At 33.9% G+C, this 115,343-nt stretch carries 102 protein-coding genes, 1 pseudogene and 1 riboswitch (2 of these 104 running past the window's edge); of the genes and pseudogenes, 42 read left to right on the forward strand and 61 right to left on the reverse strand.

Features of this window, described 5'->3' with window-relative positions:
- Window positions 1-121, reverse strand: the beginning of a protein-coding gene (locus FA046_RS04650; RefSeq protein WP_136825175.1) for an aldo/keto reductase. The gene continues 863 nt to the left of window position 1, outside the view; 121 of the gene's 984 nt are visible here — the first part of the coding sequence; it begins with the start codon at window positions 119-121; its stop codon lies beyond the left edge, outside the window.
- Between the two features lie 136 nt (window positions 122-257).
- Here FA046_RS04650 and FA046_RS04655 point away from each other — a divergent pair, with 136 nt between their 5' ends.
- Window positions 258-1,157 (forward strand): helix-turn-helix domain-containing protein, encoded by a 900-nt coding sequence (locus FA046_RS04655; RefSeq protein ID WP_136825176.1) that lies wholly within the window; start codon window positions 258-260, stop codon window positions 1,155-1,157.
- A 75-nt stretch (window positions 1,158-1,232) separates the two neighbouring features.
- Here the strand turns inward: FA046_RS04655 and FA046_RS04660 are convergent, their stop codons facing one another.
- Window positions 1,233-2,426 carry a GAF domain-containing sensor histidine kinase gene (locus tag FA046_RS04660; RefSeq protein WP_136825177.1) on the reverse strand — a complete coding sequence of 398 codons (1,194 nt, stop codon included), beginning with the start codon at window positions 2,424-2,426 and terminating at the stop codon, window positions 1,233-1,235.
- 70 nt (window positions 2,427-2,496) lie between these two features.
- Entirely contained in the window at window positions 2,497-3,750 is a 1,254-nt protein-coding gene (locus FA046_RS04665) for a pyridoxal phosphate-dependent aminotransferase (RefSeq protein ID WP_136825178.1), read from the reverse strand.
- Between the two features lie 247 nt (window positions 3,751-3,997).
- On the opposite strand from FA046_RS04665, the gene FA046_RS04670 reads away from it, so the two are divergent.
- Window positions 3,998-4,423, forward strand: coding sequence for a nuclear transport factor 2 family protein (locus FA046_RS04670; RefSeq protein WP_136825179.1), 426 nt, complete (start codon window positions 3,998-4,000; stop codon window positions 4,421-4,423).
- A gap of 48 nt (window positions 4,424-4,471) precedes the next feature.
- A complete protein-coding gene (locus tag FA046_RS04675; RefSeq protein ID WP_136825180.1) occupies window positions 4,472-6,118 on the forward strand; it encodes a right-handed parallel beta-helix repeat-containing protein in 1,647 nt (548 codons plus the stop codon).
- Between the two features lie 53 nt (window positions 6,119-6,171).
- Here FA046_RS04675 and FA046_RS04680 read toward each other — a convergent pair whose 3' ends face one another.
- The 10 genes and pseudogenes from FA046_RS04680 to dcd form a co-directional block, all read right to left on the reverse strand.
- Window positions 6,172-6,531, reverse strand: a complete 360-nt coding sequence (locus tag FA046_RS04680) for a type II toxin-antitoxin system PemK/MazF family toxin (protein ID WP_136825181.1) — start codon at window positions 6,529-6,531, stop codon at window positions 6,172-6,174.
- On the reverse strand, window positions 6,524-6,781 hold the full coding sequence (locus tag FA046_RS04685; RefSeq protein WP_136825182.1) for a hypothetical protein: 258 nt from the start codon (window positions 6,779-6,781) through the stop codon (window positions 6,524-6,526). The genes FA046_RS04680 and FA046_RS04685 overlap by 8 nt, the downstream gene beginning before the upstream one ends.
- Before the next feature lie 159 nt (window positions 6,782-6,940).
- Window positions 6,941-7,897 (reverse strand): methylenetetrahydrofolate reductase [NAD(P)H], encoded by a 957-nt coding sequence (gene metF / locus FA046_RS04690; RefSeq protein WP_136825183.1) that lies wholly within the window; start codon window positions 7,895-7,897, stop codon window positions 6,941-6,943.
- 98 nt (window positions 7,898-7,995) lie between these two features.
- Window positions 7,996-8,348, reverse strand: a pseudogene (locus tag FA046_RS04695) (four helix bundle protein).
- 84 nt (window positions 8,349-8,432) lie between these two features.
- Window positions 8,433-12,185, reverse strand: coding sequence for a methionine synthase (metH, locus tag FA046_RS04700; RefSeq protein WP_136825184.1), 3,753 nt, complete (start codon window positions 12,183-12,185; stop codon window positions 8,433-8,435).
- 220 nt (window positions 12,186-12,405) lie between these two features.
- A riboswitch (SAM riboswitch) is annotated at window positions 12,406-12,518 on the reverse strand.
- Window positions 12,519-12,862: 344 nt separating this feature from the next.
- Window positions 12,863-13,321 carry an META domain-containing protein gene (locus FA046_RS04705; protein ID WP_136825185.1) on the reverse strand — a complete coding sequence of 153 codons (459 nt, stop codon included), beginning with the start codon at window positions 13,319-13,321 and terminating at the stop codon, window positions 12,863-12,865.
- A 764-nt stretch (window positions 13,322-14,085) separates the two neighbouring features.
- On the reverse strand, window positions 14,086-14,958 hold the full coding sequence (locus tag FA046_RS04710; protein ID WP_136825186.1) for an SDR family oxidoreductase: 873 nt from the start codon (window positions 14,956-14,958) through the stop codon (window positions 14,086-14,088).
- Between the two features lies 1 nt (window position 14,959).
- Window positions 14,960-15,721 carry an enoyl-CoA hydratase/isomerase family protein gene (locus FA046_RS04715; RefSeq protein ID WP_136825187.1) on the reverse strand — a complete coding sequence of 254 codons (762 nt, stop codon included), beginning with the start codon at window positions 15,719-15,721 and terminating at the stop codon, window positions 14,960-14,962.
- A gap of 9 nt (window positions 15,722-15,730) precedes the next feature.
- Window positions 15,731-18,436: a carboxypeptidase-like regulatory domain-containing protein gene (locus FA046_RS04720; protein WP_136825188.1), complete on the reverse strand. Its 2,706-nt coding sequence runs from the start codon at window positions 18,434-18,436 to the stop codon at window positions 15,731-15,733.
- Window positions 18,437-18,535: 99 nt separating this feature from the next.
- Window positions 18,536-19,072 carry a dCTP deaminase gene (gene dcd, locus FA046_RS04725; RefSeq protein WP_136825189.1) on the reverse strand — a complete coding sequence of 179 codons (537 nt, stop codon included), beginning with the start codon at window positions 19,070-19,072 and terminating at the stop codon, window positions 18,536-18,538.
- A 71-nt stretch (window positions 19,073-19,143) separates the two neighbouring features.
- On the opposite strand from dcd, the gene FA046_RS04730 reads away from it, so the two are divergent.
- From FA046_RS04730 to FA046_RS04740, 3 genes are read left to right on the forward strand one after another with little or no spacing between them, the layout of a single operon-like run.
- Window positions 19,144-19,785 carry a 4'-phosphopantetheinyl transferase family protein gene (locus tag FA046_RS04730; RefSeq protein WP_136825190.1) on the forward strand — a complete coding sequence of 214 codons (642 nt, stop codon included), beginning with the start codon at window positions 19,144-19,146 and terminating at the stop codon, window positions 19,783-19,785.
- On the forward strand, window positions 19,782-20,486 hold the full coding sequence (gene lipB, locus FA046_RS04735) for a lipoyl(octanoyl) transferase LipB (RefSeq protein ID WP_136825191.1): 705 nt from the start codon (window positions 19,782-19,784) through the stop codon (window positions 20,484-20,486). The genes FA046_RS04730 and lipB overlap by 4 nt, the downstream gene beginning before the upstream one ends.
- A 9-nt stretch (window positions 20,487-20,495) precedes the next feature.
- Window positions 20,496-21,218: an SGNH/GDSL hydrolase family protein gene (locus FA046_RS04740; RefSeq protein ID WP_136825192.1), complete on the forward strand. Its 723-nt coding sequence runs from the start codon at window positions 20,496-20,498 to the stop codon at window positions 21,216-21,218.
- A 115-nt stretch (window positions 21,219-21,333) separates the two neighbouring features.
- Here the strand turns inward: FA046_RS04740 and FA046_RS04745 are convergent, their stop codons facing one another.
- From FA046_RS04745 to FA046_RS04755, 3 genes are all read right to left on the reverse strand, one after another.
- Window positions 21,334-22,971: an amidase gene (locus FA046_RS04745; protein ID WP_136825193.1), complete on the reverse strand. Its 1,638-nt coding sequence runs from the start codon at window positions 22,969-22,971 to the stop codon at window positions 21,334-21,336.
- 116 nt (window positions 22,972-23,087) lie between these two features.
- Window positions 23,088-25,178: a carboxy terminal-processing peptidase gene (locus tag FA046_RS04750; protein WP_136825194.1), complete on the reverse strand. Its 2,091-nt coding sequence runs from the start codon at window positions 25,176-25,178 to the stop codon at window positions 23,088-23,090.
- 150 nt (window positions 25,179-25,328) lie between these two features.
- Window positions 25,329-26,891, reverse strand: a complete 1,563-nt coding sequence (locus FA046_RS04755; protein ID WP_136825195.1) for a glycoside hydrolase family 10 protein — start codon at window positions 26,889-26,891, stop codon at window positions 25,329-25,331.
- A gap of 300 nt (window positions 26,892-27,191) precedes the next feature.
- On the opposite strand from FA046_RS04755, the gene FA046_RS04760 reads away from it, so the two are divergent.
- Entirely contained in the window at window positions 27,192-28,094 is a 903-nt protein-coding gene (locus FA046_RS04760; RefSeq protein WP_136825196.1) for a hypothetical protein, read from the forward strand.
- Window positions 28,095-28,152: 58 nt separating this feature from the next.
- Here the strand turns inward: FA046_RS04760 and FA046_RS04765 are convergent, their stop codons facing one another.
- From FA046_RS04765 to FA046_RS04785, 5 genes are all read right to left on the reverse strand, one after another.
- Window positions 28,153-31,602, reverse strand: coding sequence for a hypothetical protein (locus FA046_RS04765; RefSeq protein ID WP_136825197.1), 3,450 nt, complete (start codon window positions 31,600-31,602; stop codon window positions 28,153-28,155).
- Entirely contained in the window at window positions 31,602-35,303 is a 3,702-nt protein-coding gene (locus FA046_RS04770) for an ATP-binding protein (RefSeq protein WP_136825198.1), read from the reverse strand. The genes FA046_RS04765 and FA046_RS04770 overlap by 1 nt, the downstream gene beginning before the upstream one ends.
- A 124-nt stretch (window positions 35,304-35,427) precedes the next feature.
- Window positions 35,428-36,309: an ACP S-malonyltransferase gene (gene fabD, locus FA046_RS04775; RefSeq protein ID WP_136825199.1), complete on the reverse strand. Its 882-nt coding sequence runs from the start codon at window positions 36,307-36,309 to the stop codon at window positions 35,428-35,430.
- A gap of 40 nt (window positions 36,310-36,349) precedes the next feature.
- The gene (gene folE, locus FA046_RS04780; RefSeq protein WP_136825200.1) at window positions 36,350-36,964 is read right to left on the reverse strand and encodes a GTP cyclohydrolase I FolE; all 615 of its coding nucleotides are present in this window, start codon (window positions 36,962-36,964) and stop codon (window positions 36,350-36,352) included.
- 9 nt (window positions 36,965-36,973) lie between these two features.
- A complete protein-coding gene (locus FA046_RS04785; protein ID WP_136825339.1) occupies window positions 36,974-37,387 on the reverse strand; it encodes a 6-pyruvoyl trahydropterin synthase family protein in 414 nt (137 codons plus the stop codon).
- Window positions 37,388-37,468: 81 nt separating this feature from the next.
- Here FA046_RS04785 and mqnB point away from each other — a divergent pair, with 81 nt between their 5' ends.
- The 3 genes from mqnB to FA046_RS04800 all read left to right on the forward strand — a co-directional run bounded on the left by mqnB (window position 37,469) and on the right by FA046_RS04800 (window position 39,765).
- Window positions 37,469-38,113, forward strand: a complete 645-nt coding sequence (mqnB, locus tag FA046_RS04790; protein ID WP_136825201.1) for a futalosine hydrolase — start codon at window positions 37,469-37,471, stop codon at window positions 38,111-38,113.
- 6 nt (window positions 38,114-38,119) lie between these two features.
- Complete coding sequence (locus tag FA046_RS04795; RefSeq protein WP_136825202.1) at window positions 38,120-38,950, forward strand: menaquinone biosynthesis family protein; 831 nt, start codon at window positions 38,120-38,122, stop codon at window positions 38,948-38,950.
- A 74-nt stretch (window positions 38,951-39,024) separates the two neighbouring features.
- Complete coding sequence (locus FA046_RS04800) at window positions 39,025-39,765, forward strand: superoxide dismutase (protein WP_136825203.1); 741 nt, start codon at window positions 39,025-39,027, stop codon at window positions 39,763-39,765.
- A 110-nt stretch (window positions 39,766-39,875) separates the two neighbouring features.
- Here FA046_RS04800 and FA046_RS04805 read toward each other — a convergent pair whose 3' ends face one another.
- The 16 genes from FA046_RS04805 to metK all read right to left on the reverse strand — a co-directional run bounded on the left by FA046_RS04805 (window position 39,876) and on the right by metK (window position 56,786).
- On the reverse strand, window positions 39,876-41,303 hold the full coding sequence (locus FA046_RS04805; RefSeq protein ID WP_136825204.1) for a LysM peptidoglycan-binding domain-containing protein: 1,428 nt from the start codon (window positions 41,301-41,303) through the stop codon (window positions 39,876-39,878).
- A 44-nt stretch (window positions 41,304-41,347) separates the two neighbouring features.
- Window positions 41,348-42,787 (reverse strand): Asp-tRNA(Asn)/Glu-tRNA(Gln) amidotransferase subunit GatA, encoded by a 1,440-nt coding sequence (gene gatA / locus FA046_RS04810; protein WP_205943601.1) that lies wholly within the window; start codon window positions 42,785-42,787, stop codon window positions 41,348-41,350.
- Window positions 42,788-42,878: 91 nt separating this feature from the next.
- Window positions 42,879-43,043: a Sec-independent protein translocase subunit TatA/TatB gene (locus FA046_RS04815; protein WP_136825205.1), complete on the reverse strand. Its 165-nt coding sequence runs from the start codon at window positions 43,041-43,043 to the stop codon at window positions 42,879-42,881.
- Between the two features lie 21 nt (window positions 43,044-43,064).
- The gene (locus FA046_RS17460) at window positions 43,065-43,349 is read right to left on the reverse strand and encodes a Sec-independent protein translocase subunit TatA/TatB (protein ID WP_136825206.1); all 285 of its coding nucleotides are present in this window, start codon (window positions 43,347-43,349) and stop codon (window positions 43,065-43,067) included.
- Between the two features lie 82 nt (window positions 43,350-43,431).
- Window positions 43,432-44,676 (reverse strand): murein hydrolase activator EnvC family protein, encoded by a 1,245-nt coding sequence (locus FA046_RS04825; RefSeq protein WP_136825207.1) that lies wholly within the window; start codon window positions 44,674-44,676, stop codon window positions 43,432-43,434.
- Window positions 44,677-44,694: 18 nt separating this feature from the next.
- Window positions 44,695-45,474: a DUF4292 domain-containing protein gene (locus FA046_RS04830; protein WP_136825208.1), complete on the reverse strand. Its 780-nt coding sequence runs from the start codon at window positions 45,472-45,474 to the stop codon at window positions 44,695-44,697.
- A gap of 25 nt (window positions 45,475-45,499) precedes the next feature.
- Window positions 45,500-47,239 carry a tetratricopeptide repeat protein gene (locus tag FA046_RS04835; RefSeq protein ID WP_136825209.1) on the reverse strand — a complete coding sequence of 580 codons (1,740 nt, stop codon included), beginning with the start codon at window positions 47,237-47,239 and terminating at the stop codon, window positions 45,500-45,502.
- Window positions 47,240-47,674: a dUTP diphosphatase gene (gene dut / locus FA046_RS04840; RefSeq protein WP_136825210.1), complete on the reverse strand. Its 435-nt coding sequence runs from the start codon at window positions 47,672-47,674 to the stop codon at window positions 47,240-47,242.
- Window positions 47,671-49,155, reverse strand: coding sequence for a lipopolysaccharide biosynthesis protein (locus FA046_RS04845; protein WP_136825211.1), 1,485 nt, complete (start codon window positions 49,153-49,155; stop codon window positions 47,671-47,673). Before FA046_RS04845 ends, dut begins: the two co-directional genes overlap by 4 nt.
- A gap of 1 nt (window position 49,156) precedes the next feature.
- Window positions 49,157-49,429: an acylphosphatase gene (locus FA046_RS04850; protein WP_136825212.1), complete on the reverse strand. Its 273-nt coding sequence runs from the start codon at window positions 49,427-49,429 to the stop codon at window positions 49,157-49,159.
- A 47-nt stretch (window positions 49,430-49,476) separates the two neighbouring features.
- Window positions 49,477-50,421: an NAD(P)H-dependent flavin oxidoreductase gene (locus tag FA046_RS04855; RefSeq protein ID WP_136825213.1), complete on the reverse strand. Its 945-nt coding sequence runs from the start codon at window positions 50,419-50,421 to the stop codon at window positions 49,477-49,479.
- 46 nt (window positions 50,422-50,467) lie between these two features.
- Window positions 50,468-51,631 carry an amidohydrolase family protein gene (locus FA046_RS04860; protein WP_136825214.1) on the reverse strand — a complete coding sequence of 388 codons (1,164 nt, stop codon included), beginning with the start codon at window positions 51,629-51,631 and terminating at the stop codon, window positions 50,468-50,470.
- 404 nt (window positions 51,632-52,035) lie between these two features.
- Complete coding sequence (gene pgl, locus FA046_RS04865; RefSeq protein ID WP_136825215.1) at window positions 52,036-52,767, reverse strand: 6-phosphogluconolactonase; 732 nt, start codon at window positions 52,765-52,767, stop codon at window positions 52,036-52,038.
- Window positions 52,764-54,290 carry a glucose-6-phosphate dehydrogenase gene (zwf, locus tag FA046_RS04870; protein ID WP_136825216.1) on the reverse strand — a complete coding sequence of 509 codons (1,527 nt, stop codon included), beginning with the start codon at window positions 54,288-54,290 and terminating at the stop codon, window positions 52,764-52,766. Before zwf ends, pgl begins: the two co-directional genes overlap by 4 nt.
- A gap of 217 nt (window positions 54,291-54,507) precedes the next feature.
- On the reverse strand, window positions 54,508-55,254 hold the full coding sequence (locus FA046_RS04875; RefSeq protein WP_136825217.1) for an ROK family protein: 747 nt from the start codon (window positions 55,252-55,254) through the stop codon (window positions 54,508-54,510).
- Between the two features lie 278 nt (window positions 55,255-55,532).
- Window positions 55,533-56,786, reverse strand: coding sequence for a methionine adenosyltransferase (metK, locus tag FA046_RS04880; RefSeq protein WP_136825218.1), 1,254 nt, complete (start codon window positions 56,784-56,786; stop codon window positions 55,533-55,535).
- A gap of 198 nt (window positions 56,787-56,984) precedes the next feature.
- On the opposite strand from metK, the gene FA046_RS04885 reads away from it, so the two are divergent.
- The 11 genes from FA046_RS04885 to FA046_RS04935 all read left to right on the forward strand — a co-directional run bounded on the left by FA046_RS04885 (window position 56,985) and on the right by FA046_RS04935 (window position 67,532).
- A complete protein-coding gene (locus FA046_RS04885) occupies window positions 56,985-57,857 on the forward strand; it encodes a diacylglycerol/lipid kinase family protein (protein WP_136825219.1) in 873 nt (290 codons plus the stop codon).
- 45 nt (window positions 57,858-57,902) lie between these two features.
- The gene (locus FA046_RS04890; RefSeq protein ID WP_136825220.1) at window positions 57,903-59,342 is read left to right on the forward strand and encodes an OmpA family protein; all 1,440 of its coding nucleotides are present in this window, start codon (window positions 57,903-57,905) and stop codon (window positions 59,340-59,342) included.
- A 3-nt stretch (window positions 59,343-59,345) separates the two neighbouring features.
- Window positions 59,346-59,705, forward strand: a complete 360-nt coding sequence (locus tag FA046_RS04895) for a translation initiation factor (protein WP_136825221.1) — start codon at window positions 59,346-59,348, stop codon at window positions 59,703-59,705.
- Window positions 59,706-59,848: 143 nt separating this feature from the next.
- Window positions 59,849-61,429: a phosphoenolpyruvate carboxykinase (ATP) gene (gene pckA, locus FA046_RS04900; protein ID WP_136825222.1), complete on the forward strand. Its 1,581-nt coding sequence runs from the start codon at window positions 59,849-59,851 to the stop codon at window positions 61,427-61,429.
- A 328-nt stretch (window positions 61,430-61,757) separates the two neighbouring features.
- Window positions 61,758-62,585, forward strand: coding sequence for a MotA/TolQ/ExbB proton channel family protein (locus FA046_RS04905; RefSeq protein ID WP_136825223.1), 828 nt, complete (start codon window positions 61,758-61,760; stop codon window positions 62,583-62,585).
- Window positions 62,586-62,662: 77 nt separating this feature from the next.
- Window positions 62,663-63,274 carry an ExbD/TolR family protein gene (locus FA046_RS04910; RefSeq protein WP_136825224.1) on the forward strand — a complete coding sequence of 204 codons (612 nt, stop codon included), beginning with the start codon at window positions 62,663-62,665 and terminating at the stop codon, window positions 63,272-63,274.
- A gap of 17 nt (window positions 63,275-63,291) precedes the next feature.
- Window positions 63,292-63,846 carry an ExbD/TolR family protein gene (locus FA046_RS04915; protein WP_136825225.1) on the forward strand — a complete coding sequence of 185 codons (555 nt, stop codon included), beginning with the start codon at window positions 63,292-63,294 and terminating at the stop codon, window positions 63,844-63,846.
- 43 nt (window positions 63,847-63,889) lie between these two features.
- Complete coding sequence (locus FA046_RS04920; RefSeq protein WP_136825226.1) at window positions 63,890-64,708, forward strand: energy transducer TonB; 819 nt, start codon at window positions 63,890-63,892, stop codon at window positions 64,706-64,708.
- A 6-nt stretch (window positions 64,709-64,714) separates the two neighbouring features.
- Window positions 64,715-64,957, forward strand: coding sequence for a hypothetical protein (locus FA046_RS04925; protein ID WP_136825227.1), 243 nt, complete (start codon window positions 64,715-64,717; stop codon window positions 64,955-64,957).
- Window positions 64,944-65,843, forward strand: a complete 900-nt coding sequence (locus FA046_RS04930; RefSeq protein ID WP_136825228.1) for a PstS family phosphate ABC transporter substrate-binding protein — start codon at window positions 64,944-64,946, stop codon at window positions 65,841-65,843. The genes FA046_RS04925 and FA046_RS04930 overlap by 14 nt, the downstream gene beginning before the upstream one ends.
- A gap of 21 nt (window positions 65,844-65,864) precedes the next feature.
- On the forward strand, window positions 65,865-67,532 hold the full coding sequence (locus tag FA046_RS04935) for a tetratricopeptide repeat protein (protein ID WP_136825229.1): 1,668 nt from the start codon (window positions 65,865-65,867) through the stop codon (window positions 67,530-67,532).
- A 216-nt stretch (window positions 67,533-67,748) separates the two neighbouring features.
- On the opposite strand, the gene FA046_RS04940 is transcribed toward FA046_RS04935, so the two are convergent.
- Together FA046_RS04940 and tilS are read right to left on the reverse strand one after the other, a co-directional pair.
- The gene (locus FA046_RS04940) at window positions 67,749-68,231 is read right to left on the reverse strand and encodes a hypothetical protein (RefSeq protein WP_136825230.1); all 483 of its coding nucleotides are present in this window, start codon (window positions 68,229-68,231) and stop codon (window positions 67,749-67,751) included.
- 2 nt (window positions 68,232-68,233) lie between these two features.
- The gene (gene tilS, locus FA046_RS04945) at window positions 68,234-69,520 is read right to left on the reverse strand and encodes a tRNA lysidine(34) synthetase TilS (protein WP_225870879.1); all 1,287 of its coding nucleotides are present in this window, start codon (window positions 69,518-69,520) and stop codon (window positions 68,234-68,236) included.
- Between the two features lie 104 nt (window positions 69,521-69,624).
- Between tilS and FA046_RS04950 the strand changes: the two genes are divergently transcribed.
- Window positions 69,625-71,646 carry an OstA-like protein gene (locus FA046_RS04950; protein WP_136825232.1) on the forward strand — a complete coding sequence of 674 codons (2,022 nt, stop codon included), beginning with the start codon at window positions 69,625-69,627 and terminating at the stop codon, window positions 71,644-71,646.
- Here the strand turns inward: FA046_RS04950 and FA046_RS04955 are convergent.
- Together FA046_RS04955 and FA046_RS04960 are read right to left on the reverse strand one after the other, a co-directional pair.
- The gene (locus FA046_RS04955; protein WP_136825233.1) at window positions 71,643-72,230 is read right to left on the reverse strand and encodes a non-canonical purine NTP diphosphatase; all 588 of its coding nucleotides are present in this window, start codon (window positions 72,228-72,230) and stop codon (window positions 71,643-71,645) included. The genes FA046_RS04950 and FA046_RS04955 overlap by 4 nt on opposite strands.
- Complete coding sequence (locus FA046_RS04960) at window positions 72,230-72,853, reverse strand: hypothetical protein (protein ID WP_136825234.1); 624 nt, start codon at window positions 72,851-72,853, stop codon at window positions 72,230-72,232. The genes FA046_RS04955 and FA046_RS04960 overlap by 1 nt, the downstream gene beginning before the upstream one ends.
- Before the next feature lie 82 nt (window positions 72,854-72,935).
- Here FA046_RS04960 and FA046_RS04965 point away from each other — a divergent pair, with 82 nt between their 5' ends.
- Genes FA046_RS04965 through FA046_RS04975 form a run of 3 tightly spaced genes read left to right on the forward strand, consistent with a single transcriptional unit; the run spans window position 72,936 to window position 76,126 of the window.
- Window positions 72,936-73,796, forward strand: coding sequence for a hypothetical protein (locus FA046_RS04965; protein ID WP_136825235.1), 861 nt, complete (start codon window positions 72,936-72,938; stop codon window positions 73,794-73,796).
- A complete protein-coding gene (locus FA046_RS04970) occupies window positions 73,793-75,160 on the forward strand; it encodes a peptidylprolyl isomerase (RefSeq protein ID WP_136825236.1) in 1,368 nt (455 codons plus the stop codon). Before FA046_RS04965 ends, FA046_RS04970 begins: the two co-directional genes overlap by 4 nt.
- 3 nt (window positions 75,161-75,163) lie before the next feature.
- Window positions 75,164-76,126 carry an AAA family ATPase gene (locus FA046_RS04975; RefSeq protein ID WP_136825237.1) on the forward strand — a complete coding sequence of 321 codons (963 nt, stop codon included), beginning with the start codon at window positions 75,164-75,166 and terminating at the stop codon, window positions 76,124-76,126.
- Here FA046_RS04975 and FA046_RS04980 read toward each other — a convergent pair.
- Both FA046_RS04980 and FA046_RS04985 read right to left on the reverse strand, forming a co-directional pair.
- A complete protein-coding gene (locus FA046_RS04980; protein WP_136825238.1) occupies window positions 76,118-76,435 on the reverse strand; it encodes a phosphoribosylpyrophosphate synthetase in 318 nt (105 codons plus the stop codon). The genes FA046_RS04975 and FA046_RS04980 overlap by 9 nt on opposite strands.
- Window positions 76,436-76,504: 69 nt before the next feature.
- On the reverse strand, window positions 76,505-77,347 hold the full coding sequence (locus FA046_RS04985; protein ID WP_136825239.1) for a hypothetical protein: 843 nt from the start codon (window positions 77,345-77,347) through the stop codon (window positions 76,505-76,507).
- A gap of 66 nt (window positions 77,348-77,413) precedes the next feature.
- Between FA046_RS04985 and FA046_RS04990 the strand changes: the two genes are divergently transcribed.
- Complete coding sequence (locus FA046_RS04990) at window positions 77,414-78,070, forward strand: hypothetical protein (RefSeq protein WP_136825240.1); 657 nt, start codon at window positions 77,414-77,416, stop codon at window positions 78,068-78,070.
- Between the two features lie 24 nt (window positions 78,071-78,094).
- Here FA046_RS04990 and cysS read toward each other — a convergent pair whose 3' ends face one another.
- From cysS to mutL, 5 genes are read right to left on the reverse strand one after another with little or no spacing between them, the layout of a single operon-like run.
- A complete protein-coding gene (cysS, locus tag FA046_RS04995; protein ID WP_136825241.1) occupies window positions 78,095-79,555 on the reverse strand; it encodes a cysteine--tRNA ligase in 1,461 nt (486 codons plus the stop codon).
- A 34-nt stretch (window positions 79,556-79,589) separates the two neighbouring features.
- Window positions 79,590-80,705, reverse strand: coding sequence for an endonuclease/exonuclease/phosphatase family protein (locus FA046_RS05000; protein ID WP_136825242.1), 1,116 nt, complete (start codon window positions 80,703-80,705; stop codon window positions 79,590-79,592).
- Entirely contained in the window at window positions 80,692-81,570 is an 879-nt protein-coding gene (locus FA046_RS05005) for a rhomboid family intramembrane serine protease (protein WP_136825243.1), read from the reverse strand. Before FA046_RS05005 ends, FA046_RS05000 begins: the two co-directional genes overlap by 14 nt.
- A gap of 38 nt (window positions 81,571-81,608) precedes the next feature.
- Entirely contained in the window at window positions 81,609-82,436 is an 828-nt protein-coding gene (locus tag FA046_RS05010) for a rhomboid family intramembrane serine protease (protein WP_136825244.1), read from the reverse strand.
- A gap of 15 nt (window positions 82,437-82,451) precedes the next feature.
- Window positions 82,452-84,314: a DNA mismatch repair endonuclease MutL gene (mutL, locus tag FA046_RS05015; RefSeq protein ID WP_136825245.1), complete on the reverse strand. Its 1,863-nt coding sequence runs from the start codon at window positions 84,312-84,314 to the stop codon at window positions 82,452-82,454.
- A 137-nt stretch (window positions 84,315-84,451) separates the two neighbouring features.
- On the opposite strand from mutL, the gene FA046_RS05020 reads away from it, so the two are divergent.
- From FA046_RS05020 to FA046_RS05045, 6 genes are all read left to right on the forward strand, one after another.
- Window positions 84,452-86,083 (forward strand): amidohydrolase, encoded by a 1,632-nt coding sequence (locus tag FA046_RS05020; protein WP_136825246.1) that lies wholly within the window; start codon window positions 84,452-84,454, stop codon window positions 86,081-86,083.
- Window positions 86,080-87,897 (forward strand): serine hydrolase domain-containing protein, encoded by a 1,818-nt coding sequence (locus FA046_RS05025; protein ID WP_136825247.1) that lies wholly within the window; start codon window positions 86,080-86,082, stop codon window positions 87,895-87,897. The genes FA046_RS05020 and FA046_RS05025 overlap by 4 nt, the downstream gene beginning before the upstream one ends.
- Before the next feature lie 43 nt (window positions 87,898-87,940).
- Window positions 87,941-88,408, forward strand: a complete 468-nt coding sequence (locus FA046_RS05030; protein WP_136825248.1) for a hypothetical protein — start codon at window positions 87,941-87,943, stop codon at window positions 88,406-88,408.
- Window positions 88,409-88,508: 100 nt separating this feature from the next.
- On the forward strand, window positions 88,509-89,657 hold the full coding sequence (bshA, locus tag FA046_RS05035; protein ID WP_136825249.1) for an N-acetyl-alpha-D-glucosaminyl L-malate synthase BshA: 1,149 nt from the start codon (window positions 88,509-88,511) through the stop codon (window positions 89,655-89,657).
- A 335-nt stretch (window positions 89,658-89,992) separates the two neighbouring features.
- A complete protein-coding gene (locus FA046_RS05040) occupies window positions 89,993-90,466 on the forward strand; it encodes an FKBP-type peptidyl-prolyl cis-trans isomerase (protein ID WP_136825250.1) in 474 nt (157 codons plus the stop codon).
- 4 nt (window positions 90,467-90,470) lie between these two features.
- Window positions 90,471-91,346: an FKBP-type peptidyl-prolyl cis-trans isomerase gene (locus FA046_RS05045; protein ID WP_169303300.1), complete on the forward strand. Its 876-nt coding sequence runs from the start codon at window positions 90,471-90,473 to the stop codon at window positions 91,344-91,346.
- A 45-nt stretch (window positions 91,347-91,391) separates the two neighbouring features.
- Here FA046_RS05045 and FA046_RS05050 read toward each other — a convergent pair whose 3' ends face one another.
- The 13 genes from FA046_RS05050 to FA046_RS05110 all read right to left on the reverse strand — a co-directional run bounded on the left by FA046_RS05050 (window position 91,392) and on the right by FA046_RS05110 (window position 107,765).
- Window positions 91,392-92,696 carry a cryptochrome/photolyase family protein gene (locus tag FA046_RS05050; RefSeq protein ID WP_136825252.1) on the reverse strand — a complete coding sequence of 435 codons (1,305 nt, stop codon included), beginning with the start codon at window positions 92,694-92,696 and terminating at the stop codon, window positions 91,392-91,394.
- Window positions 92,689-93,594: a TIGR01777 family oxidoreductase gene (locus FA046_RS05055; RefSeq protein WP_136825253.1), complete on the reverse strand. Its 906-nt coding sequence runs from the start codon at window positions 93,592-93,594 to the stop codon at window positions 92,689-92,691. Before FA046_RS05055 ends, FA046_RS05050 begins: the two co-directional genes overlap by 8 nt.
- Window positions 93,595-93,671: 77 nt before the next feature.
- A complete protein-coding gene (locus FA046_RS05060; RefSeq protein ID WP_136825254.1) occupies window positions 93,672-94,100 on the reverse strand; it encodes a CBS domain-containing protein in 429 nt (142 codons plus the stop codon).
- Window positions 94,101-94,254: 154 nt separating this feature from the next.
- Complete coding sequence (locus FA046_RS05065) at window positions 94,255-95,706, reverse strand: SDR family oxidoreductase (RefSeq protein WP_136825255.1); 1,452 nt, start codon at window positions 95,704-95,706, stop codon at window positions 94,255-94,257.
- 213 nt (window positions 95,707-95,919) lie between these two features.
- Complete coding sequence (locus tag FA046_RS05070) at window positions 95,920-96,945, reverse strand: hypothetical protein (RefSeq protein ID WP_136825256.1); 1,026 nt, start codon at window positions 96,943-96,945, stop codon at window positions 95,920-95,922.
- Between the two features lie 2 nt (window positions 96,946-96,947).
- On the reverse strand, window positions 96,948-98,675 hold the full coding sequence (locus tag FA046_RS05075) for an ArnT family glycosyltransferase (RefSeq protein ID WP_136825257.1): 1,728 nt from the start codon (window positions 98,673-98,675) through the stop codon (window positions 96,948-96,950).
- The gene (locus FA046_RS05080) at window positions 98,675-99,079 is read right to left on the reverse strand and encodes a GtrA family protein (RefSeq protein ID WP_136825258.1); all 405 of its coding nucleotides are present in this window, start codon (window positions 99,077-99,079) and stop codon (window positions 98,675-98,677) included. Before FA046_RS05080 ends, FA046_RS05075 begins: the two co-directional genes overlap by 1 nt.
- A 65-nt stretch (window positions 99,080-99,144) precedes the next feature.
- Window positions 99,145-100,674, reverse strand: a complete 1,530-nt coding sequence (gene odhB / locus FA046_RS05085) for a 2-oxoglutarate dehydrogenase complex dihydrolipoyllysine-residue succinyltransferase (RefSeq protein ID WP_136825259.1) — start codon at window positions 100,672-100,674, stop codon at window positions 99,145-99,147.
- A 22-nt stretch (window positions 100,675-100,696) separates the two neighbouring features.
- The gene (locus tag FA046_RS05090; protein WP_136825260.1) at window positions 100,697-103,495 is read right to left on the reverse strand and encodes a 2-oxoglutarate dehydrogenase E1 component; all 2,799 of its coding nucleotides are present in this window, start codon (window positions 103,493-103,495) and stop codon (window positions 100,697-100,699) included.
- 101 nt (window positions 103,496-103,596) lie between these two features.
- On the reverse strand, window positions 103,597-104,496 hold the full coding sequence (locus tag FA046_RS05095) for a MerR family transcriptional regulator (RefSeq protein WP_169303301.1): 900 nt from the start codon (window positions 104,494-104,496) through the stop codon (window positions 103,597-103,599).
- A gap of 93 nt (window positions 104,497-104,589) precedes the next feature.
- Window positions 104,590-106,128 (reverse strand): cryptochrome/photolyase family protein, encoded by a 1,539-nt coding sequence (locus FA046_RS05100; protein WP_136825262.1) that lies wholly within the window; start codon window positions 106,126-106,128, stop codon window positions 104,590-104,592.
- Window positions 106,129-106,223: 95 nt separating this feature from the next.
- A complete protein-coding gene (locus FA046_RS05105) occupies window positions 106,224-107,564 on the reverse strand; it encodes a DASH family cryptochrome (protein ID WP_136825263.1) in 1,341 nt (446 codons plus the stop codon).
- A 48-nt stretch (window positions 107,565-107,612) separates the two neighbouring features.
- Window positions 107,613-107,765 (reverse strand): DUF2256 domain-containing protein, encoded by a 153-nt coding sequence (locus tag FA046_RS05110; protein ID WP_136825264.1) that lies wholly within the window; start codon window positions 107,763-107,765, stop codon window positions 107,613-107,615.
- Between the two features lie 165 nt (window positions 107,766-107,930).
- On the opposite strand from FA046_RS05110, the gene FA046_RS05115 reads away from it, so the two are divergent.
- The 10 genes from FA046_RS05115 to FA046_RS05160 all read left to right on the forward strand — a co-directional run.
- Complete coding sequence (locus tag FA046_RS05115) at window positions 107,931-108,218, forward strand: TIGR03643 family protein (RefSeq protein WP_136825265.1); 288 nt, start codon at window positions 107,931-107,933, stop codon at window positions 108,216-108,218.
- A gap of 81 nt (window positions 108,219-108,299) precedes the next feature.
- The gene (locus tag FA046_RS05120) at window positions 108,300-108,716 is read left to right on the forward strand and encodes a 6-pyruvoyl trahydropterin synthase family protein (RefSeq protein WP_317130537.1); all 417 of its coding nucleotides are present in this window, start codon (window positions 108,300-108,302) and stop codon (window positions 108,714-108,716) included.
- The gene (folE, locus tag FA046_RS05125; RefSeq protein ID WP_136825266.1) at window positions 108,697-109,377 is read left to right on the forward strand and encodes a GTP cyclohydrolase I FolE; all 681 of its coding nucleotides are present in this window, start codon (window positions 108,697-108,699) and stop codon (window positions 109,375-109,377) included. The genes FA046_RS05120 and folE (FA046_RS05125) overlap by 20 nt, the downstream gene beginning before the upstream one ends.
- 1 nt (window position 109,378) lies before the next feature.
- Window positions 109,379-110,077, forward strand: coding sequence for an SDR family NAD(P)-dependent oxidoreductase (locus FA046_RS05130; protein WP_136825267.1), 699 nt, complete (start codon window positions 109,379-109,381; stop codon window positions 110,075-110,077).
- Complete coding sequence (locus FA046_RS05135) at window positions 110,078-110,731, forward strand: flavin reductase family protein (RefSeq protein ID WP_136825268.1); 654 nt, start codon at window positions 110,078-110,080, stop codon at window positions 110,729-110,731.
- A 4-nt stretch (window positions 110,732-110,735) separates the two neighbouring features.
- A complete protein-coding gene (locus tag FA046_RS05140) occupies window positions 110,736-111,383 on the forward strand; it encodes a TetR family transcriptional regulator C-terminal domain-containing protein (protein ID WP_136825269.1) in 648 nt (215 codons plus the stop codon).
- Between the two features lie 78 nt (window positions 111,384-111,461).
- Window positions 111,462-112,772, forward strand: coding sequence for an ABC1 kinase family protein (locus FA046_RS05145; RefSeq protein ID WP_136825270.1), 1,311 nt, complete (start codon window positions 111,462-111,464; stop codon window positions 112,770-112,772).
- A 407-nt stretch (window positions 112,773-113,179) separates the two neighbouring features.
- On the forward strand, window positions 113,180-113,950 hold the full coding sequence (locus tag FA046_RS05150) for a bacteriorhodopsin (protein WP_136825271.1): 771 nt from the start codon (window positions 113,180-113,182) through the stop codon (window positions 113,948-113,950).
- Between the two features lie 111 nt (window positions 113,951-114,061).
- Window positions 114,062-115,258 (forward strand): lycopene cyclase family protein, encoded by a 1,197-nt coding sequence (locus FA046_RS05155; RefSeq protein ID WP_136825272.1) that lies wholly within the window; start codon window positions 114,062-114,064, stop codon window positions 115,256-115,258.
- Window positions 115,259-115,261: 3 nt separating this feature from the next.
- Window positions 115,262-115,343, forward strand: the beginning of a protein-coding gene (locus FA046_RS05160) for a Brp/Blh family beta-carotene 15,15'-dioxygenase (RefSeq protein WP_136825273.1). The gene runs 815 nt beyond the window's last position; the window shows 82 of its 897 coding nt (coding positions 1-82); it begins with the start codon at window positions 115,262-115,264; its stop codon lies beyond the right edge, outside the window.

The following is a 115,343-nucleotide window of genomic DNA, read 5'->3' on the forward strand; positions in this document are numbered from 1 at the left end:
GAATTAATGATATTCCTTCTTTTTCATCAATCGCCGGACCATAACCAAAGGTTAACCCCATACAACCTAATCCTAGAGCCGAGATTTCTAGTCCGCTGTTTCCTAATGCTCTTTTTTCCATCTATACAAATATCAACCCTTTAAGTGATGATATAGGGATATGGATTACTGCTTTTATTACCATAATTACTGATAAGTACTGATTAATTAAAATACCTGTTTTGATTGCTTAACTTTACTTAGTAAGCAAGAATAAAATGGGAAATGTAGTAAGCTTTAATACGGTTGATGATTATAATAAATTTAATAATCATGAAACTTTACATCCTCTGGTTAGCGTTATCAACTTTTCTAAGGCAAATGAAAGAACAGGGTCTAAAATGAATTTTAACCTTAACTGCATATTTCTTAAGGATGTTAAATGCGGAGACTTAAAATATGGCAGAGCTACTTATGATTATCAAGAAGGAACATTAGTTTTTGTTTCGCCCGGGCAAGTATTAGAAGTAGAAAATAAAACAGACTATTATCAACCAATGGGGCATGGGTTGGTTTTTCATCCCGATTTGATTAAAGGTACTTCGCTGGCTAAAAGCATGTCAGATTATAGTTTTTTTAGTTACCACACCAATGAGGCGCTACATTTATCAGCCAAAGAACGTCAGCTTGTATTAGATTTATTTTCTAAAATTGATACAGAATTAAAGCAGTCTATTGACAAGCATAGTAAAAAATTAATCGCTTCTAATATTGAATTACTTTTTAATTATTGCGAAAGATTTTATGACAGGCAGTTTATTACCCGTCAACATATTGGTAGCGGAGTTTTAGAAAAATTTGAAGATTTATTAAATTCTTATTTTTCATCAGAGAAACCCTACACCATTGGCTTACCGTCTGTTGCTTATTTTGCTGAAGAATTGCATTTATCTGCCAATTACTTTGGTGATTTAATTAAGAAAGAAACTGGTAAATCTGCACAGGAATACATTCAAAGCAAAATTATTGATGTTGCTAAAGAGCGTGTTTTTGATATTAGTAAATCAATTAGTGAGATTGCTTACGATTTAGGATTTAAGTATCCACAGCATTTTATCAGAGTGTTTAAGCAAAAAACTGGAACAACCCCCAATGAATATCGGAGTTTTAACAACTAGAGTTTATGACCAGTCCATTCTGCAAAAAAGGCCGTCTCAAAAAGACAGCCTTTTTTTTACTCTAAAAATTTAACATTATCTCTGAGGAAGGCTAATTTCAAAAGTAGCGCCCTCGCCAGCTTTAGAATAAATATTTAAACTTCCTTTTAAGCCGTCTATTAAGTGTTTAACCAAGGCTAATCCAAAACCATAACCATTTTCTCCACTGGTTCCGTTGGTAGAAACTGCTGTTCCGTTAAGAATTGCATTAATTCCTTCCTCACTTAAGCCCACTCCAGAATCTTTAACTATAATTTTTAAGGTATGGTTTAATTCATTTTTAATGATATCTAACTCTACAAAAATACTCCCATCCTGAGGTGTAAATTTCATGGCATTAGAAACTAAATTGCCAATAATTTGTAGTAATTTGTTTTTAGAAAACGGAATTTTATCAGCTTTAGAATTGGTTTGTATGCTAAATTTGATATTTTTATTTACTGCCTGAGGCGTATATAATTTTTCTAGTTTATCTTTTAAAACCGCAAGGTTAAACTGGTCGCTATTAATTTTTTGAGCTTGATCGGTACTTAAAATCTCATCAGCTAACTCTAACAAAGAATTTCCGCTTTTTTGAATCAAGTTAATAAATTCTAAAACTTCGTCTAGTTTATTCTCGTCACCTTGTTCGCTAATAATTTGTGCTAAACCAATAATGCCACCAATTGGCCCTCTAATATCATGAGCAACTTTCTTTTGATTTTGGTTGGCTTCTGATAACCTGTATTTAAGGCCTTCAATAATTTTTAATGCAGTTAACCTATTTACTATTTCATCAGAAATAATTTTTAAGAGTTCAATTTTTTCGGGATTAATTGATTTTACATCGCTATCTAAAACACATAAAGCACCAATGTTAGAGCCATCATTTGCTCTAAGCGGAACGCCAAAATAATAACGAATATTGGGCTCTCCTTTTACATAAAATCTATCTTTAAATCTTTCATCGGCACTCAAATCTTTCACCTCAAATTCAGATTCTTCAACAATGGTATATTGACAAACAGATTCTTCCCGAGTCATTTGGTCAATCTCTAATCCATGAGAAGAGATCGTCCATTGTGTAAAAGAGTCTATCAAATTAACCAAAGAAATATTTGTTCCAGCAACTTTTGCGGCCAGTTTGGTTAAATCCTTAAAATTATCATCTAGGTTACTGTAATCTAAGTCAAACTCAGATAGGCTCAAAAGCCTGTTCATCTCATTTTCAGGAATGGGTGGTTTAATCATTTGTGATTAAATTAGTTTAAAAAATTGTACAAATAAACAAAGACATGCTAAGCGTAAATAAAATAGTTTATTATTTTAATTGTTTTAAAGCGGCTTTTAATTGTGGTATTTTACTTTCTATTTCTTCTGCAGAACAAGCCCCAACCGAAGCTCTGTACCAACACATATCTTCTGTACCAAAAGCCGAGAAAGGAACCAAAGCCATATTTGCTTCTTTAATTAAATAAAAGTTAAGCTTAGCCGGCGTATCTAAAACTTCGCCGCTAGGAGTGGTTTTTCCAACATAATCTATTTTAATAGTTAAGTAAATAGCACCCATAGGCTCAATGGCATCAATATTAAAACCTTCGTTTTTTAAGCCAATAATACAATTAAAAAGGGAATCTAAACTTGTTTGAATTTTGTTTTTAAAACTGGTAAGGAACTGATTTACAGCCTTAGTATTTTTTAAATATTTAGCTGCCGCCACTTGTTCTGCCTTTGGAGACCATGCGCCCATGTGCCCCACAATACCTTTCATTTTGCCAATAATTAAGCTTGGGCCAAAAGCCCAACCCACTCTTACGCCAGTTGCCGCAAAACATTTAGAAGCGCCATCAATAAATATGGTATAATCTCTTAAAGCAGGTACTAAACTTACTGGGTTTACATGCTCATGCTCTCCAAAAGTTAATTGAGAATAAATTTGATCGTAAAGAATATATAAAGGTTTTTCTTGTTCTCCTCTTGATAAATTTTCTTCTAGCACCAACTCGCAAATTTCTTTTAAGCCGCTGGCGGTAAACATAGTGCCCGTTGGGTTGAGCGGAGAGCATAAAGCCAATAAAGTTGCGCCTTTTAAATGCGGTTTTAAATCAGCCGCTGTAGGCATAAAATTATTTTCTGGAAGGGTTGCAACGGCTACTCCATTTGCCCCTAATAAATAAGAATAATGGTTGTTATTCCAAGACGGAGCCGGGTAAATCACCTTATCACCTTTATCTAGCAATGCTAAATAAGTAGCGTAAATTAACGGACGAGAACCACCAGAAATTAGAATTTCATTGAGTTTGTAATCTAAATTAAGCTGACTTTTAATAAGCGCCGAAACACTTTCTCTTAAGGCCAAAACACCATCAGCTGTAGGGTAATTGGTCTGATGATCGGCGTAAGCCTCTACAATATAATCTTCAAATTCTTGCGGAATTGGAAATAACTGAGGGTCAAAATCGCCTATGGTTAAATTGGCAATTTGAATACCTCTGGCTTTCATTTCATTTACCTCTCCGGCAATTTTAATGATTTCTGATCCTTCTAATGACTCGGCTAATGCAGATACTTTCATGAATTTAATTATTGATTTTCAGGCTGCAAAGATAATTAATTTGAGAAGTTTTTTCTTAGAAAACCAAGTGTAGCAAAGCTAATTACCTGTAGTCCCGTTTTACGCTATATCCCTCACTCCTAAGGTCGCTCGGGGATGCCGCTTCACCCGGGTTTAGAGATTTAAGTCCTCCTTCATTTATTTAATTTCTTAAATCTCTGCTAAAAACAATATTTTAGGGCATCAATTAAACCAAAATAAATAAGAAATGAAAAAAGTAATCGTATTTGCTTTGTTAGCAATGACCCTTAGTTATACCGCATTGGCACAAACTAAAGATGAAAAGGTATCTGCAGCAGTAGAATTGTTAAAGCAAGCCATGATTAGCGGAAACCAAGCCGATTTAGAAAACATTGCAGCTACTCAATTACAATACGGCCACTCTAGCGGAAAATTAGAAGATAAAGCCAGTTTTGTAAAATCTATAGCAAGTGGAGCCTCTGATTTTGTAACCATAGATTTATCAGAACAAACCATAAAAGTAACCGGTAAAGTTGCTGTAGTTCGTCATAAATTAATGGCTAAAACAAATGACAGCGGTAAACCCGGCGAAGTGAAATTGGGTATTATGCTGGTATTTGCAAAAGAAAAAGGCGATTGGAAATTGCTGGCTAGGCAGGCGTATAAAATTTAAAATAAGCCTAAAAAATCACTCGCTCTCAAGAAAACAAAAACACTCAAAATGAAGTTTCAGCTCCTATTTTTATTTTTTATTGTACTTAGTTCGGCACAAGGTCAGTCTAAAAACCCACTTGAAAATGTGGTGATCACTACCAACCAGAATAAAACCCAAGTAAGCGCTAACGAAAATGGAGCATTACTTATAAATGTATCTCCACAGGATGTTCAAAAATTTAAAACGAATAAATTAGTTAGCTATAGTGATTTTGGCGCTAAAGGAGATGGTAAAACCGATGATTTAGACGCTATTACTGCAACCCATGCTTTCGCTAATATGCACAGCCTTTCGGTGAAAGCCGATGATGGCGCTACCTATTATATTGGCGGAAACAATCGTACAGCAGTTATCCAAACCAACACAAATTTTGGTAAGGCTTCTTTTCTTATTGATGATACCAACGTACAAAACCGCAATACCCATGTTTTTACGGTAAGTTCTAGCCTGCAACCGTTCAAATTGAAAGGAATTTCTTCCCTTAAAAGAAATCAGGAGAAAATTGACGTCACTTTGCCTGGCACTTGCTTGGTTACCGTTACCAATGCTAAGGTAAAACGTTACATACGGTTTGGGGCAAACCAAAATAATGGAAGCCCACAAACAGATATCTTTATTGTTGATAAAAATGGAAATTTGGATTTGAACGCTCCAATTATCTGGGACTTTGACCAAATTACAGATATCACCGCTCTGCCTATTGACGATACTAATTTGACCATTACCGGAGGACGTTTCACTACTATTGCCAATAATGCCGAATCAAAGTACACCTATTACAGCCGAGGAATCGCCATCAGAAGGTCTAATGTTGTAGTAGATGGATTAGAACACCGCGTTACCGGTGAAGGTGATAGTGGTGCGCCTTACGGTGGTTTTATTAATGTTGGCGACTGTGCTTATGTTACTGTTAAAAACACCCTTCTTACCGGACGTAAAATGTATAGAACCATTGGCGCAGCAGGCGTTCCGGTTTCTATAGGTAGCTACGATATCTCTATTAACCGAGCCCTCAACGTATCATTTGTGAATTGTAGCCAAACAAATGACATTAACGACAGCAGGTACTGGGGAATTTTAGGATCAAACTTTTGCAAGAATCTTGTTTATGATGGTTGTACTTTTTCTAGGTTTGATGCCCACATGGGCGTTGCCAATGCCACCATCCGCAACTCTACTTTGGGCCATCAAGGTATTAACGCCATTGGTAGCGGGAAGTTAATTGTGGAAAATTCTACCATCTATTCAAGAAGTCTGATTAACCTACGATCTGACTATGGTAGTACATGGCAGGGAGAATTAGTGATCCGCAACTGCACTTTTGTGCCAACAGGTGGCAGACTAAATAATATTAGTCTGATTGGCGGTTCTTATTCTGGGCAGCATGATTTTGGTTATATCTGTTATATGCCAGAACGAATTACCATAGAAAACCTGCGTATAGACGATTCTAAACATTCAAAGGAATATCAAGGGCCTGCGATTTTTTCAAATTTTAATCCAAAAAAGACCGATGATTCTTATCAAGAGCAATTTCCTTATGTAAAAACCAAGGAAGTTTTTTTAAAGAATATAACCATCATAAGCGGCAAGACTTTGAGGTTAAGTGATAACTTATACATGTTTAAGGATGTGAAAGTAAATAAGGATTAATGAGTTGCTAATCTTTATTATTTTATTTGAAGCGATAGCTTTAAATCGTTTGTTTAAAGATCTAACATGATTTTAATCCCTTTTACTAATTTCACTATGGTTTCTTCATCAAGTTCGCCAATTTTTTCATGAAATCTATTGATGTCAATAGCTCTTAATTGATCAGATAAGATGTAGGAGTCTTTTCCTAACCCATTTTCTTCATCCGCTTTAATAGAAACTCTTAGCCTACCTTGGGTAGTTCTTTGTTGAGAAGATATGGGGCAAATCAGAAAAGAGGAATGCCCGAGGTTATTAATTAAATCACTTTGAACAACCACCACGGGTCTGATTTTACCAGGTTCAGATTGATTACCGGGCTCTAAATCCGCAATCCAAAGTTCAAATCTTTTGATAGATAGGGAATTACTCATTCAGATGTTTCTGTAAATCTGTTAATGAGGCTTCCTCAAATTCTGAAATTAATACCCTGTCTAAGTCGTATTTTTTTATTTCTTGAATCTCCTTTTTCAACTCTTTTTCGAGTTTTTTTCGCTCCCAAATTTTGATATAAGATTCTACAGCTTTTTTTATAAAAGCAGTTTTAGAGATATGTATCTCTTTAGCAGTTTTTTCTACCTCATTAAAAAGCTCGTCTTCAATTTTTAATAATATACTTTTCATGATATATCAATTGTATATACAAAAGTATATATTTTATTTTAAATTGATAACCAAAATTTAATAAACCCGGGTGAAGCGGTATCCCCGAACGACCATAGGAGTGAGGGATTTAGCGAAAAACGGGACTATCGGGAGCTATGAAATACTGAAATTGCTTTTCTAAAAAATTGCTTTTGCTATCTCATGAGTTTGCTCGGGCTTACCCATGGTATAAAAATGTAAAACGGGGGCACCACCGGCAATCAACTCTTTACATTGTTGAATCATAAATTCGGTACCTACTTTTTTAACCTCTTTAATGTTTTTGCAATCCTGTACCGCTTCGCTTAAATCTTCGGGAATATCGATATGGAAAATTTTAGGTAAAGAGATCAACTGCTTTACAGAACTTATTGGTTTTAAACCGGGAATTATGGGAACATGAATATCATTTTCTCTGCATTTCTTTACAAAATCAAAATACTTTTGGTTGTCAAAAAACATTTGAGTCACAATAAATTCGGCGCCCATTTCAACTTTTTTCTTCAGGTACTTAAAATCGGTTTTTAAGTTAGGTGCTTCAAAATGTTTCTCGGGGTAACCGGCTACACCAATACAAAAATTACTGGTATCGCCACTTTGCACATCTTCATGAAGGTATTTACCTTCGTTATGATCTTTTACATGTTGTAATAAATCTGTAGCAAACTCATGGCCACCGGGGGTGGGAATAAAAGAAGAATCAGCATGACGGGCATCGCCACGTAAAACCAAAACGTTGTCTATTCCTAAAAACTGCATGTCAATTAATGCATTTTCTGTTTCTTCTTTTGTAAAGCCACCACAAATTAAATGCGGCACCGCATCTACATGGTATTTGTTCATTATGGCTGCACAAATAGCCACCGTACCAGGGCGTTTACGGTAAGAAACCTTTTCTAATAAACCATTAGCCTGTTGCTTATAAATGTAATCTTCACGATGGTAGGTTACATCTATAAAAGGGGGATTAAACTCCATTAATGGGTCTATAGCATCATAAATCCACTGAATGCTTTGCCCTTTTACAGGCGGTAAAAGTTCAAAAGAGAAAAGCGGTTTGCCTTTAGCGTTTTTTATATGATCAATTATTTTCATTTTTTTTAGTATCGAGTAGCAAGTATTGAGTATCAAGATGTCTTGCAAGCTTTTGTATTAAGCAGCAAGTAGTGAGTATCAAGACTCCTTGTATATTTTTAAATATTAAGGCTCTTTGATAAGCCGTTTAGCATTTTTTGTATTTCTATGATTTTATTATTGGTGATCTCAAATTGTTCTGTAGTAATTAAATTAACCTCTTTTGCTTTAATAATTTGAGTTTCTAACTCGAAAATGAGCCTAAACTTATGCTTACAAATTGTTTCAGTTCCTTATCTGATTTTCTCCCACAACCTTCTGCTATATTTGAGGGAATAGAAACAGCACATCTAAACAATTGACTAGATAACCCAAATTTATGCTCGCTTGGAAAAGACCTAGTAATTTCAAATATTAACTTTGAAAGCTCTATGCTCATTTTCCAAACTTTTAATTCTTTAAAGTTATGCATGTCAGTCTTTCTACTTTACAAATATTTTCTTTAAAAATACGCAAGTCAGTCTTTCTACTTGATACTAATTACTTGATACTGTAATTAATATCCCAAATTCGGACTCAACCACCTTTCAGCAGTTTCTAAATCCATTCCTTTTCTTTTAGCATAATCAGCAACCTGGTCCTTATCAATTTTTCCTAAACCAAAATATCTGGATTCTGGATTGGCGAAATAGAAACCACTTACTGCTGCTGTTGGATACATGGCAAAACTTTCTGTCAGTTTTAAACTGATTTTATTTTCTGCATCTAATAATTCCCATAAAGTGCCTTTTTCGGTATGATCTGGGCAGGCGGGATATCCTGGCGCTGGTCTTATGCCTTGATATTTTTCTTTAATTAAATCTTCATTTCCTAAAGTTTCCTCTTTTGCATAACCCCAATAATCTTTACGTACCAATTCATGTAATTTCTCGGCGAAAGCCTCTGCCAATCTATCAGCTAAAGCTTTGGTCATAATGCTGTTGTAATCATCATGATCTGCTTCAAAAACAGCAACCAACTCATCACAACCAATACCAGTAGTGACTGCAAAACCTCCAAAATAATCCTGAACGCCAGTTTCTTTAGGGGCAATAAAATCTGATAAAGCATAATGTGCTTCGCCTTTTGGCTTTTCTGCTTGCTGCCTTAAAGTGTGAATGGTAACCTCACCCCGGCCCTCTCCAAGGGAGAGGGAGATGTCATCGCCAATTGAATTAGCTGGCCAAAAGCCAAATACTGCTTTTGCGGTCAACAATTTCTCTTTTACAATTCTGTTTAATAGTACTTGCGCATCATCAAAAAGTTTTTTTGCTTCATCACCTACAAATTTATCATCAAATATTTTTGGGTACGAGCCTCTTAATTCCCAAGTATGGAAAAACGGACTCCAGTCTATATATGGAACTAAATCTTCTAAAGGAAAATTCTCCAACACTTTTGTCCCTGTAAATTTGGGTGCTATTGGTGCGGCTCCATTCAGGTTAATTTGATATTGATTTTTTCTGGCGTCCTCTATTTTTAGAAAAACCTTGTCAATTTTCTTTTTATTGTAATTATCTCTGGTTTGGGTGTAATCGCTTTTTAAAGTTTTGATGTATTCATCTTTACCTTCTTTGTTTAATAAATTGCTACAAACACCCACACTTCTGGAAGCATCTAAAACATGAATTACAGCTCCATGGTAATGAGGATCTACTTTAACGGCCGTATGAATTCTAGATGTTGTTGCTCCTCCAATTAGTAAAGGAATATCCAGCCCTTCGCGTTCCATTTCTTTAGCAAAATGAACCATTTCATCCAGCGAAGGCGTAATTAATCCACTTAAACCAATGATATCAACCTGATGTTTTTTAGCTTCCTCTAAAATACGAGTTGCAGGAACCATCACGCCAATATCAATCACTTCAAAATTATTACAAGCCAACACTACGCCTACAATATTTTTTCCGATATCATGAACATCACCTTTTACCGTGGCCATTAAAACTTTACCAGCACTGCTGCTGCTGCCCACCACTTTTTCTGCTTCAATGTAAGGCATCAAAATGGCAACGGCTTTTTTCATCACTCGGGCAGACTTTACTACCTGAGGTAAAAACATTTTTCCGGCACCAAATAAGTCTCCAACAATGTTCATTCCGTCCATTAAAGGGCCTTCAATTACTTCAATAGTTTTAGGATAAAGCAATCTGGCTTCCTCAACATCAACATCTAAAAAGTCTATAATTCCTTTAATAAGCGAATGCGATAAACGATCTTGAACAGAGCCTTTGCGCCATTCCTGATCTTTAACCACTACTTTTCCTTTGTTTTTTACAGTTTCGGCGTAATCCACTAAAATTTCGGTAGCATCTGGTCTTCTGTTTAGGAGAACATCTTCTACTTTTTCTAAAAGTTCTTTAGGTATTTCCTCATAAACTTCTAACATCCCAGCGTTTACAATTCCCATATCTAAACCAGCCTGAATGGCGTGGTATAAAAAGGCAGAATGCATAGCCTCTCTTACCGTATTGTTCCCTCTAAAAGAGAAAGAAATATTAGAAACACCACCACTTACTTTTGCCAATGGAAGATTTTGTTTGATCCATTTGGTAGCGGCAATAAAATCTACAGCGTAGTTATTATGCTCTTCTAATCCGGTGGCAACCGTTAAAATATTAGGATCGAAAATAATATCCTGAGGAGGGAAACCTACTTCATTTACCAAGATGTCATAAGACCTTTTACAAATTTCTTTTCTACGTTCTAAATTATCAGCCTGACCTTGTTCATCAAATGCCATTACTACTGTTGCGGCACCGTATTGCTTTATTTTATGGGCGTATTCTTTAAATTTTTCTTCTCCTTCTTTTAGCGATATAGAGTTTACAATTCCCTTACCCTGTAAACATTTTAAACCAGCTTCAATCACACTCCATTTAGAGGAATCTACCATGATAGGTAGTTTAGAAATATCAGGTTCTGATGCAATTAAGTTTAAAAACTTAGTCATGGCAGCTTCAGAATCTAACATCCCTTCATCCATGTTTACATCTATAACCTGAGCGCCACCTTCTACCTGCTGACGAGCAACAGATAATGCAGCTTCAAAATCGCCACTTAAAATGAGTTTAGAAAATTTTGGAGAACCCGTTACATTGGTTCTTTCTCCAATATTCACAAACATGGTTTGAGGGGTGATGGTTACCGCTTCTAAACCAGATAATCTTAAATAAGGCTCCGTAACTGCTATTTTTCTTGGAGGATATTTAGCAGCAATATCTGCCATGGCTTTGATGTGAGCTGGCGTAGTACCGCAGCAACCACCAATTACATTTACAAAGCCCGAAGCCATAAAGTCTTCTACTAAAACGCCTGTTTGAGCTGCTGTTTCATCATATTCGCCAAATTCGTTTGGTAAACCTGCGTTTGGATAAGCGGTCACAAATAGATCTGCTTTTTCTGCAAGTTCTTCAATATGTGGGCGCATATCTTTTGCGCCCAAAGCACAATTTAAACCTATAGAAAGTAATTCTCCATGTCGCATTGAGTTTAAAAACGCTTCTACGGTTTGCCCTGATAATGTTCTGCCTGACGCATCGGTAATGGTGCCAGAAATCATGATTTCGAGCCTCACCCTCGGTATCTCTCCGAAGGAGAGGGATGCCTGTCCTTGTTGATAAACAGCAGACGATAAATTAGAAGGAAGTTCCTTTTTATCTTTTAATTTATTATTAAGTTCTTCCTCGTAACGCTTAATCGCAAAAATCGCGGCTTTGGCGTTTAGGGTATCAAAAATGGTTTCTACTAAAATTAAATCTGCGCCACCATCTACCAAACCTCTTACTTGCTCATAATATGCTTCTTCTAATTGCTCATAAGAAATCGCTCTGAAACCAGGGTCGTTTACATCTGGCGACATAGACAAAGTACGGTTGGTTGGGCCAACTGCTCCGGCTACAAAACGTGGTTTTTCAGGATTTCTTAAAGTATATTCTGTGGCAATTTCTTTAGCAATACGGGCTCCTTCAAAACTTAATTCGTAAGAAAGATCTTCCATGCCGTAATCTGCCATAGAAATGCGCTGTGTGCTAAAAGTATTGGTTTCTATAATATCTGCTCCGGCATCTAAATATTCGGCATGTACCGCTCTAATTACATCAGGGCGAGTGATATTTAATAAATCATTATTCCCTTTCACATCTGATGGATGATCTTTAAATCTTTCTCCACGGAAATCTTCTTCAGTAAGCTTGTAGCGCTGAATCATAGTTCCCATTGCTCCGTCAATAACGAGTATTCTTTTTTCTAGTTCTTTTCTGATATCCATTCTAGTAAGTATCAAGTAGCGAGTACCAAGTAGCGAGTAATATGAAGTATCAAGTGGCGAGTATCAAGTATCGAGTACTTGAAATGAGATTAAAAAAACTTGATTCCTAATATGATCAACTTTATTAAGTAAAAAAAGACAAATCAGTCTTGATTCTTGATACTTAAATCTTGATATTTTTTGGCTTATTTTGAAAAGTCGGGTAGGTGTTGTAGACTTTCACTTATCTTTTCCGTTCCGATAACTATCGTGATTGGATAGAATGTAGCACCTTGTTTGCACAGGTTGCTAAGACATCGCAGGGTCTAATCCCTCCGTCTTTCTCTATAAGCAGTGCAAAAATGCAACATTGTTTGGTGAAAAGCAAATATGGATAGGTTGAACGGTATTATATTTTGAATTGTTGTATTTTAAATGATAAAAGGAGTGTTGTTGAGGAGTTTTTAACCACAGAGGGCGTAAAGATTTTTCACAAAGAAATAATCGTTGCATATTATGCGATGTTTAGATGGATTATTCGTTGCATGGTTATATCTGGCAGGAGCAGTAAACCAGAATGGGTTTTTGTAACTTTACTCTTTTGTTTATTCATTATTTTTCTTTCTATAAAGCACAAGAAGCATTTAGGCTCTTTCCCTGCCCTTCATTCTTGCGCCATATTGGGGGGTCACTAGTAGTTACTCTTTTTCTAACATTATAGAGTTCTTGTTTTGATTATAAAAAATAGTCAGTTTTCTCCCCGAAATATTAAAGTTTTCTGCTTTTTCAATTTGATGAAACATCATAGCCCATTGTGGTTCGTTAATTTCTGTCGATATTAAATTGTCGATAACAATTTTATTTTCTGACATAATTGAATATTCCCCGCTAAATTGATTTGTCACATTTTTTCCAGAAATAGTTCCTTTGGACGAACTGGAATTATTGAAGTTCACTGAAATATCTCCATTATTGAAGTCATACCATGTATTAGAAGAGTTCTTGGTAAGAGAAGTTTTAAGTATAAGGTCATTATAGGAAACTACTTTCCATGTCCCATTTAACGCACTAGCTGATTCGATTTCTTTTTTTGTACAGCTCATAAATGTTATTCCTAAACTGATGAGCGAGATGATAAAGATTTTGATAGATTTCATATTGCTTGGTTTTGGCGAGTTGTAATTACTAAATTATGAAATAACATTCCTTTAAAAATATAAAATGTAAGAGTTTATCAAGCATTATAAAATTACCGACTATTACCTCAGTAATTTATTTCTTTTCCCCACTAGCGCAAGTCTTAGTGAAATGGATTTGAGCTAAAGCCTGACTTGTGCGTTCATATTTATTGCAATACATCTATTGTACTCATTTTTAAATTTATTGTTTCTTTTGTAGAAGCACAAGTCTCCTCACCCTCTTTTCTCACGCTCGGAAGACTTGCGCCAGTTGGGGCAAGTCTTAGTGAAATGGATTTGAGCTAAAGCCTGACTTGTGCGTTCATATTTATTGCAATACATCTATTGTACTCATTTTTAAATTTATTGTTTCTTTTGTAGAAGCACAAGTCTCCTCACCCTCTTTTCTCACGCTCGGAAGACTTGCGCCAGTTGGGAAGTTTGTCCAGTGACATAGTTTAGGGGTTTTAATTGCATTTCGGGTAACTAATATATGTTATCAATAGAGTATATAATTCTATAAATGTTAATTGAAATTAAGATCATTTAATTATCTAAAATAAAAATTCAGGATGCACAGGTTTTTGTGTTAAGGATAGAAATGGAAATCCTTTTCCCATTTTTCATGGGAAAAGATTGTAATGGATAGCCTGGCCCGCAGGGAAACACCCTAATTTTAATTTTTTATTTCTTTTGCCTTGAATCTGGGTGATAAATTATTTAGGATAACCCGAGGGTTATCCCTACGATTTTGCACCTCTAATCATTTGTTCTAAACCGTCCCACATTTCATCGGTTACTATTTCTAAGCCGTTAAACTGGCCAGCACCTTGTAGCCATTCGCCGCCGTCAATAGTGATGACTTCGCCGTTGATGTAGCCAGAAAAATCTGATAGAAGATAAGCAGCTAAGTTTGCTAATTCTTGATGATCGCCCACTCGCTTTAAGGGAACTCGGTTTTTAAAATCAAATTTTGCGGCCATTTCTCCCGGTAAAAGTCGGTCCCAAGCACCTTTTGTTGGGAACGGACCCGGTGCAATGGCGTTGCAACGGATTTGATAATGTCCCCATTCTACAGCTAAAGAGCGTGTCATGGCTAAAACACCACCTTTTGCACAAGCAGATGGAACAACGTAGCCAGAACCTGTAAAAGCATAAGTGGTGACAATATTAAGGATAGAAGCGGGTTGTTTTTCTTTGATCCAATGTTTGCCGAAAGCCAAAGTACAGTTTACAGTTCCTTTTAAAACGATATCTATAATAGTACTGAAAGCATTGGCGGATAAGCGTTCTGTTGGGGAAATGAAATTACCTGCTGCATTGTTAAGTAAACCATCTACTTTACCAAATTTTTCTAATGTAGCTGCTAAAACAGCATCAACTTGTTCGGGTAAGCGCACATCGCAGGCTACGGCTAATACTTTCCCTCCGGTTTTGGCTTCCAATTCTTCGGCGGTTTTTTGTAAAACTTCTAGCTTTCGCGAGGTAATCACCACGTTAGCGCCCAATTCTAAAAGGTAGGTGCTCATCGCTTTGCCTAAACCTGTGCCTCCGCCTGTAACTACAAAAGTTTTATTGGCTAAAGCATTGTCTCTTAACATGGGTTGGTTGTACATCTTATTTTTTTTGAAGGTTTTGGATAATTGTTTTAAGAATAGAGCGAGTATTTGGTGACCACCATTGTTGCAGCATCATTTCTAAAGTATGGGTTTGATCTTGAGAAACTTTTGTAATAAGGTCTTTTCTTAAATTAAGTTTGGTTTGCTGCCACGTAACGGGATCGTATTGTAAGTAAATGTTTATTTTTTTAAGAGCAGCAGTCATTAAAGATTCTATTGGAGAAATGGCATCTATTAAACCTATGCTTTTTGCTTCTTCGGTACCCATTAATTTGCCTTCTAACAGGTTTTGGTAAGCTTTAGCTTTGCCAATCCAAAAGGCATAAAGTTCAAAAATACTATCAGGAACGATGATACCTACGGGCACTTCGTTTAAACCAATAATGTATTTTCCTTCTGCCATTACTCTATAATCGCAACAAATGGATAATACGCATCCACCAGCCGGACTATGACCACTAATGGCTGCAACCATGGGTTTCTTAAAAAGTGTTAAGGTTTTAACGAGGTTTAAAAATTTGGTCCAAAAGGTTTTTATTTGCGCTTCATCATAATCATAAAGCTCAATTAAATCTAAACCTGCGGTAAAAAAACCTTCTTTTCCGGTAAGGATGATGCCGCCAATATTATCATCTTTCTCTATGTTGATGATCATTTTTTGAAGTTCATCAACCATTTCTGCATTGATAGCATTAGACTTTCCTCGGTCTAATGAAATGATAGCCACACGGTCTTTAATGGTAACTTGAATAGTATTCATTTAATTGGTTTATTGAACTGGTTTAACTTGGTAACGAATTACTTTTCTACCAATATGACCATTTAAATCCATTCCTTCAAGAACTACTTTGTAATTCCCTGTTCCATCTGCATTAAAGAATTCTACTTGTGCATTCCCTAAAGAATCTGTCACGATGTTAGGATTCCAATATACAGTTGTTCTTAAATCGGCCACTTCAGTATTGATTTTTGGATTCTCATAATTGGGCACATAAAACTCTTTAGGTTTAAATAAACCAATAGGAGAGTAAGTAACAATTCCGGGAGCATAAGTATTACTTACATAGCCTGATTTTCCTCTTTTAGTATTGATGATAATGACCCCGCCAGCACCTCTACCGCCGTAAATGGCGGTATTGGCAATGCTTTTTAGAACTTCTATAGATTCTACATCTTGAATGTTGATGCTGTTTAAAAAATCGGCTTCAACATAAATTCCATCAATAATAATTTGAGCTGGCTGACCTCTAATGTAAGCTACACCGCCACTCATCATTAAACCAGCAACTCGGCCTTGTAAAGCTTGCTCTACAGTTGTGGCAAACTGAAAATCTTTTTCAGTTAAAACCCTATCTGCAAAGCCGGCTCCATTTAAGTTGCTAGAATTGGTAACGGTTGGTTTGGTATCTACCACTTTTATTTCCTTTAGTAAAATAGAACGGTTAACAATTCCATTTTTTAACCAATCTTCATATTGAGTCTTGCTGTTTTTAAGATAAGCTTGCATAGACTCGTTAATATTTACGGTAAGATCTGGCTGGTTCTCATTTTTAGTAACAATTTGAGGCGGATTATTATACAACTCTATATCTACATTTTTTTTACCAGTTGCTGTTCGGGCTTGTATCACAAACTTTGTGCTGTCGTTAAAGTTTAAACTATCAATACTAAATTCTCCTCTATCATTGGTTTTTGCTTGAATAAGCATAGACTGACCCATAGAAGAAAACATGGTGACCAAACCACCAACAACAGGTTTATTTTTTCCATCAGTAACTTTGCCACTTACTGATAATGTTTTTTCTGGCTGGTAAGTTAAAACAGGGAGGGTATTGTAATAAATATTTTTCAAGCTAAATCTTCGCCAGCCTTGGGTCATCATTAAAATATCGGCATTAGCCAACTTTTCTTCATTTACATTATTTAGGTAATAGTTTGGATTTTCTATATAACCTTTAATATCTGAGCTTAGCAATAAGGTAGAAAAAATGGTGTTTTCTTCATTTTCGGCAATGGGTACTTTTGTTTCATCAGTAATAGCCATAGAAAAAGATCCTATAATTGGTTTTCCGTCAGGGTCTAAAGCTTTAATATTCAACTTGGTTTTATTTCTTTTTTGATAGGTTTCTTTATCAGGATTGATGTTGAGATCTAATACATTTTTTGGCAATTGAAAAAGTAGTCTTTCGGCAATTGGTAGCAAGTTTTCATCTAAAAGGGTAAACTGAGTAATTCCTTGTGGAAATCTTGATTGCGCTAAGCGAGCTGTAAAATTTAGACCAGAAAGTTTTGATTTTCCTGAATAAACGATGTTGCCAGAGTTTTGGGCAATTACGGTATATTCTTTATTTATATTTTTTTCGGCGAAAGCCTGATTAGTGGCAATTCTTACTAAAACGCTATCATTTATGTTGGGCGTTAAACTTAAGCTTAGTCCTTCTGTTTTAGCTAAAGGAAGTTTAAATTTTTTCTCAGAACCATCGGCAAATTTCACTACAGCTTCATAAGTTTTACCTTGTTGAGGTATAAAAGCAAAAACGCCCATGCCAAGATGTTTGGAGCTTATATTTGCTGATCTCCCATTTTCATTATCCTGAATATAGCCAGATATTGTTTTACCCAAACCATCAGCACCTATCGCTTTAAAAGCAACCCGACTCCTTACGCCAGTAATTAAATCGCCACCTTCAGGGAAAAACTGAACATCGGTTTCATTAGAGGTACTTTTAATAGGAATATACTTGTTTACAATAGTGCTTTCGGCTATTTTTAAAGACGTAGTTAATCTTCCTGTTTTTGATAGAAAAGGTTTATCGTTGGTAAAAGTAATGCTGATATCTCCTTTATCATCAGTAGTGGTTTTCCCTTTGGATATGCTTCTAAAATCTAATTCGGCATGGTAGCTTACCTCTTTATTGGCATAAGGAAAACCATCTAAATTGCTGTAATTAATGTTGGCAGTAACGTTTTCATCGTTTCCGCTTTTAGAGAAAGTATAGGTTGTTTTTGTAACCACTTGGTTAGTCCAGGCGTTACCCACTTTAATGGTTCGGTCAAAATAAAATTCTTCCCCAAAATTTCTCATCCAAGTGGTGTAAGCCCTAAGCCTGTAATTGCCTTCTTGTAAAGAATCTTTTAATTCGAAATTTCCCCAGCCAAAACCTGCAATCAGAGGTAATCTTAAAGTTTTTTTAATGGAATCTCTGCTGTTAATTAAATCAACATATAAAATATTACTTTGCGTGGTAGGACCTAAATTTTGGGCATCTAAAACATAAGCTTTAAACCAAATATCGTCTCCAATGGCGTAATAGGGTTTATCTGTATGCAAATAAACTTTTTCTTGTGGTTGAGTTTGAGTGTAGTTTTGGAAGTTTGAAAAGAATTTTTTTAAAGCTTCGTCATCTCTAATAAAACCAAATAGCCCTAGAGCGACAAATAATATTGAAATTATAAAGTAGTATTTTGTTTTCATGGTATGTAGATTGTTTTCTAAAGCAAGGGTTTATTCTTTGTAAGAAAAAACCTCAAATTATTCTAAATGTTTGAGGTTTTATATTTCTGTGAATAGCTATTAAAATTGATTTTTCCACATCATACTTTCAACGGGTTTGGTAGTCTTATTATTATATTTTGCATTTCCTTTGGTGTTGTACATGGTTTCAATTTCTCCTTCTACCACAAAATAAATTAACTGACCAATAGGCATTCCTGCGTAAATTTTAACAGGCTGAGTAGCTGATATTTCTAAAGTCCAGGTGTTGCAAAAACCCACATCTCCTTTTCCTGCTGTAGCATGAATATCAATTCCTAATCTGCCAGTGCTTGATTTTCCTTCCAAAAAAGGCACATGTTTATGCGTTTCGGTATATTCTAAAGTTACGCCTAAATACAAAGTGTTAGGTTGTAGCACAAAACCATCTTTAGGAATTTCAAAATGCTCAATTTCATTATGTTTTTTTGCATCAAGCTCTCGGCTTTTGTAGCAGGCCAGGTGTTTTCCTAAATGTACATCGTAAGAATTGGTGCCCAGGCATTCTCTTTTAAAAGGTTCAATTACAATTGTTCCGGCTTCTATTTCTTTTAAAATCAGTTGATCAGAAAGTATCATGGTTAATTTTTGCTTTTGTCTAAAATATGATTTATTTAAAATAATATTGTAGATATTTTATAAATTTAAATATGCCTATTACTTTTCAGGAAAATATCAATCAAGATACCTCCATTGCATTATGGAAAATTACTGAAACGCCCGAAGAATTAGAACAGCAACTTCAACTTAAAGAACATGAGCTTACCTTATTGCGATCTTTAAGTAAAGAGAAAAGAAATTTGCATTGGTTGGCTACCCGAGTATTGCTCAGGAAAATGCTTAACACTGATGAATATATAGATTGCCAGGCAGATGAGAACGGAAAACCAGTTTTGATGAATCATCCTCATCATATTTCCTTAAGTCATTCTCATGAATATGCCGCTGTAATGGTAAGTAAAACAAAAAAAGTAGGAATTGATATCGAGATCATCAAAACTAAAATTGAACGTGTTCAAAATAAATTTATGAGCCCAAAAGAGATTAGTTTTATTGAGGAAAAACATAAAATTGAGCATTTATATGCTTGTTGGTGTGCAAAGGAGGCTTTGTATAAACTAAACGGAAAGAAAGAAACTTCGTTTAAAAACCATATCCATTTAGAGGCGTTTAATTATTTAGATAAAGGGGCGCTCCAAGCTAAAATAGATAAATCTGATTTTAAAGAGTTTTATACGGTACATTATAACAGGTTTGAGGGTTACATGGTTGGTTACGTTGCTGAGAAATGATAAAAAATACAAAAGTTAAATTTGAGGATTGGGGTTTGTTAGATTATCAGCAGGCATGGGATAGGCAGGAGCAAATTTTTTCTGATACCATTGCCATCAAAACTAAAAACAGAAACCAACCCGAAGAAGCCGTAATTACTCCTAATCATTTAATTTTTGTAGAGCATCCTCATGTTTACACTTTAGGTAAAAGCGGTAAACCCGAGAATTTACTTTTAGATGAGGCTGCGTTAAAAGAAAAGCAAGCTACTTATTATAAAATAAACCGGGGCGGAGACATTACTTATCATGGGCCGGGGCAAATAGTAGGTTATCCAATTTTAGATTTGGATAACTTTTTTACCGATATACACCTTTACCTTAGAACTTTAGAAGAAGCCGTAATTTTAACATTAAAAGATTACGGAATTGCAGCAGGCAGGTACCCTGGTTTTACAGGAGTTTGGTTAGATGCAGATAACGACAAAGCCCGAAAAATTTGCGCAATGGGTGTACGTTGCAGTCGTTGGGTAACCATGCATGGTTTTGCTTTTAATGTAAATGCCGATTTAAATTATTTTAAAAACATTGTTCCTTGCGGAATAGATGATAAAGATGTTACCTCTATGCAAAGAGAGTTAGGCGCACCAGTAAACTTATCAGAGGTAAAAGAAATCCTTAAAGGGCATATATCCGTATTATTTGGTATGGATTTGGTTTAAAAAGGAAATATGAAAAGTTTGTTGATTGTTCTCCTATCTGCAACTATTGGCAGTGGATGTGCAAAGAAAGATAATGAGGCTCAAAACCCCAATAATGCAACCTTTAAACCTATTTCATCAGTGAAAACTTATACTTATTTAGCCCTTGGAGATTCTTACACTATTGGCGAAGCAGTTATGCAAAACGAATCCTTTCCTTATCAGTTGGCACAAGTTTTAAAAACAGATAGCAGTGCTGTAGAAGAGCCGAAAATTATAGCTAAAACCGGCTGGACAACTGATGAACTTATTCAAAACATTAAAGCTACGCCTTTAAATCCCAAATATGATTTTGTAACGCTACTTATTGGGGTAAACAACCAGTACAGAAATTACGATATAGAAATTTACAGAAAAGAATTTGCAGCGCTTTTGCAAACTGCTATTAATTATGCCGGAGGTAAACCAGAAAGAGTTTTTGTGATTTCTATACCTGATTGGGGCGTGACTACTTTTGCTAAAAACAGCGGAAGATCAATTACTCAAATTGCCAAAGAAATTGATGCTTATAACGCCATTAACAAAGAGGAAACAGGAAAAATGCAAGCTAATTACCTGGATATTACCCCTATTTCTAGAGAAGCAGCAACCAATATTAGCCTTATAGCCTCTGATGGGCTTCATCCTTCGGCACAAATGTATATGCGTTGGGTAGAAAAACTGAAGCCTTTGGTAGCGTTAAAATTAAATTGATTTTTAGGGTTTAACCCGATGCAAAACTGATTTAATTGATTTCCATTCCCTCAAACAAAAATTGCGTAATAACAAGTCTAAACTTATCATTACGCAAGCACATAAAATTGATTATTTAAACAGCTTTTGGAATAGCTGAAGTTAAAAATTTGGGTGCTTCTCTTTTTTTGGTGGCTTGTTCAAAAGCATACGCTATTTTAATAATTTCGGCTTCCTGATAAGCTCCTGCAACAAAAGAAATCCCAACAGGCAAACCATGTATCATGCCCATTGGCAAAGTAATATGAGGGTAACCTGCTGTAGCCGCCGGACCAGAAAATGAAAACCCAGTGCCGTAATCTCCATTTATATTATCAATACAACTTGATGGACCATTACTTACACCGCAAAGTGCATCTAATTGATTTTCTTTCATCAAATCGTTAATAATAGATCTAGATTTTATAAGTTTTTCTACCGCATCTTTATAAGCTTTGCTATTTAAACCTTCTCTTGCGTCACTAGCTATTAGTGTTTCTTGCTTAAAATAAGGCATCGCGGTTTCCTTATTGGCATTGTTAAATGCAATTACATCGGCCAAAGTTTTCACTTTTGCGTTAGCTGTAGCTAAATATTTATTTACACCATCTTTAAACTCAAATTGCAGCACTTCGGTTTCTGCATTACCTAAAGCAGCATTTACTTTGCTATTCAAATCTATTTCTACAATGGTAGCGCCTTGGGCTTTTAAAAGCTCAATGTTTTCTCTAAAAAGAGCAATTACATCTTCATTTCTACGGGTAAATGTAGAGCGCTCCACACCAATTTTTTTTCCTTTTAATGCATTAGGATCTAAGCCCAGAGTATAATCTGTTTTTGCTTTTCCTTTACTTTCTTGTGTGATAGGATCTTTAGCATCTATTCCGGCTAAAATGCCTAAAAATATAGCGGCATCTTTTACTGTTCGTCCCATTGGGCCAGCGGTATCTTGTGTTGCAGAAATTGGGATAATTCCACTGCGACTTATTAATCCAACTGTGGGTTTAATGCCTACTAATCCATTAATAGAAGCTGGAGAGGTAATAGAACCGTCTGTTTCTGTACCAATTCCTATCACACATAAATTTGCCGCAACTGCAGCTCCTGTTCCTGCGCTAGAGCCAGATGGATTTCTATCTAAAATATAAGGCATTCGGGTTTGCCCACCACGACTGCTCCAACCACTGGTTGAGCGGGTAGAACGAAAATTTGCCCATTCGCTTAAATTAGTTTTTCCCAACAAAACCGCACCAGCTGCTCTTAATTTTTTTACCACAAAAGCATCTTCACTCGCTATATTTCCTATTAAAGCAGTTGCGCCAGCAGTGGTCATCATTTTATCTGCGGTATCAATATTATCTTTAATTAATACCGGGATGCCATGCATTGGACCACGAAGTTTACCTGCTTTACGTTCTTTATCCATCTCCTCCGCAATTTTTATAGCATCGGGATTTATTTCTATCACCGAGTTAATGGCTGGGCCTTTTTTATCAATGGCATTAATTCTTTTTAAATAAAGTTGAGTAATAGATTTAGAAGTTAATTTCCCCTCTTTCATCATTTGCTGCAATTGGTCTATAGTGACTTCATTGAGCTCAAAATTATCTTTAAATAAATTATTGTCGGTTTGCCCTGATGATTCAATCTCACTTGCTTTAAAAGAAGTAGAAGCAATTGAGGTGGCAGCCAAGCCAGCTACGGAGGTGTTGATAAGGAATTTTCTTCTATCCATTGGGATTAATTTTTGTTTAAGTTAACAAACAATCATTCACAATTTAGAAAGATATTATCAAAAATTATATAACCTTTTTGATACAAAAAATCCCGGCTGATAAGGCCGGGATTGAATTAAAGTTTTATGTTTTTTGCCACTTTAGGGTCTGATATGAAATCAGTAACTATTTGTAAAGTTTCATCCCTCACAAAGTCGTAATTTTCTTCTTTAGCAGGCTTAGATTCGCCTTTCTTTAAGGCAGCTAAACCTCTAGAAACTCTTCTTTGATTTTCACGCTCAAAGTTTTTTAATTCCAATTCATCGCGTTGTTTTCTTAACGCTTGCTCATTTAGCGGAAGAGAATCTTCTGTATCTCTCTTTTTAAATTCTGTAATGTCTTGCAATAAGTAATTAAACTCTTTACTGCTCTTCATTCTGGCATCATGAGTAGACTTTAATAAAGCAATTGGGTTGCTTAAATCAGTATATTTTGTGTAAGTACTGCTTTTGATTTCGTCCCAGGGAAGTGCAGCTTTTTCAGAACTCTCGCCATATTTATCTGCTGGAAAAATAGTAGGAAATTCAATATCTGGTACTACTCCTTTATGTTGGGTTGAGCTTCCGCTGATGCGATAAAACTTACCTGTTGTTAAATTTATTTGTCCGCCTCTATCGCCTAAATCGGGGTTAACCCTTTTCATATCAATAGCAGATTGTACCGTTCCTTTTCCATAAGTGGTGTTACCGATAACAATTCCACGACCATAATCTTGTATTGCACCAGCAAAAATTTCTGATGCCGAAGCGCTAAAACGATCTGTCATTACTGCCATGGGGCCTGTCCAACTTACTGATGGATTTTCATCTTTATCTACCTCTACTCGGTTGCGTAAATCACGTACTTGCACTACCGGGCCAGTTTTAATAAATAAGCCGGTAAGCTCTATAGCCTCTAACAAAGAACCACCACCATTGCTACGTACGTCTATAATAATGCCATCAATGTTTTGACTTTTTAGAGAATCTAAAATCAATTTCACATCTCTGGTTGTTGATTTATAATTAGCCTCGCCAGCTTGCATGGCTTTCCAATCTGCATAAAAAGCAGGAATTTCTATAATGCCATAAGTGAAAGTTTTACCGTCTCTTTGTATAGATTTAATGGTTTTCTTTACCGATTGATCTTCAAGAATAATTTTCTCACGCACCATTTGTACAATTTTTGGTGTGGCAGAAAGATCTTGGTCTTTAGATAAAATTTTAAGTCGTACGGTAGTCCCTTTTTTACCTCTAATCAAAGAAATGGCATTATCTAAACGCCAGCCTACCACATCTACAAAGTCTTCATTACCTTGGGCAACTCCAATAATTTTATCATCAATTTTTATTTGCTTGCTTTTATCAGCCGGACCACCAGTTACTACACTTTTAATGGTTACAAATTCGTTTTCAGACGATAATGTTGCGCCGATTCCTTCTAAAGACCTAGCCATATCAATATTAAAATTAGCGGCATTGGCTGGATTAAAATAACTAGTATGCGGGTCTATAGATTCTGTAAAAGCCGTCATAATCACTTGAAAAGCATCTTGATTATTGATCTTATTTGATTGGCTGATTAGGTTTTCATACCTTTTCTTTAATGCATCTTTAATTTCTGTATCAGTCTTTTTAGCCAATTTTAAGTTCACAAAATCATACTTCACTTTCTTAGTCCATGATTGATTGCTTTCTGCATCGTTTTTAAACCAAGGCAGTTTTTCTCTATCATAAACATAAGACTCGTTTTTAGTAAAATCGAAGTTTTGCGCTAAGGCTTTCACAGAAAAACTCAACTTTTCATTGTATCTCTTTTGATAAACATTAAACATGTAAAATGCAGGAGTTAAATCTCCAGCTTTTAAATCATCATCAAATGTTTTTCTGTATTGCTCAAAATCAGTCACATCAGCAGCTAAAAAGTAGCTCTTGTTAGGATCCATTCCTTTAATGTAATTATCAAAAATTACAGAACCCATAGAATCATTCAATTCAACTTTTTTATAATTGAAAGAGGTAACCAATGTGGCTATTTCTTTGGTAATTAATGCTTGCTGAGGATCGGGTTTTAAATTATTAGAACCCGGCACTTCTTTATTTACCCTTGGACTGTTATTTATCCATGGAGCGGCATTACAAGCTAAAGTAGCTGTAATAAATATTCCTAAAAAAACCTTCTTTAACATATCCTTAAATTTTTCGAACCCTGTTGTCACAGCTATCATTAACGTCTTATTTCAATAAATAATGCTTTAAAACTAAATAAAAAAAAGACAGAAATGTTCTGTCTTCTGGTAACAAGTTTAATTATAAAATATTTGGCTTCAATAAATATTTTATGGTTTGGGATTAGTTTTGCCTGTTTTAACCGATATAATGAATGGTGTAGAGGGTTCACTCTCATTTTTTACCCTATCTAATGTAGTCACTACGTAGGTATAAGTCTTTCCTTTTTCTACGCCTCTATCTTCCCAAGAAGTAATATCGCCGTAATATATTGCTTTCATATTACTTGCATTGTCTAAATTCATCTCCTCACCCTCATTAAATCTGTAAACTACAAAGCCATAAGTCTTATCTTTTCCAATAGTTTTAGAAACTAGGGGTAATTTCCAACTTAAAAGAATTCCTTTATCATCTTCTACGGCTAGTAAATTTTGTGGTTTGTTAGGCGCTACAGAATCTAACCAAAGCATTAAAGGAGGTAAAGAAAGGCTCCTGTAATATTTGTTAGCCAATGTATCTGCAATACCTAAAGGGTTGTTGGTTAAAGATTTTGAACTAAAAAACACACTTCCTTGTACCCTTGAGTTTAACCTGTTATAAGAAATTTGGCGTGTAAATTGAGTTGGGCTTTTCCAGCTTAAATCTTTTGTGGCGTTAATTCTGTAAGCGCCTTGCCCAATGTATAAATGTCTTCCAAAACTGTTTTCGCTCCACCAATCAACTAATTTGTTATATGGAGCCGCTTTAGTTTCAAAAGACCAGTAAATTTGCGGGTTGATATAATCTACCCAACCTTTTTGTACCCATTTTTTAGAATCGGCATATAAGCCATAATAAGAATCGCCTCCAAAAGTTTCAGAACCTTGTGGATCTTGTGATTTGTTTTTCCAAATCCCAAATGGGCTAATTCCAAATTTCATATAAGCTTTGTGAGCATGAATGCTATCACTTAATTGATGAATTAATTCATCAACATTATATCGTCGCCAATCCTTAATATCTTTAATACCATTATTGTGTAGAATGAAAGCCTCAGTATCATCAATTACCTGCCCTTTTATGGCGTAAGGGTAAAAATAATCATCAAAGTGTACTCCGTCTATATCATAATTATCTACTACGTTTAAAATAATTTTATTGATGTAGGCTCTTACTTCGGGCAAACCCGGATTGAATAATTTTTTGCCATCGTATTTAAAAAACCACTCGGGCTTATTTTTGGTAATGTGGTTAGCGCTGATGGTTTCTTCTTTTCCGTCAAATGAAGCTCTGTATGGATTAAACCAAGCATGTAATTCCATGCCTCTTTTATGGCATTCTTCTATTGCAAACTGTAAAGGATCATAAAATGGATTTGGAGCTTGCCCTTGCTTACCTGTTAAATATTGCGACCAAGGTTCCTCACTTTTTGCGTAAAAAGCATCGGTTGCAGGCCTAATTTGAAACATAATAGCATTTATGCCTTGTCGCTGATGCTCATTTAATAATTTTATGAATTCGTCTTTTTGCTGCTTTGTTGTTAATCCTGGCTTTGTTGGCCAATCTATGTTTACCACTGTAGCCACCCAAACGCCTCTAAATTCTCTTTTAGGAATAATGGATTGCTGAGCCTGAGCATTATTTAAAAATAGGGTTAATAATAGTGCAGAGGATAAATAATTGAAGAACTTCATTTATGAATTTTTGATTTTGACTTTAACGTTCAAAGATAGATAATCTGATGTAAAGCTTTCAATATATTGAATTTCTAAAATTTGAGTACGGTATTTTAAAAAAATAAGAAAGGAAATGAGTAGCAAAAAAAAATATTTATTTAATACGTTTAAAAAATTAACTTCGAGGCCAAAATATTGTTAACGATTTTAATTTCGTTTAAACATATTGATAACAAATTTTCAAAAAGGAATCCTGATCATTTTTAAGGCTTTTTGGAACAATAATTGTGACTTTTATAAACAATAAACTAGAACAAAATGGAAAATCAAGGGCAAAAGAAGAAGGATACAAACAAAATCTACTTTCTTATTGCGGTAATTGTAGCGCTTTTAGGAACCAATGTTTATCTTTTCTTCCAAAAAAACAAAAGTGATCAAAGAGTGGTCACGGTTAATGATGATAAAACAGCTCTACAAACAGAACTAGAAAAATTAGAAACCGAGTTAGAGCAAGCAAATAGCTCTACAGGGCAATTATCTGAGGAGTTAAAAGTAAAGGATGAGGAGTTAAAAGCTAAAATTGCACAGCTAAGGGTTGCTTTAGGAAAAGGGCAATTAACAGCCGGAGAGCTGGCAAAAGCCAAAGAAGATGTGAAACAATTGCGGTATTTTGTAAATAAATATACTGGCGATATAGATCAGCTGCAAAAGCAAAACGCTATGCTAACAGGGGAGAGAGATAGCTTAAAAACTACCGTAACCAGCGTAAAGCAATTAGCAGATAATTTGAGTAAAAAGAACGATTCGTTATTTGTTAAAGTAAAAGCGGGTGCAGCAATTAAAACATCTTCCTTACAAATTGGAGCATTTAGAAGTAGAACCAGTGGCAAAGAAATAGGGGTAACAAAAGCAAGCACTGCTCAAAAAATTAAAGTTAATTTTACTATTAATACCAACCCAATTGCAGAAAAAGGCACTCATGATATTTATATGAGGATTTTAGACCCTGCCGGAAATTTAATTACTGGCGAGGGTGGCACATTTGTAGCTAACGACCAAGAGCTACAGTACACTTATAAAACTGCTCTTGAATTTAACGGAGAAGCTAAAAATTTCACAATAGATTGGAATAATAGAAGTCCTTTTCAGGTAGGTAACTACACTGTAATTCTTTATGCAGATGGTTATACCATGGGCAGAGGAACTTTTGCTTTAAAATAGATTTAAAAAACATATTCATAAAAAGCTCGGGTTTATTTAAAACTCGAGCTTTTTTTATTTAAAAATAAGCTCTTACTTGTAAGCCTCCGGTATGAATAGTTTTTACTTCGTTAGACTTTCTGCCTTCATAAGTAAAATTTAATTGAATGCCATTAGAAATGGTTCTTTGAAAACCTGCCGACCAAGTTGTATTGCTGCCTGGCTGTAAACCATCTAATAATTCATAGGCTATTGCCGAGTTATTTTTTCCTTCAAATTTATTATTGATGAGGTTTAACTGCGCAGAAACTGTTCCCTTTTTTATTAGATTATACCTTAATTCTGTACCTAATTTGGTATTAAAAGTTTTCTCGCCACCCAAAGACGCTTCATTTTTTTGATTCATTAAATTAAGCGTTAAAGTGGTTTTAAAATCAGTGCTAAACTGATAACCAAACTCGGGTTGCAATGACAAATAATTTATTCGGTAGTTTCTTTCGGTAAATAATTCGGAACTAAAATTTTTATTCCCCTGATTTATTTGAACAATAAAATTGCTTTTTCTGATAAAATTCCATCTTAACCTTAAGCCCTGTTCTTGTCGGTCTCGGCTATCAAAGCCATTGGTTAACAATAATTTACTGCCCGTTTTTTGAATATTAACATCTAAACCAAAAACAGGATTAGCTCTGTTAAAAAACAAGGTATTTCTTACAAATGAATTTAGCGCAATTAAATCATTGCCATCAATTTGGGTTTGATAAGGATTAAAAAGAATTCCATCGCCGGCTAATACTTTTTTATCAATTCTTAAAGAAGTGATGTTAGAAAGTTTAGCTATAAACGAGGAGAATTTAGCTTGTATGTTTTTAAAAACTGAAGCAGGATTAATGGTTAATGTTTGGTTAATATTGGTAAAGTTAGATCTGATAAATTCGTTATTGGGCCTAAAAACCTTAATGTATCTGGCTTGATCAGGATATCTTGAAATCTCAAACTCATTTAATTCTTTAATGCCATTCCCATTATAATCATTCCAAGAATAAACACCTTGTGCGGCCGCAACTTCTAAATAAATAAATTCTCTTTTAGGCTCTTGTCCCGTACCTAATTCATAAAAAGAGTTTAAATTGAACAAGCCTTTTACTGCCGAAAAATTATAATCCACTCGGCCTAAAAGTGTTTCTTCATTTTTGTTTACAGCGCTGTTGTTAATATAAGTTAAGGATCTGTAAGTGGCATTTACAGCCAAAGTAGATTTCACATTTTTACTTAAAATAAGTTTGCCAGTAAAAGTATTTGCTTTGCTGTAAGCTTGTAAATTAGTTCCAATTGGTAGATCATCAAAACGCTGGTTGTATTGCAATAAAAACTCTCTTTTAGCTTTATCAGCCGATTTAAAAAAGAATTCGTACTGTCTAAATGCAAAAGATTGAAAAGTTAATGTATCTGTAAGTTGATTCTTTGTTTTATTATTTTCTTGCTCAAAAATAAAACCACCTTCTATGGTTTTATAAAGTTTAGCAAAGCCAAATTTTTGTTTTAAGAAATTGCCTTTATCATTTGCAATTGATGCGTTTAGTAGGCTTCCATTATAGCTAAATTTATAGCCCTTATTTTGGTAATTGATGCCTAAACCTTGTTGCAAGCCATCATAACTTTGCCCTCTAATAAAACTTGATACATTGTAGGTAAGCTGTTTTACATCTGATTTAAAAAGTTGCAAACTTAAAGTGCTCCAATATTCATTGGCGCTTTGTAAGGCGGTTCCTCTAAAATTAAAATCTCTATCAAACTCTACCGGTCTGTATCTTTCTAAGGGTTTAAACTGTTGGTTTACATATTCATAGCTCAGTCTACTATTCAGCTTTAAGCCGGTAGAATCTGTTCCTTTTAACAGGCGCTTATCTTGAAGTATTAATTTGTAAGCCATGCCTTTATTCTGCTCATTTTGTAAATCAGAGTAAAGGTTTAAGTCGTTATTACTTAAGGCAACTTCAGAAAATATACTGGTTTTAGCGCTTAACTTATAATCAGCGTTAAGCGTAATTAATTGTTGTTTTTTTGGGGTAATTAATAAGGTAACAGGTGCATAATCTCCTTGCAAAAAACCATTTATGGGTGGCGTAAACACATAAACCCTGCCGTTTGCTACAGAATTTGTGTTAATCTTATAATTCCCTTTATTGCTTCCCACAAATGTAAAACCCACTCTGTACTTTGCCTGGCTGGGTTGGGTGGCATAAACGTAAACATCGTTAAAGCCTAAAGTATCTATCTTTTTGTATAAAATTTCATTTTCATTAAAAGCAATGCTATCTACATTTGGAAAAACTGCATTATTTGTTTGGTTGCCTATTTCTTGTAAAAATTGTTTTTGACTGTTGTTTAAACTTTGTAGAAATGGTCTATCCGGATTATCTTGTTCTGAATAATAATTAAAGCCCAATTTTAATTTTTTGCTCTTATAACTTTGGTTGAGCTGAAATAAACTGCGGGCAAAAACCTTATCAGAATATTCAAATTCTACAATAATTCTTGAATTTCTGGTGATGAGCCTTTTGGTGGTGAAAGAAAGTTCGGCAGTATTATAATCCATTATATAATCATTGTCTTGGCCTCTCAACAATAAATTCCCATCTAAAAAAACTCTTTCTGTACCAGATATTACAATAACAAATTGTTCGCCATTGTTCCCGGTTAAACGATAAGGTCCTTGATTACCTTCTATACCATCAAATAAGTTTCTGGCAGACCTGCCTTTGGCAACTGCCCCGGCAAAACCAGTTTCATACTCGTTCCCTTTTTTATCTTTAAAATTATTAGAAGCAAATGCGCCTTGTGTTCTTTTAAAATAGTTGGTAAAATAACTATCAGGTTTACGCAATTCATAATCTCCGGCTATAAGGGTAGTTCCTTGTCGCTTAAGCTGAATAAAAACCTTATCAAAATCATTAATTTGTTGTGTATTTCCCTCAGGTTGGATGGGAATATTATCATCAGAAATAGCGGCTAAAATTTCAATTTCATTATTTAGTTTACCTGATAGCTGAAGCACCAAATTTGAGTTTACGGCTAAATCCTGATTGTTTCCAAAGCCAATTCCACGAGAGATGCTTCCGCTTTTGTTAAAGCCTTCAAAATTAAAAACCGCATTCTCTTCTTTAGCAGCAGTATAAATGTAAGGCTTGTTATTTATGACTTCTTCTTCTATTAATGAAGGGTTTTTATTGAATCTTTTTTGAGAAAGCAATAAGGGTAAAGTAAAGTATTTAACCGTAACCGAATCTGTTTGCGGTTTAATTTTATAGGTTAATAAAGTGCTGGCATAATTTATTTGGTAAGTAATAGGGCTAATTTCTATAGCGCCGTTAAATAGCTTAAAACTATTGGGAACAATGCTTAATGAATCTAAGAAAACCGAATCTTTTACAGCGATTTTTTTTAAGGTAGAAAAACTTGGAGTTTGTGCATAGCAATAAGTAGCTGAAAGTATTAAAAGGAAGCCGATTAAATACTTTCTGATCATTAATTTACTAAAGGTAGAATGATGTGAAAGGTGGTTCCAACATTAATTTCGGTAGTAAAATAAATGATTCCGCCCATATTTTCTATAGCCTGCTTAACAAATGCAAGTCCTAAGCCGGTACCAGAGCTTTTTGTAGTAAAATTTGGAACAAATATGCGGTCTCTCAAACTTTCGGGAATACCACTGCCATTATCCTTAATGGTTACCTCTATTTTATTGTTAGTTACTATGCCATTAATGGTGATAATGCCTTCTTTATCATCTGTTGAAGCTTCAATGGCGTTTTTAAGTAAGTTATTGAATGATCTAAGCAGTTGATCCTTATCAGCAAGAATTAAATGATTTTGTAGTTCATTTTCATTTGTGATAATTTTTATGCCTTCCATTTGCCCGTAAACCTGAGTTGCCCTATTGAGTACGTCTAATAAGTTTACCTCCTCTAATTTTAGCTCGGGCATTTTAGCAAAGTTTGAAAATTCTGATGCAATTCTACTTAAGCTATCTATTTGCTCTAAAAAAGATTTACTAAATTTTTGAAACTTATCATCAAAATTAACGTCTTTATCTCGCCAAGATCTATCCAACATTTGGATACCTAACTTTAATGGAGTAAGTGGGTTTTTAATTTCATGAGCCACCTGTTTTGCCATCTCTCGCCAGGCAATTTCTCTTTCAGATTGGGCTAGTTTATTGGCGTTTTCTTCTAAGGTTTCAATCATAGAATTATACTCTTTAATTAAGCTGCCAATTTCATCGTTTCTTTTCCACTCTATAGGTTTGTTCTTTTTACCAATCATGGTTTTAGAAATACTTTCTTGTATTAAACTAAGTGGGCTGGTAATTTGATTGGCAACCACAAAAGCAAAAAAACCAATAGCAACAAAAACAAGAACGTAAATATTGATTAATAGGTTTAGAAAGGTTCCTATTTTTTGATTGTAATCATCTAAATTAGAAAAGTAGGGTAACTGTAAATATGCAATAACATCGTTATTTGCATTTTTTATAGGTCTGTAAGCGGATGTAAATTGTAGCTTATCGATATTTTCTTCCTGAATAAATTCTGATTTTTGCTGTAAATTTAAGTTGATAAAAGCAATAGGGTTCATTCTATCGGCTATTAAGCCAATCACAAAAATCTTATTTTGAGTAGAAAAAAGTAGTTTCCCATTGGTGTCAAATAAGTTAAGATCGGTGTTGTACATTTTTGAAAACTCCTCAAAAGAGAGGTTATTATTCTGATTATTATCTGCAGGAGAGTCGTTTGATATGTTACTTTCAAAAGCTTCGGCAATTACTTTGATTTTGTTTTTAATTAAATCTTGTTGCTGCTCTTTGTATTGGATAGAGATGTAAGAAAAAGTAATAATCCCAATAATTAATAAAGAACTTACTACCGCTAAAACCAGTGCAATTTGAATTCTTGTTCTGTAAAGGATTTTATTATTCCCAATAAAAAGTGTAAACTTTAATCTTTTGAAACCAAATTCATAAGATTTAAATAATTTCCAAATCCATTTATAAGAGACGATGATGAGCGAAAAAATAAGAAACAAAATAAAGAAGAAAGATAAGGAAGCCAGCTCTCTCCAAAATGTGTTTGACGGGTGTGTGATAATGATAATATTGTTGATGCTAGGCTGATAGATGATGTGATCAAACCCATTCTTTTTTAAAATTACAAAGTCTTTAAGTTTGCCGGTAAAGTCTTTGTTTTTAAGGTCATAAACATAATTTCCGTACTGGTTAACTAATTTTTTATTATCATAAAAGGCGTAAGAATAATCTACAAAATCAACTCGTTGGTCTAACTTTCCGTTTTGTAAAAGCTGAGGAAAAGCACCATATCTTTCAAAATCTTTAGATTGTAATTCAAGGATGATGGTACCTAGTTTAACATTATTCTCTATTAAAGGGATAATAGCAAAATAATTTTGTGAACCCAAGGTGTTATTTCGCCTATAAAAATATTCACTCACTTTTAAGGCACCGTTTTCTACCAGTTGCCGGTAATTATGAAGACTTATTGTTTTTTTAGAATTAATAATAGAGTCGGTGTTGTTAAACAGGTAAATACGGTAATCAAACTTGTTTAAGTCGCCGCCTAAATAAAGTTTATTAAAACGGTTATTGAGCTGTTTGCTGGTAAATGATTTGCCTGCCAGCATTTGCTTTAATTCTTCGTCATTTGGAATCTCTTTTTCTATTTCAACAAAAGAAATAATAGAGTAAGGGTCATCAGCCGATTGCAGTTTTAATAACAAGCGTTTTCTAATTTCTAATTCCTTTACATTCTCAAACCTATTTAATTTAATAGAAACTAAAGTGGCAAAAAGTAAAGAAATGAGTAGTAAAGCCGGAAAAATAATTTTACCATTATAATAGTAAATTAATCTGCCAACAATTAAAACCAAACAAAAGATGAGAATAAAAAATACGCTATAGTTGCTAAAAAACAACTCATAAACATTAAACAGCACAAAAATTATAGCCAATAAAATTAGTTTTTGCTTAATGCTAATTTTAATAAAAGACGAAAACGTGATGAGAATATCTATGATTAAATAGTAGGCAAATAAAGCAAGCATCAATATTAAAACACCAACAAGACTTATCCAGTTTAGGTTAATTAAATTAGAAACTTTAAAGTTGATGTTAGAATTAAATACAAAGCCAAAAAAGATGTCGGAGTATAAATAGGAAACTACTATTGCTACTATTATCCCATAAATTAGTATAGGATAACCCATCCAAGGGTTATTAATAGGTTTAAAAATTTTAAGCTTATAGCTGTGAATAAAAATCACAATCCATAATAAAGTCATCACATTTAAGCCTAAATCTGCAAAAGATGGAAAGTAAAAGTTGGAGGCGTAAATATTGGGGTTAAATAATTCGAGGCTGTACAAAGCTTCCGGAAAATGATATTTCAATCCCAAATACCTTAGTAAGCAAAAAGTGATGGTTAAAAAAAATGCAGCTAAACCCGGCGAGCCATTATCGGCATAGAATTTACAAATGCTATTAATTAATAAACCTAAAATAATGAATCCTAATGCCCACATAGTAATTTCTATTTTACTGTAAGGCACATTATTGTTGATAATGCTTTTCTTGATAGAGAATAAATATCTACCCGCAATATTCTTAATATCAGCAACGGGAAAATCAGATAATTTGGCTATATCAACTGTTTTATCGATAATTAAATCTTGCTTAAAGCCACTATTTAAATATTTGTTTTGATAAGGATAATTTGATTTTACCGGGATTAAGAAAACTACAAAGAAGTTGTTTTCTGTTTTTTTAATCACTTCATACCAGCCGTTTGGATATTCTACAAAGCTTGTTCCTTCTTTTAATCCCTGAACGTTGTTGGTGTTAATAATGGCATCAGACCAAAAATGAAGCTTATTGTTTTTATAGGTTTGAAAAAAGATGTTCTTACTGGTAAAATATTGGATGGTTTCAATAGCTAAGTCGGCATCTTTATCTAAGCTTTTTAACTGGTTGTAGCCTTCAGTGCTGGTTAAATAATCATAAACCAAGGTTTCTTTGGCTCCTAATTCGGCTGTAATCTTATCGGCAACATCTATAAAGTTAACTAATTTGGTTGCTGCCCATCTGGCGGTTAAAGACGTGGCAAATAACCCAAGAGTTACTAAAAATAAAAGCCAACGAATTTTAGTTGCAGTTTTCAATCAAATTAATGCTAGTTGGTAAATTTAATATAAAATAGAGGATAGTAAGCAAATAGGTCTCCTAAAATCAAGCCAAAAAAAAACAGGACTAAAAATCCTGTTCTTTTAAATTTTTATTTTTTATTTAAATGGTGGCGCTTGAAGTAGGCATAGCTCTATCTACTTTTTTAACTAAACCTTGTAAAACATTACCTGGCCCTACTTCAATAAATTCGCTTGCGCCATCAGCTAACATTCTCTGTATGGTTTGTGTCCATTTTACTGGTCCGGTTAATTGAGCAATTAAATTATGCTTAATACTGGCAACATCTAAATAAGGTTTTGCATCTATATTCTGATAAATTGGGCAAACAGGTTGTTTAATTTCTGTGGCTACAATGGCAGCTTCTAATTCTATTTTAGCGGCTTCCATTAAAGGAGAGTGAAACGCACCGCCAACATTTAATTTTAAAGCTCTTTTTGCACCTGCTGCTAATAATAATTCACAAGCTCTGTCTATTCCGGCTATGCTGCCAGATATTACCAATTGCCCCGGGCAATTATAATTTGCTGGCACAACTACGTCACTTACTCTTTGGCAAATATCCTCTACAGTAAAATCATCTAAACCCAAAATTGCAGCCATAGTAGAGGGCTGTATTTCGCAAGCTTTTTGCATGGCATTTGCTCTTTTAGCAACCAATTTTAATCCGTCTTCAAAAGATAAAGCCTGGGCTGATACCAATGCAGAAAACTCTCCTAAAGAATGTCCGGCTACCATGGCAGGTTTAAAATCATCACCTAAAACCTTTGCTAATATTACCGAGTGTAAAAAAATGGCGGGTTGCGTAACTTTTGTTTGCTTTAGATCTTCATCTGTACCATTAAACATGATCTCTGTAATAGAAAATCCTAAAATCTCATTGGCTTTTTCAAATAATTCTTTAGCTAAGGCCGAGCTTTCATAAAGTTCTTTACCCATGCCCACAAACTGAGCACCTTGCCCCGGAAATACGTATGCTTTCATGTATTAAAATTTAGTTTTTATCACAATCTTATTTTTTTAATTAAGCCAAATGAGCTGTAATTAATCTTAAAAATTCAGATCTGGTTTTATCATTTTCAAACTCACCTGTAAATGCTGATGTTGTAGTTGATGAATTTTGTTTTTGTATGCCTCTCATACTCATGCACATGTGTTTACATTCAATTACAACAGCAACGCCAGCCGGTTTTAAAGTGTCTTGTATGCAATCTCTAATTTCGTTGGTTAACCTTTCTTGCACTTGTAATCTTCTGGCAAAAGCATCTACCACTCGTGGAATTTTACTTAGCCCCACAATATGCCCATTAGGGATGTAGGCAATATGTGCTTTACCAAAAAAAGGCAACATGTGATGTTCGCACATAGAATAAACTTCAATGTCCTTAACAATCACCATTTGGCTATAATCTTCTTTAAACATCGCTGATCTTAGAATCTCGCTGGCATCTAAATCATAACCATGAGTAAGAAATTGGAGGGCTTTGGCAGCTCTCTCAGGTGTTTTTAAAAGGCCTTCACGATGAGGGTTTTCTCCAATAGCAGTTAAAATCTTTTGATAAGATTCAGAAATAGCTTTAATGCTGTCTTCATTATAGCTATCTGTTTTGTGGTATCCTATTTCTGGGTTTTTGCTCATCTTTTTTATTTAATCGCCAAAGTACTCTACAAAGTTATTGGCAGTTTCATACAATTTTATGCAATGTAAGGCCGCACCTCTATCGCTAATATGACTGGCTAATTGTTTCCAAATTTCTATAGCCAACACTTCCGTAGATGCCATTTTCCCTTTCATAAAATCTACATCTAAATTCAGATTTTTATGATCAAGCTTATCTACCACCTCATTAATAATGATATCTTTTAATTCTTTTAGATCAATAACAAAACCAGTTTCGGGATTAATTTCTCCTTTTATAGTAACAAAAAGATCATAATTGTGACCATGCCAGTTGGCATTTGCACATCTTCCAAAAACTTCTTCGTTTTTCTCTTTACTCCAATCTTCACGATACAGCTTATGGGCTGCATTAAAATGTTCTTTTCTTGTGATATAAATCATTTTAACCAAATAAAGTGCAAATATAAACAAAGGATTTACATGGATAAGGAACTCTTTCATTCATTGTGCTTAAATTTGTCTATGAAAATTCTTTTAGTAGCAGCTACCTATCAAGAAATTGAGGCTTTTATAAAACACCATACCACTAATTTTAATGCTGATGAATGGTTAAAAATTGACACCCATGAGGTTAAAATTTTAATTACCGGAGTAGGAATGGTGGCCACAGCCTTTGCTTTAGGTACTGAATTTGCAAAAAATAATTACGATTTAGCTTTAAATGTTGGTGTTGCTGGCAGCTTTTATAGAAATATTAAGATAGGCCAATTGGTAGAAGTAAGAGAAGATATATTATCTGAATTGGGCGCCGAAGATGACGAAGAATTTATAAGTTTAGACCAATTAGAGATGGGCGAAGTAGAATTTAGAGCTTCAGAGAAACATCATATTAAAGAAGATTTAAGAAAAGTAACGGCCATTACCGTAAACAAGGTGCATGGTAATGAAGAAAGTATTGAAGAAGTTAGAGAAAGAATAAACCCAACCATAGAAACCATGGAAGGCGCAGCTTTCTTTTATGCCTGTGAAGAGGCTAATGTGGCCGCACTTCAGGTAAGGGCTATATCAAATTACGTAGAAAAGAGAAATAAAGGAAACTGGAACATGCCTTTAGCTGTTAAAAACCTGAACAACTGGTTAACAGAAGGTTTAAAAAATTTAAAATAGTATAGCATGAAACTCACGCTTGGTTTTTCTCCCTGCCCTAATGATACTTTTATTTTTGATGCCCTTATTCATCATAAAATAGATACCGAAGGATTAGAGTTTGATGTGATTTTTGATGATGTAGAAACGCTGAATCAGAAAGCGTTTGCTGCAGAATTAGACATTACAAAATTAAGCTATCATGCTTACGGTTATGCCTTAAAAGATTATGTTTTATTAAATGCAGGCAGCGCTTTGGGCTTTGGTGTGGGGCCTTTACTCATTTGTAAAAAAGAACAAGACTTAAGCAATCCAAACCTTAAAATTGGCATACCAGGGAAATTTACCACGGCTAATTTTTTACTGAGCTTAGCTTACCCTCATTTAAAAAATAAGGAAGAAATTGTTTTTTCGGCCATAGAGCAAAAGCTTTTAAATGATGAAATAGACCTAGGCCTTATCATACATGAAAACAGGTTTACCTATCAGGATAAAGGATTAATAAAGGTTAAAGATTTAGGCGCTTATTGGGAAGAAAAAACGCAATGCGCTATCCCCTTAGGTGGTATTGTAATCAAAAGAGATTTGCCTCAAGAGATTAAACAAAAAGTGAATAAATTGATTAGAAAATCAGTAGAATTTGCTTTTGCAAACCCAGCATCGGCTTTGCCATTTATTAAAACCCATGCACAAGAAATGGAAGAAAGCGTGGTATATCAACACATAAACCTTTATGTGAACAAGTATTCTTTAGATTTAGGTAATGAAGGTAAAAAAGCTATTGAAATGTTGTTTAACCAAGCTTTTGATCAAAATATTATCCCAAAAACAAATCAAAGTTTATTTTTGGAACAATAAATGATAACCTATAACGCTGTTTATTAGTAAATTGACATTCATTAATTTTCTTACGGATACCCAAAACAAACAAAATGAAAAGTAATAGCAGAAGAAAATTTATTCAAAACACCTTAACCGCAACGGCAGCTTTTACAGTTGGCGCTCCCTTATTAAATGCGCAACAGCTTTTTGGTGCCGAGCGTAAAAACGCAACTCAATTTGGTGGTGGGCAATTAGAATTTTCGCAGGTGAAGCTGCCTTATAGTTACGCAGCTTTAGAACCACATATTGATGCTTTAACGATGGAAATTCACTACACAAAGCATCATACAGCATACATTAAAAATGTAAATGATGCCATTAAAGCCGAAGGAATTGAATCGGCTACTGAAATGGATTTCTTTAAAAATGTTTCCAAATTATCTGCAAAAGCAAGAAACAATGGCGGTGGCGCATACAACCATAATTTCTTTTGGGAAAGTATGAGCCCTAATTCCAATAAAATGCCAACTGGTAAATTGGCAGATGCAATTAATAGTTCTTTTGGTTCTTTTGATAAATTTAAAGAGGGATTTACGCTGGCAGCCAGTACTATTTTTGGATCGGGCTGGGCTTGGTTAATTGTAGTTGACGGGAAATTAAAAGTGATTACCACGCCAAACCAAGATAACCCATTAATGGATGTGGCTAAAGATAAAGGCAAACCTTTATTGGCCTTAGATATTTGGGAACACGCTTATTACCTTAAATACCAAAACAAAAGAGCCGATTATATTAAAAACTTTTGGGAAATTATTAATTGGGATAAGGTGGCAGAGCGTTTAGGGAAGTAGTTCTTTTAAACTAAAAATAATACATCATTAATTTACCTCGCTAAAGCGAAACAGAAAAATTTATATAAAGGAGTTCTGAGAAATTGGGACTCCTTTTTTGTTGGGTCAGACTAATTGATAACCGTATTCTTATAAATTTTTAAGAACATACCAACACTCAGCAGGCTACTTTTCAAATTATTAAGTTCTTTAATACTGCCAATAGTTGCGTTTTCAAACTTTTTGGCTATTTCAGAAAGCGTATCTCCAGTTTTAACTTTATAGGTAATATAAGTAGGTTCAATATTTTTCTTTGGGATTTCTTTTAGTGCTGTTTTATTCACAATTAAGATTTGCCCGGGTACAATTTGATAAGATTTTAATTGATTCCAAACCTTTAAATCTTGGGCTTCCACATCGTAACTATTGGCTATGCTTATTAAATTTTCCCCTTTTTTAACCAAATGTTTTTGCGCCTTTTGCTGATTAATAATGGGCCTATCTATTACGCTAACTACTTTAATGGCAGTGTTTTCATCGGTATTTAATGCTTCAAAAAAATCAGCATAATATTTAGAAGTTACCTTAGGGATAATTAATCTTTTTGGCGAGGATACAGATCCGTTAATCAAATTCTTTTTATAAGATGGATTTAGATTTTGCAATTCTATGGCATCCATATTTAAAGCCTGAGCAATTTTATTAAAGGAAACATATTTGTTTACATAAACAGAATCGGTATGTAAAACCACGTCTTTATCCACTTTAATATCTTGGTAACGATGATAATAATTCATCATATAATTTGCCGCAATAAAAGCCGGAACATAGTTTCGGGTTTCATTTGGTAAAAAAGGATGGATATCCCAAAAATTAGAAGAGCCTCCTGCTTTTAACATCGCCCTGCTTACGTTTCCGGCGCCACAATTGTAAGCAGCTAATGCTAATAACCAATCTCCAAATTGATTGTATGCATCTCTTAAATAAGCAGCAGCGGCGTAGCTAGCAGCAATAGGATCTCTACGCTCATCCACATAATTGTCTATTGTTAAACCATAAACTTTACCTGTGGTGTACATAAATTGCCATAAACCTGTAGCTCCAACTCTAGAAACTGCCATCGGATTCATAGACGATTCTATAATGGGAAGATATTTAAACTCCTGGGGGATTTTATAGGCGGCTAAAGCTTGTTCAAAAATAGGAAAGTAATATTGCCCCAGATTAATCATCTTGCCCATTTCATCTTTTCGCTTGGTTAAAAAGATATCAATATAAGTTTGAACGTAAGGGTTGTAATCTAATGAAACGGCAGATTTAATAGAATCTAAACGGTATTTGTAAATTAGGTTGGGATTAAACTTTAAAATCTCTGTTTGCAGGTTAATTTCTCCGGCAATAAAAGCAGTATCAGCACTTACCAGGTTTTTAATAATTCTAGATTCTCTGGGAGTTAACGTAACTGTTTTTAAAGTGTCGTTTTTTATCTTGGTTTGAGAAATAACATCAGCGGTAGCAAAACAACAAAGAATAATAAACCAAAAAATAAATTTCCTCATTCTTTTAATTTTTACAGTATAAACACTGGATAGTATTAAAATGGTTAAGCCCGATGACTAAAATAAGTAGAAAATTCTAATAACTCGGCCTCTTTAAAGCTTTTTCCAATAACTTGTAACCCTAACGGTAAACCTTCTTTATTCTTGCCCGATGGTAAAGAAATTGCTGGCAATCCGGCTAATGATGCTCCAACAGTAAAAATATCGGCTAAATACATCACCACCGGATCTGTAATTTCTTCTCCAATATTAAAAGCAGGTGTTGGTGTGGTAGGGGTAATGATAAAATCGTACTCCTCTAAAATGGCTTCAATTTTTTCTTTAATTAACCTTCTGGCTTTTTGTGCTTTTGAGTAATAAGCATCATAATAACCGGCGCTAAGCACAAAAGTGCCTAACATAATTCGGCGTTTTACTTCTTCTCCAAAACCTTCAGATCTAGATTTTTTATAAGTGCTCATTAAATCTTTAGACTCCGGGCTTCTATAACCAAAATGAACGCCGTCATATCTGGCTAAATTAGAAGAGGCTTCTGCTGTGGTAAGAATATAATAAGTTGCCACTACGTAATCTAAATATTCAAAAGATACGGGCTCTACGGTATGTCCATCTGCTTTTAATTGTTCTATTTGTTGCAGCACATTTTGCTTAATCTCTGGGTCTAACCCTTCCGAATGTAGTGTTTCTTCTATGTAAGCTATTTTTCTTTTGATGTGTGGAGCAAGTAATTTAGAATATTGCGGAACTGGTTCTGAAGAAGAGGTGCCATCATAAAAATCCTGACCGGCAATTACTTCCAATATTAAAGCAGCGTCTTCTACTGATTTAGCAATTGGGCCAACTTGGTCAAAAGACGAAGCGTAGGCAACAACGCCATAACGAGAAACCCTTGCATAAGTTGGTTTTAAGCCTACTACTCCGCAAAAAGCTGCCGGTTGTCTGATAGAGCCTCCTGTATCTGACGCTAATGATGCAAAACAAAGGTTGGCTTGTACTGCCACTGCCGAACCACCTGATGAACCGCCAGAAACTTTTCTCTCATCAGCAAAATTCTTTACTGGTCCAAAATAGGAAGTTTCATTAGAAGCGCCCATGGCAAACTCGTCACAATTTAACCTTCCAATAATAATGGCGTCTTCGGCTAAAATACGCTCTACTACGGTGGCGGAGTAAACAGCAGTATAACCTTGCAAAATTTTGGATGAGGCCGTCATTTGATGGTTTTTATAGGAGATATTATCTTTTAATCCTATAATCATACCGGCTAACTTACCCGCTGTTCCGTTATTTATTTTTTCTTGAATATGGATAGCTCTTTCTAAAGCTTCTTTTTCAAAAACTTCTAAAAAAGCATTTAAATGGGCGTATTCTTTAATACGGGCACTGTAATAGTGAATTAAATCTTTTAAACTAATCGAACCTTTTTTGAGGTCTTCTTGTAAGTCTATTAATTTAGAATACGATTTAATTTTTTCTTTAATCATTTTACAAAACAAAACCTTGAATTCCCGAAATTAAGAATTTCGACCATTCAAGGTTAATAGAATCCTAAATAATTAGGACATAAAAATTTTATTATTTCTCTTCTGGCTTTTCAGACTTATCAACTCCGTTTTGAGCGTCTTTAAATTCCTTCACTCCTTTACCCATACCTCTCATTAATTCTGGAATCTTTTTTCCACCAAATAAAAGCAATAATGCCAATACGATTAAAATAATTTCTGGAGCACCTAAACCCATTTTCTTACTGATTTAAATTGTTTAAACTTCTGTATTTTCTTTTGGAGCATCTAATTTAGTTTGCTCCTTCACTCGCTCTATCTCTTCTTCTCTTTTCAATTCCTCTGTAGCGGTGAGCTGGTTAATATTTCTATGTATTTCTCTTTTAACCCCGTCAGAGGCATCTTTAAATTCTCTTATCCCTTTGCCTAAACCTCTTGCTAATTCAGGTAATTTTTCTCCTCCAAATAAAAGCAAAACAGCAAACACAATTAAAATTACTTCTTGTGTTCCTAAATTTAAAAATAATAAAACTCCGTTAAACATGTTTTTTGGTTTTAAAGAGAACGCAAATATAAGGATTTTTATTTTCTATTGATTTCTTAACAGCGCTGCAATTATAAATTTGCTAATTAGGAGCCAACCAATATTTTGGATCTTGCTCTTGACTAGATTTGTAAATATGAAATTCTATTTCTGCTTGTCCATCTGCAGTGCCTATGGTTTGCTTTGTACTTAGCTTTTGCCCTTTAGAAACACTTACCGAACCTAAATTTTTATAAGCTGTAAAGTATTCTCCATGCTTAATAATTACAACCGTAGAACCTACAATATCTATTACTGTTGTTACAGTTCCTTCAAAAATTGTTCTTACGGCAGAGCCTGCATTTGTTTTTATGGTCCAGCCGGTTACTTCACGGGTAACATTTCCTATTTTTTGGATACCAGCATATTCTGTTACTACGCCATTTGCAACCGGCCAAGGCAATCGGCCTCTGTTACTCACAAAATCTGCCGATAATTTTGCGGCTTCTGGTGTAGAGTTTAAAATAGAGGTATTTGTAGTTCTGGCAACTGGCGCTTCTTTTCCTTCGGCTTTTGCTTTTGCCGCGGCAGCTCTATCTGCATCTTCGGCCTTTTTTCTGGCAATTTCAATTTCTCTTTGTATAGCTTGTCTAATGGCTCTATCTAGTTTTTGTGCGTCTCTTTGTTTTTGAGCCAAATCTTGCTTTAACCTTTTTTCTTGAGAGCTTAAACTACTCACCACTTTTATTTGCTTGTTTTGCGCAACTCCTAAAGTGCTTTTTTCCTTTTGCTGATCATTTAGTAAATGATCTTTATCTAATTTATTTTTATTTAGTTGGGTAATTTTATTCTTTAAAGTATTTTGAGTATTCTCTATATAACGAGCTTGCTTTTGACGGTATTCTCCAAATTGTTGAAGGTATTTCATTCGCTTATAAGCCTGATTGAAATCTTTTGCTGCAAAAATGTACATCAATTTACTGTAAGAGCCTTGATTTTTTTGGGCAAAGCGCACCATAGCAGCGTAATCTGACTTTAACTGACCTAATTGTGATTGTAATGATCTGACTTGATTGGTGTTCTCGTTAATTTGGCCATCTAATAACCGGATTTCAGAATTAATGGTGTTAATTTTTTCTACCCTTAATCTTATTTGTGTTCTTAAAGCATTTAACTGCTTTAAAGTAACGCGTTTATCTAAAGATGTTTTTTGTAAGGTATTGTTAATCATCTCAATATCCTTATTCAATTGCGCCTTTCTTTTCTCTAACTCTGATCTGGTTTGCGCAAATAATTGAACTCCAGAAAACAAAAGAAATATAATAAATAAGGATTTGAAGTATTTCATTGTGGTAAAGGTATTAATTTAGTCTATCACTGAAAATCTTTTAGGGACATTAAAAGGAAAATCAACTGGCAAATTTAATTGTGTTTTGCTGTATTCCATAGCCACCTTAATTTGTTTCTTTGCTGTTTTAGAATCTAAAGAAACTTTTATAGGGATTAATTGATTGGCAATTTCCTCAAAAAGTGGTGTATTTACGGTTAATGTTTGTTGCGCAAACTCATCTGATAAAAAAGTATAGGTAGCCTTAAACTGCTCATTAAACTGAAGGTTATAGTTTAAACTTTGGCTGTTTCCTTTGATGTTTAATAGTGCATTATCTAATATAATATTGCTGTTTCCATTCAGCGTAAAAGGAACACAATTTCCAACCAAGAGGGATTCTAAGGTTAAATAATCTATTTGTTTATTGGTAAATTCATGAATAAAAGAGAATGGCTTTTTGATATAGTCATCATTAATTCTATCCATAATTTTAACACTATCTGGCGTAATGATGGTTCTGGCTATTTCAAACCCAGCAAAAGCGGTTATAGAAACCCAAATGCCCTCGCCTTTTTTTATTCTGATATTAAGCGTAGCGTCATATTCCTTCCCATTTAAATTTAAATTGGTGATGGCTTTGGTAGAAAAAGTAGAGAAAACAGATTCTTTAGACCTAATAGAAAGTAACTCTGTTTTTTTGTTTTCTATGGGTTGAGATCCCCCTGTTTCTTTAATGATCGCTTTTTTAGCCTTACATGAAAAAAATACTGCGCAAAAGGTTAACAATAATAACTTGTTCAAAATATTTCTTTTCATCAATTGCAATTACAAGGTAAAAAGGCTATTCGCCCAATTTTTTTTGATTTATTTTTTTCTCTAATAATGCATTTGCCGGATCTAAAGCTAAAGCCTTTTTCCAATTTTGGAGTGCATTTTCTATTTCTCCAAGTTTAAAAAGGATATCACCAAGGTGTTCAAACTGTACTGCATTGTTTGGATTATTTAAAATTGCTTTCTGCATCCATACTTTTGCCTCTGCATATTTCTTTTCTTTAAACAATATCCAAGCATAAGTATCTTGAAAAGAGGCGTTATCATTCTCTAATTGATTAGTTTTTAGAGACATTTCTTCGGCCTTAGCCAAATTCTCATCTCTTAACGATAAATAGTAAGCATAATTATTTAAGGTATAAGTATTATTAGGTTCTATAAGCAAAGCATTTTCATAAGCCGCCACAGATTCTTTGTATTTTTTTTGCTGTTGATATGCATCACCTAAGCTGCTATAAATTTGTGCTTTTAGGCTTACGTTCTCTATATCAAAACCCAAAGCATTATTAAGGTAATTAATGGCTTTATCATATTCTTTGTTTTGGATATAACCTAAAGCCGTAAAAAAGTACAATGGATATTGGTTAGGAAATAAGGTTAAAGCTTCTTCGCCATTTTTAATAGTTCCTTTAGCATCATTTAAAGAAAGTTGTATTCTTATGAGTTGTTCCCAAATGGCATATACATTTTTGTTTAAGTCTAAGGCTTTTTGATAGGCTATTTTTGCGCTTTCGAGTTCGTTTTTCTGAAAAAGCACATCGCCATAAAGGGAAAAAGATTTTGGATCATCGGGATGTGCTTCTGTTAAAATTTTAGATAGCTCTAAAGCATATTGCAAAGCCTGCGGATCTGGAAAAGCATCAAAATACCTGATAATCACTTTAACCTTTTGGTCGATATTTAAATCAGGTTGTTTAAAAGCCATTTTTAATTCTTCAAATGCTTCTTTTGGCTTTTTTTGACCATCGTAAATTTGTGCAATGGCTAATCTAGTAAATGGATTAGTGCTATCTAAAGTTAAGGCTTTTTGATAAACGGTTAAAGCTTCATTAACCTTATCATTTGCGTAATACAGGTCTCCCAAAAAAAGATAATACCTCACATCTGAAGGGTTGTTTTTGATGAGTTGCTCTAAATCGGCAGCAGCCTTATTGATGTCATTTTTTTTAAGATAAATTTTTTGTCGCCCTTGTAAAACCTGATCTGTTAAGCCTACTTTTTTTTCTAAATCGTTATATAAATTAAGCGCTTCATCGGCTTTGCCCATCATAAATAGGGCGTTGGCTTTATCAAAACGGTAATCTAATTTTTCGGGGGCAATTTTTATCAGCTCATTTAAAGCGTAATCTATTAAAGCGTAATCTTGCTGCTCTTGATAAATGTTTGCCAAAAGCAACCAATACCATTCGTTATCTGTTTTAATTGCGGTAGCTTTCTGAGCAAATTCTCTGGCATTACCTAAATCGCCTTTGTTAAAATAAATTTGAGCCAGCTCATAATAAGCGTTATAATTTGTAGGATCTATTTTTAAAATTTGATTAAAATAATCTATAGCTAAAGTTGGGTTTTGAACCACTTTTTCCCTCAAGCCCGAATAATATAATTGCACTACTTGAATGCTATCTTCTGGGCTTAACACTTTTCCGCCAACAATTACCAGCTCTTGCTTGGGTTGTTTAGTTTTTTGCGCATAAGACGAAATGCCTATCGCGATAAGCATCATCAATAAAATATTTCGTCTGTTTCTCATTTATTTTACTCCTGTATGTCCGTAACCACCGGCGCCTCTTTCTGTTTCAGAAAGTTCATTGGTTTGTACCCATTGCGCTTTTTCATGATTAGCAATAATCATTTGAGCAATTCTATCGCCATCTCCAATCATAAAATCTTCTTGAGAAAGATTAATTAATAACACTTTAATTTCGCCACGGTAATCTGCATCTATGGTGCCCGGCGAGTTTAACACCGTAACACCAAATTTAAACGCTAAACCACTTCTTGGTCTTATTTGCGCTTCAAAACCTATAGGTAATTCTATAAACAAACCAGTTGCAATAAGTTTTCTTTCGAAAGGTTTTATCGTAACAGCTTCTTCCAAATTGGCTCTTAAATCCATACCAGCAGAAGCTAAAGTTTCATAAGCCGGAAGCGGATGTTTAGATTGATTGATGATATTTATATTCATAAACTGGATAATATTTTTTTTAATGGCTTGCGCTCGATATATAAAATTAATAAGCCGAAAGTTACAAAAAGTAGGTTTCCTACAATTAAGTTTCTTTTAAAAACTACAAAAGATAAGATTACTATGATGATTGATAAAGCTAAGTAGCCCATATTTCTTTTTAAATCATAAGGAATTGGGTAGTTTTTTTGACCAAGAATGTAGGATAAAATCATCATACTGGTGTAAGCCAATAAAGAAACCCACGCCGAAGCCATAAAACCATATTTTGGAATAAAAATAATGTTTAACACGATGGTAATTATAGCGCCTAAGCCAGAAATATAAAGCCCAAACCTAGTTTGGTCTGATAGTTTATACCAAATAGACAAATTCATGTAAATGCCTAAACTTACATAGCCAAACAACAAAATTGGAATTACATTTAAACCTACCCAAAACTCTTCGGCAATAAAATATTTTAGAATTTCTATGTTAGCAACTATACCCACACATATCAAACAGATTGCTAAAACAAAGTAATTCATAATTTGAGCATAAGTTTTTGTGGCGTTTTCTTGCTTAGCATGACTGAAGAAAAAAGGTTCGGCACCCAGTCGGTACGCCATAATAAAAATGCTTAAAAACACCGCTATTTTAGCGCAACCAGCATAAATACCTGTTTGGCTTTCACTAATTGTCGTTGGTAATAAATGACTGAGAAAGATTTTGTCAATATTCTCATTAATAATAAAAGATAAGTTAGCCACAAAAATAGGCCAACTATAGCTTAACATTTCTAGCAATAATTTTTTATCGAGTTTAAATTTAAGTTGAAAAATCTCTGGTAATAAAAGTAAGAAAGTAAGTATACTGGCAATTAAATTTGATAAAAACACATAACCAATCCATTTTGGGCGATACCATACTGATAAAGTATCAGCTAAAAATAATTGATGTTTAATAATGATTGGAATCACAAAAATGAAAAATAAATTGAGACCAATAAATGTTAAAACATTTACTAATTTAATGATAGAATATCTGCCTGGCTTACCTTCTGATCTCACTTTTGCAAAAGGAACCACGCTTAATGCATCTATTATCAAAATGAAAATGAAGTATTTGATGTAGGTAGTAAAATCTATTAAAGATGTGCTTCTTCCATCTTGTAGTAAAACGGCAATGGGCTTTAAAAAAAGTAAGCTGCTTATTAAAAATAGCAAACTTATAAAAGCTACCACAATAAAAGTGTTGCTGTAGATGATATCTTTTTTACCTTCTTTTTTATTGATATAACGAAAAAAAGCGGTTTCCATTCCAAAAGATAGTAAGGCATTTAAAAGCGATGCATAGCTATACATTTCACTAAAAATACCATAGAGCTTTTTGCCGTAAACGTTAGTGTATATTGGCGTAAGGAAGAAATTTAAGATGCGGGAGGCTACCGTACTGATACCATAAATAGCGGTTTGCCCTGCAAATTTTTTAATTGTCGACAAGTTATTTCTTTAAAATATTAAAATTCTGATAGTTTTTTGCTTCCATTTCTTCCATCACTATATCGTCAACTCGGGCGTTATCTGGCCCGTATTTGCACCAATCAATAAACTCATCCATCATCTCTTCATCTCCTTCGGCTTCTATATAAACAGAGCCATCTTTTTGGTTTTTTATGATGCCTTTAATCCCCATTTGATCTGCTACAGCTTTAGTAGAAACCCGGTAAGCAACTCTTTGTACCCTGCCCGAAACCACAATTTTTAATGCTTTCATTATAAGATTTACAATTAATGATATTTTTTTAAGCTGTTAAAAATGATTTAAAACTTTAAAGCCTGTAATTTTTCTTTCTCAACTAAAAACTCATTCCATATTTGTTCTAAAATGGTTTTGGCCGGTAATATATCTTTAAAATTTGCAGCTACTTGTCCAATTTCTAATTCCCCATTTTGGATATCTCCTTCAAACATTCCTTTTTTAGCTTTGCCTTTTCCAAGCAAATGAATCAATCCTTCTTTATCAAGGCCATTTAAATCAGCTTCAAATATTTCTCGAGCAAAGTCATTCTCCAATAACCTAACTGGAGTAAGTTTTTTCATGCTCAATTTTGTAGATCCTTCTTTTGCCTGAATAATAGCATCTTTAAAATTTTGATGAGCTGATGATTCAACTGAAGCTGCAAATCTACTTCCAATTTGAACGGCTTCGGCACCTAAAGCAAAAGCAGCTAACATACTTTTTCCTGATGAAATTCCACCGGCGGCTATTACCGGAATATTTACTTCATCAACTATTTTAGGAATTAAACAAAGTGTGGTGGTTTCTTCTTTTCCGTTATGGCCACCGGCTTCAAAACCTTCGGCTACTAAAGCATCCACACCTGCATCTACCGCTTTATGGGCAAATTTAGAATTTGCAATTACATGAACAACTTTTATGCCTTCGGCTTTTAATATGGCAGTCCAAATATTAGGATTGCCAGCAGAGGTGAACACAACCGGCACTTTTTCTTTGATAATGGTTTCTACATGCTCTTCAATAGATGGATATAACAGCGGTAAATTAACTGCAAAATTGTTAGAAGTATGTTGTTTGGTTTTTTGAATATGATTTTTTAAAACATCAGGATACATAGAGCCGGCACCAATAATACCTAAGCCACCAGCATTAGAAACCGCCGAAGCCAATTCCCAGCCGCTACACCAAACCATGCCTGCTTGTATAATGGGAAATTTAATTTGAAGTAACTGGCAAACTCTATTCATTCTTTGTAAAAATGAAGCTTTATTGGCAATTCACAAAATAGAAAACTTAAATTAACTTTTTCACCGTAGATTTATCACTCAATTTGCCGTTTTTTAAATGACTAATTAAGTTTAATCCGGGTGTTTTACCTGTTGCAATAGTTCCTAAATCGTTATCAAAACCCAAAAATTTTGCGCCATTAATGGTTGCCCATTGTAAAAGTTGAGTAAAAGAAAGATAATCTATATTTTTTTGCAGCACTTTCATTTCACTCAAAAGGCATAATTGATCATTAGAAGCTAAGCTATCAGTACCAATGGTAATAGGATAATTATTATGCTTAAAAAAATCAAAAGTAGGCAGTTTGTTTTCTATGTAAAGATTGGCATTGGGGCAAAAACACCAGTTAATTTTAAGATTAAATCTTTTGGTGAAATAAATGTCTTTTAGGCTAGTGTAAGTATTGTGAACCAATAAAATTGGTTGATTATCGGGTAAAAAAGGAATAAGAGTTTGTAAAGAATTTTTTGATTGAGCTTTAAAGCCGTCAACATTGATGTTCATTTCTTTAAAAAACTCCATAAATGGACCATCTTTATATCTGTAAAGAAAATTTTCTTCTTCATTTTCTTGATTATGGATAGAGATGGGATTGTTTACTTTTTTGCAAAATTTAGTCAGATTTTTTAATAATTCTTTTGACAAGGAATAAGGAGCATGCGGAGTAATAGAAGAAGAATTTTGAAAGTGTGTTTGTAGTTTTAAAGCTTGTGCGATTGTTGCCTCTGCTTTTGCAGGATCAAAACCTAACATTTCTATAAAAGTGTGGTACTTTATGTTGCTTTTTTCTTTTACTGATGCTGAAATAGATTGATTGGCAATATCACCAACGGCTACAATGCCATTTTGAAACATTTGCTCATCAGCTTTTTTCATGGCATTTATCACTTTTTCCTCTTCTTCTTGCCTTTTACCGATTACATTTTTTATAAAAGGAATTAGCCCAGTTCCTTTTTCTATTTTTTGATGAAGATGCGAAAGCTCTAAATGACAGTGTGCATTTACAAATCCAGGGACAATTACTCCATTAAAGCGTTCTATGTTAGGGTCTGATAAAGCTTTTTCATTAGTTACTGCTAAAATTTTGCCGAGATCATCTGTTACTACAATACCGTTTTGTATAGGCTCTCCCTCTAAAGTAAAAATATAATCGGCACTAAATCTTCTCATAAGTAGTTAAAAAAAAAGAAAAATTTTATTGTTAAAATTTGAACAATAATTTTACTCAAAAGGTTTCTATTTTAGTAATAATATCTTTAAATAATTAATTTTTATAATTATAAAAATGAAACAAGCATTATAAATTAATTATGATTTTAAAATAGCAATAAATAGCCAAAAAATTGTACTTCTAATAAATAGGAACTGGAGTTGGGATGCAATATTTGAGTAAAATAAGCTGAATGGTAATGTTAACCTCTTTTTTTTGGACTTTTTGAGAGGAAAGGGGCTATAATGTACCGCCAGATTATCGTAGCGAAAGAGCTTGCAATTGCCCCAAAAAATTTTTTTTATAAAAACGCCGATAAGATTTTTTAGGTTTTATCGGCGAAGTGTGTTTTATATCTTTTTAATTAAGATTTACTGAGTTTTGCAATTGCGGCCTCATCAACAAACCATTGCAATTCACCATTTTTTGGCGCTATTAATTGAGCAGGATATTTGGAAATGTCTTTTTCGGCTTCAAAAATTGCTTTTATTGCATCGGCCTTATTAGCGCCAAAAGCTAAAAAAGCTACATTTTTAGCTTGGTTAATTAAAGGGGCTGTCATACTAATGCGGTAAACTTGCTTGTCTTTTAGATACACTTCTTTAACCAGTTCTTCATCTATCCAAACTATTTCTGTACCAGGAAACAATGACGCTGTGTGGGCATCATCTCCTAATCCTAAAATAATGAGATCAAAATAAGGTTCTTTATCTTTTGTAAAGAATTGACAAATGCAACGTTCATAATCTAAGGCAGCTGATTCTGGATCTAAAGAAGTATCTACCTTAAAAACCTGATTTTCTTTGATGTTTAAGGCGTCTAAGAAAGCGTTTTTTGCCATTAAATAATTACTATCAGGATGGCTGTGTTCTACATAGCGCTCATCGCCAAAAAAGAAAAATACTTTAGTCCAGTCTATCTGGTTTTTGTATTCATCAGAGGCTAACAATTGGTATAATTTTTTTGGCGAACTTCCTCCAGATAGCGCAACAGAGAATTTATTATTTGCAGCGATGGCTTGTTGAGCACATTTTACAAAATAATTAGCAAAAGCTTTGTATAGCTCATCTGTATTGGCAAAAACGTTTAGTTTCATTTTTTTTCTTTTTCAGATTTCTTAATAGGTAGCGTAAACCAATGAAAACCGTCTTTTGCTATTAAAGCTTCTGCAGTTTCTGGTCCCCAGCTATCGGCAGAATAATTTGGAAAGCTGATACTTTTTTTGGATTCCCAGCTTTCTAAAACAGGCATTAATAATTCCCAAGCAGTTTCTACTTGATCTCCACGCATAAATAAGGTTTGATCACCTTTCATAGCGTCTAATAATAACGTTTCGTAAGCTTCTGGAGTATCTGTTGAATAAGTTCCGTCGTAATTAAAAACCATGTCAACAGGGTTTAATATCATGTCTAAACCTGGTCTTTTGGCTTGAACTTGTAAACGGATGCTCATTTCTGGCTGTATACTAATAATAAGCCTATTTTGCTGCCAACTTTCTGTTGATTTGGAAGGAAAAATTAAATGCGGAACGTCTTTAAATTGGATACTAATAATAGAAGATTTTTGATGAATTCTTTTTCCTGTTCTTACATAAAAAGGAACATTTTGCCATCTCCAGTTGTCAATAAAAAACTTTAACGCAGCAAAAGTTTCGGTATTAGAATCTGGATCTACATCTTTTTCTTCGCGGTAGCCTACTACTTTTTCGCCCTCAACCCAACCTTCGCTGTATTGCCCTCTAACTGTATTGTGTCTAATTTCTTCTGACCCAAATTTGCGCATGGCTCTTAAAACATCAACTTTTCTATTGCGAATTTCCTCGGCATCAAAATTTACCGGAGGTTCCATGGCCACTAAACACAAAACTTGTAAAATATGATTTTGTACCATATCTCTTAAAGCGCCCGAGGTGTTGTAATAACCGCCACGATCTTCTACACCAATATCTTCGGTTACAGAAATTTGAACATGTTCTATATAATTACGATTCCAAATGGGTTCAAAAAGTGCATTTGCAAACCGAAAAGCCAACATGTTTTGTACCGTTTCTTTTCCTAAATAATGATCTATCCTGTAGATTTGAGATTCGTGAAATATATTTTTTAATAAATGATTGAGTTCTTTAGCTGATTCTAAATCATGACCAAAAGGCTTCTCCACAACAATTCTGGTTCTGTTTATATCATTAGCCAGCTTCATTTTTGCTAAATTTTTAGCAATAATTGGGAAGAATTGAGGCGTTACTGCCAGGTAATGAATAATTACAGAAGGTTCAGACCAAGAAGCATCACATGTTTCAATAATCTTTTCCATCTTTTCATAATCTTTTTCATTATGAACATCGGCTTTTAAATAAGAAATATGCTCTGCAAATTCAGCCCATTTATCTTTTTCGGCTTTGCCGCTTCTAGAGTGTTTGTTTACACCTTCTAGCAACACCTCTCTAAAGCTGTCATCTTGATACGCTGTGCGTCCTAAACCAACTATTTTAAATTCTTTAGGCATGTATTCTGCTAAAAAAAGATTGTACAAGGCTGGTATCAATTTTCTTTCGGCAAGGTCTCCTGTGCCGCCAAAAATCATGAATACGGTTGGTTTGGGTTTAATGTGGGCTTTCATTTTACGTTATACTTCCATTTTTTAAAAAGTCTTCTTAATCGGTTTTTTTAGGTTGATTGTTGAAGATTTTTTTCGTCACCATCATATCTTTAAAGTTTAAAAGCAATTTTTATTTATGCCAATTTCTTTTAAAAATTTAGGAATGTGTTAACAGATATTTGAATTTATTATTTAATTAATAGTTTACAGGGGCTAAAAATAGAAAAATAATTTAAAGCTATGGCGTAGGTTGAAAGGTTTTAACACAATAATCATCTTCGGTTGCCCATAAGAAAGCGCCACCTTTTATTCCGTCTCTGTTACTTACAATTTTAATGTTATCATCAAGCTTAAAGCTGATTTTCTTGGCATTACCGCCACTTAAATAAAGAAAATCATAGTTTATTACGGTTTTAAAGGTGTGTAACACTTCTTTCATTTTGACGTTCCATTTTTCGAGACCATCTTTTTCTAATGCTTTATCTCCTATAAAAGAATCGTAATCTTTACTTTTTCTAACCGGAAGATGGGCCAATTCTAAATGAGGTAAAAGTTTTCCATCTATAAATAATGCAGTTCCAAAACCTGTTCCTAACGTAATTACCATTTCTAAACCTTTCCTACTAATCACTGCTAAACCCTGAAAATCAGCATCGTTAACTAATCTTACAGGTTTTTTTAATTCGGATGCTATTACTTCACTCAAATTATAGTTTTCCCAAGCTTGCTTATCTAAATTGGGCGCAGTAATTACTATTCCATCCTTTATATAACCCGGAAAACCTATAGATATTTTATCAAAAGGAGGATAGGTTTTAATTAATTCTTTGATAGCCTGAATAACGTTTTCTGGGTTTGCCAGTGTTGGCGTTGGTATTTTATTGTATGGAAACAGCATTTCCCCATCATTATTAAGTACTGTAGCTTTAATGTGAGAGCCACCAATATCTATGGCTAAAAAGTTTTCTTTTTTGTTTGATTCCATTTTTAACAATGTTTTTGTTGGTTTATTGGGTATTTATTTCTAAAATAAAATGTTAAAAATTTCTAACACATGGGCTAATTTAAGCAATATTGATAAACTAATAGTACAAGATTAAACGTAATTAAATATGAGATTTAAATCTCCTTTTCTGAATTTTTTTATGAATTTTTTTGCCTTTTAATTTTAACAACCTTTAAAAATGAAAAGTAATAGCAACAAAAAAGGTTAGACATTTAAATATCTAACCTTTTAAAATATTTAGCTAAAGCTGTATATGATTATAAGCCAAACTCGGCTTTAACTTGATCTACAAAGTCTAATTTTTCCCAAGTAAATAATTCCACTTCTAATTCTTTCACTTCGCCGTTTGCACCGTAAAAAGTCTTTTTAACAACTTCGTTGGTACGTCCCATGTGGCCATAAGCAGCAGTTTCTGAATAAATTGGGTTTCTCAATTTTAAACGTTGCTCTATAAAATAAGGGCGCAAATCAAAAATCGCTTCTACTTTTCTAGCAATTTCGCCATCAGTTAAATTCACTTTAGCAGTTCCTTTAGTGTCAACAAAAACACCACAAGGTTTTGCCACGCCAATAGCGTAAGAAACTTGTACTAAAACCTCATCAGCAACACCAGCAGCTACTAAATTTTTGGCTATATGACGAGTGGCATAAGCAGCAGATCTATCTACTTTTGATGGGTCTTTACCAGAGAATGCACCACCACCGTGAGCGCCTTTTCCTCCGTAAGTATCCACAATAATTTTTCTTCCGGTTAAACCAGTATCACCATGTGGGCCACCTATTACAAACTTTCCGGTTGGGTTAATATGGTAAGTAATTTGATCATTAAATAAGGTTTGCAGTTCTGCTTTAAGAGATGCTTTTACTCTTGGAATCAAAATAGAAATAATGTCTTTCTTGATTTTTGCCAACATGGTAGCTTCCTCATCAAAATCATCATGCTGTGTAGAAATTACAATGCTATCAATTCTAATAGGTTGATGATCATCATTATACTCAATAGTTACCTGAGATTTTGCATCAGGTCTTAAATAATCGATTTCTTTGTTTTCTCTGCGTAAAGCGGCAAGCTCTATTAATAATTTATGAGCAAGATCTAACGCCAAAGGCATGTAATTATCGGTTTCATTAGAAGCATAACCAAACATCATTCCTTGGTCGCCAGCACCTTGCTCTTCTGGATTAGAACGATCTACCCCTTGGTTAATGTCTTGAGATTGATCATGAATAGCAGAAAGAATTCCACAAGAATTAGCTTCAAACATGTATTCAGATTTGGTATAACCAATTTTTCTGATCACATCTCTAGCTATTTTTTGAACATCTAAATAAGTTTTAGATTTTACCTCGCCAGCTAAAAACACTTGTCCGGTAGTTACTAATGTTTCACAAGCAACTTTAGAGTTTTTATCAAAAGCTAAAAAATTATCAATTAGTGCATCCGAAATTTGGTCTGCAACTTTGTCTGGGTGTCCCTCAGATACAGATTCTGATGTAAATAAATAAGGCATATTTAAATTTTTAAATTTATCTAATAAAAACTATGAAGGATTGCAAATTAAAGGTGCTGATGCAGTGAGGCTTTAGCAATTTTTTTACGTGGTTGCAATCGTTTCAAATCATTCCACTTTAATGATTGCAAAGGTATAACAATTTTTATTTTATGGAAAAAATAGAATTACTTTGTGCATAATTTAAATTTTAAATTTTTGAAAAAGAGGATCCTTTTTATTGTTAACCCAATTTCTGGCGGATTAAACAAAACTTTTTTCCCCTCTTTGTTAGATCAGTACTTAGACCATTATCTATTTAATGCGGAAATAGTTTTTTCTGAATACAATGGCCATGCTATGGCATTAGCAGCAAACGCTGTAAAAGCTAATTTTGATATTATAGTGGCTGTTGGTGGAGATGGAACTATCAATGAAGTAGCTTCTGAAGTGGAATCATCTGGTAAAATAATGGCAATAATTCCTTGCGGATCTGGCAATGGGCTAGCAAGAACATTAGGCATTCCTTTAAATAATATTAAAGCTATTCAAAGAATTAATTTGTTAAATACCACTAAAATAGATGCTGGTATTTTTAACGGAAAGAAATTTTTTAACATGGCAGGTATGGGTTTTGATGCGCATATCAGTGCAATTTTTGCCGGAAATCATAAAAGAGGATTTAAAGGGTATATAAAAACTACTTTAAAAGAAATCTCAACTTATAAGCCCGAACGGTATATTATTGAAATTGATGGAGAGCAGTTTGAGCGGACAGCTTTTATGTTAAGTATTGCCAATTCTTCTCAATATGGTAACAATGCGCATGTTTCTCCAACGGCGTCATTAAAAGATGGTTTACTGGATTATTGTATAATAAAGCCTTTTTCAATGTATGCATTCCCAGCATTAGGTTTCAGAATGTTTGCTAAATCTGCTCAATACTCTAAATATGTAGAAATTATTAAAGGAAAACAGGTGAGTATTATAAGAGACAAAAGTGGCCCAGTTCATTTAGACGGAGAGCCATCAATGATGGATAAAGATCTGTTGATAACTGTTAAGCATCTGGCCTTAGAATTGGTTATTTGAAGTAATTTTTCTTAAATTCATATTCTTTACCTAAAATAACTCAATATGAAAAAGTGGTGTCTTCTTCTGGTAGTATCTTTTATGATTACTGCCACTCAAGCTCAAATCAATATTAAATTAACAAACATTGAAGAGTGGGTTAAAACTAGCTTTGTGGGTCAGGGAGTAGTTATTGGGAATATAAAAACCAATTTATCTGGTAAAGAAGCGGCAGGTACTTTTTCTAATAATGGGATTTTACAATTGAAAAATGGCTTGGTAATGTCTACCGGAGACATTTCTACAATAGCAACTTTAAACGATAAATTTAACGAGAGCACTGCTTTTAAAGCTTTTGGTAAGCCAGATGTGGATAAAGATCTCCAAAAAATCATAAAAGGCGTCTTTTATGATTTAAGCTTTATTGAGTTTGATTTTGTTCCAAATAATAATAGCATTCAGTTTAATTACCAATTTGGGTCTGAAGAATATCCTGAATTTGTGGGGTCTGAATTTAACGATGTATTTGCTTTTATTGTTTCTGATGGAGATAGCTCTAAAAACATTGCACTTATTCCTGATAAAAAAACACCGGTAAGTATTAATACAGTCAACTTTAAAACCGACTCAACTTATTATATCAACAATAATGTTTTTTCTTTTGTGGTGTCAAACAGAGAAATACCTATAAATACTCAGGAAGAAGAGGTTTACAGAAGCAAGGTTGGAAAAGTATTATTTGGAATTAAAAAGTTTTTTATCCCTAAAGATTCGGAAGAAGAACTAGAGCGATTGGGTATGCAGCCTAACGATGCATTGATCAAAAAAGTGAATGATAAACTATATAGAAACCTGCAATTTGACGGTATTACCACCAAATTAGTTGCCCAAACATTTGTTACACCCTATAAAAAATATCATCTCAAAATAATTATTGCCGATGTAACAGATAATGTTTACGATTCGGGTGTTTTTTTAGAACAAGGCAGCTTAATTACCAAAAAAGACATCACTCAACCGGGTTTTGTAGATTATTCAGATCTCGGTAAAGAAATTGATCTTAAAAGGATTCTAAATGGAGAAAAAATACAAGATATATTAATTCAGATAGAAAAGGATAGCAACAAAAGTAGCCAAGCTATAAATCCCTTATCGGCGGAAGCCAAATCTAATGGCGCCATTATTTATTTTGATTTTGATGATGCTAAGGTTTTAGAATCTGAAATGAGCAAAATCAAAGCCTTAGCCAAAACTTCTGAAATCTTAGGTAAAGCCTATAAAATAGAGGTAATTGGGCATACGGATAGCAGGGGGAGCTTAAATTATAACTTAATGCTTTCTGAAAAAAGAAGTAAGGCTGTGGCCGAATGTTTACAATCTATTTCAACAGGGATTAAAAATATAGTAATTTCTAACAAAGCTTACCTTGTGCCAGCAAGTGATAATGAAACCGACCAAGGCAGAGCAATGAACAGAAGAGTAGAAATAAAATTTATAAAAAATTAGTAAATGAGTAACGATAAGCGCTCTAAAAAATTTAGCAGTTTTGATGGTATTGTTTTTTCTACCAATCCTGATCAGGAATTTTCATCTTTTGAAGAAAAAATAGAGGAAACTTTAAAGCCGTCTAAACAAGATTTAAGAGTCCAATTAGATAAAAAACAACGAGGCGGTAAAGCCGTAACCTTAATTAGTGGCTTTATTGGGAGTGATGATGATTTGAAAGTTTTAGGTAAACTTTTGAAGTCTAAATGTGGGGTTGGAGGCTCGGTAAAAGATGGTGAAATTTTGATTCAAGGAGATTTTAGACAAAAAGTAATGGATTTGCTTTTAAATGAGGGTTTTAAAGTAAAAAAAATTGGAGGGTAAAATACACTAAGTATAATGGTTTTTCTAGCTGATTAATAGCAACTTAACACTTAGTGTATTGAGTACAATTAGCTGATTTTTAGGTATTTAAATTCTATTTTTTTGTTTTATTCTAGTTATTTTTGTGCAACCAATTATAACTTATGAATAGGACAGAAATAGGCAAAACAGACCTAAGTCAATTTAATTTTTCAGAAAATTTAGTCATCAATTACCAGCTTGATGTCCCTCAATTAATGGAGAAAGCCATATTAAGAGGAGAAGGAAAATTAGCTGAAAATGGAGCTTTAGCTATTGATACAGGTACATTTACTGGTCGGTCGCCAAAAGACAGGTTTATTGTAGAAGATGAACATACCGCAGAAAATGTTTGGTGGGGAGATATCAACATTAAGTTTGATGCACAAAAATTTGATAAGCTCTATCAAAAAGTAATCAACTATTTAAATACCAAAGAAGAGATTTTTGTAAGAAATTCTATGGCTTGCGCCGATGAAAATTATCAAATTCCTATTTTGGTAGTTACCGAAACAGCATTTCAAAACCTTTTTGCCCATCACTTATTTTTAAGACCCGAGGAAACAAAGGTTATTCCAGCATTAGAGCAATGGACAGTTATTGCTGCCCCAGGTTTTAAAGCCGATCCTGAGATTGATGGAACTCGTCAATTCAATTTTTCTATCATTAATTTTTCCAGAAAGATCATTTTAATTGGAGGTACTGCATATACAGGTGAAATTAAAAAGGGAATTTTTTCAGTTTTGAATTTTATTTTACCTCATCAGCACCAGGTATTATCTATGCATTGCTCTGCAAATGTGGGTAAAAAAGGCGATACGGCTATTTTCTTCGGATTATCAGGAACAGGGAAAACAACCTTATCTGCTGATCCGGATAGAGCTTTAATTGGAGATGATGAACATGGTTGGAGTGATGAAGGTGTGTTTAATTTTGAGGGCGGTTGTTACGCTAAATGCATAGATTTAAGCGAGGATAAAGAACCTGAAATTTTTAATGCCATAAAATTTGGAGCTTTACTAGAGAACATAAATTTTTATGAAGGTACACGTACCGTGGATTATTCTGATATTCAAAAAACAGAAAATACAAGAGTAGCTTATCCTTTAAATTACATTAAAAATGCGGTAATTCCGTCTAAAGCAGCCATCCCAAAAAATATATTCTTTTTAACCGCCGATGCTTTTGGCGTTTTACCTCCAATTTCTAAGCTCACCTCACAGCAAGCAATGTATCATTTTATTTCTGGTTACACTGCAAAAGTAGCCGGAACGGAAGCAGGCATTACTGAGCCACAAACTACTTTTTCTGCTTGTTTTGGAAAAGCCTTTATGCCATTACATCCGGGTGCTTATGCCGAATTGTTAGGCGATAAAATCGAAAAACATGGAGTAAACGTTTGGTTAATAAACACAGGTTGGTCTGGCGGTCCTTACGGCGTTGGTAAAAGAATCAAGTTGGCTTACACTAGAGCCATGATTCATGCTGTATTAGAAGACACTTTGATAGATGCAGATTATCAAACACATCCTGTTTTTGATTTAGAAATGCCAGTTTCTTGTTTTGGAGTTCCGTCAGAAATCCTTAATCCTAGAAATACATGGGTAAATAAAGCCGCTTATGATTTAAAAGCCGAGGAATTATCTGAATCTTTTAAAAGTAATTTTCAGCAGTTTGAAGATAAATTAACTTATGAGATAAAATGACAACAGTTTTTACGGTAATAAATTAATAACTAAAAATTAAAGAGATAAATTTGGTTTTTAGTATTAAAATGGTTTTTATTGTAAAAGAATTGTCCTGATGGGGCAATTTTTTTTTATTACGGCGTTTATTGAAAGCCTATATTAGAGGGAATCAAGAAAACTTTGTAATAATTTTAGTGGATCGCATAAAAATTTTGATTTTAAATTGATTTTAAAGTTTAAATCATAAATTTGTTATTCACTTTTTTAAAATTGTCATCATAACAATCATTATCAAATAATCAAACACACACATTAATTTATTCAAAAACTTAAAAACTAAAAAACAATGGCAAACGCACCAAAACCTACTATGGCTAAGAAAGAGAACTCAAAGGGTTCAGGGATTTTCGCAGGACTAGCTATCGTCATCTGCATCGTTATCGGATGGGCTTTATTTTTAATTGTAATGGGCAACGGATCAAATTTTCAAGGCGGTGTGAACACCGGTCAGCCACTACCAGGTAATTACTTCGGAATGGTTTACAAAGGAGGATACATTGTACCTTTCTTAATGTCAATGTTTTTAATGGTAATTGTATTTTCTATTGAGCGTTTCTTTGTAATCAGTAAAGCTGCTGGTACAGGTAATGTAGACGTTTTTGTGAAAAAAGTACAATCTATGCTTTCTTCAAACAACGTAGATGGCGCAATTAGCGAATGTGACAAACAAAAAGGTTCTGTTGCTGCGGTAATAAAATCAGGTTTGTTAAAATACAAAGAAGTTGAATCTGATACAATTATGGATACAGAACAAAAATGTTTAGCTATCCAGAAAGATATTGAAGAAGCAACAGCATTAGAAATGCCAATGTTAGAGCAAAATTTAACCATTATTGCAACATTAGTATCAGTTGGAACTTTAGCCGGATTATTGGGTACGGTAACAGGTATGATCAAGGCCTTTGCAGGTTTAGCTGCTGCTGGAGCTGCCGATTCTGCTGAATTAGCAAACGGTATTTCTGAAGCCTTAATTAACACTGCAACAGGAATTGCAACTTCATTATTCGCTGTAATTTCTTACAACTTCTTTACTTCTAAAATAGATAGTTTAACGTATTCAATAGATGAAGCTGGTTTCTCTATTGTTCAAACTTACGCTGCAACTCATAAATAAATAAGTTAGTAAAAAAGGCTTTTATGCATAATAAGAGCCTTTTAATTAATTTTTAACTAACTCATAAACTTAATAAGATGCCAAAAGTTAAAATTAAAAGAAAAAGTACAGTTACAGATATGACTGCGATGTGCGATGTTGCTTTTTTGTTACTAACCTACTTTATCTTATCAGCAACAGCTCGTCAGCCAGAAGTTTTACCTGTAGATATTCCATCTTCAACGGTAACTGTTAAAGTACCAGATAAGGATGTAGCTACACTTACTATAGGTGAAGGTAAAGTGTTTTTTGGAGTAGTTGGGCAGGATGTAAGAATCAATATGTTAGACCGTATGGCCGAGCAATACAGCGTTACGTTTACACCAGCAGAGAAAAAGCGTTTTTCAGTTATTGAATCATTTGGAGTACCAATGACCAGTCTGAAAGAATACATTAATATGGAAGCTAACGAAAGAATGAAAGTAAAGCAACCTGGTATTCCCGCAGATTCTGGCGCAAACAATGAGCTAAAGCAATGGATTTTACAATCTAGATATGCAACAAAAGAGCTACATGGTAAAGATCTAAGATTTTCTATAAAAGGTGATTCTGATGAGCAATATCCAACTATCAGAAAAATAATTGATATTCTTCAAGATCAAAACATCAATAAATTTAGTTTAATCACCTCCTTAGAAGCGGAAAAATAATTTAAAAAGACACCATTATGGCAGAATTAGATACCTCCGGCGGGGGTGGTAAAAAAGGTGGGAAAATAAGAACCAAGAAAATGTCGACCAGAGTAGATTTAACTGCTATGGTTGATTTAGCCTTTCTTTTAATTACTTTCTTTATCCTTACTACTACTCTTTCCAAACCTCAGGCCATGGATATGTTCATGCCTGATAAAAACGATGATAACCCAGAGGAACAATTGGATGTGAAGGCTTCTAGAACTATGACTGTTCTATTAGGCTCAGACAACAAAATTGTTTGGTACATGGGCGTATTGGGTGATAACCCTCCAACTGTTGATAATTTTGGTAAAAACGGAATCAGATCTTCTTTTGTAGATGCAAATAAGAAGGTTGTTGCTGGCACAGGAGATCCCAAAAAAGGTTTAATGGTTATTATTAAGTCATCTGATAAATCTAACTACAAAAATTTTGTTGATATTTTAGATGAAATAAAAATTTCTTCAGTTCCTTCTTATGGTATTAGTAATAAGATTGAAACGGCTGAGATTAATTTAATGAAATCTCAGGGTGCTTACAAGGAATAATATTCTAAATATCAACACGTTATTAATTTAAATTTAAGACAAGATGTCCAAACTAGATATATTAAATCAGAGCTGGATTGACATAGTTTTTGAAGGTAGAAATAAAGAATACGGAGCTTATCAACTTCGTAAACAGAATAATAGAAATACCAATAAAGCAATGATTATAGGCGGGTTATTTTTTATAATCGCCGTATCCACTCCAGTAATTTTAAAATACATTGAAGGATTAAATTCTGATAATGTAGAAAAAGTTAAGGAGACAGAAGTAATTTTATCTACTCCACCTCCTGTGGATGAGAAAAAAGTACCACCTCCACCTCCTGTAGAGCCACCTCCACCAAAAGTGGATCAGGTTAAATTTCCTCCTCCGGTTGTAAAACCAGATGAAGAAGTGGTAGAGGAAGAACCACCTACAATCCAAGAATTAGAAAAGGCAGATCCTGGTCAAAAAACCATTAAAGGTGATCCAAATGCTGATATTGTGATTAATACACCAGTTGGAGAAGGTCCTATCAACCAAGAAAAAACAGAGGATACCAATGAAATCTTTACTAACGTAGAGGTTTTACCAACTTTCCCTGGTGGTTTAGAACAGTTTGGTAAATTCTTAGGTAAAAACTTAAGATACCCACCAATTGCTCGTGAAAACGGTATTCAAGGAAGAGTGTTTTGTACTTTCGTAGTAGAAAAAGATGGTTCTTTAACTGATATTAAAGTAGCCAGAGGTATTGGCGGCGGTTGTGATGAGGAAGCTATTAGAGTACTGAAAAGTTCTCCAAAGTGGAATCCAGGAGTTCAAAACGGTAGAAATGTACGTGTATCTTACACAGTGCCAATCTTCTTCCAACTTCAACAATAGTATTTAATGGCATATCAAAAATTTAGAGATAGACAGAAATCGCCCGCAAAGCGATTTCTGCTCATTTTAGGGCTAGTGATGTTTGCAATTTATTTTGTGTTAGGCATCTTAATTATTTTTTGGGATGAGTTTCCGTTACTTTACGGAGTAGAAAAAATTTGGAAAATTGCATTTGCATCCTTATTAATTATCTATTCTTTTTTTAGATTCTATAGGTTAATTAAACAGCAACAACATGAAGAAGAATAATGTTTTTTCGCTTCTTGGTTTTATTGCAGGAAGTTTAGCTCTCGTTTTTGCTTCCTGTAATCAAAATGCAAAAGTTGAAGAGCAAGGCATCACTAATGGAAAAGCTACCATATTAGCAGATGAATCATTATTTCCTATTGTGGATGATGAATATCAAATATTTTCCAATACTTATACCAGAGCAGATATAAGCATGGTTTATAAGCCACAGCAAGAAGTCATTAATTTATTTTTGAGTGATAGTATAGATTTGGCAATTATGGCCAGAGAGCTCACCAAAGAAGAAGCTAAATATTACGATAATAAGAAAATCATTTTAAAAGTTACCAAGTTTGCAATTGATGGGATTGCCTTAATTACAAGTCAGCAAAATCAAGATTCTGTAATTTCTGTAGAGGAGATAAAAAGCGAATTGTCAGGTAAGTCTAAAAATAATAGAGTTTTTGTATTTGATAATCCTAAATCAAGTACTGTTGAATACTTAATGAATTTGTCGGGCGTTAAAACATTTCCAAAAAACTTTTACGCTTTAAAGGCTAATAAAGATGTGATTAAGTATGTTATAGAGCATCCTAACGCTATTGGAATAGTAAGTGTGGCTTGGATAAAGAGACCAACACCAGATGTTATTTCTGATGTAAAATCTATTAGAGTAATGGGAATAAGTAAAGATAAAGGAGCGTATTTAAAACCGTCTCAAAGTAATTTAAAATTAAAAACCTACCCATTAATTAGGTATTTGTATCTAATTAACGGACAGGGTAGGGCAGGTTTAGGCACAGGTTTTGCATCTTTCCTTGCCGGAGATATAGGACAAAGAATCATTTTAAAGTCAGGTTTGGCACCAGATTCTTTATCAAGTAGACAAATTAACATTAGAAACTAAATTTTTTTTTATAATTGAATTATGAATGTAATTAAGAAAGTAGTGATAACTACCTTAGGTTTTGTAGTTATAGGATTAGTAACTCAAGCTCAAAGTTTGGAGGATGCTAAAAAAGCAGTAAGAGCAGAGCAGTTTCAAAAAGCTAAATCTATGTTCAGTAATTTGGTTAAAACACAACCAACTGCCGAGAACTATTTCAATTTTGGAGATTTATATCTTTTATTGAATAAGCCAGATTCTGCTAAAATAGTTTTCCAAAGCGGTTTAACTGCCGATCCAAAGTATACTTTAAATTACGTAGGATTAGGAGCGGTTGATTTATTTGCTAAAAATGCAGCAGCAGCACAAGCTAACTTTGCTAAGGCTACTGAAGGAATGAAGAAAAAAGACTTTCAAGAATATATTTATATTGGAAAGGCTTATACTTATGAAGCTTCAAGAGATTTAACTAAAGCATTTGAATGGTTTGAAAAAGCCAAAGAGTTTGGTGAGAAAGAACCTGAATTGCATATTGCAATGGGTAACGCTTACAAAGCTCAAAAGAAAAATAGTGAGGCAGTTGCTGAGTACCAAAGAGCCATGAATTTGAAAGAGAATTTATTGGGTGTTGAGGTAAATATTGGTGAAATATGGACCCAAGCTTTCAACTTTGAATTAGCTGAAACTAATATTAAGGCCGTTATTGCTAAAGATCCTAATTTTGGACCAGCTTACAGAGCATTAGCCGAAAATTATTACCGTTGGGCATCTGGTTTTCCTAACAGAAGAGCAGAATTGCTTCCAAAAGCAAAGGAAAATTATTCTAAATATTTAGATTTAACTGATAGATCTACAGAATCTCAATACAGGTATTTAATATTCTTATTAAATGCAGGTGATTATGTAACCTTAGAAAAATCTTCGACAGATTTTATCAATCAATCAGTTTTAACAGAGGAATATATTTTGGCTAAAAGGTTTAAAGGTTATGCTGCAATAGAAAATAGCAACAATGTTGCAGGTGTAGAAGCTTTAAACTCATTTATTTCTAGCGTAAAAAAAGATAGATTAATTGCTGATGATTACCTGTATTTGGGTAAGGCTTATCAAAATGATAAGAAAGATTCTTTAGCTATTGTAAATTATGTTAAAGGCTATGAATTAGATACTACTAACACAACGGTGTTAGGGTCAATAGCTAAAACTTATTTTTCTGCTAAGAATTATGATATGGCAGCAAAGTATTATGAAAAGCTAACAAAACTACCAAAGTCATCTTATACAGACTGGTTTTATTTAGGTTATGCTAACTATTTCAAATATGCTAATCTTGCTAAAGCTAATTCATTAGATGAAAAGGAAATTAAAAAGACATTACTCACCGCAGATAGCGCCTTTACTTATGTTGCTGTAAAAGCTAATAATGCTGATGCTTACCTATACGTGGCAAGGGTTGAATACTATTTAAATCCAATTAATGAGAATGAGAAAGCTAAAGGAGCTTATGAGAAGTTTATAGAGATCACCAATGCGAAACCTACAATTGCAGATAGGGATAAAACAAATTTGGTTGATGCTTACTCTTATGTAGGTGCTTTTTATATCAAATCAGATAAAGTGAAATCTAAAGATTATTTTGAAAAAGCGTTGGCTTTAGCGCCAGATAATCAACAAATAAAAGATGCTTTAGCAGCTTTAAAAGCTTCTTGATCGTATTTATTATCATACTAAAGGGGTAATCATTTTAATGATTACCCCTTTCTTTTTGTAGTTAAAATGTAAACGGTATTTATGATTAGATAGGATATAAACCTAAACACAACTGGTAGTAATTTGGGAAGCCAGTTTAGTTAATTTTAAACTAAAACTAACTCAGCCTTACGTTTTTTGCCATTAGAGAAATGATTTAAAAGTGATGAAAGAATATTACTTTTTCATTTCTTGTTGAATGGCATTGTATAATTCTAAAGCTCTTTGAGTGCCAATTACATACACTAAACCATCTCTATCGGTTAGTTTAACCGCATCTTTACCGCCAGCATAAAACCTAATGGTGCCATTACGGTGTAAATTATAAACCGGATTATTTAATAAATAGTTGCTGTACTTGGTGTTTTCTACTTTTACAATACTATTTAAGTCTATTTTTACTAAACGAGTAGTCCATAATCCATTTAAAATAACGGATTTATTGTTTACAATAGTTCTAAAATGGAGTACAAATAGCATCATCACGCTAATAAAAAGTATGGCACAACCTACTAGAAGCAACAAATCTCCATTTCGTTCTCGGTTCTCTGTCCAGTAATAAGCGGCAAAGCAAAAAATAGCCATTACCATTCTTATGCTAATAAAGTTGTAATCTCTACCTAAGTATTGTTTTTCATGAAATGGGTAATTATCGGTCATAATTAGTTTTTATGTACTTCTAAGATAAATATTTTTTTGGTGTTTGATTTTACTTTAAATCTATCGTCACTTCTATAGCCACAAATCCATATAATTTTTCCGTCGCCATTTACTAAAATTGGGATTGATTTTTTATCATCTAATGGGATTTTCTGACTAATTAAAAAGTCGCTCACTTTCTTCTCTCCATGCATTCCAAAAGGTTTAAAACTGTCTCCTTCTCGCCATGCTCTTAGTTTTAAGGGATAAATTAACTCTTCAGCATCAACATAAATAGAATGTGCTTCTGCAATTAAACTTAAGGGTTTACTAGCTAATTCATCAATACTTAAATGATAATTACCAATAACAGCCTCGTGTTGGTCGGCCTTTATAAATTGCTCTCTTAATATGAATTGAGCTTTAGTTTTAAGAGTTAATGTCTCTCTATCAACGGTAATACAATGTGTATCAGAAAAAAACTTCCTTCCTGATTCGCCATTTAAGCAATTGATTAAATTTTGAATGGTAGTGATGTTAAAGCCAAAAGGTCTGAATAATTCAAATAAAATTAATTTTTGAGGATGTACTTTTTTAAGGTCATTTATGGCTATTTCTATGTGCTGATCCTTAAATTTAAATAAATGGGCTTGATGATTTTTTACAGTTTCAATCAATAATTCTTCTAACTCGCTAAAATAATCTAGGTTCTTTTGAAACGTATCTTCTAATGAAGGGTTTAACTGTTTCATTTCGGGAATCACATTTAACCTAATTTTGTTTCTCGCATATTTAGTTGATGCATTAGAGCTGTCTTCTACAAAGCTGATATTATTTTCTTCAACCATTTCTTCAATATCAGCACTGTTGAAACAAAGTAATGGTCTAATAATATCATGATGCTGCACTTTTATTCCATGTAAACCTGCAATTCCGGTGCCTCTAATAAGGTTGAGTAATACGGTTTCCATAGCATCATTTTGATGTTGTGCAATAGCTATTTTTTGATAGCCGAAGCTTTCTTTTAGACTGTAGAAAAACTCGTACCTTAAATCTCTGGCTGCCATTTGTATGCTTAGCTTATATTCTTTAGCGTAAGCTTCTGTTTCAAAAGCTTGCAAATGAAAAGAAACACCTAATTGATCAGCTAAATTTTTCACAAAATTTTGGTCGCGGATTGATTCTTCTCCACGTAAATTAAAATTGCAATGAGCAATTCCAAACTTAAAACCTGCTGACGCAAATAGATGAGCCATGGTTACAGAATCTTTTCCGCCACTTACTGCCAACAAAATTTTATCTTGTGGCATAAACAGTGTATAAGAGTTTACAAAATCTTTGAATTGTTGAACCGGTAATAACATGAATCAAAATTAACCGTTTAAAATCGTTACCAAAAAACTAATTTTGCTGTGTGAGAAAATATTTAATATTTCTTTTCTTAATTGTTGTTTCTTTTACTGCCTGGGCACAAAAGGTAACAAGGGTAGAATTGATTCAATCTGATTCCTTTATAGGTTTAAAAAGAAATGGTGAAAACACCAATAAGGTAATAAGACCTATTTTTAAACAAGACAACGCTACCTTAACCTGTGATAGCGCCTATTTTTATTTAGAGAAAAATAGTTTTGAAGCTTTTGGGCATGTTCATATCAATCAGGCTGATACCATTAATATTTACTCGGATTTGTTAAATTATGATGGGAATACCAAACTGGCCATTCTAAGCAATAATGTTAAACTGACAGATAACGACGCAATTTTAACCACCAATAACTTTGATTATAACTTAGGGACAAAAATTGGAAGATATTACAATGGTGGTAAAATTGTAAATGATAAAAATGTGCTCACCAGCGAAAACGGTTATTATTTTACCCAATCTAAAGATGCTTATTTTAGGTATAAAGTAAGGGTAAAATCGCCAGAGGTATTAATTATATCTGATACACTAAAATATAACACCAATACCAAAATAGCTTACTTTTTTGGTCCTACTAATATTTACGGTAAAACAGATACTTTGTACACCGAAAACGGGAATTACAATACTGTAAATGATCAAGCTTCTTTTGGTAAGAAAAATTTATACACTCAAAACTCTAAAAGTTTAAAAGGTGATAGTTTGTTTTACGATGGTAAAGCCGGATATGGCCGAGCGGTGAAAAACATTGTCTTTATTGATACTGCCCAAAAAGTTGAATTAAGAGGTGATTTAGGCGTTTATAAAAAGAAAGATGAAAGTATAACCGTGACTAAAAATGCCTATGTAATTTTTACTACAGAAAAAGATTCTGTTTCTAGAGATAGCATTTGGATGACTGCTGATACCTTAAGGAGTAGTGTGATGATGAAGATGGAGTTATTTGCAATGAGGCAAAAAATTGAAGAATTGAATAAAAGCGATTCATTAAAAACCGATGTTTTAGAAGATTCTCCTCTAATAACAGATTCTTTGAACAATAAGACGTTACAAACAGATAGCGCAAATCTATTGATAAAAGATACACTTCAAGCTAAAGTGGTTAAAAAGGAGCCAGTAAAGAAACCAGAAGTAACCAAACCAAAAAAAGTTAAGCCCGATGCGCTCTCATTTAAATTAATTACTCGGGCGCCATCAACTGTTGTGCTTTGGCCTGCAGTGAGAGTTAAAAAAGTAAATCAATTGGGGTTAGAATTTGTGCCATTTATAAAAACTAGCATTCTCACTAACTTGGCAGCTTCTTTATCTTTAGAAGCATCAGACACCACAAAAATTAGAATTATTAGTGCGCATAAAAAGGTTAAAATATTTAAATCTGATTTACAAGCTAAAGCAGATTCTGCCTTTTTTAGTTACGGAGATTCGGTTTTAAGGATTTATCAACAGCCTATTGTTTGGGCAAAAGGAACACAACTTTCGGCAGATACTATGTATATCCAAATGAAAAATAAAAAAATGGATAATATGGATTTGATTAGAAATGCCATCGTGGTAAACACTGAGAAAGATTCTACTCAATTTAACCAGATTGCAGGAAAAACCATGAAAGGTTATTTTAGGAAAGAAAAGTTAGATGTGATTTTTGTAAATGGGAATGCCGAGAGTATTTATTTTCCTAATGATAGCTCAGAAAATAAAGGAATGATGCGATCTATTGCTTCAAGAATGCGCATAAATTTTGATAATGATAGTTTAATGCAGGTTTCGTTTATTCGCCAGCCAGAGCATAATTATTACCCTATAGAGCAAGTTACTGAGGAGTTGAGGACATTGCCTAATTTTAATTGGAAACCAAAGGAGAGACCAAAATCAAAGGAAGAAATTATACCGACTTTAAGGCCGAAAGTAGCCTCTCCAACTAAAAAGAAAGAGCCTGTTAAGCAGGTAATTAAGCCAAAATTAGTTGTTATAAAGGCTAAACCTAAATCTACAGCAATTCCTAAAAAAGATTAGTGTTTGGTTTGAGTTTTCAAAAAATCAATCAACTTTTGAATAGCTCTGCCACGGTGGCTAATTTTATTTTTCTCGGCTAAATCCATTTCTGCAAAAGTAATGGTGTAACCTTCGGGTTCAAAAATTGGATCATAACCAAAGCCCATATTTCCACTAATTTCAGTCCTAATTTTGCCATTTACAATGCCTTCAAATAAATATTCCTGATGATTTAGAATTAATGAAATTACGGTTCTAAATCTGGCTTTTCTATTGGTGATGCCTTGCATTTTCTCTAAAACTAGATCCATGTTTTTAGCAAAATCTCTATCTCCAGAATATCTGGCAGAAAAAACACCGGGTTCGTTATTTAAAGCTTCTATTTCTAAACCAGTATCATCAGCAAAACAATCTGTTTGATATTGATCATAAATATATTTGCTTTTGATGGATGCGTTTTCATCTAAAGTTAATCCGGTTTCGGCAATATCTTCTTGGCAACCTATATCGGCTAAACTAATAATTTTAAAAAAATCGGCAACTTGAGATTGTACTTCTTCTAATTTATGAAGGTTGTTGGTGGCAAAAACTAATTGGTGTTTCATTAAAATGTTTTAAACTCGTTCCAAAAAATGGTCTTTTTGTTTACGTCTTGTTGCAATCTGGTTAAATCCCAAGTACCCAAAATAGAGATGTTTTTAAAAACCGATTTTTTGTTGGCTACAGCCCCGGTTATTTGCAGTGATTTAGGATCAATGCCAAAAGTGATGATTTTATTGCAGGCAAAAAAGTCTTTCAAATCATCAAAATTAAGCGCATCATTTTTTTCTGTATTGATGATAGCCACATCATTTAGCTCTAGTTTTTTTGCACCTAAAATTTTTAATAAAAAGGTTAAATCATCTCGTTTTAAAAAATCAACTGCAGGTTCTTTCACAATAATTAGTATGTATTTATTGTTTTCTCCGAGGTATTTGAAATCTTTTTTAGCGTTTGGTAAAGTGATTTCAACGACAGCAGGGTTGGCTTCCTTATTTGGAATTTCGTTGGTAAGAATTTCTTCTTTAGCTTTTGGTAAAGGGTCTAATACTACGGCACTCACCTCTTTTTCTGGTGCAGAAATCTCTTTTTTAGGATGATTAATTTCCTCCTGATTTTTTACCACATAAATCTCTTCGTCAATCAAAAAACTTAAAGCCATTAAATTATCAGTTTGTAAAGGATTCATGCTTACAAAAGTAGCCCAAAATTTGTTAAAAAAAGTTAAAGCATGGTTTTTACGCTAAAAAGGACTTACTTTCGTTTGATTAATGATGCAACCTGTAAAATTTTCTTTACTGTTCTTTTTGCTTTCTTGCTTTGTAATTTCTTGTAAATGGTTAAGCAAAGACGAAGAAAAACCTATAGCAAAAGCTTACGATAAATATTTGTATTTAAAAGATTTGGAAGGCGTGGTGCCTAAAAATGTGCATGGAAATGATAGCGCATCAATGGTTTTAGCTTTTATAGATCAGTGGCAGCATGAGCAGGTGATGCAACATCAGGCAGAAACCAATGTAAACATAGATAATCAGGCCATACAAAACCAATTAGAAACCTATAAAAGGTCACTCATTAGATTTCAGTATGAGCAAAAGCTAATTCTCCAGAAATTAGATACTGTAGTTAGCGATCAGGAAATTCAAAAATACTATCAAGAAAATAAAGACAATTTTCAATTGAAGAAACCTATTCTAAAGGCTTCTTACATTAAATTACCAGCAAATGCACCTAAAATTGCAATGGTTAAAAAGCTCTTTACGTCTAAAGATATTCGTGATGCAGATTTGTTAGAGAAGTATTGTTTTAAGTATTCTCCAAATTTTTCTTTGATGGATACCACCTGGCATTACACAGAAGAATTAGCGCAAATTTTTCCAATTGATAAGTTAGGGGAAAATAATTTCGATAATCTTAATCGTATATTTGAAATTTCTGAGAATAATACATTATATCTCATAATTTTGCGAGATTCGAAGTTTAGAGATAGTTTGTCTCCAATTGCTTTTGAAAAAGAGAATATTAAGAATCTGATATTAAATCAGAAAAAATTGGCACTCATTAATCAGATGGAAAAAGAAGTCTTTGATGAGGCACAAAAAAATAATGAATTAGAAATATACGATAAATGAAGAAATTTTCAGTTTTAGTAAGCCTTATATTTTTGAGTTTGGCAAATATATACGCTCAAAATAAGGTTTTAGACAAAGTGGTAGCGGTAGTTGGTGATAATATTATTCTTAAATCAGAGATAGATCAACAATATGCACAATATTTAGTGCAAGGCAACAAGCCCGATGAAACCACAAAATGTTTCTTTTTACAAAACATGTTAAGTCAGAAATTACTTTCGCAACAAGCGGTTTTAGATTCTATTTTGGTAGATGAAGAAGATATTGATAACGAGGTGGATAGAAGAATGCGTGTGATGACATCAAGAGCTGGAGGGCAAGAGAAGTTAGAAGAGTTTTTGGGAAGATCTCTTATTCAATACAAGGATGAAATAAGACCAGAAATTAAAGAACAGTTGGTTGCGCAAAAAATGCAAGCAAAAATCACCGAAAAGGTAGAAGTTACCCCTTTAGAAGTGAAAAGATTTTATGAGGCAATACCTAAAGATTCATTACCAACATTTAACACCGAAGTAGAAGTTGGAGAATTAGTGGTTTACCCAGAGCTCACCAAAACAGAAAAAGAATTTTATAGAGATAAAGCAGAGTCTTTAAGGTTGAGAATTAAAGGTGGGGATAGTTTTGGAACTATGGCCAGGTTATATTCTCAAGATCCAATGTCTGCTAGAGAAGGTGGCGATTTAGGCTTTTTTGACAGACAAACCATGGCAAAAGAATTTACTTCTTGGGCTTTTAAATTAAAACAAGGAGAAATGTCTCCAGTTTTTGAAACAGAGTTTGGATTTCACTTTTTAGAGGTTGTAGAGCGTAGAGGAGAGCAAGTTAGAGCAAGGCATATTTTAATTATTCCAGAAAACACTCCAGCCGCTTTAGAAAGGGCTGCTGCCGAGATAGATTCTACTTATCAGAAAGTAAAAGCAGGCAAATTAGATTTTTCTGCCGCAGCGTCTTTGTTTTCTGATAACAATGAGACAAAATATAATGGTGGGATGATGTTAGATGCCGAGAACGTATCCGCAAGATCTACTCATATTCCAACTGATAAATTAGATCCTAAAGTGTTTTTGGTAATTGATACCATGACGGTAGGAACTTATTCTAAACCAGAATTATTTGCAGATGCTAGAGGAAAAGCAGGCTATAGATTTTTATATTTAAGATCTAAAGTTGCGCCACATGCTGCAAACTTAGAGCAAGATCTTCCAAAAATTAAAGATGCAGCTTACGAAGATAAAGTGAACAAAACCGTAAGCCAGTGGTTTGAAAAAAGAAGAAAATCTACCTATATTAAGTTAGATACAGAATATTACAATTGCAGTGTGTTAAAAGATTGGATTACTACCCCCAAAACTACTGGAAATTAACAGATGAAATACAATTCAGACGTAGAAGCGGTTGACGCTTTAAGCATTGCTTACGAAGAAATAAGGAAAGAAATTGCCAAAGTAATTGTTGGGCAAGATGAAGTGGTAAAGTCTGTTTTGATTTCTATTTTTAGCAACGGCCATTGTTTATTGGTAGGTGTGCCAGGGTTGGCTAAAACACTTTTGGTGCAAACTGTAGCAAGAGTGTTAGATCTTTCTTTTAATCGCATTCAATTTACGCCAGATTTAATGCCTTCTGATATTATTGGCAGTGAAATTTTAGGAGAAGACAGAAATTTTAAATTTATTAAAGGGCCGGTTTTTTCAAATATTATTTTAGCCGATGAGATTAACCGGACTCCGCCAAAAACTCAAGCAGCTTTACTAGAGGCTATGCAAGAAAAATCTGTTACTGCGGCTGGTGTTACCCATCATTTACCAAAGCCATTTTTTGTTTTGGCAACACAAAACCCTATTGAACAAGAAGGAACTTATCCTTTACCAGAAGCTCAATTAGACCGTTTTATGTTTAATGTGTCTTTGTCTTATCCTTCTTTTGAAGAGGAATTAAATATTGTTAAAAGCACAACAAGCAATGTAGTTGCTGAGTTAAAAAGAATATTAAATGCCGATCAGATCTCTTACTTCCAACAATTGATAAGGCAAATACCAGTTGCAGATCATGTGTTGGAATACGCCGTTAAATTAGTGGCTAAAACACGTCCGCAAACCCAATATGCTACTCCAGAAATCAATAAGTATATCAGCTGGGGTGCTGGTCCAAGAGCATCTCAATATTTAATTATTGGCGCAAAATGCCATGCAGCAATCAATAGAAAATATTCTCCTGATATTGAAGATGTACAAGCCGTTGCTCAACCTATTTTAAAACATAGAATTGTAAGGAATTATAAAGCTGAAGCAGAAGGGATGAGTACAGAGCAAATTGTAGCTAATTTATTCTGATATAATTTCTACTTCACTCATAAAAGCCGTTTTGTCTGTATCGGCATACATTCCGTAGGCATCAACTAATAAACCTTTTGATCCATCTTCGCAAAGTATTGCGTAAAGAATTGAACTATCAGCCGGATTTGTAAGTCCTTCAAATCGGTGTATTTCTACCACTTTTAATTGATGAGCTTTAAACTCTTTTTCTGCATCTTTATGATAAAGATTCGCATTTTTTATATCAAATTCATAGGTAAAACCTTTCTCCTTTAGTGCATTCATAGCTTCAGAAAGTGTTTCGTAATTTTCTTTGTGTAGGTTCATGAGACTGATATTAGGTTAAAGTAATAACCTATCAAATTTTGTACCTAAGCCTTTGTAATTTAAAAATACCTAAGGTAAATAGGCATCTAAAATAATGTTCCATTTCATTTCTTGGTCTATTTGCCAAATACGAATATAGTTGTAGTCTTTGCCTGAAATAATTGCCTTACCGTAAGTGTAAGCTAAATCTCCGCTTAAAGCTCTGTCTGCAAATGTTGGCGTAGAGTTAACCACCAATTTTTGTTCATTAATAAATTTTAAAGTTTCTTCTTTGCCAATTTTAGGTAAGTGGTTAGGAAAGTATAATCGAACTTTTGGGTCATAAAATTCATCTAAACTTTTATTTCCAGATTTGTTTAATGATTTGCCTAATAAAATATCAGTATTAAAAACAATGTCTTCTCTCCATTGAATTTTTTGTGGACCTATTAGTTTTGGATATTTGTAATTAGTGGGGTCTAAATAAGCCAATTCTAAAACAGAAATAGGTTTTTCATGCTCAATTCCGCCATCTAATACTAGTTTCCATTGTTTTTTATTATTGGCTTTCCAAACAGAAATATAATGACCATAATCAACCTTATCATCATTATTAAAAACATAAGGACCTGTAGTAAAGCCAAAATCGCCAGATTTAGAGATCATGGCGTATTCTGGTTTCCAGCTCAAGTAAAATGAAGTTTGCTTTTGTTGGGTATAAAATGCTATTGCATTGATGGGGTTCGGTCTAAAAACAGTACAATTTGGGTCTGCAACTTTTAAAAAAGCTTGGTTTAATCCATCTTTTTTTACGTTAACATTAAAACGTTCCTCGGCATTAATTAAAGATTTAACCATTCCATCGTTTGTTTGAGAGAAGGAATGAGATGCAACTATGAGGATTAAAAAACTAAGAGCAATAATATTTTTCATTTAATTTTTTTTGTTTTTTTAGATTCATCAAAATTTATACCTTCATTTATTAAAAATAGATCTTTTATGAAAACTTCCAATATTACCATTTTATTATTATTCTTTATAAGCGGTGTTGCAAATGCTCAATTTCAGCAAGATGTGCAAGGTAAACCTATAATGGCAATTGCTTATACAGATGTAGTTGGAACACCATTTTTATTTGATAATTTGTTAAAAGGTACCGCCACGATGGAAGATGGGACTGTCTATAAGGATATATTTTTAAAATACGATTCTTTTAAGGATGAGTTGTTTTTTAAAAATCCTAAAGATGAAACCTTGCTAACTTTTGTTTTGCCAGTAAAATCATTTTTATTAGAAGCCGGTACTGAAACTCATTTGTATAGAAATGGATTTCCTGAGATAGATAATTTTAGTAAAAAAGCTTATTATAGAGTGTTGTTTGATGGGGGAATAACGCTTCTGGTTAAAAATTATAAAACGATGGTGGAGAATAAACCTTATAATTCTGCAACTACCGAAAAGAGATTTATACACAATACCAATTATTATGTTTTAAAGGAAGGAACAATGAAAAAGTTTAAGCCATCTAAAAAAGATTTTTTAGAATTGTTTCCTGCAAAGGCAACTGAAATAGATGCTTTTATGAGAAAAGAAAAGATAGATTTTAAAGATAATGATGACCTGGTAAAGGTTTTTGAATATTATAGTTCTTTATAGTGTTGAGAAAAATGTAAAGCTGGTCTAAATTTTAGACCAGCTTGTGCCTTCTTTACCATCTTTTATTTGATAGCCAATTTCATTTAGTCCAATTCTTATTCTGTCTGAAGTGGCGTAATCTTTATTTTCTTTAGCTGATGTTCTTATTTTAAGGATAAAATCCATCAAGGGATTCAGGTCATCATTGGCCTGAGAATCATCTGAAAGCCCTAGTACATCTTCTATAAATACCTTGATAAGGCTAGTTAACTTTATTAAATTTTCTTCATCAATGGTGGTTTTTCCATCATAAATAGAATTAATAATTTTTGAAGCATCAAAGAGTTCTGCTATTAATATGGGGGTATTAAAATCATCATTCATTGCTTCTGTAAACTTTTGCTCAAGCTCGGCAATATTTACAGTTGATGTTGAACTTGTTTTAAGTTTATCTAAAAGACTTACCGAAGCCATTAATCTTTTAAAGCCTTTTTCACTAGCATCTAATGCTTCGTTAGAAAAATCTAAAGTGCTGCGATAATGTGCTTGTAATATAAAAAACCTAACTGCCATTGGGCTGTAGCCTCTTTTAAGTAAAACATGGTCGCCAGTAAACAATTCGCGGGGTAAAAAACTATTGCCTAAAGATTTAGACATTTTTTGCCCGTTTACGGTAAGCATATTAGTGTGAATCCAGTAATTGGCTGGATGTTTACCACATGAAGCTACGTTTTGAGCAATTTCATTGGTGTGATGAGTGGGAGCTAAATCCATTCCGCCTCCATGAATGTCAAATTGTTCTCCTAAATATTTATTGCTCATTGCCGAACATTCTAAATGCCAGCCCGGGAAACCCATCCCCCATGGAGAAGGCCATTGCATTAAATGCTCTGGTTTGGCTTTAATCCAAAGTGCAAAATCTAGCTTACCTTTTTTTTCATCCTGCCCACCTAAATCACGAGTGTTGTTCATCAGGTCTTCTAATTTCCTGTTGTTTAACACGCCATAATCTTGGTTTTGGTTATATTTTTCTACATCAAAATATACTGTTCCGTTGGTTTCATAAGCAAAGCCTTTGGCCAAAATGGTTTTTACCAATTCTATTTGTTCTATAATATGACCGGTTGCTGTAGGCTCTATACTTGGAGGCAAAACATTAAAGATATGCATTACCTGATGAAAATCATTAGCATATTTTTGTACAATTTCCATCGGCTCTAAAGCTGATAATTTTGCTTTTTTAGATATTTTATCTTCACCAATATCTCCATCACCTTCTAAATGCCCAGCATCGGTAATGTTTCTTACGTATCTAACTTTATAACCCAAGTAACTTAGGTATCTAAAAATAATATCAAAAGAGATGAAAGTTCTGCAATTACCTAAGTGAACATCACTATAAACAGTGGGCCCACAAACATACATTCCAACATAAGGAGCGTTTAATGCTTTAAAGGTTTCTTTTTTTCTACTAAGTGTATTATAAATTAAAAGATTTGGATGCATGTTGCAAAATACAAAATTTGATGTAATGAATAAATTAATTGGCTAAGGTAACGTTACATCTTACCGGATAGTGATCTGAATAATCTTTTTTAATAATTTTATAACCCTTAAAATCAAACTCAGGGCTTGCTAAAATGTAATCTATCTGAAAGTTTGGAAAAGCACCATTATAAGTAATTCCTAAACCGCTTCCTTTTTCATAAAAACCATTTTTTAAGCTCTCGGTCATCTCACTTAAAGTGTAAGAAACGGGAGTGTCGTTAAAATCTCCCATCACAATGTAAGGGGTTTTACAAGTAGCCATTTGTTCTTTTAATATTTTTACTTGTTGACTTCTTTTGATAAAAGCATTTTTTAATCTTCTTACAATTCTTTTTGAAGAAACTACATCTTTTCCGTTGTTAATGTCAGTCTTTACTTCTTTTAAAAACACGTAATCTTCTGGCTGAAAAGAAATGGAGGCTAAATGGATCACAAAAACTCTAAATATTTTAGTCCCTTTTTTAACGTCTATCCAAATTGCTTTATTTCCGTTATCTATTTTATCAAAATTGATGTCTCCGTGTTTAATAATAGGATATTTACTAAATACTGCAATTCCATTAGATTCATAATCATTATCTGTAGAGGTGCTGTAATAATAATTTTTTGTATTTAAGATGTTTAATATAGAATCCTTAATATCATATTTTCCTTTTTTGCGGGTAAAAAATTCTTCAAAGCCTACAATGTCTGGTTGTTCTGCGTCAATTAGTTTAAAAACATTTGAGCGGGTGGTGGTATCTAGCTCAGAACCAAACTTTTTAACGTAATGCACATTCCAAGTCATTAATTTAATAGTGGTACTGTCAGTTTCAAAGTTACTGGCTGCCGCAGTTCTGAAGCCGATGGTGCGTTTAAGCAATTGGTAGCCGCCTAAAATAAACACCAAAGAAAACAAGAAATACCATTTTCTGTAAAGCAACCAAAAGATAATAAAGAGGGTGTTGGCTAATAAAATAAAAGGGTATGCCAAGCCAAATAATGCGATATACCAGTATTTTTCAGGATCTGTGGTGGTGGCTAAATAGCTCAATAAAAGACATATTATCGCCAGAAAATTTAAAAAGAGAAAGGTTTTTTGTAAGAAACCGATTTTACTTTTCTTCATTGTTTTTACTAGCGTTAAATAGAATTTCTTTCTCTTTTTTTGATAGATTATTGTACCCGGTTTGTGATATTTTATCTAAAATTCTATCAACCGCTTCTTGATCTGGGATGGTATTTTTTTGGGTTTTTGATGGAGCATCGTAATTTTTAGAAACCACTTTGAGCTTAGATTTTGGTAAAAAGAAATTCTCAAAAGGCTTATTCCAGTCCATCCCGTTTTGTAAAGATTTAATATAAAAGAAGCCAAAAAGAGCACCACCTATATGTGTAAGATGACCACCAGCATTTGGACCAGCTATGCTAATTAAATCAATAACAATGTAAATAATGGCGATCCACTTTAGTTTTACCGGACCAAAAAACAATAAGGAAATGGTATAATCAGGCAAAAGCACTGCCGTTGCAACCACCACTGCTGTTACTGCTGCAGATGCACCAACCGCAGCCGATATTAATTTAGTTTGTTCAAATGCTGGAAATAAGTTATAGCAAAGAATGTAGAAAAATGCTCCTGCTAAGCCCCCACCTAAATAAACGAATGTTAATTTTTTGCTATTTAAGTATTCTTCAAATATTTTTCCAATCCAAAACAACCACAACATATTAAACAGAATATGAAAAAATCCTGCATGAAGAAACATGTAAGTGAAGGGAGTCCAAAATCTGTTGAGTAATTTGGGTAAATGAGTAGGGACAGCTAAATAATCAGTAATGATAGCACCGAAACCAGATTGCTTAGCAAATAAAAATTCAACAACACCTAAAAGGCTCAATACCACAAAAACAATGACATTGATGCCAATAAAAAGGTTCACTCTGCTACCAGATTGGAATGCTTTCATTTTCAATTCATTGTAGATACTCATAAGCCCTAATTTAAGGATGTTTTTTCTAAAGAAAAAGATTAAAATAAGCTATCAGAACGTTTAATATTCCAAGCTTTTAAAAGGATAAAACCAATTAACATGCCACCCAAATGTGCAAAGTGAGCCACATTATCATCGGGGTTATTAGCTACGCCACTGTACAATTCAAATGCTCCATATAAAATAACTAAGTATTTCGCTTTCATAGGGAAAAAGAAATAAATGTATATTAAAGCATTAGGAAACAGCATTCCAAAAGCCAATAAAATTCCAAAAACCGCACCTGATGCACCCAAAGTTGCCGTATTTATTTTAGCATTTAAATAAGCATTTGCTAACTCCACCGATGCTGTTTTAGCTTCTACACTAACAGGGTTGGCGCTGTAAAACGTTAAAATTTCATTAAAATTAGGCTGAATTTGGTCGGGAACATTTTCTACAATAAACTTCTCAAAATTACTTGCGGATGGTTGTGCACTGTATATTTCTACTTGTTTTTGTAACGGAGATAACTCAAAATATTGGACACCCATAAAAAGTATTGAAGCGCCAATACCTGTGAGGATGTAATAATTTAAAAACTTTTTAGAGCCTAAATAATTTTCTAGAATAGAACCAAACATCCATAAAGCAAACATATTAGAAAAAATATGCATCACACTTGCATGCATAAAAAGGTGTGTGAACAATTGCCAAATTCTAAATTTTGAAGACGAATAATAAAACAAGGCTAAATGCTCTGTTAAATCAAATCCAAATGATTGAATAAACACATAAGTGGCAAAAAAAAGAATCCCGTTAATAATTAATAAATTTTTAACTACCGGGGGAAAAAGGGTATTTCCTAATGGTCTAAATTCTCTCATACTTTATCCTGCTGTTTAATGTTTATTAAACTTTTCTGCTAATTCTTCTAACGTTATTTTAACGATAATCTGTTTACCGTAAATAGATGCATTTGGAGATTGACAAGCAAAAAGCTGATCAATCAAATTATTCATCTCTTCTGTTTCTAAGCTTGTACCTGCTTTAATTGCCGAGTTTTTAGCTAAAGTTCTGGCTAAATTATCTCTTTTATCTAATTTTAAAATGGTGTGATTGTTTTTAAAACCTTCAATTAACTGTTCTAACATAGCCGCTAAATCATTGTTTTCTGGCAAATCGGCGGGTACACCTTCTACTACTAAAGTGTTTTTCCCAAAATCTCTGATCTGAAAACCTAAAGCATTTAAATCTGGTAACAGTTCATTAGCCAAAGCAAAATCAGTAGTGTTTAAAGTTACCGTTTGTGGAAATAAACTTTGCTGACTTAAGCCTTTATTTTGATCTAATTGAACTAAAAATCTTTCATAAAGAATACGTTCATGAGCCGCCTGTTGGTCTACCAGCATAAAACCCGATTTAATTTGGGTAATAATGTATCGCTGATGAAGTTGAAAAACCTGGCGGCCACTAATGGTTTCTATTTTTTCATCTCCGGTAGTAATTTTTTTATCTTCCTTTAAATCAAAACTAGATTGTTTTTGCTCATTGGCGTAAGCAATTTCATATAAAGTATTCCAATTAGTTGGGATGTTTTGCTTTTCGCCGATGGTTCTTAAAAAAGGAATTTCTTTAGTGCTTTTTTGTTGCTCCTGGAAAGGGTTAAAATCTGGATTAAACTTAATAGATGGAGGCGTAATTTCACCTAAAGGTTTATCAGTAATCATCCCTTGAAAAGCCGTTTCCTGATTAAAATCAAGCGTAGGCGTAATATTATATCTTCCTAAAGATCGCTTTACAGCCGATCTGATGATGGCATAAATTGCTTTTTCATCCTGATATTTAATTTCTGTTTTGGTAGGATGAACATTGATATCAATTTTAGCGGGATCTATCTCTATAAATAAATAATAAAGCGGAAAATATTCATCAGGCAAAAGCTGCTCAAAAGCAATTTTAACCGCATGGTTTAGGTAAGCATCCTTAATAAAACGGTTGTTTACAAAAAAGAACTGGTCGCCTCTGGTTCTTTTTGCGCTAGAAGGCTTTCCTACAAAACCTTTCACCTGTATAATGCTGGTTTCTTCATCAACCGGAACCAATTTTTCATTGTAATGATTCCCTAATAAATGAATAATACGTTGTTTAAGCTGTGTTTGCGGTAAGTGATAAACCTCTTGCCCATCATGGTGAAGGGTAAAATAAATCTCGGGATGTGCCAAAGCTACCCTTTGAAATTCATCTAAAATATGCCTTGTTTCTACCGGATTACTCTTTAAAAAATTTCTTCGGGCTGGGATATTATAAAATAAATTCTTCACACTTATGGCAGTGCCGGCAGCGGTAGCACAAGGCTCTTGATGAATTACGGTTGATCCTTCAATTTCTATGGCACTACCTAACTCATCTTCATGTCTTCTGGTTTTTAATTCTACTTGTGCAATAGCGGCAATAGAAGCCATTGCTTCGCCTCTAAATCCCATGGTTCTTATGGCAAAAAGATCTTCGGCTTTATTAATTTTTGAAGTGGCATGTCGCTCAAAACACATTCTAGCATCTGTAGCGCTCATTCCGCAACCATTATCAATCACTTGGATTAATGATTTTCCGGCATCTTTAATAATCAACTGAATTTTATCAGCACCAGAATCTATGGCGTTTTCCAGAAGTTCTTTAACAGCAGAAGCGGGTCTTTGTACCACTTCTCCGGCAGCAATTTGATTAGCTACCGAATCGGGTAAAAGTTTTATAATATCAGACATGAGCCTCAAAAATAAGCAAAATTTCGGGTCTGTAAATTCAACAACACATAATTTACATGAAATCAATGTCATTCTTTTTGCATATCCAATAGGCTTGCTTATATTTAATTTTTAACAAAAGCGCTTAAAACAAACAAATGAAGAATTACATCATCATCATTTTTATAGCAGGAATTCTAACTGCTTGTGGTTCAAAAAAACACGCCGATTTAATTGTTCAAAACGGAAAAGTTTATACCGTTGATGATCAATTTTCTATGGCTGAGGCATTTGCAGTTGTTGATGGTAAAATAGTTGAGCTGGGCAGTTCGGCAGCAATTTTGGCCGCTTATGATGCGCCCGAAATTATTGATGCCAAAGGAAAAGCTGTTTTTCCTGGTTTTATTGATGCTCACGCCCATTTTTTAAGATACGGACAAGGTTTACAAAACGCCAATTTAGTAGGTACAACAAGTTGGGGGCAAATTTTAACACAGTTACAGGCTTTCGCCGATGAAAATAAAGAAGGGTGGATTATTGGCAGAGGATGGGATCAAAACGATTGGCAGCAAAAAGAATTTCCTGATAAAAGTAAGCTAGATATTTTGTTTCCAAACCGACCGGTGATGTTGAGCAGAGTGGATGGACATGCGGTTATTGCCAATCAAGCCGCTTTAGATTTAGCTAAAATAGTTGCAGGGCAAAAGCTAACTGGTGGCGAAGTGGTTACAAAAAACGGAAAATTGACTGGTCTTTTAATAGATAATGCGGTTGATTTGGTGACTAAAGTTGTTCCACCATTAACCAGCAATCAAAATAAAGAAGCTTTATTAGACGCGGCAAAAAACTGCTTCGCGGTAGGATTAACTACCGTTGATGATTGCGGAATAGATTTTACAGATGTAAATTTTATAGATTCTTTGCAGAAAGCTGGAGATCTTAAAATGCGTTTATATGTGATGCTTTCCGACGCCCAAAAGAATTATGATTTTTTGTTTAAGAACGGAAAAATCAAAACGGATTTTTTGAATGTTCGCTCATTTAAAGTTTATGGAGATGGTGCTTTAGGCTCTAGAGGTGCTTGTTTATTAAGTCCTTATCAAGATGCGCCGGGTAATTCGGGTTTTCTTTTATCAAATGCACAACACTTTAAAGAAGCAGCAAAAAAAATTGCCGAACATGATTTTCAAATGTGTACCCATGCCATTGGAGATTCGGCAAATAGAACAATTCTAAAAATTTATGCCGACGTGTTAAAAGGAAAAAATGATAAGCGTTGGAGAATAGAACACGCCCAAGTAGTAAATCCAAATGATTTTAAATTATTTGGAGATTTTAATATTGTGCCTTCTGTACAACCTACTCATGCTACTTCAGATATGTATTGGGCAAAAGATAGGTTGGGGAATGAAAGGGTAAAATCGGCGTATGCCTACCAACAATTACTAAAACAAAATGGCTGGTTACCTTTGGGTACAGATTTTCCGGTAGAGGATATTAACCCTATTTATACTTTTTATGCTTCGGTAATCAGAAAAGATTTGCAACAAATTCCTGCAGGTGGTTTTCAGATGGAGAATGCTTTAAGTAGAAAAGAAGCTTTGCAGGGAATGACTATTTGGGCTGCCAAAGCTAACTTTGAAGAACAAGAAAAAGGAAGTTTAGAAAAAGGAAAATTTGCAGATTTCGTGATTTTGGATCAGGATTTGATGACTGTTCAAGAAAATAATCTTCCTAAAACTAAAGTAATTCAAACATATATTGGAGGTAAAAACGTTTACAAAAAATGAATCACAAAATCTTAGTACTATTAATTTTAGTCATTTCAGCCTCTTTTTTAGCTTGTGGGCAAGAGCATCAACAAAGTAAGACTTGGTTAAGTAATTTTAAAGAAATTGAAAAAACTACCGTAGTCTTAAATAACAGTGAGGAGATTTTACCTTTAAAAGACCTCGAAAAGAAAACAATAGCCAGTATAGATTTAGGTTTTAACCACCATATTGTTTTTGATAGTTTGCTTAATAAATACGATAAAGTAGATCATTTTAATGGGAGTGTTTATCAAGCAAATAATCAGCTTAAAGCGTTAATAGATGATTTGAAATTTTATAATACCGTAATTCTCTGCCTTTCTGATGTTTCTGTTTTTAATGAAGAAGTGCTCGGTTTGATTAAAGAATTAGAGGGCAAAAAGCAGGTTATTATAGCTTTATTTGGAGATGGACGCAGTTTAACAAAACTAGACCAGTTTAACGCTCCAATTGTTTACAGTCCTCAACATAATAATGACGCAGCAAATTTTGTAGCACAACTTATTTTTGGAGGCGTTAGCACCGAAGCCAGATTAGCTACAAGTTATACCGAAAAATACCAAAAAGGAGAAGGAAGTGATTTGGTAAAAATAAGATTGAAATATACTGTTCCAGAAGATGCAGGCATTAATACTGATGATTTAAAAAAAATAGATGCCATTGCTGCCGAAGCTATTAAAGAAAAAGCAGCTCCGGGAATGGTAGTTTTTATTGCTAAAGGCGGCAAAGTAATTTTTAATAAAGCTTACGGATACCATACTTATGATAAAGAAACAAAATCAAAAATAGATGATATTTTTGATTTGGCATCCATCACAAAAACATCAGCTACCACCATGGAAGTGATGCGTTTGTACGAACAAGGACAATTAAATTTAGATACTTCAATTAGCACCTACATTTCTAAAGCCAGAAAAACCAATAAGCAAGAAATTAAAGTTAAAGAAGTGATGCTCCACCAAGCTGGTTTTATCCCTTTTATTCCTTTTTACAATGCCATGGAACCAGGAGATTCTAGCTTAGATTCTACAGAAACTTACAGCGTGAAAGTGGCCGATAGTTTTTACATGAAAAAAGACTACTACAAAGACATTATGTGGAAGCAAATGTTAGAGAGCAATGTTAAAACCAGTGGCAAATATGTGTACAGTGATTTGAGCATGTATTTTATGAAAGAAATTGTAGAAAGTATTAGCAGGCAGTCTTTATCAAGTTATGTTAAAACCAATTTTTACGATCCTTTAGGCATGTACACTACAGGTTTTAATCCAAGATATAGATTTTCAAAATCAAGAATTGTACCTACAGAAAACGACGAGTATTTTAGAAATACTTTATTATGGGGTTATGTTCATGATCAGGGAGCGGCCATGGTTGGTGGTGTTTCTGGCCATGCTGGCTTATTTTCAAATGCCTCTGATTTAGCTACTTTGTACCAAATGTTGCTTAATAAAGGTACTTATGGCGGAAAAAGATTTTTTAAACCTTCTACTGTAGAGTTATTTACCGCTCGTCAATCTAACGTAAGTAGGAGGGGTTTAGGCTTTGATCGTTGGGATCCCGAACCTAATAAAGACTATCCTTCTAAATTAGCTTCTTCACAAACTTATGGGCATACAGGTTATACTGGCACTTGTGTTTGGGTTGATCCAAAAGATGATTTGGTATATATTTTCCTGTCTAACAGGGTAAATCCAAAAGTAACTAATCAACTTTCTACTTTAAATATAAGACCTCGCATTCAGGATGTAATTTATGAAGCCATCGCAAAGGCTAATCAAAAGTTAAACTAAGGCATTATTATTGTGTTTAATAGCTAAATCATTATTATTAATCATGAAAAAAGTATTACTATTAGTCCTTATATCAGGATTTACTTTCATTTTAGGAGCATGTTCTCCTAAAATTACCAGCCCTAACCTAGGTAAGCTAGAAGCAAGAGAAGCTGTTTTAGTTTTAAACACCCAACTTAATAAGTTAAACTTAGCGTTAGAAAGAGAAAAGTTATCGTTAGGCGCTTTAGAAAACGAGGTGAAAAAAGCCAATGATAAAGCTTCTCAATCTGCGTCAGATTCAAAATCACTCTCAAACAAACTTTCTGATAATCCTGGAGATTTAGGATTGTCTTCAAGAGCAGAAAAAGCAGCAAAAAGAGCATCAAGAGATGCTCAAAAAGCAGGCAAACTGAATGATAGCTTAGGGAAATCCAACAAAAAAATAGAGCAGTACCAAAAAGATATTGAAAGTACAAAGGAAAAATTAAAGGAATTAGAAGGAAAAATAGAATTTGTTCCTAATAACTAGAACAACAATAAAGGGAGCATTTGCTCCCTTTATTGTTACATTTAGCTAACACTAATCACAATCTAAACCACTTTCTTTGCATTATAATTTATTTTTATAAATGAAAATCGGAATTGTTTGTTACCCAACATTTGGTGGGAGCGGAGTGGTAGCCACAGAATTAGGCAAAGCCCTTGCAGATCATGGTCATCAAGTACATTTTATCACTTACAGCCAGCCTGCAAGATTAGATTTTTTCTCCGAAAACCTATTTTATCATGAAGTTTCTGTGTCAAACTATCCCTTGTTTGATTACGCACCTTATGAATTGGCATTATCTAGTAAAATGGTAGATGTGGTAAGGTTTGAAAACTTAGATTTATTACATGTACATTATGCCATCCCACATGCTTCGGCTGCATTTATGGCCAAGCAAATTTTAGCAACTTATGGCATCCATATTCCTGTGGTAACCACTTTACACGGTACAGATATTACCTTGGTAGGCAGAGATCTCACTTACAAACCGGTAGTTACTTTTTCTATCAACCAGTCTGATGGCGTTACCGCCGTATCAGAAGATTTAAAAAGAGCCACTTATGATCACTTTGATATTCATAAAGACATTAAAGTAATTCCCAACTTTATAGATCTTAATCGCTTTAGTTTAAAAGCTAAAGATCATTTCAAAAAAGCCATTGCCCCACAAGGAGAAAGAATTTTAGTGCATACTTCTAACTTTAGAAAAGTAAAACGTACCCAAGATGTGGTCCATATTTTTCAAAAAATATTAGAAAAAGTGCCTGCAAAGCTACTCATGGTTGGCGACGGACCAGAGCGTGTAAATTGCGAGCAATTGTGTAGAGATTTAAAGGTTTGTGAGCATACCCGTTTTTTAGGTAAGCAAGATGCTATCGAAGAAATACTTTCTGTAGGAGATTTGTTTGTGATGCCATCAGAAGCCGAAAGTTTTGGATTAGCAGCATTAGAGGCTATGGCCTGTAAAGTGCCTGTAATTTCTTCCAATACAGGTGGTTTGCCCGAGTTAAACATTAACGGAGTAACCGGTTACATGAATGATGTGGGTGATATTGCCGGAATGGCTAAAAACGCTATTCACATTTTAGAAGACGATGCTCGCTTAGCTGTTTTTAAAGAAAATGCTTTAAAAAGAGCCAAAGAATTTGAGTTGAGCCTTATTTTACCAATGTATGTAGACTTTTACACAGAAGTAATTGCACAAAGTAAAAAAGCTGTTTTAAACAAGTAAGGTTTAATTTTTTGGAAAAGGAAAGCTAGTACAAATTATTCCCGCTAGTCCGGCTTTATGTTACAAGTCCGCCTTGGCACAATTCCCAAACCACTTCGGGCTTTTCACGTCAATCCGGTTTAGGAAGTTAATTCCACTGCCCTTAAACGAGATAAAACAAAAAGCACACTCAACAAATAAAAGAAATTTATAAATTCTGTTTTTTTGTAGTCATAATAAATATTTCACCGTAAGGAATAGAAACCTGGCAGACCATTACCTAGCTTTTTTCGTTAAATAATGTTAATAGTTAGGTTTTGATAAAAAGATAGATAAATTTGCAAATTGAATTAAAGATGAAAAAATACCTTTTATTATTAGTAATTACCACCGTAAGCTTAAGTTCTTGCCTAAAAGAAGGAAATGACCCTTACAAAGATGCTCAGGAACAGTTGGTGAAGGACGAAGAAATTATTAAAAAATTTATTGCTGACAATAATATAGACGCATTAAGGCATGAATCTGGCGTTTATTACCAAATTGTAGCACCCGGAAGCGGAAGTCACACTTATACAGGTAACTCTAGAACTTCTGTTAATTATACAGGTAGACTATTGAATGGTAATGTTTTTGATTACAGCAGATCAACAGCTACTTTCTCATTAGGAGGGGTAATTGTAGGTTGGCAAATTGGTGTACCTTTAATTCAAAAAGGTGGGAAAATACGTTTATTAATACCAAGTGGTTATGCTTATGGTGCTGGCGGAAGTGGTAGTATTCCCGCAAATGCAGTATTAGATTTTGATATAGAATTAGTTGATGTACAATAAGATAATGAGAAAATTTTTAAGCTTAATCCTTTTGTTTAGTGCCGTTTTTGTCTCTTGTAAGAAAGAAACCAGAGACCTCAAGCAAATTGAAGATGAACAAATTCAAGCTTATATAAAAGCCAATAACTTAACGGGTTTTGTAAAAGATGAAAGCGGGTATTATTATCAGATCCTTAACCAAGGAACTGGCGATCAACTTAAATATTCTGACTTAGTTGCTTACATCCCACAGGTAAAAGTATTAGGCGGCGGCGAAATAAAAACAGAAGGAAGCAGAACGCCAACTTTGTCTAACTACGCTTATGCTAGAAGTTATTTAGGCTATATTTCTCCTGTAGGTTTTAGAGAAAGTATTGTTAAACTAAACTTAGGTGGTAAAGTTAGGGTAATTGTACCTTCTTATTTAGCTTACGGGAAAGATGGGTTTGGAAGTATTGTAGAAGGAAATACGATATTAGATGCTACATTTTATGTGCCTAATACAAAAGATGAAACAGAATTGGGTGATATATTAATTACTCAGTTTAAAAACACTATTCCAAGTACATTTACTAGAAATACTGAAGGTGTTTATTATCAAATTATAAACCCTGGCACCGGAACAGAAAACGTAACCTTAACTTCTAATTTGAAAATAGCTTACACCGGACGATTATTTGATGGAACAGTGTTTGATTCTGCACCAGTAAGTAGCCCATTTGCCAGCACTTTAAATTCTTTAATAGAAGGATGGAAGACTACCGTACCTTTAATCAAAAAAGGTGGTAAAATAAGAATTCTTATTCCTTCTTATTTAGCCTACGGACCTACTGGAAATGCAGCTATTCCGGCAAATGCACCTTTAGATTTTGATATAGAATTAGTAGATGTTACTAATTAAAATGGATTAAAATAAAATAAGAAAAGCGGCTTTTGGCCGCTTTTCTTATTTTAATGCTTCTTTATAAGTGGCTAAACAACGTTCTCTAGCTACTTTATGATCAACTATAGGCTTTGGATATTTAAAGGGATCTGAAAACTCCGGCACCCATTTCTTAATGTATCTTAAATCTTTATCAAATTTTTTTACTTGTTCATAAGGATTAAATATTCTGAAATAAGGAGCCGCATCTACTCCGCAACCAGCTGCCCATTGCCAGCCACCCACATTACTTGATAATTCAAAATCAAGCAATTTACGGGCAAAATAATGTTCTCCCCAACGCCAGTCAATTAACAAATGTTTGGTTAAAAAACTAGCCACTACCATTCTTATGCGATTATGCATAAAGCCAGTTTGGTTAAGCTGACGCATACCTGCATCTACAATTGCATAACCAGTTTTTCCATCGCACCAAGCTTTAAATTCATGCTCATTATTTCTCCATTTTATTTTATCATATTCTGGTCTGAAAGAGTTTTTTGCCGAATGTGGAAAATGCCAAAGAATAGAAAAATAAAAATCTCTCCAAATCAATTCGCTTAGCCAAACCTCGCTTTTATCCATCGATTTTTTAACCAATTCTCTGATACTGATGGTTCCAAATCTTAAATGAACACTAATTTGAGAAGTAGCCTCTTTTGCAGGGAAATCTCGGTCGATACTGTAATTTTTTAAAATATCCTGGTAAACTTTATCAGGGAATGGGAGTTTACTTTGGGTAAACCCCATTTCTTCTAAACTAGGGATCTCCAATTTTGAAGTATTCACAAAATTTTCGAAGTATTTCTCTGTAGGATAAGCTTTAGTGTAATAAGGCTGTAATTTTTCTAACCATTTTCTTTTGTAGGGGGTAAAAACTACGTAAGGTTTGCCATCATCTTTCACTACTTCGCTTTTTTCAAAAATGCATTGGTCTTTATAAGTGTGAAATTGAATATTTTTTTGAGCAAAGAAAGTAAGGAGTTTTTCATCTCTTTCTTTTGCATAAGGCTCATAATCATGGTTGGTGTAAACTGCGGCTACATTATAAGTATTTAATATGTTTTCCCAAACCTGAGTAGGAGTGCCATATTTTACTATTATAGAAGAACCAAATTCTTGAAGTTGCGTATTTAGCTCCCTTAATTGCTGATGTATAAAAGTTACCCTTGCATCGTCCTTATCTTCAAGTTTATCTAAAATGTTTTGATCAAAAATAAAGATGGGTAAAACTTTTAGGCCACTTTTTAACGCATAGTATAAACCGGCATTGTCTGTTAATCTTAAATCTCTTCTAAACCAAAAAACAGAGTGTTGTTGTTTATCCATAAATGTTTTTTAATGCGCTTTTAATATCTGGATATTTAAATTGAAAACCGGTGGCTATTATTTTTTTTGCTTCCATTCTGGTGCTACCCAAAACAACGGCACTCATTTCTCCAAAAATAAGTTTGAGAATAAAAGCTGGAACGTTGGGTAGCCATAAAGGTTTCTTTAAGGTTTCTGCTATGGCATGAGTTAACTCGGCATTGGTAATAGGATTTGGCGTACTCATGTTATAAGCTCCAGAGAGATTTGCATCTTCTATACCTTTTAAATACATATTTACTACATCGTCAATATGAATCCAAGAGACGTATTGTTTTCCGCTTCCAAGCGGAGAGCCCACTCCAAATTTTATGGGCGCAGCCATTTTTGGTAAAGCACCGCTATTTTTATCTAAAATTACCCCAGTTCTAAATTTAACTATGCGTAAACCCAAATTTAAGGCTTCATCTACGGCTTGTTCCCAAAGCACACTGCAATGACCTAAAAAGTCGCTATTAGGCTCATCATCTTCTGTCATCCATTCACTTCCTCTTTCACTATAAAAACCAGATGCAGATGCAGAAATTACAGCCTTTACTTGATGTGGATGTTTTTTTAGAAGTTGATAAACCAATCTGATAGATTCAGTACGGCTTTCTATGATGGTTTTTTTTCTTTCTTCAGTCCATCGGCTATCAGCTATGCCGGCTCCGGCTAAATGAACAATAAAATCTACTCCATCTATGCAATGTTCATCTATTTGGCGCTGGTTTACATCCCATAAATAAGTCTTGATTTTTGGGTTTTTCCCAAGAGAACGACCCAAATGAGCTACCTCATAACCATTCTGAATCAATAATTGGCTCAAATGCCGACCAACATTTCCACTTCCACCAGTAATTAACACTTTCTTGCCCATAGTTATTAAAGATAACTCTTTGAAAGAAATTTAGTTTTGGTTTTAGAGGTAATTCTGATTTTATTTATTCTTAAAAATTAACTACTAATATAGGTTTCTAGGTTTTTGATGGTTTGTTTTTGATCTTCAATAATAAATTTCACCACATCGCCAATAGAAACCATTCCAGTCAACTGACCGTTGTACATTACAGGTAAGTGTCTGATGTGTTTATCAGTCATTAATTGCATACAATGATCAAGGCTATCTTCTGGAGATATTACAATTGGAGAAGGAGTCATCACTTCTTTAATTTGCACTTCTTTAGAAGATTTACCCAACAAAACCACTTTTCTGGCATAATCCCTCTCGGTAAAAATTCCGGTAAGTTGCCCTTCGTCTACAATCAAAATAGCACTAATGTTAAACTCCATCATGTTTTGTAGCGCTTCAAAAACCATAGATTTTGAAGAAATAGTGATGAGTCTGATTTCTTTTTGTTTTAGAATTTGGTGAACTTTTATCATGAGGAGCAATTTTGGTTTATTTAAATTTAAGGATTAAAAAATCTAAAATCAAAATAAATTGCTGTGTTGTAAAGTGCATTGTGAATTTTACAATCAAACAAAAGAATATGCTTTTGCTTTTTTGTAAAATATAAATAGCTTTAAGGTAATTAAACTAGGTTAATTTCTCTTTGTAATTAATCAAATTTTGAGCCATTCCATTAAAAATAAATAAGTGGAAAGGCCACATCAGCCACCAATATAAGCGTCCCCATACACCACTAGGTCTAAATGTTGCCACCTGACTTAGTATTTTTTTTCCGCCTCTTTCTATAATTTTAAATTCTAACCAAGCTTCTCCGGGTAGCCTCATTTCTGCGTAAAGCAATAAACGTTTGTTGTTTTTATCAGCTAAAATCACTCGCCAAAAATCTAAAGCATCGCCAGCTTGAATGTCGTTTCCACTTCTACGGCCTCTTCTGGTGCCTACACCTCCCAATAATTTATCAATCAGCCCACGTAAATTCCATAACCAATCTAAATAATACCAACCTCGTTTACCACCAATAGCCCAAACATTTGCCAATACCGTTGCTGTGTCTTCTTCAAATTCTTTTTTAACCTTGTATTCTAGAGTCCCATTTTGTGGCACTTTTACTTGGTCCATAAACGATGTGTCTAGGTAGCCACGGTTTAACGCATCTTTCCAGCTAGAAACAATAGAATTTTGTTCAATTTTAACGAATGCCAATTTTAAAGCGTCCATATAACTAAAACATTCTCTAGGAACTACTTTTTTAATGTCGTCATTCCTGCAAATCACTTCATTTTTCATGCTTTCTACCAAACTGCTGGCAATATTGTAATTTACTGATGTTACAATATTAAGCCAGTAAGAAGATAAACGCGGGGTAAGTATAGGAACTGTGATTATATATCTTTTCAGCTTTCTAGCCTTAGCGTAGCCCAAAAGCATTTCTTTGTACGATAAAATATCGGGTCCGCCAATGTCAAAGGTTTTATTTAAAGCATTTGGGTTGCCCAAAACTCCTTTTAAATAAGCTAAAACATCTCTAATGGCTATAGGCTGACAAAGTGTTTTCAACCATTTTGGGGCAATCATAATAGGCAGTTTTTCTGTTAAATCTCTAATGATTTCAAAAGAGGCGCTGCCAGATCCAATTATAATTGCGGCTCTCAAACAGGTGTTGGGAATTTTGCTGGCTTTTAAGATGTTTTCTACCGAAAGTCGTGATTTTAAATGTTCAGAAAGCTCATCGTCATTTACAATCCCCGTAAGGTAAATAATTTGTTTACAATTGGTTTTTTCTAATGCATTTACAAAATGATTGGCCGATAATTCTTCTAACTCCCTAAAATCTGTATATGCATTTCCCATAGAATGCACCAAATAATAAGCCGCATCAATATCTTTTGGAATCGCGGTTAAAGAAGCTTCATCTAAAAGGTCGCCGGTAATAATAGTGGTAAGCGGAGTGATTTCATTTTCGTCTTTTATCCGACGTTTATCCCTCACCAAACAGAAAACCTCATGCCCAGCCGCTTGTAAAACTGGTAAAAGTCTGGTTCCTATGTATCCATTTGCACCTGTGAGAAGAATCTTCATAATCTCTTAACGCATTTTATGCTGAACAGTTTTTCAAAGGGTAGTGTCAGCTTCATAAAACTTTTTTGGGCGTTCCCCAAAAAGGGACCGGGCTATTTATTGCAATCTGTTTGTGAAAAACAAAAAGCCCGCCTGACCGGCTAAGCAGGGATTGCCACTCTTATCCCTAATGCAGAAATTAGGGTTTAAAAGTTGCCCGAATTATTTATTGATTTACTTTTTCTTTATTGATTTTGAGCCTCCAATATTATATCTCAAGAAAAAAGCCTGTTGATTATCGGTAACACCATCAAGAAAATGATAACTGAAAACAAATTTGCCTTCTAAGTTTTTAAAACGAATGGGTGTCCAACCTAAATCTACCCTGTTATAAGTTTTTGAGGTATAAAAAGGATCTCCATAAATAATATGATGTCCCTCGCCAGCGTAAAAAGTATTTTGAACACTAAATTTTTTATAAGCTGCATAAAGGTTAGAAATAAACCCTGCTGGTGTGTTAAAAGACGAAGAAATAGCTCTGGTACGTTCAATAGAAACCATTGCCCCGGCAGAAATAGTTAACGAATCTAACAGCCCTTTTTTTGATAAATCTAACCCAATTTCTATTTGTGCCCCACCGTTATCTTGCAAAAAATCTCCTGGAATAGGAATGGCCGCCCCAGCGTTGTGAAAAAGATAAGCGTAGTGAGAGATAAAAAATGCACTGGGTTTATACCTGCCTGATAAGCCAAAAAGAAAGGTTTCTTTATCGTTATTGGTTTGGCGGCTGGTCCAATCTATCCAAATGGTTTCCTTAAATTTGGTAGTCTCATATTTAGCCAACATTCCTTCTACGTTTGGTCGGTAATAATTTAAAGTATCTTTTAATAACCCTCTGGGGTAATCGTTAAGTAGATTTAATCTTGGGAAAGACCCAATATAGAAACTAAAATTATTTTTTTCATGCTGGTAATAAACAACTGGATCAACCTTATCAAAAAAGTTATTTTTTTGAGAGCCAAATTCATATAAAGCGTTAAACCCGACTCTAATTCTATTGAAACTATCTAATTTTAATCCAATTTCTGGCGAGATTCTGTTCCCAAAAATAGTTTGAGAAACTCTTTTAGAGTTGGCGTATTCTCGGTTATCCATAAAACCAAAAAGATGCAGATTCCCTTCTACCACTTGTGCTTTAATAGCGGTATTTGTTAAAATTAAAAAGGTAACTATCCCGAAACTAATTTTTTTTAGGCTCATGTTTATTTTACATTCATATTGATCATTTTGCTGTTGCGTGTACCAACAAAAGGTTCAGTTTTTATAGATATAAATAGTTTATAATCTCCGGTTTGTGGTGGAGCTTTTATGTTTATTTTAACATTTATGCTTTGTTTAGCTTCAATGGTTAAGTTATTTAATGTTGATTCAATAGGCTCTATTTTTATAATATTGCCGTTTTTTAAATAGCCATATTGAAAGATACAAGCCCATTTTTGATTTTCCGACGCAAAACTAATAGCCCTGTGGTATGGATTTACAACTTTAAAAGTAATTCCAATTTCTTCATTAGCTTTCCATTCTTTTGGGAAATTAATAGGCTCAAAATTAATTTTAGGATAATATCTTACACTGTCTAACCAGGTGATATGATAAGTTCCTTTTATAGTTTCTATAGTTTTTTGGTTGAGTAAAGTGGCTTCTCCAACTTGCAGCAGCAATACTTTTTTATTTTGGAGGCTGTCTTCTAAAGGCCATAAATCATATTGGGTTTGCCTGTAATTAATAGAATTATAAGCTACGCCTTTTAAAGATTGAGTATAAAAATTATAAAAAGAAGGTTCTTGAAAACCATCTTCAAAAACCACTGAATAACCTTTGGCTTCGGCTTTAATTTCTTGTGCCCAAGCCTCATAATTTTGAAAAGAAGCTACAAATTTGATCTTATTTAAAGCAGGAATATAGCCCATAATAACAAATCTAGCTATTAAAATTAACAAGATATTGACGCCAAACAACCACTTAAATTTTTTAAAAGCAGCTAAGTTTTGAACAGCATAAACATAGCCTAAAATGAACAAAGCAATAAACTCTATTAAAGGCCATTGAGCCTGCACTCTGCCTTTAAAAGTGCTGATGAAAAAGAATGAAAATACACCATAAACCACAAATTTTAAGGCTCTTAAAAAAAGGTCTTCTTGTGCTTTTAGTTTATAACCGTAATAAAAAAACAGCCAACCCACCAAAGGGCCCATCATTAACAATTGATCTATAAAATACTGACTGCTGTAAACAAATTTATATGCTTTTGCAGATCTATCAATTAAATGGTAATAAAGCGAAGGATAACCATTTAAATATTGCCAATAAAGATGCGGAAGGCATAATGCTACCCCTAAAATAATGGTGAGATAGAAAGATTTTCTGGTAAATAGTTTAAAGTTTGAAAGCAATACAAAAAATATCAGCAATATGCCATGGTATTTACTCAGCATTAAACCTGCACAAATAATACCTAAAGCTAGTGCCCATTTTATTTTATCTTCCTTAAGATATAATTGGTACACATATAAAAACAAAACGCTAAAGAAAAACAAAGGGACATCTGGCGTAGTGATAAAGCTATACACATGAAATAACAGCACAGAACTCACCATAATGATGAAGAGCTGAATGTGTACACCATATTTTTTTACAATGAGCCAAAGCAGATAAAGTGCTAAAGCATTGCTTAAAACAGTAAAAAGTCTTAATCCTAAAGGGTTGTTAAATAAAAAATATCCTGCTTTTATAAATATAGCCACCATAGGTGGATGGTCAAAATAACCCCAGTCTAAAAACTGAGCATAAACCCAATAGTAGGCTTCATCAGGGTGTAAACCAGTAAGATAAGCTTGTAATAAATTAAAGAGTAGGGTGATGCCTAAAAAAAATAGGAGTAGGTTTTTTGATTTAGCTTGCTTAAAACTCTGATTTAAAAATTCACTCATTATCCTGCGAAAGTATAAATATAATTAGCAAAAAAGTTCCAAATAGAAACCGCTGCAATTGCAAATACTTTTGAAAGATAAAAATTGATTTTTAATTTATCATTTAATATGTAAATGATCAAATTGTTAAACAGTAAACCGATAAGCGCAATACCAAAAAATTTCCCAAATTGCTCAAATGCCTTTGGATCTTGGCTTTGAAAAGTCCAGTACCTGTTTAATAAATAATTACTGATGGTGGCTAATAAAAATCCGGCGGAGTTAGCTACGTATTTATGAATTTTTAGCTTTTCTTTAAGAAGATAGGTAGTGCCAAAATCAACAAAAATGCCCGAAAAACCCACTAAACCAAATCGTAGGAATTTGAAAACGAATTCTTTACTTAAGGTAATCGCTAACAGCATTTAAAAAGAGATATTATAAGAAAACCTCTGTTTTAGCAGAGGTTTTCTTTATTTATATTTTGAAATTAAACGCCTAGTAATAATCTGGATGGATCTTCTAAAAGTTGTTTTACTCTCACCAAAAACCCTACAGATTCTCTTCCATCTATAATTCTATGATCATAAGATAAAGCAACATACATGATGGGTCTAATCACTACTTGTCCGTTTTCTGCAACTGGTCTTTCTACAATATTGTGCATTCCTAAAATTGCAGATTGTGGCGCATTGATGATAGGAGTAGATAACATAGAGCCAAATACACCACCATTGGTAATGGTAAATGTGCCACCAGTCATTTCTTCTAAAGTTAATTTGTTATCACGAGCTTTTACTGCTAAAGCAACTACTGCTTTTTCAATTCCGGCTAATGAAAGCGTATCTGCGTTTCTAATTACAGGTACAACCAATCCTTTTGGGGCAGAAACAGCAATAGAAATATCAGCAAAGTTGCTGTAAACAATTTCTTCTCCATCAATTTTTGCTCCCACAGATGGGAAATCTTTTAATGCTTCTGTAACTGCTTTGGTAAAGAAAGACATAAAGCCTAAGCCAACACCATGTTTTTCTTTAAATTGATCTTTATATTTTTTACGCAATTCCATTACTGGAGCCATATTAACCTCATTAAAAGTGGTTAACATTGCTGTTTCATTTTTTACAGCTACTAAACGCCTTGCAATGGTTTTTCTTAGAGAGCTCATTTTTTCTCTACGCTCTGTTCTTTCTCCTGAAATTGCAGGGGTAGCAGGAGCAGCAGCCTTAGCAGGAGCACTTTCTGTTTTAGCAGGAGTTGCTTGTGCTTTCATGGCGTCGTCTTTGGTAATTCTACCATCTATTCCAGTTCCACTTACTTGTTGAGCATCAACACCTTTTTCAGCTAAAATTTTAGCCGCAGCCGGTGATGGAGTTTTATCAGCGTAAGAAACACTTAATTTATCTGCTGCAACTGGGGCCGGTTTTGGTTCTTCTGTTTTTGGTGATGATACAGCGCCTGCGCCAACGGTAATGGTGGCCACTAAAGCACCAATTTCTAAAGTATCACCTTCTTTAGCTACCGTATTTAAAATACCAGCAATTTCTGCAGGCAATTCAAAAGTAGCTTTGTCTGATTCTAATTCGGCAATTACCTCGTCCATAGCAACGCTCTCTCCGTTTTGTTTTAACCATTTAGTTAAAGTTACTTCGGTAATAGATTCGCCAACAGCAGGCACTTTAATTTCTTTTATTGCTGTAGCGGCAGAAGTTTGAGGAGCAGCCGTTTCTTGTGCTGGAGCAGCAGCAACCGCTTTTTCTTCTTGTACAGGAGCAGCAGCATTACCGCCATCTTCAATTTTACAAACAAGAGCGCCTATTGCTAAAGTATCGCCTTCTTTGGCTATCGTTTTTAAAGTTCCAGCGCTTTCTGCGGTAAGCTCAAATGTAGCCTTGTCTGATTCTAGTTCGGCAATTACTTCGTCCATAGCAACTTGGTCGCCGTCTTTTTTAATCCATTTAGAAAGGATTACCTCTGTGATCGATTCGCCAACTGCTGGCACTTTAACTTCTAAGCTCATGAATATTGCTTTATTTTTAACCTTAATCGAATTTTTTAGCCTTAGCAGTTGTTTCTATAATCAACTCTTTGGCATCTTCTACATTTTTAATCTCGAAAGCTTTAGCAACAATAGCAGTTTGTTCTGCAATGTGTTGTTTAGCAAAACCTGTTGCAGGGCTACTGCTTGCTTTTCTTGCTATTACGTCAAAATCAAATTTTGACTTTCTAAATATTCTAGAAATAAATGGCCAAGCGCCCATGTTTTCAGGTTCTTCTTGAACCCAAACAAACTCAGCTTTCTTGTATTTTTCTCTAATTTTTTCTAACTGCTCAAAAGGAGTAGGATACATTTGCTCTAACCTTACAATTGCAACATCATCTCTAATGCCTTGTTCTTGAGCCTCTAATAAATCATAATAAATTTTACCAGTACATAAAAGCACTCTTTTTACTTTCGCGGCTTTAATATTTGGGTCGTCTATTACTTCTTGAAATTTATTTTCTGTAAAATCTTTTAATGGAGATACACATTTTGGAGAGCGTAGTAAGCTTTTTGGTGTAAATACAATAAGTGGTTTACGTATTTGTCTTTTTAATTGGCGACGTAAAGCATGGAAAAATTGAGCAGGAGTAGTGCAATTGATCACTTGCATATTAAATTCTGCACAAAGTTCTAAGAAACGTTCTACCCTTGCAGATGAATGCTCTGGACCTTGGCCTTCAAAACCATGAGGCAGTAACATTACCAAGCCGTTTGCTCTTTGCCATTTAGTTTCAGCTGCAGAAATATATTGATCAATAACAATTTGGGCACCATTAAAAAAATCTCCAAATTGAGCTTCCCAAACGGTTAATGCATTAGGGTTGGCCATTGCATAACCATATTCAAAACCTAAAACACCGTACTCAGATAAATGAGAGTTAAAAATTTCAAAAGGAGCTTGAGTTTCAGAGATGTTTGCTAAAGGGATATATTCTTCTTCAGAATCTTCTACTACAACTACAGCATGTCTGTGAGAAAAAGTGCCACGTTCTACATCCTGGCCGCTTATTCTTACTCTTTTTCCTTCCTCTGCAATACTGGCATAAGCCATTAATTCTCCCATTGCCCAATCAAAGGTTTTGGTTTCTTCTACCATTTTCAATCGTTCTTTAAATAAACGGTCTATTTTGGATAAGAAAACTTTATCTGTTGGTAGTTGGGCAATTTTTTTAGCAATCTTTAAAAATGTTTTTTCATCTATGGCTGTGGCCGGAGAGCTTGCAAAATCTTCTGGTTTAGAAAATCTTACTTCTGTCCATGCACCAGAGAATGCTGGGTTAGAAGGTGCGCCTTTATCTTCTTTAGATTCATTTAATCTTTCTTGCAAAAGATCTCTGAATTCTTTTTCCATTTGTTTTGCCAGATTTACATCTACAGCACCAGAGGATAATAATTTTTCTACATAAATCTCTCTCGGATTTGGATGTTTTTCTATGGTTTTGTACAATAAAGGCTGCGTGAAACGAGGTTCGTCAGATTCATTGTGACCATATCTTCTGTAGCAAAGAATATCAATAAAAACATCGTTATGGAAACGTTGACGATATTCCATCGCCATATTAATGGCATAAACTAATGCTTCTACATCATCTCCATTTACATGGAATACTGGTGAAAGCGTCACTTTTGCTATATCTGTACAATAAGTTGATGAACGGGCGTCTTTGTAATTGGTAGTAAAACCAATTTGATTGTTAATCACCAAGTGGATGGTTCCACCGGTTTTATAACCATCTAACTTAGCCATTTGTAATACTTCGTAAACTATGCCTTGGCCAGCTACAGAAGCATCTCCATGAAGTAAAATAGGAGCAATTTTTTTATAATCACCACCGTATTTCATATCCATTTTAGAACGAGTAATTCCTTCTACAACCGCATCAACAGTTTCTAAGTGTGATGGATTTGGACATAAACTTAAGTGTACTTTTTGGTTTGATGAGGTTTCTACATCGGTTGAAAAACCTAAATGATATTTTACATCTCCGCCAAAAGGCAAGTCTTTATTGTATTTTCCTTCAAATTCAGAGAAAATGTCTTTATAGGTTTTTCCCATAATGTTGGCCAACACATTTAGCCTTCCACGATGAGCCATTCCTAAAACAAATTCCTGTATTCCTAATTCGGCACCTTTTTCTATAACAGAATCTAAAGCAGGAATTAAAGACTCTGCTCCTTCTAAAGAAAATCTTTTTTGACCTAAAAACTTAGTACCCAAAAAGTTTTCAAAAGCTACTGCCTGATTTAATTTTAGTAGAATTCTTTTCTTTTTCTCTACATCAAAATTAGGCGTATTTCTACAAGATTCCATGCGTTCTTCAAACCATTTAAGTTTGAGTGGATTTCTCATGTACCTGTATTCTACCCCAATAGATTGAGAATAAGTATCTTCTAATAATTGGTAAATATCACGTAATGTAGCAGGACCTAAGCCAACTTCTATACCGGCATTAAAAATGGTATCTAAATCGTCTTTAGAAAAACCAAAGGTTTCTAATTCTTTACCCGGAAAATATTTTCTTCTTTCTCTAACCGGATTGGTTTTAGTGAAAAGATGGCCTCTTTGACGGTAGCCATTAATCATGTTAAGGACATTAATTTCCTTTAAAACATGCTCAGGAGCACTTGCTCCTTTGCCAGTAGGAATGTTTTTGCCTTCAGACTGTTGTCCGAAATCAAAACCTTCGAAAAATTTTTGCCATCCAAAATCCACCGATTGTGGATCTGATTTGTAAGACTGATATAAGGAATCTATATAAGCCGAATCTGCATTGCTGAGATAAGATAAACTATCCATCAAAAAACTAAATCTTTATTGAGCTGCAAAAGTAAAAAAATAGGATTGTAAACCACTAAATTAATGGATTAAATAAATTTTTTATTACAATTTAAATATGATTAAGATGCAATAGACATCCCTAATTTCTCTGTAATTTGAGTAAATTCTTTGATATTTTTAATTAATATCAAATTTTCTTGTGGGCAAATGTTGTGGTATGATACTTGGTTTCCCGCTAATATTAGAGGAGTATTACCTAGGTTTTCTCTCAGTTTTTTGACAGTAACATCAATGTTATTATCTGAATTTGATACCGTGAGTACTGAAAAGGCAAAGTCGGGCTCAAAATAAGCGTTCACTTCTGCTATACTTTCAAAAGGTAAATTTTGACCCAAGTAGAGTGTTTGATGGCCATTTGCTTTTAATAGGTATTGTGCAAATAGTAAACCTACTTCATGCGTTTCATTAGGGGGTAAAAAAAGCAAGTATCTTTTACTATCATGCTTTGATGGCTTTTTGTGTAAATAAGTTTGTTGTATTAATTTTTGCCCTATTTTATGAGTAGCAAAATGCTCATGTGCCGGATTAATACTGCCCACTTGCCACATAAAACCTACTTTTCTTAAAAATGGAAATATAATATCTGCCATGGAAGCTTCCATTCCCATGTCATTAACACAGCCTGTTAAAATTTCGTCAAACTCATCATCATCCATTTTAAGCATGGCGTTAGATAGCATTTGAACCTGAACATTTGCATTATAATGATCTTCTTTTAAGCGTTTTACTAGATTATTGATTTCATCAATATCCATTTTGGATATTTTACTGATTTTATATCCGTTTTCATTTAGGGTGGCAATATTTAAAAACATACATAAATCCGCATCATCATAATATCTGATATTGGTATCTGTACGCTTGGTTGTGAAAAAATTATAACGCTGTTCCCAAACCCTAATGGTGTGAGCCTTTATTCCTGTTAAGTTTTCTATATCACTGATGGAAAATTTTTTCACTACCTTTTTCAATTATCTTGCTACACTAAAACGTTTCAATTACGCAAGGGTAACAAATATATAGGTGGTTTGTTTATAAAAATTAAATTATGTTTAAAGGGTATTAATTTCTTGAAGATAAATAGTTGCCTGTTGTTTTATTTTTTCGATTTCTAAAGGCTCCATTTTTTCTAAAAGCCGGTACATCATGCTCACCCTTTGGTTTTTCTTTAGCTTATTTTCATGGGTTAAATAAAAATTCCAGTATAAACTATTTAAGGGGCAAGCTTTGTTTCCGTAGCGTTTATCTTTATCATAAACACAACCTTTGCAATAATTACTCATTTTATTGATGTAATTGGCCGAAGCAACGTAAGGTTTAGAACCCACAATTCCGCCATCAGCAAACTGGCTCATCCCTCTGGTATTGGTAATTTGAACCCATTCTGCGGCATCAGCGTAAACACCTAAATACCATTTGTCAACCTCATCAGGATGACAGCCAGCCAATAGCGTAAAATTCCCTATCACCATTAATCTTTGAATATGATGTGCATAAGCGTTGTCTAAAGAGTTATTGATGCACTGCTTTAAGCAATTCATTTTTACTTGGCCATCCCAAAACCAAGATGGCAAAGCATTTTTGTTTTCTAAAAAGTTTTGTTGTGCAAATTGTGGCATTTCGGCCCAATAAATACCTCTCATGTATTCTCGCCAACCTATTACTTGCCTTACAAAACCTTCTACTTGTGCCATGTCTATGGTTTCTTGATTTAATTTCCAAGTGCTGATTACCTGATTAACGACTTCTTGCGGAGAAATCATTTTTAGGTTGAGCGCAAAAGAAAGACAGGAGTGAAAAAGGGTGTGATGTTCTTTTAACATGGCATCTTCATACTTACCAAATGCGGGGAGCAATTCATCACAAAAATATGCTAAAAGTGCTAACCCATCTTCTCTGCAAATGGGGTAAGAAAACTCTTTTTGGGTAATTTTTCCGAAAGAAGGAACTTCCATTTGCTTAAGCATTTTTACCAGATCTGTTACGTCTCTTTTAAACGTAAGCGGTTTTTTTAGCGGAGTTTTGCCATCATATTTTTTTCTATTTTCATGATCAAAATTCCATTGCCCGCCTACAGGGTCTAAATTATTATCAACCAGAATATGATGTTTTTTACGCATATAGCGATAAAAGTTCTCCATGAGGTATTGCTTTTTTCCTTTAAAAAATTCTTTCACTTCTTCTTTAGTAGTGTAAAAATGTTCGGTATCAAAAATTGCCGATGGGATGGAGATAGATTTGGAATAGGCTTTAAATTGTTGGTCTAAACGGTACTCATCAGGCATTTGATATTCAAATTTTTCTATGCCTAATTTTTGAATGAGCCAGTTTAAGTTTTGGGTAAAGTTTTGCTGATTTTCTTGGGCATCTAAATAATAATAAATAACCTGGTGACCTTCATCTTTTAACTCACTGGCAAATTGCCTCATGGCAGAGAAGAACCCGACTATTTTTTGGATATGGTGTTTTACGTAATGCTGTTCTTGCATTACTTCCATTAAAACATAGGTTACTTCGTTGTTTTTCTCTTTAAACCAAGAATGCGAGTGATTGAGTTGATCACCAAGAATTAGTCTTAATATTTTTGCCATTGTTAGGGCAACAACAAGATGAGCTATTTAGTTTCTATCAAAATAGAATTGAGAACGCTTTTGATTTCTTACGCTTTATTGGTTTAGCATAAATATTACTGCTTTTGATGCAATTCTTCGGGTTTTAAAGCGCCTAATTCTGGCAACCAAAGCTTCATATATTCTGCTTTTGGGTCATAATCTTTAGCTTGTTTAGGAATGTTGAAGTATCTGTTTTCACGAGGATCATTACCTACACCGGCAATGTAAGCCCAATTTCCCCAATTGCTAGCAGGGTTATAATCTATCAGCTTTTCTTCAAAATAAGCTGCACCCCAGGTCCAGTTTACTTTTAAATCTTTTACTAAATAAGAAGCTACATTTTGGCGACCACGGTTGCTCATAAAACCGGTAAGGTTGAGTTCTTTCATGTTGGCATCTATAAATGGTAAGCCAGTTTCTCCGTTTTTCCATTTTTCAAAAAGCTCTTGTTGGTTTGGGGCTACTTCTGGTTTTACGCCTTTAAAACCGCCTTCCCTAAAAAAAGTACCGCTATGTTTTTTAAACATAAATCTAAAATAATCTCGCCACAGCAATTCAAAAATTAGCCAATAGGTTGATTCATTTGCGCCTCTTTCTTTTTCGTATTTTTTTATTTCCCAATAAATTTCTCGTGGAGAAAGGCAGCCGGCGGTTAACCAAGCTGATAATTTAGAGCTATAATCGCCGCCAATTAAACCGTTTCTGGTGAGTTTATATTTTTGTAAAAGGTTAGTGTCCCACAAATAATATTTTAATCTTTTCAATCCTTCGGTTTCGCCGCCTTTAAAATCAAGAACAGATCTTGAATCTTTTGGAGAAATGTCTATTCCTAAATCTTGCGCAGTAGGGATTACTGATTCTTCTAAATTTTGCGGAACAATAATTTTATTTGGGGTAGCAATGCTAGGTTTAATGATGCTTTCTCTTTCTACTTTTTTTCTAAAACTGGTGAAAACATCAGGAATATCTTTGATTGGAAAAGGAAGATCTTCTTTATGGTATAAAGTATGGCCAATAAAGTGCTTCAAATTTATTTTTAATTTCCACAAGGCATCTTCTGTTAAGGATGATACTTCTGTTTCTTCTGAGGCTACTTCTCTGTGGTGAAAAACTTCGTCTACTTTATATGCTTTACAAATTTGTGGAATAATTTCTTCTGGTTTGCCTATTTTAATAAGCAAATCTCCTCCCATTTTTTGAAAAGAGGATTTTAAATCGGCTACACTTTCTAGTAAAAATTGTGTTCTAAAACCACCTGTTTTTTGAGTATGATAAACTGTTTGTGTAAAATGACGTGGGTCAAAACAAAAAACAGGAACAATGATGGCCGCTTTTTGAGTAGCTTCTAATAATATTTCATTGTCGTGAATTCTTAAATCATTTCTAAACCAAACAAGTATAGTTTTTTCACTCATGTTGTGCCTAATTTTCTCTTAAAAATATGATTGATACAATATTGCTTATTATTTAGTATTCTGGCAACGGGTGGAGCAATATTTTACTTCGTTCCAACATTTTTCCCATTTTTTGCGCCAAGAAAATGGTTTGTTACAAACAACGCATACCTTTTGAGGTAAATTAGTTTTGGCTATGGTTTGTCCTTTTTTGTTTTGCATTTTTTTGAGTTAAAGCACTGAGCATTAGGGATAGGAACGGCATCCTTTTTTTTAGCGTGGGTTTAGGGGTGGATGAAAAAAAAGATATAGTGGATAGCTCGCCCGAATGCCCAAATTCTTTTCTTCAATGATAAACAATATGATGTGATAGATGTTTTACAAACAATGAAAATTGCACTAAAAGAACTTACAGATAAAGATATAGACCGAATTATTGAAATGGCTTGGGAAGATAGAACCCCGTTTGAGGCTATTGAATTGCAATTTCAGTTGAATGAGCAAGCGGTAATTAAATTGATGCGTAGAGAACTGAAACCTTCTAGTTGGCGTTTATGGAGAGAAAGAGCGCACCAAGTTTCGCATAAGCATTTAAAAAAGAGGAGTAGTGAAATTGATCGTTTTAAATGCACTTTGCAACGTCAAATTAGTTTCAATAAAATATCTAAACGATAGGTGTTTGTAATTTATGTTTTGTTTATCTTTTTTTAAATATTGTTAAACAAAATAAGGTTTTTAAGGTTTAAGTTTTAATTAATGATGAAAAATAAAGTCGCAGTATTTAGAAAAGAGCATTTTAATGCAGCTCACCGATTGAATAACCCCAATTGGAGTGAGGAAAAAAATGCAGAGATATTTGGAAAATGTAATAATCCAAACTACCATGGTCATAATTATGATTTAACTGTAAAGGTGATTGGTTACCCAAATGAAGAAACCGGTTATGTGGTAGATACCAAGGTATTATCTAAAATAATTAAAGAAAAAGTAATTGACAGATTTGATCATAAAAATTTAAATCTGGATGTTATTGAATTTAAGGTGTTAAATCCTTCGGCAGAAAATATTGCCATGGTAATTTACAATTTATTAAAAAGTGAGATTGATCCTGAATTGGATTTGAAAGTAATTTTATACGAAACTGAACGAAACTATGTTGAATACCCAGCTTAACACTTATCCTACAGAGGATATTTTAATTGACGCTATTGGCGATGAACATGTTGGAACTTCTTACGATACCCCATTAAGAGAAGATGCTTTCCTTTTAGATGATGCAACTAAAATTGAAATGATTGAAAAACATTTCAAACACATTATGGAAATTATGGGACTTGATCTTTCTGATGATAGTTTGAAAGGAACTCCAAAAAGAGTGGCTAAAATGTACATCAAAGAAATTTTTAGTGGTTTAGACCCGGCTAACAAACCCGACATTAAATTATTTGATAATAAATACAAATACAACCAAATGTTGGTTGAAAAAAACATTACACTTTACAGTAATTGCGAACATCATTTTGTGCCTATTATAGGGAAAGCACATGTGGCTTATATTAGCAGCGGTAAGGTAATTGGTTTATCTAAATTAAACAGAATTGTGCAATATTATGCTCAGCGTCCGCAAGTACAAGAGCGTTTAAATATTCAGATTGCTAATGAACTGAAAAGGGTTTTAGAAACTGAAGATGTTGCGGTGGTAATTGATGCGCATCATTTATGTGTATCATCTAGAGGAATAAAAGATACCCAAAGTTCTACTATTACTGCAGAGTATGGCGGTAAGTTTTTAGATATGGAAACCAGAAATGAGTTTTTAAAATACATTGGTTAAGATGAACTATTTAGTAGTTGGAGGAAGCTCGGGAATTGGGTTGGCGTTGGTAAAAAAACTTGTTGCCGAAGGGCATCAGGTTTACTCGGCATCAAGACATGAAGGTGATTTGCCTGCTGGCGTAACTTATATACCAATAGATGTTTTGGGAGATGTAAGTGCTTTAAAAGAACAATTGCCTGATGTTTTAGATGGCTTAGCTTATTGCCCAGGCACTATAAATTTGAAACCTTTTGGCCGGTTAACCGAAGAAGATTTTTTATTAGACTACAAGGTAAATGTTTTGGGTGCAGTAAAGGTAATTCAGTTGACTATTAGTAAAATGAAAGCAGCGGGTAATGCATCTGTGGTTTTATTTAGTACGGTTGCCGCAAAAACCGGAATGGGTTTTCATGCGAGTATTGCAGCTTCTAAAGGCGCTATTGAAGGTTTAACAGTATCATTAGCGGCAGAGTTTGCCTCAACCAAAGTGAGAGTAAATGCAATTGCGCCATCTTTAACTGAGACACCTTTAGCTCAAAATTTGATATCTACGCCAGAGAGAAAAGAAGCTTCAAACAAAAGACATCCTTTAGGTAGAATTGGTACAGCAGAGGAATTGGCAGATGCTGCATTTTTCTTACTTTCGCCGCAAAGCTCATGGATAACAGGGCAAATTTTAAGCATTGACGGAGGTATGTCGTCAGTTAGAAACTTTTAGATGAAAAAATTTAGCTCAGCCGATATTGCAGGAATGGAAAGTAGATTCCGAACAACTTTTATGAACAGTATTTCTGGTTTTAAAAGTTTGCAAATGGTTGGGACTAGGAGTGAAAAAGGAGAAAGTAATTTAGCCGTTTTTAGTTCTATTTTTCATGTGGGTGCAAATCCGCCTTACTTAGGCTTGGTAGTAAGACCTGATGGAAATGAGCATGAAACCTTTCATAATATTTTACAAACAAAAAATTATACCCTAAATAATGTGTTAGAGAGTAATTTTATAGCGGCTCATCAAACTAGCGCCAGGTATTTAGCTGGGCAATCAGAGTTTGAAGCCTGTGGATTTACTGAAGAATATATTGAAGGTTTTTCTGCTCCGTTTGTAAAAGAGGCTAATGTTAAAATAGGGTTAGAATTTAAAGAATTTTTACCTTTTTTACTAAACCGCACCAAAATTGTGATTGGGGAAGTAAAGTATATTTTAATTGATGAAGACTTAGTAGAATCTGATGGTTTTGTAGATTTAAACAAAGCAAAATCAGTGACTGCTGCTGGTTTGGATGCTTATTATACCACTAATCCTTTAGGTCGATTAACTTATGCCAAAACCGGAAAACAACCTCAATTTTTGAACGTTAATAGTGATAAAGAATAGAAGCATGGCAACTAAAGAAAAAATCCAAAACGCATACATAGATTATATCCTTACAGAAGGTAAACAACCCATATCTGTGTTTTCTTTCGCCAAGAAAAACAAAATGGCCGAGGAAGAATTTTATAAATATTATAGTTCTTTTGATGCTATTGAGGCTGATGTTTGGACAGATTTTTTTATAAAAACCATTGCCGAAGTTAAAGCTCAGGAAGTATGGCAACAATATTCGGCCAGAGAAAAAGCATTGTCTTTTTACTACAGTTTTTTTGAATTGTTAAAAAGCAAAAGAAGTTTTGTAAACCATAGTGTAAGTCAATTTAAAAAAGGATTACGTACCCCGGTTCAGTTAAAAGAAGGTAAAATAGCTTTTGAGGAATTTGGTATAGCAATTATACAAGAAGGTTTAGAAACCGGAGAATTAGCCGATAGAAAATTTATTAGCGACAGATATAAAGATGGTTTGTGGGCGCAAGTTGCTTTTCTTCTTAATTTTTGGATAAAAGATTACTCTGCCGATTTCGAAAAAACAGACGAAGCCATAGAAAAAGGTGTTAACGTTACTTTCGATCTTTTCCAAAGAACACCCATAGATAATCTTCTTGATTATGGAAAGTTTTTGGCTCAAAATGCGGGTTTTAAAATGCCTTTTTAATCAAGTATCAAGATGTAAGTATCAAGTATCTATACTTGGAACTTTCAACTTTTTACTTTCAACTTTTCACTTTTAAACATGAAAGAGCAAAATAGTATTCCGGCCAGTAAAGTTGCCCGTTCTGCAAAATTTGTAGGAACAGGAATTAAAATTGGAGGAAACTACATTAAGCATTATTCTAAAAAATTATTTAATTCGGAACTCACCAGAGATGAGCTAAATGAAGATAATGCAGCTGATATTTATAACTCTTTAAGTCAGCTTAAAGGCAGTGCTTTAAAAGTTGCTCAAATGCTGAGCATGGATAAAAACATTCTTCCAAAAGCTTATACCGAGAAATTTTCTTTATCGCAATATAGTGCTCCGCCTTTAAGTGGGCCGCTAATTATGCAAACTTTTAAAAAGAATTTCGGCAAAACACCAGATAAAATTTTCGATAAATTTGATCTTAAATCAACCAATGCCGCTTCTATTGGGCAAGTACACAAAGCCGAATTAAATGGTACAAAACTGGCGGTAAAAATCCAATATCCAGGGGTTGGAAACTCCATCTCATCTGATTTAAAACTCATTAAACCTTTTGCCTTTAGGTTATTGGGTATGAGCGAAAAAGAGCTGGATATTTACATGAGAGAGGTAGAAGAACGCTTGGTAGAAGAAACAGATTATGAATTAGAGGTTAAAAACTCTTTAGAATTTTCTAAGGCTTGCGCCGATATTCCCAATCTTGTTTTTCCAACTTATTTTGAAGAACTATCTGGTCCAAAAATAATTACCATGAGCTGGCTAGAAGGGCAGCATTTAAAAGAGTTTTTATTAACCAACCCATCTCAAGAATTAAGAAATAGCATTGGGCAAGCTCTGTGGGATTTTTACAATTTTCAGCAACATGAATTAAGAGCGGTACATGCCGACCCACACCCAGGAAACTTTTTAATTACGCCTGATGGAAAACTAGGAATTATTGATTTTGGCTGTATTAAAGAAATTCCTGATGATTTTTATTATCCATTTTTCTCTACCACATCAACAGATTTGTTAGATAACAGAGAAGAAACCATTAAAGCTTTTAGGGCTTTAGAAATGATACTTCCTAAGGATGATGAAAAGCAAATTGAGTTTTATTATCAAAATTATAAGCAAATGATTTCGCTATTTGCAGAACCTTATATGACTGGAGAATTTGATTTCAGTCAGACTGCATTTTTTGAGTCCTTATATAGTTTTGGAGAGAAAATTTCTAAAATGCCAGAGTTTAAGCAAGCCCGTGGGGTAAAGCATTTTATTTATATCAACCGCACCAATTTTGGTTTATACAACATTTTACATGAGTTGGGCGCAAAAGTAAAAACAGATACTTATAAACCTCATGTAAAGTTGGAGTTTTAAGAATCAAACCTAAATATTAATTAAATTTTATTGCTAATTGAAATTTAATTAATATTTAAAATATTTATTTCATTCGGTTAAAATCCAATCAAATATTAGGCTTTTTGGTCTAATATTCTTGGTTAATAATATCTATCTACAGACTAATAATTACCATTTTCATAATTGACAATTTATTAATTGATTTTAAACATTTGATAATGAGTGTCTATTTGTTTTTATAGGCAAAAAAAATCATTTCGTTTTGATAAAATAATAATCTGCTATTGAAAATAATAATTTTTAGATAAGCAAACGATGTCTGCATTATAGTTTTCGTAAAAGTAAATAATCATCAAACTTTTAAAACTTTGTCTACAACCTTTTGTTTAACTTATATTACGAAATCTTAAACAAAAACAAATTTTATGAACTTACCTACATTAAATTTTTTGACAATCCCAGCAGGGGATTCAGCAGGGTTAGACCGCATTATTAATGGTGACCCAATAGCAATAACCTTTTTTATAGGTTACATGGCTATGTTAGCATCTTCAGTATTTTTCTTTTTCGAAAGAGGTTCAGTAGATCCTAAATGGAAAATTTCTCTTTTGGTCTCGGGATTAATTACAGGTATTGCAGCTGTACATTATTATTACATGAGAGATTTTTACTTAGCAACAGGTGATAGCCCAACTGCCTTCCGTTATGTAGATTGGACATTAACCGTTCCGTTGATGTGTGTGGAATTTTACTTATTAACTAAGCCATTTGGCGCAAAAGGTGCAACCTTATTTAAATTAATCTTAGGTTCTGCAGCGATGTTAATCTTTGGTTTTATTGGTGAAACATCAGGTATTGATAACAACATAATGTGGGGAATACTTTCTACTTTAGGTTATTTGTACATTGTGTATGAAGTATTTGCTGGTGATGTAGCTAAATTAACTAAGCAGTCTAACAGTCCTGCTTTAGCAAGAGCAATGTTCTTGTTAAAAATCTTCATTACTTTAGGTTGGTCAATTTACCCAATTGGTTACATGGTATTACCAGGTAATTTATTAGCAGGAGCGTTTGAGGTAAGTTCAATTGACTTATTCTACAACTTAGCTGATGCAATTAACAAAATTGGTTTTGGTTTAGTAATTTATTCAGTAGCTATTTCTGAAACTGCTAAAGCAAGAGCGTTAAAAGCATAATATTTCGATATTAATCGAGATAAGAAAATTTAAAAATCAAAGTCAAAGTATAGTTTATATAATTATACCTTGACTTTGTTATTTTAAGCCTCCAAATTTTGAGTTTTTTTGATGCAAAATAACTTCTTAAATTTTTATAATCACACCATTATTGGCGCAGGTGCATCTGGTTTGTGGATGGCATATTCCCTTTTTAAGCATGGTTTATTAAAAAATAAGTCACTAATTATTGTGGAAGAAGACACGCAAAAAACCAACGACAGAACTTGGTGTTACTGGGCTAAGGAAGATTTATTTCCCAGTCAATTGGCTAATAAAACTTGGTCTTATTCTCATAATTCATATAGCTTTTCCCAAAAAGGAAGTATTTTTCCATACACTTATTATCATATCAGAAGTCAGGATTTTTATCAAAAGATGAAAGCCGAATTGGAAAAATGTGTAAACATTACCTGGCTTTATTCCTCCTTACAATCTTATCAAACCAATGATGGTGTTACGGTTAAAACCATTAATGCGTCATGGCAAACTGATCAATTATTTCTATCGGCTTTGCCTAATAAAGAAGATGTTTTTTCATCCAATGCATTAAAAGCTTATCTAAATAATTACAATAATCAGCCTATTTTATTATGGCAATCTTTTGTGGGTTGGAGAATTAAAACAGAACAACCTGTTTTTGATCAAGCTAAAATGACGATGATGAATTTTAATATTCCTCAAAATGGACATACCCAATTTATGTACGAATTGCCTTTTTCTGAAACGGAGGCTTTAGTAGAGATGACCAGATTTGGCGAAACAAAGTTAGCTGTAGCTGAAGCCGAGTCTATTTTAAAAAAGTATGTTGACACTAAAGATACTACTTACCAAATTGAAGAAGTTGAAATAGGCGCCATCCCCATGACTACCCATTTTGATAGCAAAAGAAAAGTATTACCACAAAACGAGTCGGTTATTTATTTAGGGACAATTGCTGGTGCTATAAAGCCAACTTCTGGTTATGGTTTTAAAAGAATGGCCAAATACGCAGATGATTTAGCTTTTGCGCTGAGTAAAAATTTACCACTACCCACACATTTTAGGCCTTGGAGATTTAGATTGTATGATACTTTGCTGTTGCAGATTTTAGCATCGGAAGGAGAAAGAGGAAAAGAAGTATTCGAGACTCTTTTTAAAACACAGTCTACGCCAAAAATTTTAAAATTTTTAGATGAGGAAACTAATATTTGGGAAGAAATAGGCATTTTTTCTAAATTACCTATCTTCCTTTTTTTAAAGTCGTTGGTTAAATATATTTTCAAATAAGCTATGTCCTACATCAACTCTAAATTATTTACCGTTCAAATGATTTTGCAGTTGGTATTACTTATCCTTTTGTATTTTATTGACT

Origin of the sequence: Pedobacter cryophilus (genome assembly GCF_005116455.1) — a bacterium.
Classification (GTDB): domain Bacteria; phylum Bacteroidota; class Bacteroidia; order Sphingobacteriales; family Sphingobacteriaceae; genus Pseudopedobacter; species Pseudopedobacter cryophilum.

Coding starts and splice junctions, on each gene's coding strand:
- dut (WP_136825210.1), bottom strand. CDS start 47,674: ATGAATATAAATATCATCAATCAATCTAAACATCCGCTTCCGGCTTAT.
- FA046_RS04925 (WP_136825227.1), top strand. CDS start 64,715: ATGGCATATCAAAAATTTAGAGATAGACAGAAATCGCCCGCAAAGCGA.
- FA046_RS05105 (WP_136825263.1), bottom strand. CDS start 107,564: ATGAGTGAAAAAACTATACTTGTTTGGTTTAGAAATGATTTAAGAATT.
- FA046_RS04720 (WP_136825188.1), bottom strand. CDS start 18,436: ATGAAAACAAAATACTACTTTATAATTTCAATATTATTTGTCGCTCTA.
- folE (WP_136825266.1), top strand. CDS start 108,697: ATGTTGAATACCCAGCTTAACACTTATCCTACAGAGGATATTTTAATT.
- lipB (WP_136825191.1), top strand. CDS start 19,782: ATGATAAAAAATACAAAAGTTAAATTTGAGGATTGGGGTTTGTTAGAT.
- metK (WP_136825218.1), bottom strand. CDS start 56,786: ATGCCTTATTTATTTACATCAGAATCTGTATCTGAGGGACACCCAGAC.
- FA046_RS04795 (WP_136825202.1), top strand. CDS start 38,120: ATGAAACTCACGCTTGGTTTTTCTCCCTGCCCTAATGATACTTTTATT.
- FA046_RS04835 (WP_136825209.1), bottom strand. CDS start 47,239: ATGAGAAACAGACGAAATATTTTATTGATGATGCTTATCGCGATAGGC.
- FA046_RS04825 (WP_136825207.1), bottom strand. CDS start 44,676: ATGAAATACTTCAAATCCTTATTTATTATATTTCTTTTGTTTTCTGGA.
- FA046_RS05155 (WP_136825272.1), top strand. CDS start 114,062: ATGCAAAATAACTTCTTAAATTTTTATAATCACACCATTATTGGCGCA.
- FA046_RS04930 (WP_136825228.1), top strand. CDS start 64,944: ATGAAGAAGAATAATGTTTTTTCGCTTCTTGGTTTTATTGCAGGAAGT.
- FA046_RS04755 (WP_136825195.1), bottom strand. CDS start 26,891: ATGAAGTTCTTCAATTATTTATCCTCTGCACTATTATTAACCCTATTT.
- tilS (WP_225870879.1), bottom strand. CDS start 69,520: ATGCCACAAGATAAAATTTTGTTGGCAGTAAGTGGCGGAAAAGATTCT.
- cysS (WP_136825241.1), bottom strand. CDS start 79,555: ATGCATCCAAATCTTTTAATTTATAATACACTTAGTAGAAAAAAAGAA.
- metF (WP_136825183.1), bottom strand. CDS start 7,897: ATGAAAATAATTGATCATATAAAAAACGCTAAAGGCAAACCGCTTTTC.
- FA046_RS05020 (WP_136825246.1), top strand. CDS start 84,452: ATGAAGAATTACATCATCATCATTTTTATAGCAGGAATTCTAACTGCT.
- mqnB (WP_136825201.1), top strand. CDS start 37,469: ATGAAAATTCTTTTAGTAGCAGCTACCTATCAAGAAATTGAGGCTTTT.
- FA046_RS04705 (WP_136825185.1), bottom strand. CDS start 13,321: ATGAAATCTATCAAAATCTTTATCATCTCGCTCATCAGTTTAGGAATA.
- FA046_RS04815 (WP_136825205.1), bottom strand. CDS start 43,043: ATGGGTTTAGGTGCTCCAGAAATTATTTTAATCGTATTGGCATTATTG.
- FA046_RS04970 (WP_136825236.1), top strand. CDS start 73,793: ATGAAGAAATTTTCAGTTTTAGTAAGCCTTATATTTTTGAGTTTGGCA.
- FA046_RS04730 (WP_136825190.1), top strand. CDS start 19,144: ATGCCTATTACTTTTCAGGAAAATATCAATCAAGATACCTCCATTGCA.
- FA046_RS05000 (WP_136825242.1), bottom strand. CDS start 80,705: ATGAAGAAAAGTAAAATCGGTTTCTTACAAAAAACCTTTCTCTTTTTA.
- FA046_RS05140 (WP_136825269.1), top strand. CDS start 110,736: ATGGCAACTAAAGAAAAAATCCAAAACGCATACATAGATTATATCCTT.
- gatA (WP_205943601.1), bottom strand. CDS start 42,787: ATGATTAAAGAAAAAATTAAATCGTATTCTAAATTAATAGACTTACAA.
- FA046_RS05135 (WP_136825268.1), top strand. CDS start 110,078: ATGAAAAAATTTAGCTCAGCCGATATTGCAGGAATGGAAAGTAGATTC.
- FA046_RS04675 (WP_136825180.1), top strand. CDS start 4,472: ATGAAGTTTCAGCTCCTATTTTTATTTTTTATTGTACTTAGTTCGGCA.
- FA046_RS05045 (WP_169303300.1), top strand. CDS start 90,471: ATGAGAAAATTTTTAAGCTTAATCCTTTTGTTTAGTGCCGTTTTTGTC.
- FA046_RS05145 (WP_136825270.1), top strand. CDS start 111,462: ATGAAAGAGCAAAATAGTATTCCGGCCAGTAAAGTTGCCCGTTCTGCA.
- FA046_RS04680 (WP_136825181.1), bottom strand. CDS start 6,531: ATGAGTAATTCCCTATCTATCAAAAGATTTGAACTTTGGATTGCGGAT.
- FA046_RS04740 (WP_136825192.1), top strand. CDS start 20,496: ATGAAAAGTTTGTTGATTGTTCTCCTATCTGCAACTATTGGCAGTGGA.
- metH (WP_136825184.1), bottom strand. CDS start 12,185: ATGGATATCAGAAAAGAACTAGAAAAAAGAATACTCGTTATTGACGGA.
- FA046_RS04890 (WP_136825220.1), top strand. CDS start 57,903: ATGAAAAAGTGGTGTCTTCTTCTGGTAGTATCTTTTATGATTACTGCC.
- odhB (WP_136825259.1), bottom strand. CDS start 100,674: ATGAGCTTAGAAGTTAAAGTGCCAGCAGTTGGCGAATCGATCACAGAG.
- FA046_RS05005 (WP_136825243.1), bottom strand. CDS start 81,570: ATGAGTATCTACAATGAATTGAAAATGAAAGCATTCCAATCTGGTAGC.
- FA046_RS04805 (WP_136825204.1), bottom strand. CDS start 41,303: ATGAGGAAATTTATTTTTTGGTTTATTATTCTTTGTTGTTTTGCTACC.
- FA046_RS05080 (WP_136825258.1), bottom strand. CDS start 99,079: ATGCTGTTAGCGATTACCTTAAGTAAAGAATTCGTTTTCAAATTCCTA.
- mutL (WP_136825245.1), bottom strand. CDS start 84,314: ATGTCTGATATTATAAAACTTTTACCCGATTCGGTAGCTAATCAAATT.
- FA046_RS04710 (WP_136825186.1), bottom strand. CDS start 14,958: ATGTACAACCAACCCATGTTAAGAGACAATGCTTTAGCCAATAAAACT.
- FA046_RS05065 (WP_136825255.1), bottom strand. CDS start 95,706: ATGAAGATTCTTCTCACAGGTGCAAATGGATACATAGGAACCAGACTT.
- FA046_RS04990 (WP_136825240.1), top strand. CDS start 77,414: ATGAAAACTTCCAATATTACCATTTTATTATTATTCTTTATAAGCGGT.
- FA046_RS04660 (WP_136825177.1), bottom strand. CDS start 2,426: ATGATTAAACCACCCATTCCTGAAAATGAGATGAACAGGCTTTTGAGC.
- FA046_RS04760 (WP_136825196.1), top strand. CDS start 27,192: ATGGAAAATCAAGGGCAAAAGAAGAAGGATACAAACAAAATCTACTTT.
- FA046_RS04940 (WP_136825230.1), bottom strand. CDS start 68,231: ATGACCGATAATTACCCATTTCATGAAAAACAATACTTAGGTAGAGAT.
- FA046_RS04875 (WP_136825217.1), bottom strand. CDS start 55,254: ATGGAATCAAACAAAAAAGAAAACTTTTTAGCCATAGATATTGGTGGC.
- pckA (WP_136825222.1), top strand. CDS start 59,849: ATGAATAGGACAGAAATAGGCAAAACAGACCTAAGTCAATTTAATTTT.
- zwf (WP_136825216.1), bottom strand. CDS start 54,290: ATGAAAGCCCACATTAAACCCAAACCAACCGTATTCATGATTTTTGGC.
- FA046_RS04860 (WP_136825214.1), bottom strand. CDS start 51,631: ATGAGAAGATTTAGTGCCGATTATATTTTTACTTTAGAGGGAGAGCCT.
- FA046_RS04955 (WP_136825233.1), bottom strand. CDS start 72,230: ATGAAACACCAATTAGTTTTTGCCACCAACAACCTTCATAAATTAGAA.
- FA046_RS05030 (WP_136825248.1), top strand. CDS start 87,941: ATGAAAAAAGTATTACTATTAGTCCTTATATCAGGATTTACTTTCATT.
- FA046_RS04975 (WP_136825237.1), top strand. CDS start 75,164: ATGAAATACAATTCAGACGTAGAAGCGGTTGACGCTTTAAGCATTGCT.
- FA046_RS04915 (WP_136825225.1), top strand. CDS start 63,292: ATGGCAGAATTAGATACCTCCGGCGGGGGTGGTAAAAAAGGTGGGAAA.
- FA046_RS04935 (WP_136825229.1), top strand. CDS start 65,865: ATGAATGTAATTAAGAAAGTAGTGATAACTACCTTAGGTTTTGTAGTT.
- FA046_RS05090 (WP_136825260.1), bottom strand. CDS start 103,495: ATGGATAGTTTATCTTATCTCAGCAATGCAGATTCGGCTTATATAGAT.
- fabD (WP_136825199.1), bottom strand. CDS start 36,309: ATGAAAGCATACGTATTTCCGGGGCAAGGTGCTCAGTTTGTGGGCATG.
- FA046_RS05100 (WP_136825262.1), bottom strand. CDS start 106,128: ATGGCAAAAATATTAAGACTAATTCTTGGTGATCAACTCAATCACTCG.
- FA046_RS04715 (WP_136825187.1), bottom strand. CDS start 15,721: ATGAATACTATTCAAGTTACCATTAAAGACCGTGTGGCTATCATTTCA.
- FA046_RS04750 (WP_136825194.1), bottom strand. CDS start 25,178: ATGTTAAAGAAGGTTTTTTTAGGAATATTTATTACAGCTACTTTAGCT.
- FA046_RS17460 (WP_136825206.1), bottom strand. CDS start 43,349: ATGTTTAACGGAGTTTTATTATTTTTAAATTTAGGAACACAAGAAGTA.
- dcd (WP_136825189.1), bottom strand. CDS start 19,072: ATGATACTTTCTGATCAACTGATTTTAAAAGAAATAGAAGCCGGAACA.
- FA046_RS05050 (WP_136825252.1), bottom strand. CDS start 92,696: ATGGATAAACAACAACACTCTGTTTTTTGGTTTAGAAGAGATTTAAGA.
- FA046_RS04895 (WP_136825221.1), top strand. CDS start 59,346: ATGAGTAACGATAAGCGCTCTAAAAAATTTAGCAGTTTTGATGGTATT.
- FA046_RS04665 (WP_136825178.1), bottom strand. CDS start 3,750: ATGAAAGTATCTGCATTAGCCGAGTCATTAGAAGGATCAGAAATCATT.
- FA046_RS04850 (WP_136825212.1), bottom strand. CDS start 49,429: ATGAAAGCATTAAAAATTGTGGTTTCGGGCAGGGTACAAAGAGTTGCT.
- FA046_RS04985 (WP_136825239.1), bottom strand. CDS start 77,347: ATGAAAAATATTATTGCTCTTAGTTTTTTAATCCTCATAGTTGCATCT.
- FA046_RS04855 (WP_136825213.1), bottom strand. CDS start 50,421: ATGAATAGAGTTTGCCAGTTACTTCAAATTAAATTTCCCATTATACAA.
- FA046_RS04745 (WP_136825193.1), bottom strand. CDS start 22,971: ATGGATAGAAGAAAATTCCTTATCAACACCTCCGTAGCTGGCTTGGCT.
- FA046_RS04785 (WP_136825339.1), bottom strand. CDS start 37,387: ATGATTTATATCACAAGAAAAGAACATTTTAATGCAGCCCATAAGCTG.
- FA046_RS04910 (WP_136825224.1), top strand. CDS start 62,663: ATGCCAAAAGTTAAAATTAAAAGAAAAAGTACAGTTACAGATATGACT.
- pgl (WP_136825215.1), bottom strand. CDS start 52,767: ATGAAACTAAACGTTTTTGCCAATACAGATGAGCTATACAAAGCTTTT.
- FA046_RS05025 (WP_136825247.1), top strand. CDS start 86,080: ATGAATCACAAAATCTTAGTACTATTAATTTTAGTCATTTCAGCCTCT.
- FA046_RS05120 (WP_317130537.1), top strand. CDS start 108,300: ATGATGAAAAATAAAGTCGCAGTATTTAGAAAAGAGCATTTTAATGCA.
- bshA (WP_136825249.1), top strand. CDS start 88,509: ATGAAAATCGGAATTGTTTGTTACCCAACATTTGGTGGGAGCGGAGTG.
- FA046_RS04960 (WP_136825234.1), bottom strand. CDS start 72,853: ATGAATCCTTTACAAACTGATAATTTAATGGCTTTAAGTTTTTTGATT.
- FA046_RS04655 (WP_136825176.1), top strand. CDS start 258: ATGGGAAATGTAGTAAGCTTTAATACGGTTGATGATTATAATAAATTT.
- FA046_RS05055 (WP_136825253.1), bottom strand. CDS start 93,594: ATGGGCAAGAAAGTGTTAATTACTGGTGGAAGTGGAAATGTTGGTCGG.
- FA046_RS05110 (WP_136825264.1), bottom strand. CDS start 107,765: ATGCAAAACAAAAAAGGACAAACCATAGCCAAAACTAATTTACCTCAA.
- FA046_RS04965 (WP_136825235.1), top strand. CDS start 72,936: ATGATGCAACCTGTAAAATTTTCTTTACTGTTCTTTTTGCTTTCTTGC.
- FA046_RS05060 (WP_136825254.1), bottom strand. CDS start 94,100: ATGATAAAAGTTCACCAAATTCTAAAACAAAAAGAAATCAGACTCATC.
- FA046_RS04670 (WP_136825179.1), top strand. CDS start 3,998: ATGAAAAAAGTAATCGTATTTGCTTTGTTAGCAATGACCCTTAGTTAT.
- FA046_RS05130 (WP_136825267.1), top strand. CDS start 109,379: ATGAACTATTTAGTAGTTGGAGGAAGCTCGGGAATTGGGTTGGCGTTG.
- FA046_RS04980 (WP_136825238.1), bottom strand. CDS start 76,435: ATGAACCTACACAAAGAAAATTACGAAACACTTTCTGAAGCTATGAAT.
- FA046_RS05115 (WP_136825265.1), top strand. CDS start 107,931: ATGAAAATTGCACTAAAAGAACTTACAGATAAAGATATAGACCGAATT.
- FA046_RS04920 (WP_136825226.1), top strand. CDS start 63,890: ATGTCCAAACTAGATATATTAAATCAGAGCTGGATTGACATAGTTTTT.
- FA046_RS05075 (WP_136825257.1), bottom strand. CDS start 98,675: ATGAGTGAATTTTTAAATCAGAGTTTTAAGCAAGCTAAATCAAAAAAC.
- FA046_RS04800 (WP_136825203.1), top strand. CDS start 39,025: ATGAAAAGTAATAGCAGAAGAAAATTTATTCAAAACACCTTAACCGCA.
- FA046_RS05040 (WP_136825250.1), top strand. CDS start 89,993: ATGAAAAAATACCTTTTATTATTAGTAATTACCACCGTAAGCTTAAGT.
- FA046_RS04685 (WP_136825182.1), bottom strand. CDS start 6,781: ATGAAAAGTATATTATTAAAAATTGAAGACGAGCTTTTTAATGAGGTA.
- folE (WP_136825200.1), bottom strand. CDS start 36,964: ATGAGCAAAAACCCAGAAATAGGATACCACAAAACAGATAGCTATAAT.
- FA046_RS05010 (WP_136825244.1), bottom strand. CDS start 82,436: ATGAGAGAATTTAGACCATTAGGAAATACCCTTTTTCCCCCGGTAGTT.
- FA046_RS04905 (WP_136825223.1), top strand. CDS start 61,758: ATGGCAAACGCACCAAAACCTACTATGGCTAAGAAAGAGAACTCAAAG.
- FA046_RS04765 (WP_136825197.1), bottom strand. CDS start 31,602: ATGATCAGAAAGTATTTAATCGGCTTCCTTTTAATACTTTCAGCTACT.
- FA046_RS04830 (WP_136825208.1), bottom strand. CDS start 45,474: ATGAAAAGAAATATTTTGAACAAGTTATTATTGTTAACCTTTTGCGCA.
- FA046_RS05150 (WP_136825271.1), top strand. CDS start 113,180: ATGAACTTACCTACATTAAATTTTTTGACAATCCCAGCAGGGGATTCA.
- FA046_RS05070 (WP_136825256.1), bottom strand. CDS start 96,945: ATGAGCCTAAAAAAAATTAGTTTCGGGATAGTTACCTTTTTAATTTTA.